The organism is Nostocoides sp. (assembly GCF_037045025.1).
GTDB lineage: Bacteria > Actinomycetota > Actinomycetes > Actinomycetales > Dermatophilaceae > Nostocoides_A.
This window is the reverse complement of the sequence record NZ_JBAOHM010000018.1, coordinates 57,672-169,877: the sequence shown is the minus strand read 5'-3', so window position 1 is coordinate 169,877 and position 112,206 is coordinate 57,672. Positions and strand designations below refer to the sequence as shown.

Sequence of the window (112,206 nt, the reverse complement as noted above, 5' to 3'; positions counted from 1 at the left end):
AGCCAGCCGGTCGACATCCGCCTCGTCGTGAACCCGGAACCCGTCTGGCGCCTGCCCGACCCGGACAAGGTCAAGTCCGTCGACGAAGCCCTGATCGTCGGCGACCACCTCATCCTCACCCCGGTCACCAATATGCCCCTCACCGTCGTCGACCTGACGGCCGGCAAGGTCGCCTGGACCCTCGACGGATTCCGCGACGAACTCGCCCCAGGGATATCGAGCCGGGCCCTGCCGCGCGCCTTCGCCATCGACGGCGTTCTCCCCGTTGCCTTCTGGTCCGACTGCGGCGGCGAAACGCCGCCCAAGGTGTGCCGGCCGAACGCCTCCAGTGCCGCCGGCGTAGCCGGTCTCGATCTCGCCAGCGGGGACGCCGGCTGGCTGCGAGCCATCGACGATCTCAACCCGGGCGAGGAGGAGGTCCTCTTCGGACTCGCCGGCGGTGACGTCGAGGTGGTCGGGGGCGATCGGCATACGATCATCGCGAATGTCTGGTGGAGCGACACCCACGCCACCACGGTCGGTCTCGACGCGAGGTCGGGTGCGGTCCGGTGGAGCCGCGACGGCTTCGCCGCAGCCGAGGCAGTCGGGCCGGTCGTGCTCGGAACCGCGCAGGAGGCCGAGAACGGGCGGGTTTTCCGGCTCGCGACGTGGGCGGCCATCGATGTCACCACGGGGAAGGATGCCTGGCAGGTCGAGCTGACGAACCCGCACCGAGTCGCCGGGCGGTCCTCCGATCTCGTTGTCCTCCAAAGCGATAGCGACGGGAAGATCGTCACGGTCGACACCGCGTCCGGCCGCCGCCACGACCTCGGCACGCCGTTTGCGCACATCGAATGTCCGCGCCAGGTCGTCCCCGGGCCGCTGGCCTGTTCGGTCGCGCAGCGCGATACCCGGATCTTCATCCAGGACCTGACCGACCCGACGGCCCCCAAGGCCGCGCCGGCGCCACTCGCGGACGGCGGCGTCACCGCCCAGGCGGGCGAGACTGTCTTCGTCTCGGCCATGCCCTATCCGTCGCTCAACAAGGACGGCCAAGGCTCGTATGCCGCCGCCCTCGACGGCACCCGGATCAGCGATATCTGGCCCGGGACGGTCATGGCTGCGACGGACAAGTGGGTTGCGCTCGCCTTCGCCGATCCCAAGACCTATCGCACGATCATCGAGGTCCGCTCCCTCCGGTCGCGCTGAGCCGACGCCAAGGCGGCGGCTCCAGACCGATCACCGGGAGCGTCGGTTGCGCCCGCGTTTACAGTTCCTGGACATCTGGTCGTCCCATGTCCGCCCGCGGAGAGCCACTGCGACAGCATCCGGCGATCGCTCGACGGCCACGGCCGTCGTCAACGGCGACCCGCTCTATGGCCTCAACGGAAACCTCTACTGGTGAACAGCTCCGGCGGCAACCGTCGCAAGCTGACCACCGGGGGCGGGATCAGCGACGCCGCCTTCTCTCCCGACGGCACCCGGATCATCTACAACAAGGTGGCCACCGGCGGCCTCGCGGACCTGTTCGTGATGAAGGCCAACGGCACCAACGTGGTCCAGTTGACCCGGACCGCGACTGTCGAGGAGCAGTTCCCCTCGTGGTCCCCCGATGGGACCAAGGTGGTCTTCGAGTTGTCCAAACCGGTCGGGGGATCGCCATATCGCACCCCGTGTGGTCCCCCGACGGGAAGTTGATCGCCTTTCGGTCGGACTAACTCAACATCCTCAATGGTGTACGTCATGCGGGCCACGGACGGCTCGGGCAAGCAGGTCCTGATCCCCGTCGACGCGACGCCGAAGTCCTGGCGCGCCCGCTGAAGCGGGCCCGCCGGAGTCAGACCGTCAGGCGACCGACTTCGCCGCGGCCGACGGAGCTGACCTGCAGGGCGTGCGGCATACCTCACCTGGTGCAGGTCAGCACCTGCCGGAGCGTGCACTCAAGAACGGGGCCGCGGTGACCTAGGCTCGCGGCATGACGACACGCGGGCCGAGGCGGGATGTGTTCATCGTCCTTGCGCCGCTCGTGGCACTTGTGCTGCTCGGGCTGTGGGTCGCCAGCAGCGGCGTCGTGTTTGTCATCGGCGAGCCCTATCGCAACCTCGACAACCAGCCCGAGCCCACCGCCGGCGCCACCCCTCCACCGCCGACGCCGAACGCGGCGCCGACGCGCGATCTGCCCGAGCCGTGGTGGTTCAGCATCGGCGCCTGGGCGAGCGCCGTCGTCGCCCTCATCTCGATCGGCTACCTGATCTATCGCCTCGGCCAGTGGCTGGCCAACCGGCGCATGCCGGTCGTCCTCGAGCCATTGCCGCGGCCATCCGTGGCACGGACCGTCCTCGACGACGCCGATGAGCAGTTCGCGGCCCTCGCCGAGGGGCCGTCGGCCAATGCGATTATCGCGTGCTGGCAGCGCCTGGAAGCAGCCATCGCCACCGCGGGATCGCCCGCCCTGGCCTGGGAGACCCCGGCCGAGGTGACCAGGGCAGTCCTGAGCGAGTTCGCCGCCGACGAGGCGGCGCTGACCGAGCTGCTCGGGCTCTATCACGAGGCCCGGTTCAGCGCGCACGAGCTCGGCGAGGACGAGCGGGCCCGGGCGATCGCTGCGCTGGAACGCATCCACGCGGGGCTGAAACGCCATGCGGCAGCGGCTGATCCGCAATTCGCCTCAGCGTCGGCGGCGGCTTCCAACCAGGGCGGGGAAGCGGAAGATTCGGCTAACGGGGCGGCGCGGTGACCACCGGTGAACTCCTCCGGAAACTGCGTGACCACCCGCTCACCGGCAAGCTGCTCGGCCCCTCTCTGGCCTGGCCGCCGGGTGAGCACTCCTATCCCCCGCTCATCTCCACCCAGGTGGTCTTCGGCGTCGCCGGGTTGACCGCCTTCGTCTGCGCGATCGCGTGGTGGTCCTTCGCGCCGGCACCCAACTACCTTGTGCTCGCCACCGTGATGATCGTCGGCTGGGTGCTCGCCTGGATCGCCGGGGCGCTGGTGCGCGGCCTGACGACCCACCGGTGGCGCCCCTTCCGGATCGGCGGCGGGCGCCAGCGCGGCCGGGACTCGCGCGTCTCCCAGCTCCGGGCGCTGGTGCGCGAGACCGCCGATTCCGACCGGGCCGACGAGCTGCACGCGATCGTGACCCGCATCGTCGCCGACCGGCTCCGAACGCGCGGACTCGACCCGGCCCGCCAGCCCGAGGAGGCCCGCGCCCTGCTCGGCACCGACCTCGCCGGCTACCTGAACGCCCCATACGGACGACGCGGCCGCTCACCCCGCGAGATCGACCAGCTGCTGCAGCGAATCGAGAGGATCTGATGGACCTGCCCACCACCTCCCGCCTGGCCGGCGCCGTCCTCGACGAAGTCGAAAAGGCGATCATCGGCAAACGCCAGCCGCTGACCATGCTGCTGGCCGGCGTGCTCGCCGGCGGTCACGTGCTCCTGGAGGACTATCCCGGTCTCGGCAAGACGCTCGCCGCCCGCAGCCTGGCGACCGCGCTCGGCCTCGACTTCGCGCGCGCCCAGTTCACCCCCGACCTGCTCCCGGCCGACCTGACCGGCTCGTTCGTCTATGACCAGCGCGAAGGCAGCTTCGAATTCCGGCAGGGGCCGTTGTTCACCGGCCTGCTCCTGGCCGACGAGATCAACCGCACCCCACCCAAGACCCAATCGGCGCTGCTGGAGGCGATGCAGGAGCACCAGGTCACCGTCGAGGGCCGCACCTTCCCCCTGCCCCGCCCCTTCCACGTCCTCGCCACCGCCAACCCGATCGAATACGAGGGCACCTACCCGTTGCCCGAAGCCCAACTCGACCGCTTCCTGATGCGATTGGCCTTCCGCTACCCCAGCCCCACGGACGAATGGCTGGTGCTCACCGCCCGGCTGGCGCGTCGCGCCGAGGAGCACAACCTGTCGCCGGTGACCGACGCGGCCGGCCTGCTGGCGATGCAGGCCGCGATCGAGACGGTCACCGTCGATGCCAGCATCGGCCACTACTGCGTCAACGTGGCCACCGCCACCCGCCGGCACGCGCACGTCATCGTCGGCGCGTCACCGCGCGGCTCGCTCGCTCTCATGCTCTGCAGTCGCGCGTATGCCGTTCTCTCCCAACGCGACTATGTCACCCCCGAAGACGTCAAGACCGTCGCCCACGCCGTGCTGGACCATCGAGTGACGATCAAGCCGGAGCTGTGGGCCAGCGAGGTCACCGCCGCCGGGGTGGTTGACGAGGTGCTGCGCACGGTCCCGACCCCGAGCAGCGCCGCGGCGCCCCAACACTAGTTAGCCCCCAATGAGCCAGGACGAGAGCCGCTGGGAGCCGACCAGCGCCCACGTGGGCGCGCTGACGATTGCCGTCGTGGTCCCCCTCGTCGCGATGCTCCTGCGCCGGCCGGACCTGATTGTCCTCGCCGTGCCGTTCGCGACGATCGCGGCGTGGTCGATCGCGACCCGGCCGCGCGGCATACCGGAAGTATCAAGTCAGCTGAGCCCGGGCGTCGTCGGCGAGGGCCAGGTCGTTGGCTGGCACGCCTTTGTCCGTGTCCCGCCGGGAGCCACCGACGCCGGTGTGGTGATCGGCGAGAGCCCCTTCTTTGCCCCCGAAGCGCGCACGCACGCGCTCGTTGCCGACCTGGCGCCGCACGGTGACGAGACCGCCGAGCTGTCGTGCCGACTGATCGCCCAGCGCTGGGGGCACTATGACGTCGGGACCGCGATCATCGCGCTCACCAGTTCGTTCGGGGCCTTCCGGTGGAGTCCTGGACAGCTTCCGGACCACCGCGTGGTCGCCTTGCCCGCGAAGGAAGCGTTCACCACCCGCACCGGTATGCCGCATCCCACCGGGATCGTCGGGCTCAACCGGGGTGTGCGCCGCGGCGACGGCACCGATGTCGCCACGGTGCGGCCCTATGCCCCGGGTGATCGGCTGCGGCGGATCAACTGGAAGGTCTCCACCCGCACCGGCACCCTCCACGTCACCGCCACGCACGCCGACCTCGACACTCAGGTGCTGCTCGTCGTCGACGCCTTCCACGACCTCGGTGCCAGCGGCGGGATCGCCGGCGCGAGCAGCAGCCTCGACACCTCGGTGCGGTCGGCGACGGCGCTCGCGGAGCACTACCTGCGCGCCGGCGAGCGGGTCGGCCTGCTCGTCCTCGGCGCCCACGGCATCGCGCCGCTGGCCGCGGTCGCCGGCCGAGCCCAGCTGCGCCGCCTGCGCGACTCGCTGGCGCTGATCCGGCCGGGAACGGGACGCGGCAGCGAGGACCAGGCAACCGCCTCCCTGCTCGCCCGCATCCCCCCTGGCGCCGTCGTCCTCCTGCTCACGCCCGCGGTCTCCGCCGCCGCTTTGGGCCGGTGTGTCGCGCTGGCCCGGTCGGGGATGACGGTGCTCGTCATCGACACGCTGCCGCCGGCGGTGACGGCCGAGCGGATCGGCGTCGCGGACCTGCAGGCGATCGCGCCGCTGGAGTCGACGCGCGATGTCGCGGTCACGCGCAGCGCCTGGCGGTTGCGGCTGCTGGAGCGGGCGGCCCAATTGCACAGCCTGCGCGACCTCGGCATCCCGGTGGTCGCCTGGACGGGGCCGGGATCCCTCGATGAGGTGCTGCGCCAGCTGCAGCGGCGCGCGCGGGCACCGCGGCTGGTGCGGCGATGAGGCTCCCGGCACGGCGATCCACCGCGATGGCGCACGCGGCGAGCCGGTGGAGTCGAGTCAGGCACGGCGGCCTGGCGATCCTCGTCGCCGAGGGCCGCGCCCGGATCGCGTTGCGGGGCGGCATCGTGCTGCTGAGCGTGCTCGCCAGCGCGCTCACCTACCTCGCCAGCTCACCCCCGGCGCTCGGGGCGCCGCCGGTGCGGCTGCCGCTGATCGTGCTGACGATCTTCGCCGTCACGGCGGCCGCGCTCCCCACGGGCGCGCTTGCGTTTGCGCTCCTGGCCGGCCATATCGCCGTATGGGGCCTCTTCGTCCCCCGTCCTGACCGGCCACGCGACCTGCTCGCACCGGCCTTGCTTGCGATGCTGTTGGTGGGGATCCACCTGGCCGGCGCGGCCATCGGGGCCTGGCCGCCGGGTGCAAGCATCCCTGCCGCGGCCCGCGCCCGGTGGTTGCGCTGGATGACAGCCGTCGTGGCCGTCACCCTGGTGACCGCGGGCGTCGGTGCGCTGCTACTGCTCTCGCCACCGCCCGGAATGGCGGTCGTGACCGTCCTGGGACTGGTGGGCCTCGGCGCGGGGGCGGTTGCGGCATACGTCAAAAGCCAGTGAAACACCGTGGGCCCCCACGCGAACCGCGCTTGCTGTCGGCTACCCTGCTCCGGTCCGGGCGCCACGCTGCGACGCGCCCCAACCCCCTTGCGGAGGAACTCGATGGCCCGTCACCTCACCCGCGCGAGCGGTGCATTCGCCGCCCTGCTCACGACCGTCGCCGTCGCCGCGCCGGCGCACGCCGACACCGCACCCGACCCGGCCGAACGCCTCGTCGGGTGGAACTACGACTCGCTGGTGCGGATGTTCGGCCAGTCCTGGGTCGGACCGCGCGCCGTCGTCGAGGAAGGGCTGCCCTCGCTGAAGCGGGAAATGCAGCGCGGCTCGATCACCAACGCCTCCCGCAAGGCCGCCTTCCTCGCCACGCTGGTCAGCGAGTCGGCGATGCGCTATGACGCCGACCAATACGGCGCCACCGACAAATACCACGGGCGCGGCTACATCCAGCTGAGTGGCGACTTCAACTACGAGGCCGCAGGCAACTACTTCGACGTCAACCTGCTGCGCAACCCCGAGCGCGCCCGCTCGCTGCGCTGGAGCGCCCCGATCGCCCGGTGGTATTGGACGGTCGCCCGCACCACGACCAATGCCTACGCCGACGCCCACGACATGAACGGGGTCAACCGCAACATCGGCTTCGCCTGGAACTACGACGAGGCGACCCGGCGGTGCAACCGGTTCAAGTCGGCCTACCGCTACTTCACCGGCCACAACCCCGCCAACACCATCTGCTACCCCTCGCGGCTACCCAAGCCGGGCTCGACCGACTGGTATGTCAACCCGCAGAGCAAGGTGACGAGCGCGACCAACTCGCGCTGAGCGGGCGATGACTTAGGCGCTGACCGCCTCACCGCGCTGGCCCAGCGCGCCCGCGCGGGACAGGCCGAATTCGAAGCTGCGCGCGCGGCGCAGACCGGTGGGTTGGACCGCGAACCACGGCACATCCCAGCCCGAGAGCCGCAGCCGGCGTTCGGCGAACTCGGCACGCCGCAACTCGCGCACCCGGCCGGTGGCCGGGTCGTACAGTTCGAGCGTGCCGTCGCCGCGGTCGGGCAGGATCAACGTGACGTGCCGCGGCAGGCGCCGGTCACCGGCATACAGTAAGGCGGGCTCGCCCTCGGCGACGAGCGCGAGCAATCGGTCGAAGCGGACGCCGAGGGCGGCGCTGCCGTGGGTCCGCAGCACGACGACGTCATAGACGGTGCCGCGGCGCGCGGCACCGAACTCCAGCTCCTTCGTGGCTCCCCATGGCGGCGTGCCGAGCCGGCGTGGCCAGGGCAGGTTGAGTCGGCCGCCAGCGGCGATCACCCGGTTGGTGCGCCGATGCACGATTCGCTCGTATGCCGCAAAGCGCGACGCCACGTCCGCTCCCGTCGCGACCCCCGGCCGCGGGCCCTCGCCGGTCAGGATCCAGCGCGCGAACAGCGGGTCGATGAGCATCCGGGCGACGGTCAGGCACGCCGGTCCACAGGTCGTCCCGCTCTGCTGAACCGGTGCGCTATCGCCCGCGTGGAGGCGGAAAGGCGCCGTCATGGCACCATCCTGTCTGCTCGACGCGTCGACGCCAACCCTGGCGCGCGCCGACCGGCCGGGCGTCCGCTCTTCGTTGGGTTTCGCGACTACGCCGAGCGTTTGCGCGGGGCGCGCTTGCGCGCAGGGGCGACCTGGTCTTGGCGCACGATCGTCGGCAGCACATTGCCGAGCACGGTCTCGCGGGTGACCACGACGCGGGCAATGTCGTCGTCGCTGGGGACATCGAACATCACCGGCATCAGCACCTCTTCCATGATCGCGCGCAGGCCGCGGGCGCCGGTGCCACGCTTGAGCGCCTGCTCGGCGATCGCCTCCAGGGCGTCGGGAGTGAACTCCAACTCGACGCCGTCGAGCTCGAACATCTTGGCGTACTGCTTGATCAACGCGTTCTTGGGCTCGCTGAGGATGCGCACCAGCGCATCGCGATCGAGCGGAGCGACGGTGGTGATCACCGGGAGGCGGCCGATGAATTCCGGGATCAGCCCGAACTTCATCAGGTCCTCGGGCATGACGTCGACGATCGACTGGGCGAGGTCTTTGGGGGTGTGCAACTCGGAGCCGAAGCCGAGGCCCTTCTTGCCGTTGCGGGACTCGACGATCTTTTCCAGGCCGGCGAAGGCGCCGCCGACGATGAACAACACGTTGGTGGTGTCGATCTGGATGAACTCTTGGTGCGGGTGTTTGCGCCCGCCCTGGGGTGGCACGCTGGCCGTGGTGCCTTCGAGGATCTTCAGCAGCGCCTGCTGCACGCCCTCGCCGGAGACGTCGCGGGTGATCGACGGGTTCTCGGACTTGCGGGCGATCTTGTCGACCTCGTCGATGTAGATGATCCCGGTCTCGGCCTTCTTGACGTCATAGTCGGCAGCCTGGATCAGTTTGAGCAGGATGTTTTCGACGTCCTCACCGACATAGCCGGCTTCGGTCAGCGCGGTTGCGTCGGCGATCGCGAACGGGACGTTGAGCATCTTGGCCAGGGTCTGAGCCAGATAGGTCTTGCCGCAGCCGGTCGGCCCGACGAGCAGGATGTTGGACTTGGCGATCTCGACGTGGTTGACGTCGCGGCGGTTGGCGCTCTCGCCGGCCTGGATGCGCTTGTAGTGGTTATAGACCGCGACGGCCAGCGCCTTCTTGGCGACGTCCTGGCCGATGATGTAGGTCTGCAGGAAGTCGAAGATCTCGCGCGGCTTGGGCAACTCCTCCAGCCCCAGCTCGCTGGACTCGGCGAGCTCCTCCTCGATGATCTCGTTGCACAAGTCGATGCACTCGTCGCAGATATAGACCATCGGGCCCGCGATGAGCTTCTTGACCTGTTTTTGCGATTTGCCGCAGAACGAGCACTTGAGCAGGTCGGCGCTATCTCCGGTCCGAGCCACGCGCAACTCCTTCTGCTGGTCGATGTGCTGACACCGGCGACGCTACCGGTCCGCAACGTCTCTGAACCCTATTGAAGCCGAGAATCGGGCGCGCGTCGCGCCAGTTCCGCTGACAGCGCAAGCGCGGCGGTCGCCGCGCGCGGCATACGCTCGAGCATGCCCGTTTCGTCGTCGGCCCGGGTGCGCTCGGCCTTCGCGGCCACCGGACGCACTCGCTTCCTCCCGGCAGATCAGGTTGCGTATGCCGCTGCCGACCGCCCGCTGCCGATCGGCCACGGCCAGACCAACTCGCAGCCGCGGACCGTCGCGGACATGCTGACGGCCTTGGACGTGCGCCCAGGCCAGCGGGTCCTCGACGTCGGGTCCGGGTCGGGGTGGACGACCGCCCTGCTCGCCTGGCTCGTCGGGCCGCAAGGCAGCGTGCTCGGGGTCGAGCGGGTGCCCGAGCTGGTGATCCAGGGCCGCGCCAACCTGGCGTCGCTCGAGCGCCCGTGGGCGCGGATCGAGGCGGCACGCGAGGGGGTGCTGGGGTGGCCGCAGGACGCGGCATACGACCGGATTTTGGTCTCGGCCGAAGCGCGCCGGATCCCGCCCGCCCTGCTGGAACAGCTTGCGAGCGACGGGCTGATGGTGATCCCGGTCCACGGGCATCTGCTGTCGGTGTTCGCTGACGGCACCAGCCGCGATCTCGGCCGCTACATTTTCGTGCCGCTCATCGATCCGGAATAGCTGGGCTAGCTCGCGGCCTCGGCGTGCGCGATGTGCGCCAGCTGCCGCCAGACCAGGGCGAGCGTGATCCCGGAGCCGATGCCCGCGAACCAGAACGGCGCGGTCAGCCCCCAGCGCTGCGCGATCACCCCACCCAGGAACTGGCCGATGACCAACCCGCCATAGATCCCGACCAGGTTGACGCTGGCGATCCTGCCCTGCAGCCGGGTCGGCACCGCCCGCTGCCGCACCGCGCTCGACAGGCTGGCCCAGACGAAGGCATAGGCGCCGAAGACGACCATGATGACCATCGCCAGCCAACCGGCGCTCGTCACGGCGAGCGCGAGATGGGTGCCCACCTCCAGGGTGAGGCAGACGCGCATCAGCAGGGCGAGCGAGAAGCGCCGCTCCAATCGTCCGTATGCCGCGACTCCCACGACACCGCCGACCGCCGAGGCCGTCGTGAGCAGCCCGTAGCCCACCTCGCCCAGGTGCAGATGGTCAAGCGCATAGAGCACGAGCACCGACCAGGCGGCGCCCCAGGTGAGGTTGAAAACGAGGATGACCAGCACCAGCGTGCGCACCGGCGCGTTGCCGAGCAGCCAGCGCACGCCCTCGGCGATGTCGCGGCGGACATGGGTGTCGGCGGGCTCGTCCCGGGCCGTGGTGGGGTCAGCGATCTGGACGACGAGGATCAGGCTGAGGGCCAGCACAATTGCCTCGGTGACGAACGGCCACGCCATCCCGGCGGCAAAGAGGAAGGCGCCCAGCGGCGGGCCGAGCAGCTGGTTGACGGTGAGGAAGCCGGCCATCATCCGGGCGTTGCCGATGCCCAGATCGGCCGGCGGCACGAGCATCGGCAATAGCGTGGAGAAGCTGGTGTCGGCAAAGACCTCGGCGCAGCCGAGGGTGAACATCGCGACCAGCACGATCTCGATCGACACGTGCCCGGTCGCCAGGGAGGCGATCAGGACGGCGAGCACGGCCATCCGGGCGAGGTTGGCCAACACGACGAGGCGCTTGCGGTCGTGTCGGTCGGCGATCGCGCCGGCGACCAGCCCGAAGAGCAGGATCGGCGCCCGCTGCAGCATCGCCGCGAGCGCGACGAGCATCGCGTTGCGGGTTTGGGAGGCGACGAGCAAGGGACCGGCGGCCAGGGCGATCCCGTCGCCGAGTTGGCCGACCCAGGAGGAGGCGAGCAGCCAGCGGAAATCCCGGCCCATCCGGGGCGGAACGACCCCGTCGACGAGCCTGCTCACAAGCGGGCGAGGCTACCACTCTCCCGCTGTGGCCATCACAACGTGTCGACCAGCCAGGGGATGACGACGAACACCAGTGCCAACGCCGCCAGCAGCAGCGCGCCGGCCATGGTGTAGGACCGCTCGAAGCGCCGCCAGCCGGCCGCCTTGGGCAGCACGGCAAAGCCCACGCCATAGCTGACCCCAAGGGCCCCGAGAATCGTCAGCCGGGTCTCCATGCTCATGTCAATGCCCCCTGACAGCCGTGGTGAGCACCCCCTGCGGCGCCCGTCTCGCCGTTTAGTTTTAGTCAATCAAGCCGTTCGCCACAACGCAACGAGCGGTCCCGCTGGGCGAGACCACGTCTCACAGCATCGTCAGTCGGTATGCCGCAGCGCGCCGCGTCATCAACCGGTGCGCCGCGAGCGGGTCGACATAGGCGGCGGTGGCCCAGATGTCCGCCCAGGTCAGGTGGGGGCCGACAACGGTGGCCGAGCCGGCGCGCGTGATCGGCTCGCTGCTGCGTGGGTCGATGACGTGGGCGCCCCGCGCGGCTGAGCCGGAGGTGGCGACGGCGCCGGTGGCGACTTCGACGGTCGCGGCATACGTGCCGGGGGTGTAGGGGCTCTCGATGCCGATCAGCCAGTTGGGCGCGATCCCGGTCATGCCGGCACCGACGCCTACCACCATGTCGCCGCCGGCGCTGAGGCAGAAGGAGATTCGGGGCACCACTCGGAGCAGTTCGGCGGCGCGCTCCACCGCCCAGCCCTTGACCAACCCGGTCGGGTCGTATGCTGCGCGCCCGCTCCCGTCGCTCGCGTGCCACGCGCTGAACAACCCGTCGGTGGCCTCCTCGCCCTGAAGGGCGAGTTCGAGGACCTCGGCCTGCCAGGGGTGACAGTCGCCGGCGGCGATGTCGCCCGCTTGCAGGCGGGACAGCTCGCTGTCGGAGCGCCACCTGCTGAACAGCGCATCGACCTTGCGGAGGGTGGCGAAGGCGTTGTCGGCGGCCGCGGCGATCTCGGGGCGAGCGGTGTCGGCCGCCTTGACGTGGATGGAGATCGGCATCCCCATGATCATGTCGACGAACGCCACCCGGCCGATTTGCGGGGAGCCGCGGCGGCGCTGGAGGGCCTCACCGGGCTTGGACAGGGCGCGGGGGATCTCGGTCGTGTTCTCGTTCATGACAGGTGGGCCTGGTCGATCGCGGACTGCAGGGACTGGATGTAGCCGCCGGAGGTGACCGTCGCGCCGGACACCATGTCGACCTGGGCGGACTGCGCGGCGACGACTTCCTGGTTGAGGATCGGCACGGCATAGGCGTTGATCTGCTGGTCTTCGTGATTTTCCCACGGGACCTGCAGCACCTCGGACTTGGTGATCTTGCCGTCAGTGACGGTGATCTGGACCTGGACGACGCCCCAACGGGTCATGATGGCGTCGCCGGCGTAGGTTGTCGTGCCCGTGCTCGAGCTGCCGTCGGTCGTGGTTTGGGAGGACGTCGAGCTGCTCGTGTCGTCACTCGCCCTGGACCCGGTGTCCGTCGTGGATCCCGCTGCCTCCGAGTCGGTTGTGCTTCCGCTGGTGCTGGACCCGGTTGCGGCGGAGTCGGTTGCGGCGGAGTCGGTGGTGGCGGGATCGTCGAGCGCCTGGCTGGTGGCGGTGATCCGGGCGTTGGTGGAGGTGGGGTAGCTAAAGAGCAGGACGATCGCGGAGATCGTGCTCATCAGCCAGATCGTTATGCGGCGCATGGTGTTTGGTCCTGTGAGTTAACGAGAGGGATGAGGCGGGTCGGTGGTTGTGAGCACGTCGCGGTGTCGCGGTCGTGAGTCCGGTCGGATGTCGGGGGTCATTGCGTCAGTAGGCGAAATGCTCGATGTGGACGGCTTCGGTGGGCACGCCTGCCGCGAGGACGGCCAGGTTGGCGGCGTCCATCCAGGCCGGCGAGCCGCAGATGTAGACGTCGCGTTCGGCGACATCGGGAACCAGGTGGAGTAGGCCGTCGACGTCGCTCAGGTGGGCGGCTTGGGCGGGGAGCCAGGAGGTGCGGCCGGGCGCTCGGTGTCCGGCCGCCACGACATACCGGGCACCGTGCCGGGCGGCGAGTGCGGCAATCTCCTCGCCCAGGACGAGGTCGTCTTGGCTGCCGACGCGGTGGATAATCGTCACGTCACCGCTGTGCTGCGGAAGCGCTTCGAGCAGCGCACGCATCGGGGTGATGCCTATGCCGGCGCCCATCAGCAGGACCTTCTGGCGGGTGCGCACGCCGGGGTGGAGGCGTCCATAGGGTCCTTCAATCAGCGCGCGGGTCCCCGGCTTCAGCTGGGCGAGCCGGGAGCTGCCGTCGCCCAGGTGCTTGACGGTGATCCGCATGCTGTTGTCCGTCGGCGCCGCCGACAGCGAGTAGGGGTTGGCGCGAGACCACCCCGGCCCGTCGACGAAACGCCAGTTGAAGAACTGGCCGGCCTGGGCGCCGAGCCGGTTCAGGCCGTGGCCGGTGAGCGTCACGGTGGTGACGTCGGGGGCATCGGCGCGGACCTCGCTGACCCGCAGGTCACTTCGCCGGGAGCGGAGCAGCGGCACAGCGATCCGCCAGACGAGGACGGCGGCGAGGGTGGCGCCATACAGGCTCCACCAAAAGACGGTCGCGACGGTCGAGCTCAGGAACTCTTGCCCGGTCCAAAGCTGGTGGGGCAGAGCGAGGCCGGCGCCGAGATAGCCATAGAGGTGGATCAGGTGCCAGGACTCGTAGCGCAGCTTGGCCCGGGCCTTCTTGAGCGAGGTGACGACGACCATGCACAGCGCGAGGGTGCCGGCGATCGCGAGCAGCATCCCCGGGTAGTTGACGGTGAAGTCGACGATCGTGCCCCACAGGCCGGCGGGCGAGGCCGCGGCATACCCGATCGTGATGAGCACGATGTGCGCGAGCATGAGGTTGAACGAGGTGAATCCGACCCAGCGGTGGGTGCGGACGAGTTCGTCTTGGCCCCAGGCCTTTTCGACCCAGGGCACGCGTGCCATGAGGAAGACCTGGACGAGCAGCAGGGCCGAGGCGATCAGCCCGGTGAGCCGGCCGAAGGTGGTGACGAAGCCAGCGATCGTGCCGACCTCGCTCAGGCCGCCGCCGGCGACCCAGAGCGCGGTGACTCCGAGCAGCAGCGCCCACAAGGCGGCCCCGGACGCGTCGCGCCACCATAACGGCACGCGCCGAAGCTCCGGCGGTGCTCCCTTGCTGGCGGACGGGAATGCGGAGGTGAGGGGTTGCGAGGGTGTCGTGGTGAACCGCGCGGGCGTGGCGATGACAGGTGATGGGCTCGGTGCCGGCTGGTGCGGTGGCGCGGGCTGCGACGGGGCGATGGAGATGGTCACGGTGACGACATTCGTGACTGGACCTGTGCACCGGCTGTGACCCGCGTGTCACCGGCCTTCGAGTCACGCTTGCCCGGCGACCCGGGAGGTTATCCACAATGACGGACCCGGACGTCGGCCACCGGGCGGCGGCCAGTCGAAATCAGGAGACACGCCGACGATCACTGTTCGGCCTCAGCGTGTCACCTGATCTCGACCTGTTCCATGGTCGAGCCGGCCAAGGTCGAGCCGTGCCGGGGTCAGCCGACACTGAGGTCCGCGCCGGCTTCGACGAGCAGTTCGCGCAATACGCTCCGGTGACAGCGAGCCTCGTTCGCGCAGTAACAGCCCACGGCCAGGTCGCTCGTTTGGGACAACGTCGCGAGCAGGGCGATCAGGTGCCGGTTGTCGGGCGCGGCCATCTCCCGCTTGTAGTCCTGGACAAAGCCGGCCCACTCCTTGTCGGTCTCGGCGTGCAGGGCGCGCGTCACCAGTTCGGCGCTCGGTGCCAGCTGCGGCAGCCAGCTGTCATAGAAGTCCCGGGCCGCGAACTCGGCCTTGGGCACCCCGCGCGGCGGTCGCCGAACCGTGCCGATCCGCACCCCTTCACCGGCCGCGCGCGGACTCCCGAGACGGACGATGCTGAGCGCCATGCGCACTATCGTGGCACGCCGCGATCCCATCCGGTTTGGCACCCCGGATACCCGCCCAAAGCCTGGCCCGATATCGGCTCATCCCAATTGGCAGTGGAGCACTTCACCAGTCCGCGGGAACCTGAGGACACTGCTTCTCGAGCTCGGGAGGAGTTGCGCCTACGACGGCGCTCCACGCGCTCCAGATCGCCCCACCATTACGCAACGCGTCCCCGATAAACCGCTGCTCCGAAGGAGTGCTTTCGAGAGGTGGATAGCCCGCCTTCCTTAGGCATTCCACCATCTTGACGTTGTGCTCATAAAGACGACGATAGTCCGCCGCCGTGACCCGCGGCGGCGGCAGCCTGCGACCTACCTCGTCGATACACCGCCGCTCGTCCGCGTCGTAGACCTTTCGCTGATCCGGAGGAACATTGGCTTCATAACCGTCATCGCGGAGAGTGATGGACCAGCCCGCCCTTTGCAGGCACTCCGCCTGTTGCCGGTTCGCCGCCGCAGCCTGGTCCCCGAAGCTCCCCGGAGTGCTGGACGCGGATTCGCTGGTAACCGACGGAGTGGGGCTCACGCGTTTACTGCCAGTTGTGCACGCCGCGACCAAACTTGCCGAGGCAACAGCGATTACCAAAGCAACGTCCCACGAGGATTTCACTTCAGACGCCTTCAGCAAGCTCGGGCGCACACCTGATTCCAGTGCCCCTACCAGATGCAGTAAGCATACGTCTTTGAGAAGTTGAGATACCCAATTGCTCCGCCGTTATTGAGTGCCTCCACCTTCCAATTGGCGCTGGTATATCCCGCATTGTAGAACTTGTCGTACCAAAGTCCGTACACTGGCGGAAATGTATGACTCGTGGAGTTGTGGGTGTGCCGTTGGATGCTGCCCGGGCTGCTGTTTCCCTTTGTCTGAACAGTCGCTTTTGAGCATGGTAACCAGTCGGCCTCGACTTGGTAGGCACTTGCCGTCCCCTGGCTGGCAGTCATTGCACACACGCCAAGAAACCCTGCCCAGGAGATGCGAGAAAGTCTCCTCGATTGTGATCCCTTCGATGGCCGTGTGCTAAGCGATCTACGGACGGTTTTCATGAGATCCCCGATTCTCGTTGTAGACGTGCCTGCCGGCTTCGGGCGCCCAATTGTTTGGGCAGGTGAGGCCCGGTGGTATCGAGAGTACCCCCCCGGCTTCGGCGGGGCAAGAGATCGGCACTGGTGGCCGGGGATGGCGGGTAGTTGGGGGTGGCGGTTATTGTTCGTTGTATGTCGCCACGGCGGGGGTGGGCCTTGTTCGGGTTTGTGTTGGCGGTCGTGCTGGGGGTGGGGGTGGGGTGGTCGGGGCGGGAGTTGCTCGGTCGGCCTGATGAGGTGTTGCCGGCACCGTCGTTCACGGTGGTGACGGTGGCTGAGGATTCGGTGTCGCGGTCGTTTTCGTTGGGTGCGTCTGCGGGGTGGTCGGGCGGGGCGTCGGTCGTGGGGGGTTTGGCGGGGACGGTCACCCGGGTTGGTTTTTCCGGGGCGCGGTCGGTTAGGGCCGGGGATGTGTTGTATGAGGTGAATCTGGGTCCGGTGGTGGTGGGGCAGGGGGTGGTGCCGGCGTTCCGGGACCTGCAGATCGGGGCAAGGGGTGGTGATGTCTCCCAGGTCCAGAACCTGCTCCGGGAGACGGGGTTCCGGACGGTGAAGGCGTCGGGCAGTTATGACGTGGCGACCGCGAACCAGGTGTATGCGTGGAAGAAGTCGTTGGGCTTGAGTCCGAATGGTGTGGTGGAACTCGGGCGGGTGTTGTTTGTCCGCAAGCTGCCGGCGCGGATGGCTTTGGACCCGGCGGTTCGGGTCGGGGCGGCGGCTCCGGTGGCCGCGAGGGCGGTCAAGGTCCTTCCGGGGCAACCGACGTTCACGATCACTCTGCCGGTGGGGCAGGCGGGGCTGGCCCGCGCCGGGCAGGACGTGACGTTGACGATGGATCAGGCGCGGTGGCCGGCGCGGATCGCGGCGTTGTCGGTTCCGGATCAGGATGGGTCGGTGACCGCCACGCTCGGCCCGGCCGCGGGTGGGGAGTCGATCTGTGGGGCGGAGTGCGAGCGGGTGCCGGTGGCTGGGGCGAGCGGCATACCGGCGGTGATTGTGGTCGTGCCGAAGGTTAGTGGCCCGACGATCCCGACGGCCGCGTTGCGGGTGGCGGCCGACGGGGCGACCGCGGTGATCGATGAGTCCGGCCGGGTGATCGGGGTGACGGTCCGGGCGTCTTCTGGGGGGCTGGCCGTGGTCGAGGGCGTCACGCCGGGCACCCGGGTCCGGGTGCCGCCGGAGGGCCGGTGACCGCAACGACGCCGGTGCTGGCGGCCCGGGAGATCGACTTCACCTATGGCCGCGGCGAGGACTTCCGGGTCGAGGGGTGGTCGGCGAGCTTCCCGCGGGGGGCGGTCACCGCGATGACCGGGCCGTCGGGGTGTGGCAAGTCGACCCGGCTCTATTTGTTGTCGCTGATGTTGCGGATCCGTTGCGGCGTCATCGAGTTGGACGGCCGCCGGGTCGATGACCTGCCCGACGCGGCGCGGGCGCAGTTGCGGGCGCAGCGGTTCGGGTTCGTCTTCCAAGACGCGGCCTTGGATGCTTCCCGCTCGGTGATCGACAACATCCTCGAAGCCACCCTGTATCGCGGTCAACGCGCCGGTGACCATCGCGCCCGGGCTCTGGAACTGCTCGACGCGCTCGAGGTGGCGGTCCCGCCGGGCCGCAAACCCGGGCAGGTCTCCGGCGGGCAGGGGCAACGGATCGCGACCTGCCGGGCGTTGCTGGGGCGCCCGGACATCATCCTGGCCGACGAACCCACCGGCAACCTCGACCCGGCCAGTGCCGCTGTCGTCCTTGGCGCGCTGCGCCGCCACGCCGATGACGGCGGCGCGGTCGTGGTGGTCACCCACGACCCGGGGGTGGCCGCGTGGGCTGACCACCGACTCGAATTGGACGCGCACCGGTGAGTGGGCACCCGGTCACCGGGCTGCTGCGCGAGGCCCTGGCCAGCATCCGCGCCCAACCCGCGTTCACCCTGGTCACCTTGCTGCTGGTGGCGGCCAGCACGATGTCGGTGATCACCACCGCCGGGAAGGCCGCCGCGTCCGAGGCCGCTGTCCTGGCCGCGATCGACGCCCAAGGCACCCGCACCGTGATCATCCAAGCCAAGGGCACCCAGCCCGGCATCGACGAACAACTCGTCGCCACCCTCGCCCGCGTCGACGACATTGAGGCCGTCACCGGGTTCGGCCCGGTCACCGACACCACCGCCGCCGCGAACCCGGCCGGGCCCCGCCTCGGGGTCCGCACGGCATACGGAAGTATCGACGGCACCGTCGTGACGCAACCGGCCCCCGGGCCCGCCGGCACCCTGGCCTGGGCCTCCCGCGCCAGCACCGACCTGGTCGGCCTGCCGCCGGCCGCGGGCAGCCTGCGCGAGATCGACGGCCCCGAACTGCTGATCACCGCCGCCCTGACCGTCCCGCCCTACCTGGCCGGCCTCGAACCCCTCACCGTGATCCCGGCCACCCCGCCCGCGCCGAACGCACCGCCGCGGACCCTGTCCACCATCTATGTCCTAGCCCGCACCCCCGCCGCGGTCGATGTCGTCACCGAGGTCGTCCACCGGCTGCTGGCCGGCGTGCCCGCCGACGGCGCCACCGTCGAGACCTCCGCCGCCCTGGCCGACCTGCGCGCCGCGATCGGCGGGGAACTGACCCAACGCTCCCGCGGCCTGATCCTCGGGGTCCTGGCCGCCGCGACCCTCGCCAGCGCCCTGACCGTCCTCGGCTACACCCTCATGCGCCGCAAAGACTTTGGCCGCCGCCGCGCCCTCGGCGCCACCCGCCTGACCATCGTGCTGCTCATCGCCGTCCAAACCCTCATCACCGCCGCCCTGGCCGCCGCCCTCGGCGCCACCGCCGCCACCCTCTGGCTCACCACCCGCGGCAACCCCCACCCCCCCACCACCTTCACCCTCGCCGTCGCCGTCGCCGTCACCACCTTGACCACCCTCGCCGCCACCCTGCCCGCCACCCTCGCCGCCCGCCGCGACCCCGTCCGCGAACTGCGCGTCCCCTGACCTGGCATGCATGAGCACCATGCGCAAGCAGGCGGTTCAGCTCGCGAGCCGGCGCTCGGGCGGGGAGTGCGCGTCTCTGGGTCGCGTCGTGAGCATTTCGCCGAATTGATGGGGGCCACTCGCAGCGAGATCTGCGGCCTCGATGAGCCGATGTCGAGTGGGGTGATCGCACTCCGCTGGCGGGTGGCGCCGGCGACGGCGTCCCATCATTTGCCGCGGGCCGGGGCGAGCGGCATACGGCCCATCAGTGAAGCAACGGCCAGCCAAGCCGGACGATGAACGCACCGACGACCACGATGAAGACCCCGCGAACGAACCCGGACCCGCGGGCGACGGCCGTGCGTGCCCCGAGGTAGCCGCCGAGCAGGTTGCACGCCGCCATGATCGCGCCGCCCCGCCACAGGACGTGGCCGCCGGGGATAAAGACCGCCAGCGCACCGATATTGGTGGCGAGATTGACGATCTTGGCGCTCGCTGTGGCCTCCAGGAAGGCATAGCCGAGCAGCCCGACGAGCGTGAAGACGAGGAAGGAGCCGGTGCCCGGGCCGAGGGCGCCGTCATACAGGCCGATCGTCAGCCCGGTCAGCATCGCCAAGACCGTATGCCGCGCGCCCGCGTGCCGCAGCACGGTCTCCTTCCCGAGGTCGGGCTTGAGCAGCGTGTAGGCGCCGACGCTGACCAGCATCACCAGGACGATCGGGTTGAACGCCGACTTGGGGATGTGCGTGCCGATGACCGCTCCCCCGGCGGCGCCGAGCATCGCGACCAGCGCCATCGGCACGGCGGTACGCAGATCCGGGCGGACCCGCCGGGAGTAGGTGATCGAGCTGGTGAGCGTCCCCGCCACCGAGGAAAACTTGTTGGTAGCCAGGATCTGGCCCGGCGTCGCCCCGGGAACGCCAAGCAACAGCGCCGGGATCTGCACCAGCCCGCCGCCGCCGACAACCGCGTCGATCCAGCCGGCCAGCAGCGCGGCGAGCGCAAGCCAGACCTCGGCCGGCAGGTCAGGCATCCGCGGCGAGCCAGCGATCGACGATCCCGAGGATGTCGAGCAATTGGTGCGCGACCGCGTCCGGGTGCGCGTCGACGGCGACGATCTGGCTTTCGGGCAGGTCCGAGTGCGGGATCCAGATCGCGCGCATGCCGGCCTGCTGCGGCCCGTGGACGTCCTCGAAGATCCGGTCCCCGACATAGACCGAACGCTCCGGCGCGGCACCGACCGCGGCGAGCGCGGCCTCGAACGCTTCGGGGTGCGGTTTGACCACGTGGATCTCGGAGGAATAGACGTCGCCGTCGATGAGGTCAAGCACGCCGTCGCGAGCGAAGACCTCCCGGTGATACTCGCGCGTCCAGATCGTGTTGGACAGCACCCCGATCCGAATCTCCCGCTGCCGCAGACCTTCCCACAGGGGCTTGACCTGCGGGTCGGTGAAGGTGTGTGGCTCCCAGAAGCGCCGGTAGGCCGCCAGCGCCAGCAGCGCCTTGTCGTACTCGGCATCCAGCCCGGCCTCGGCAAGGATGTCGTCGATGCGCGCGCTGGAATGATCCTCACGTCCGCGCGCCCAAGCCTCGGCCTCGACGGCGAGGATGCGGTCGGCGAGTTCGTGGGCCGCGGCCAGGTCGTCGTCGCTCACGTCCGCCGACTCGACGGGTATGCCGTGCACCTCCCGCGCATAAACCCGCCACTGCTCGCCGAGGTCGACCTCGTGCCAGGGCGTGAGCGTGCCGCCCCAGTCGAAGATGACCGCCTCGATCCCGGCACCCGTGTTCGCGTCCCTCACGAGGTCAGGATGCTATCCCGAGGACACCCGCCGATCCCGTGGCGGCAGACTGTCGACATGAGCCCACGCGCCGATTGGACCACCGAACGGGTTCTCGGCGCGGTCGCCGAGTGGATCTGGGTGCCTGACGGCGCCCGCACCCACACGGCCGAGGGGCTGGTCGTGGCGGAGTATCCGGAATACTTCGAGATGCCGACGCAGGCGTTCGTGCTCGACTCCGATCGGGACGCGGACGGCTTGATCGCGCAGGCCGAGGGGGTCGCTCGCTCGTGGAACCGCCCGACCCTGTGGTGGGCGGTCACCGACACGACCCGTCCGCAGGGTCTGGAACCCGAGTTGATGCGTCGCGGCGCCGAGGTGACCGAGCGCACCGACATCCTCGCGATCCCGCTCGACGCTGATCTGCCGGCCCTGGACCCACCCGGCTCGGTGGAAATCCGCAGCGCGACCGACCTGTTCACCATGCGGGACGCGCTGCTCGTCCAGGTCGAGGCCTTCGAGTCCGAGCACGAGGTCACCGACGAGCGCGCCGCTACCGCTCTCGCGGAGGTCGATCCCACTGCCGCAGAACCGGTCTCCGGCCGGCTGGTCGCCTATGCCAATGGCATCGCCGTCGCGTCGGCCGGCTGGACCGTCGTCGGGGATGTCCTGCGCCTGTGGGGTGCCGGGACCACCCCGATGTGCCGATCCATAGAGAGACGTAGCCCGGGCGCCGTCCGTGCCAGGTCGTTGGGGCATCGTGTAGGTCATCGGCTGCCAGGGCGACCGTTGACCTACACGATCCCGGCCCAAGCGATCAGGACTCCCGGCGCGGGAACCGCCGGGAGATGTCGTCCGCGTGTCCGGGAGCCTGGCGGGTTTCTCAGGGCTTCCAGTCCTCCGGCCGCAGGCCCTCCGCAACCTTCCACTTCCGGGTGCCCGCGAGGTTGGTGATCCACAGCGCCTCCCCTTCCCAGCCCGCGCGATAGTGATACGCGACGTAGCTGCCGGTCGGCCACCACGTCGGCGACGTCGCGCCGTATTCCTCCTCGTCGGGGGGCTCCACCAGTTGGCGCCGGTCGGTTCCGTCGCGGTTCATCACATAGAAACGGCCCGGGCCCATGTGGTCATAACCGGCGATATCCGTCATCGCCACCATGCCACCATCCGGCGACCAGTCGACACTGGAAGGCTCGTACATGGGCCCCTTCGGCGGGTTCCCGATCACGCGAACGATCCGGTTTCCTTGGGGCGCAAGATAAACCACGGCTGCGTCGCCGTCCATCGAGTCGGGAAGGCAGGAGGCCACCGCGGCGATCACGCGACCCTCCGGGTCCCACGCCGGCGCCCCGAACCGCACCTGACCGTCGAAGCCCCACGCCCGGCCGCACCCGCTGGCCGCATCGAGCGCGTCCGTGGTCAGGCGCACGACCGAGCCGGGCGGGGAGGCTACGGTCACCCGGAAGACGTCCCAGGAGGCCGGCTCATTCTCGTCCCGGCTGGCGTAGGCCAGGTATCGACCGTTAGGTGACCACGTCGGTCCGAAGCTGAAATGGGGGCCGGCGACGACCCGTCGGGCCGCGCCCCCGGTGGCGGGCATGACGAAGATGTCGCCGTCCTTGGCGAACGCCACCTGGCGCCCGTCCGGGGAGAAGGACGCGCCGAAGGTGACGCCAATGGCCAGGAACCGCCGATTGGAGCCGTCCGGGCGCATCGTGAGCAAGGTCCCGGTGAGTTGATCCTCGTTCTGCCGAAAGGCCAGGATCGTGCCGGTGAGCGGCGGCTCCCCCGCGGATCCGGTCGACGCGTCGTCAGCCAAGCTTGCCGAGCCAGCCGCCAAGGGAAGCAGTCCGCCGACGGCGGCCGCCAGGACAATCGCCCGGAGCTTTGTTGACAGCGCGCGCATACGATCGACGCTACAACCCCCCGCGATTGGCGACAATCACCCGCCGACCGCGATCTCGCGGGTGGCGTCGGTGTTCGTCTTGGCTGAGCCTGACTCAGCGCTTCCAATCCTGCGGGTCGATCGCCCAGCGGGTCGCAACCCGCCACTGCCGCGTTCCCGCGACATTGCTGATCCACATCTGATCGGGCAAGACCCGATTGGACGCACGGCTGAATGCGATGAACGCGCCACTCGGCGACCACTGCGGCGACGCCACCCCAATTCCCGGCACGTCGGGGAGGTCGACGAGTAGGCGCAGCCCGGTGCCATCGGCGTTCATCGCGGCGGCACCAGCGCAATCAAACCGGCTCGCAACGATCGCGTGCGCATGGACACGACGCTACGCCGGCCTGCGACGACCCACAATCACCGGCCGGCGTACCCGTGAGCAGCTTCGTCAGCGGCCGATCTCGGCTCGGATCTGCGCGACCGCGTCGGCGATCGGCACCTCCCGCCGCTCCCCGGAGCGGCGGTCCTTGATCTCGATCTTCCCGTCGGCCAGACCACGACCGATGACGACGATCGTCGGTATACCGATCAGCTCGGAGTCCTTGAACTTCACCCCGGGGCTGACCCCCTTACGATCGTCATACAGCACCTCGATGCCGTGCGCTTCCAGAGCACGGGTCAGTTCCTCGCCGGCGAGGAAGACCGCGTCGTCCTTGCCGGTGGCGACGATGTGGACGTCGAACGGGCTGATATTGCGCGGCCAGATCAGACCGGCATCGTCGTGGTTGCCCTCGGCGATCGCGGCGACGGCGCGCGAGACGCCGATGCCGTAGGAGCCCATAATCACCGTGCGGCGCTTGCCGTTCTCGTCCAGGACCTGCAGGTCGAGCGCCTCGGCGTATTTGCGGCCGAGCTGGAAGATGTGGCCCATCTCGATCCCGCGTGCGGCCTCAAGGGCGTGCTCGCAGTTGGGGCAGGGGTCGTCGGGACGCACCTCGGCGGCCTCGATCGTGCCGTCGGGGACGAAGTCGCGCCCGGCGACCAGGTCGACCGCGTGGATCCCCGGGGCATTGCCGCCGGCGACCCACCGGGTGCCGTCGACGACGCGCGGGTCGACGAGGAAGCGGATGCCGCTGACCGATTCGCTGCCCAGGACGGTCGGGCCCATATAGCCCTTGACGAGAGCCGGATAGGGAGCGAAGTCCTTCTCCTCGAAGGCCTCGACGCGGGCCGGCTCGACCTGCGCCCCGAGCCGCTTCTCGTCGACCTCCCGGTCGCCCGGGATGCCCATCGCCAGGGGTTCGCGGGTGCCGTCGGGGTGGACGAGCATGACGATGAGGGTCTTGAGGGTGTCCGTGGCGGCCCACGCCCCGCCGTGCGGCGAGGTGCCCGGATACAGCTCGTTGAGCCGCTCGACCAGGGCGGCGATGGTCGGGCTGTCGGGCGTGGCCTCGTCGTGCGCGGCGGGCGCATCGGCATACGGAATCGCTTCGGGGACAGCGACGTTGACGGCCTCGACGTTCGCGGCATACCCGCAATGGGGGCACCGGACATAGGTGTCCTCGCCGTTGTCGGCAGTGGCGAGGAACTCCTCGGACTTGCTGCCGCCCATGGCGCCGGCCATCGCCTGGACGATGACGTAGTGGAAGCCGAGCCGGTCGAAGATGCGCACATACGCGTCGCGGTGCAGCTGGTAGGACTTGTCCAGCCCGGCCTCGTCGATGTCGAAGGAATAGGAGTCCTTCATGACGAATTCGCGGCCGCGCAGGATGCCGGCGCGGGGGCGGGCCTCGTCGCGGTATTTGATCTGGATCTGGTAGAGCGCGACCGGCAGGTCCTTGTAAGACGTGAACATGTCCTTGACGGCGAGGGTGAACAACTCCTCGTGCGTCGGTCCGAGCAGATAGTCGCCGCCCTTGCGATCCTTGAGCCGGAAAATGTTGTCGCCGTATTCGGTCCAGCGGCCGGATGCCTCGTAGGGCTCGCGCGGCAGCAGGGCCGGGAAGAGGAGTTCCTGGGAGCCGATGGCGTCCATCTCCTCGCGCACGATCTGCTCGACCTTGCGCAGCACCTTCAGGCCAAGCGGCAGCCAGGTGTAGATGCCCGGGCTGACCCGCCGGATGTAGCCGGCGCGCACGAGGAGCTGATGGCTCGGGACCTCGGCGTCCGCCGGGTTCTCACGCAGGGTGCGGAGGAACAGGGACGACATGCGCATGGCCACGGTGGGAACTCCTGAAATGGTGATCGGACCCGCCAAGGATAACGACCAGCCGGTATGCCGCTCCCCCTTTCCCGTCGACGCCGACACGGCTCCCGCGAGCCGGCCCCAGCTCAGCCCGTTCTCGTCACGCGGCGACGGGCTCGGGTGTGGTGGCACCCTCGATATGGATGACCTCCTCGTCCGCGTGCCGGCCGAACCACATGCCGACGACGCCGACCAACGCCCAGGCAGCCAGGACGAGCCAGGGCCGCACGGCCGAGGCCTGCGGGAAGTAGGACTCCAGGCGAAGCAGCGTTCCCGAGGCACCCGGCACGAAGAACTGCCCGATCTCACCCCAGTGCCAGGGCAACATCTCCGTCGGCATCGCCAGCGCGGACAACGGGTTGCCGAGGAAGAGCGTCACGACGGCACCGAGCGCGATGCCGGCGCGGCCGATGAGCGCGTTCATCCCGACGATGAAGGCGCCGGTCGCGAACAGGGCGGCGCTCATGATCGCCCATTCGGCGGCAAAGCTACCGGCGAGAATCCCCAGCCAGGGCCCGAGGACGGCGGCCAGCAGCAGGCCGGCGAGCACGGCATACCCCGCGACGGCGACGAGGCGACGCCGGTGGCCGGTCACGAGGAGCGAGATCAGGACGCCGCCGAGCATCCCGCCCATGGCCAGCGGCAGGCCGGCGACGCCGAAGCCGGCCCCGCGCGGATCGTCCTTGCTGAGCGGGACGATGTCCGTGACGGTGACCTTAGGCGCCTGCGCGCCGGCGGCCGCCGTCTGCGCAGTGAGCCCCGAGGCGGCCTGGGTCAACGCCTGGCTGACCAGCGGACTGGCGGCGCTCGCCGTCAGGAAGTCAACGCCCGCGGGGGATGCGACGACGGCGCCATACGCCTCGCGCGTCTTGACGGCGGCCTCGGCGGCGGCCCGGTCGCTGACCGTCGTGATGTCGAAGGCTCCCGACTTGCCCAGGCCCGCCTGAATCTGGCCCGTGGCCGCGGGCGGGCCGGTAACGACGATGGGCAGGTCCTTGACCTTGCTCAGATAGGTGGGCCAGACGAAGGCGAGGAGGACGAGCAGCACGGCCGCGGATGCACCGAAGACCGTGCGGATCGTCGCCGACCAAGTCGACTGGGAGTCGGGCGTGATGTGGGCCATGACGGTTCCTTCCAAAACGAATGACCGTTCTCCTTGAAGCTTGGCACATCTCCCGGCGGATTGCAAACAGAACGTTCGTTTTCTATGGTGAAGGTATGCCGAAGGTCACCGAAGAGCGACGGGTCGCCGTGCGCACCCGGATACTGGAAGCCGCCCTTCGCGTCTTTCTCGACAAGGGACTGGCAGCGACGTCGATGGCCGACATCATCGCCGAGTCGGGCATGTCGGCCGGCGCGATCTATGGGCACTTCACCAACAAGGCGGAGCTGACCTCGCAGGTCGCCAAAATCGTTGTCGCCGGACGGATCGACCTGATCGAGGAACGTCTCGGTCACGAGCCGCTGCCCCCGCCCGACGTCCTCCTGCGCGACCTTTTCGACACCATCCCCGACGAGTTGCTGGACAGCGGGCTGGTCCTGCAGATCTGGGGAGAGGCAGGCCCCTCGGGCGAGCTGCGGCAGCTAGCCGCCGAAGCATTCGCCACCATGGGCGCCGCGTATGGCCGCTATTTGACGTCCTGGCTTGTGGGTCAAGGGCATTCGACGCGAGCCGCTCGCACGCAGGCCCGCAAACTCACCCCTGCATTCATCGGCGTCGCCCAGGGCTACCTCGTGCACCGGGCCGTGCTCGGACGCGACGCGGCGGCGGCCTACCTGGACAGCATCGACCACCTCGTGCGCGGGTGTATGTGGCAAGCCCGTTCCTGACGTCGCTTGGCCGAGCGAGACGGGCACCAACTCCTCGGAGTCAGACCAACAGGCCCACCCGCAGCGCCGCGGCGGTCTCGGCCAACACCCGCCGCCCGAGCGGGGCGGCGAGCATCGTCAGCATCGAGTGAATGGCGTCCTCCTGGACCCGCAGCGTGACCGGGACGCCGGCGGCGCGCAGCTTCTCGGCATACGCGATGCCCTCGTCCCGCAGCACGTCGAACCCGGCGACGGCGACATAGGCGGGTGGAAGCCCGGCGAGGTCGTCGGCGAGCAGCGGTGAGGCGCGCACATCGGTGGGGTCAGCCTCGCCGAGATAATGCGCCTCATACCAGTCCATATTGGCCTTGGTGAGGAAGTAGCCGGTGGCGAACTGCTCCCGCGACCGCGTCGGCGCCGCCATCTGGGTGACCGGGACGCCGAGCAATTGGAAGCTCGGCATCGGACCGCCCTCGCGGTTGGTGACCTGGGCGACGACCGAAGCGAGGTTCCCGCCGGCGCTATCCCCGCCGACCGCGATCCGCTCGGGGTCGATGCCGAGGTCGTGGGCGTGCTCGTGCGCCCACCGGAAAGCCGCAACCGCATCGGTGACCGCCGCGGGGAAGCGGTGCTCGGGGGCAAGGCGATAGCCAACGTTGAGCACGGCGACTGCGGCGTGGGCACACAGGAAGCGGCAGCCGGAGTCGTGGGTGTCGACGTCGCCGAGCACCCAGCCGCCGCCGTGGAAATAGATGAGCAGCGCCCGTGGCCGGGGGTCGTTGCCGACCTTGGGCTGCGCCGGTCGATAAAGCCGAGCCGGTATGCTGCCGCCCTCCCCTGGGATCGTGAGTTCGTGCGCGCTGCCGATCAGCGTCGTGCGGCCGGCGAACAGCCACGATTCCAGCGCCAGCTGGCGCCGTGCCTGGGCGACCGGGAGTTGGTCGAACTCCGGCTGCTCGAGCTTGGCCATGATCCGCAGCCCCACGTGGGTGTCGTGGTCCAGGTGCAGCCCGTCGACGATGTCGGGGTGGCGATCCAGCGCGCGCCGCGCCCGCGGGGGCAGGGCGAGCATGGCCGCGAACGCGCGTCGCTGGGCGCGCTCGGCTCGGCTCGGGGTGAAGGTAGCGGACATGGGGTCAGTCTGGCGCACCTCGCCCGGCGGACAGTCAAACGATCAATGCCCGCGCAACCTCGCCGTTTGACCGCTCAAGAGCGCGTGTCGCGGCGCCATTGATCGTTTGAGTGTTCGTTGCGGGCCGCGCCGGGGCGCGCATCGCGCCGGCGCAGCCCCCGCCGGCGGGGTTCGCGGTCGCCCTTGTGCCGGTCGCCCTTGTGCCGGGGGCCCTTGTGCCGGGGGCCCTCGCGCCGCGTGCCCTCGCGGCGGGGACGGCGCGGCGCGACGATTGCCTGCCACACCGCCTCCGGGATCGGCTCGCGCGTCGGGGTGTCCGGCGATCCCGCATAGTGCTCCGGGCGGATCGCGAGCGCGACTTCGTCGATGATCCGCTCCATCCCCTTGCGCTGGTGCGGCAGCGCGAGCGTCACGACCGAGCCCGTCGACCCGGCGCGCGCGGTGCGCCCGGAGCGGTGGACATAGGTCTTGTGATCGTTGGGCGGATCGACCTGGACCACGAGGGAGACGTCATCGACGTGGATGCCGCGCGCGGCGACATCCGTGGCGACGAGGACATCCAATCGCCCCTCCTTGAAGGCCGCCATGGTCGCGGTGCGCTGACCTTGAGGCAGGCCGGCGTGGATCGGCCCAGCTAGGATTCCGCTCTCCCGCAACTGCTTCGCGACCCGGTCGGCGCCGAGTTGAGTGCGGACGAAGATGAGCGTCTTGCCCGGGCGGCCACTGATCTCGGCGGTGATCGACTTCTTCATGGAGGGCTCGATCAGCAGCACCCGGTGCTCCATCGTCGAGACCGCCGCGGTCGGATCGTCGGTGCTGTGCGTGACCGGGTCCACGAGATAGCGGTCGGCGAGGTCGGCGATGCCCGAGTCCAGCGTCGCGGAAAAGAGCAGCCGCTGCCCGCCGGCGGGCACCAGGTCCAAGATCGCCGTGACCTCGGGGAGGAAGCCCAGGTCGGCCATGTGGTCGGCCTCGTCGAGCACGACGATTTCGACGGCGTCGAGGCGCGCCGCTCCCCTGTCGATGAGGTCCTGCAACCGGCCGGGCGTGGCGATCAGCACGTCGACCCCCCGCTCGAGAGCGGCCAGCTGCGGCGGATACGGCATACCGCCGGCGACGACCTTCTGCTGCACGCCCACAGCCCGGCCGATGGGCTCAAGCGCGTCGGCGACCTGGAGCGCGAGTTCGCGGGTGGGCACCAGGATCAGCGCCCGGGGGTGTCCGGGCGCGGATCGGGTGCCGCGCAGGCGGGTCAGCAGCGGCAGCCCGAAGGCCATCGTCTTGCCCGAACCCGTCTGTCCGCGGCCGAGCAGGTCCCGTCCGGCGAGCGCGTCGGGGATCGCCGCCGCCTGGATCGGGAACGGCGTGCGGATGCCGCGGCGGGCGAGCGCGGTCAGAATCGGTTCCGGTAGACCGAGATAGGCGAAGGCACCGAGCAGACCACCCGCTTCCGAACGAACGACGTCCGAACGAGCGCCCTCCGAACGAACGCCCTCCGAACCGGCCGGGCGGGGCGTGACCGCGCGGGCCGAGTCGATGGCGGAGTCAACGGGATCGCTGCCCCAGAAGTACTCGCGCCCGCGCCTGGTCTCCGCAGTGCGTGGTGCGCGCTCCGGCCACCGTGGCGATGCCCCGCGGGAGGCGCGGCGCGGGAACCTGCCCTCGCCGCGGGATCGCTGCGAATCGGGTCGTCGGGTGCCGCGCTCGAAGCGCCGGTCTTCTCCGTCGCCGCGCTGTTCCCGCTTTCCGCGCCCGGGGCGGGCGTCTCCGGATCGATTGCCGCGCTGCTCCGCACGCTCGTCGCTGCTGCGCCATTCGGCACGCTCGCCACCGCGCCGGTCCGCACGCTCGCCACCGCGCCGGTCCGCACGCTCGCCACCGCGCCGGTCCGCACGCTCGCCACCGCGCCGGTCCGCACGCTCGCCACCGCGCCGGTCGGCGCGCTCGCCACCTCGGCGGTCGAGTCGGTCGTCGTCTCGGCGGACGGCACCACGCTTGGCCGGGGAGTCGGAACGACCCCGGTATTCGCCGGCGCGTTGATCGCCACCAACCCTCTGGCCGCCCTTGCGGGCCGCGCGACGGGCGGCCTTCTCGGCGGCGGTCCAGCGCGCCTTCTTCTTGCCCGGACGGGCCGGCTTCGCGGGCTTCATCGCAGGCCCGCGAGGGTCGTGCGGGCAGCAGTCGCCGACCGGAGGGAGGGGGTGAGCATCGGGGGTCCTTCATTCAAACCGCGCACGGACTGGCGCGGTGCAGACCAACCATGATACCGGCACCACGCGCGTGCCTGAACTCCTCCGGAAACCCAGGTCTGCGCCCGCGCTCGGCGCAAAAGGCCTTGGCCACAACGGACGTCAGGGGCGCGGGAGGGCGCCGGTCATGGTGCGTATGCGCGACCGAACAGGCTCCGGGCGACCACCAGCTTGGCGACCTGCGCGGTGCCGTCCGCGATCTCGAAACCCATCACATCACGCAGCCGCTGCGCCTGGGGATTGTCGGTGGACCAGGCGGCGTGACCAAAAGTCAGGATGGCCTGGTGGATCGCCTCCACCGAAACCTTGGGCGCCCACCACTTGACCATGCTGGCTTGGGCCGCGTGGTCCTGGCCGAGGTCTTTCAGGGCCAGCGCCTCGTAGCACAGGTGTCGCGCGCCGGCGAGGTAAGTGGCGTGCTCGACCAACGGGAACGCGACCCCCTGACGCGTGCTGATTGGGGCCCCGAAGGTGCGCCGCTCCCTCGCGTAGGCCATCGCGTCGGTCAGGGCCTGGTCGGCGGTTCCGATGGTCATCAGACCGATGATCGCGCGGGAGTATTCGAAGCCCTGCATGACCGAGATAAAGCCGGCTCCTTCGGCCCCGACCATCCGGTCGGCAGCAATCTCCTTGTCCTGGAAAAAGATCGAGCAGCGGCCGGCCGCGCGGTCGCCGACATCTGACAGCCGCACCACGTCCACACCGTCGGCGGTGAGGTCGACATAGAACGCGCTGATGCCACGGGCCCCGTCGCCGTCGGTGCGGGCAAAAACCATCGCGGTGTCGGCTTGGTCCGCCAGGGAGATCGACGTCTTCTCGCCGTTGAGCACCCAGCTCCCGTCCTCGCGGGGCGTTGCCCGCAGGGCGAGCGCGGCGGCATCCGATCCCGCGGTCGGCTCGGTGAGCGCCAGCGTCGGCAGGACGGAGCCGTCGGCAATTGCGGGCAACCATGCTCGGCGCTGCTCAGAGGTGGCCGACGAGGCGATGATCTCGGCGACGAGCGTCGTCGACAGCAGCAGATATGCCGCGTTGATGTTGCTGCGCGAGATCTCCTCGGCCGCGATCCCGACGATCACGGCGTCCGCGCCTTGTCCGCCAAACTCCTGCGGAATGCACAGCCCCAACAGGCCAAGTTGGGCCATGCCCGTGCGGATGGTCGGGTGCATGGTCCCGGTCGCGTCGTCGCTCTGGTAGTGCGGTGCCAGCTCACGCTCGGCGAACCGGCGGACCTCGACCCGGAAGGTTTCCTCGTCCTCAGTCCAGGGGCGGAACACGGCTCTCCTTAGGGTTCAGGGCGGATCGGACAGGGAGTTCGTCAGGGCCGCACGCGACCGAGTCAGGAATTCGGCCCAGCCTGCTGACGGAGGCGGTACTTGAGGATCTTGCCGCCGACGGTCTCGGGGAAGGAGTCGACGAACTGCACTTCTTTGGGGCTCTCGAATCCGGCGAGCCGCTCGCGGCACCAGGCCATGAGTTCCTCGGCAGTCACCTGGGACCCGGGAGAGCGCACCACGAAGATGGTGACCTTCTCGCCCCATCGGTCATCCTGCATACCGACTGCCGCGGCCCGCTCGACGCCTGGGTGGGCGGCGGCGACCGACTCCACCCGTATACTGGCGACGTTCTCGCCGCCGGACTTGATGATGTCCTTGTAGCGGTCGACCATCGTCTGGGAGCCGTCCGGCTCGTATTGGCAGCTGTCGCCGGAGTGGAACCAGTCCCCGCGAAAGGCCCACGCCGTTGCCTCGGGGTCGCGGAAATAGCCGGCGGTCACGATCGGTGAGCGATAGGCGGCCTCGCCGGGCATACCCACCTCACGAACGGGATTGCCATCGGGGTCAAGGAGCGCGGCCGCGAGCAGCGGGGTCGGGACACCCACGTGGTTGACCGTGCCCGCGGAGGAGACGACCTTCTCGGGATGCTGACCGAGCCAGAAGCGATAGCACGAGATCGCTTCTGTCTGCCCGAATGCCTCGACCAGGTCGAGTTGCGGGCCGGCGGCGCGGCGCAGCCGGTCGGCTACCTCGGGGGTCATTGCCGTCCATGCGAACAGTCCGACCGTGAGCGAGCCCAGGTCGACCTCGGGATGCTGCTCGGCGACGGCAACCGCCGCTTCGAGGAATCGGGGAGCACCACCCCACAGCGCCGTCGCCCGCTCCTCGGTCACCGCCTGGGCCACAGTCAGTGGGTCGAAGCGACGCCCGAGAATGCTGGTGCCGCCGGCCAGGAAGGCCGGGAAAATGCTCGCGTTGTGACCGCAGTGGTAGATAACCGGCACGTGGGTGGACAGGCGCAGTTCTTCCTCGTAGCGCAATCCACGAGTGACGGTACCCTTGAAGCCGAGCGCGGCGAGATAGCAGTAGGTGTGGCTGAACATGCACGCCTTGGGGGCCGAGGTTGTCCCGCTGGTGAAGAGCATCATCCAGATGTCGTCCCCGTGCAGGGGCAGGTCCACCTCGGGCGCAGATGTCGCGTGACCAGCCAGCCAGTCCGAGAACTCGATCGTCCCCTCGACCGTCGACCCGCCGACGGCGATCGTCACCGATGGCCGCAGGCCGACCTCGTCGAATGCCGGCGCTGCCGAGGCCCACAGCTCGGCATCGACGATCGCGTATGACGCATCGACCTTACGCAGGAGTTGGGCCGTCACCGAGTGGTGGAAGAGGGGATTGAGGGGCACGCATACCAGACCGGCCTTGGCGATGCCGAACATCGTGATGACTGCCTCGACGCTGTTGTCGCACAGGAGGGCAACGCGGGCGCTTCGCTCCAAGCCTGCCGCTTGCAGCGCGTGCGCCACCTGATTGGCCGCCTCGTCGGCCTCGCGATAGGTCATCTTGGCGAACCGGTCTGAGCCGTATGCGCCGGGCCGGCCGATAATCGCCGTTTTGTCGGGGACGCTCCACGTGAGCCGCTCAAGCAGGTCCCCCATGACCAGCCGATTGACCCGGTCGGTAGCTCGACGTCCGTGCAGGGTTTCGACGTCGGGCAGCGCCCCGGGGCGAACGCCAGCACTCGGCGTGGTGGTCATTGGAGTTCCTCTCCGCGATGGCCGGGTATCGACGGGCCGTTGCCAAACCCGTCGCGCATCGCTAGTGTTCTGGACATGAACTTAGACATAAATACTGATGCAGTCAAGGTTTCTGTCTCAGGTAGAATCGCTGTCGTGACGCTAGACCGTCCGGCCGCCCGCAATGCATGGGACGACTCGCTCGGCGTCGGAATGGAGTCGGTGTTCGCAGGCCTGGCGTCGCTGTCCGAGGTTCGCTCGGTGGTGCTCACCGGGTCGGGCAGCGTCTTTTGCGCAGGTGCCGATCTGGTGGCCGGCTTCCCGGTCCGGCCCGACGGCCACGACGACCTGCGCTCGACACTCCGCAATCGGTTCCACCCGGGATTTCTGGCCTTGCTCGATCTGCCCCAACCGGTAATCGCCGCTGTCCAGGGCCCGGCGATCGGCGCAGGTGCCTGCCTGGCGCTGGCCAGCGACATTGCGGTGATGGCCCGCTCGACCTATCTGCAGTTCCGCTTCGCAGCCATCGGGTTAATGCCCGATGTGGGAGCGACCGCACTGCTGTCGTCGGTTGTGGGCCCGGCGCTGGCCACCGAGATCCTGATGCTCGCCGAGAAGCTGGACGCCGAGACCTGTCACGCGCTGGGCTTGGTCAGCCGGATCGTGGACGAGAACCCGATGGACGAAGCGCTGTCCCTGGCCACCCGGCTCGCCCAGGGACCGACGCGCGCCTTCGCGACGACAAAGCGCGCCGTCCGCGCCTGGAGTTCTCGGGAACTGGCCACCCAGCTGGAGCTTGAGGCCGACCTGCAGCAAACGCTCGTGGCGACCGCGGACTGGCGTGAGGGGCGGGCAGCGTTCCGGGAGCGTCGCGACCCCGTCTTCCGAGGCGTGTGACAACCTGACCCTGTGACCCTTGGCGAGCCGGCTCTCCCCGCCCGGCCGTCTCCCGAGCGTCCAGGCGGGCAGCGCGCGGGCGACCTTGCTGAACGCATTCGGCGAGTTCACCCTTGACGCAGCTGCGCAGCCGCCAACCACTGGTGCGCTCCTGCGAACCCTCGGCGAGGTCGGTATCGGTCATCACGCCGCTCGTCAGGCCGTCACACGCTGCGCCCAGGGGGGATGGATCTCCGGGTTGCGCCAGGGCCGCCAGTCGCGCTGGGCTGTCACGGGTGCGGGCCGCGAACTGCTGTCTGACGGCATCGAGAGCGTCGAGGCACTCGGCGTCGATGGCCGAGCGGACGCTGTGGGCCGGCCGGCGGAATGGGACGGTCGCTGGCTCGTGCTGGTCGGCTCGGTTCCCCAGGATCGGCGCGCGGTGCGCGAGCGGTTCTACCGGGCGTTGCGGTGGAATGGGTTCGGTTCGCCCATGCCCGGCCTGTGGCTCTCCGCGCGACGGGGACGCCGCTCGCGCATCGCCGAATCGGTGCGGCGCTGCGGCCTGGAGGAATCGGTGACGGCCTTTGTCGGTGGCTGCGCCGAGATAGGTCTCAGCGAGGAGGCCTTGGTCGAGCAGGCGTGGGACCTCGACGAGATCGACGCGCGCTACGCCCAACTCGTTGACCGCCACTCCGCCGTCTCCGCCGCCACTGCCGCCGACTGCCTGATCGCCCTGCTCCACCTCGATCAGGAGTTGCAGTTCGCGCCCTCGTGGGATCCACAGCTACCGACCGAGCTGGCTCCGGGGCGGCGGGCGCGCGCTGACGCCGCGCGGCTGCTGAACCTGCGCGCGACGTGGTTGCCGCAGGCCAGGGACCGCTGGCAGTCACTGCAGACGAGCTGAGCCACCCCACCGACCTCCTGGCACCAACCACTGACCCTGCCGAACGAAGATGGGGCGAACTACTCAACCGTCGGCGGCGATAGCCTGGCTACAGTCCAGCCATGAAGGACGACGGACTGGCCATGCGCGTATGGCGCTCCACGCCCCTCGGCATCGTGCGCCGCGGCGTGCTGCGCGGCTCGGCGCTCGCGCTCACCGAGGTCTACGGCCTCTACAAGGTCCACCCAGCGGTGTGGCGCTGGACGGCGCGCAACTATCACCCCTCGATGGAGCGCCTCGCGCGGCTGCACGCGTGGATGACTTGCCAGTTCGCTTATCTGGACGTGCCGGCATATAAGGAGCATTTGCAGCAGAACGACTTCCACTTCGCCTGGTTCGACCTGACGTCCTATCCACCCACCAGCAAGGACGACTACGTCAAGAAGTACTCCGAGGAGCAGCGCTGCTGGGACGGCCACCTTGACCGCGTCGGCACGGTCGTCGACGAGTCGTCGGGCTCCTCGGGGACGCCGTTCAACTGGGTGCGCGGCAAGCGCGAACTCAACACGATCCATCGCAATGTGGCCGGCTTCACCACCCAGGTCTATCCCCGCCGGCGCCTGTTTGTCATCAACGCCTACTCGATGGGCGCGTGGGCGACCGGCACCAACACCGGGATCGCGATGGCCAAGATCGCCATGGTCAAGAACACCGGCCCCGATCTGGAGAAGATCGTCGACACGATCACCCACTTCGGGCCGAGCTACAACTACCTCGTGACGGCCTACCCGCCGTTCCTGAAGGATCTGCGCGACAAGCTCGACTCGATCGGCTTCGACTGGGATGCCTACCGGATGTATGGAATGGTTGGCGGCGAGGGCATGACCGAGGCGCTGCGGGACTACTGCGAGGAGCGCTTCCGGCGCGTGCTCTCCGGATATGGCGCCTCCGACCTGACGATCGGCATCGGCGGCGAGTCGCGGCTGACCGTCTGGCTGCGCGACCGGATCGTCGCCGACGAGGAGGTCAAGGCGGCGCTGCTCGGCGCCGACGAGACGCGGATCCCGATGATCTTCCAATACAACCCGCTGGAGACCTATCTGGAGACCAACGAGAACGGCGAGCTGCTCTGCACGCTGAACTCGAGCACGGTGCTCTCCCCCAAGCTGCGCTACAACATCGGCGACGAGGCCAAGCTGATGACCTTCCCCGAGCTGGCCGAGCTGATCGCGACTCGGCCCGACCTGCGCACCGGGTTTGTCGAGGCGCAGAGCATCGACCGGATGAAGCTGCCGCTGCTCTTCCTCTATGGCCGCGCCGACTCGACGGTCAGCTTCATGGGCGCCAACATCTACCCCCAGGACGTCGAATACGGCCTGTATGAAGGCAACCCACGGGCCAGCGAGATCGAGGGCTTCATGTTGACGCTCGAGGAGGGTGCGGACCTCGACTCCCGCCCGATCGTCAACATCTGCACGCGCGAGGGCGTTCACCTCGACGATCCCGGCCGCGAAGAACTCGGCAAGGCGTGCGAACAGGGCATCATCGAGCACCTGAAGAAGGTCTCCCGCGACTTCCGCCAGTCGCTGGAGGAGGACCCGAGCGCGGCCAAAATCGAGGTGCGCGTGCACGATTTCGGGACCGGACCCTTCGAGGGCGGCCCGTCGAAGATCAAGAAGGTCTACTTCCGCAAGGAGGAGGGCAGCGCCAAGGACGCGGCCCCGGCGGAGGCCGGCGCGTGAGGACCCGCGACTTCTCCCAGGCGCCGCGCCTGGCCCAGGCGAACGCGATGTTCACCGGCGCCACGCGCTACAACGGGCTGCGCGCCTGGATCACGCTCTGGTTCACCTGGCGCAAGCTGGTCAAGCGGATGCGCACGATGCCGGGCTATTGCTGGCACAAGGTCTATTGGGAGCGGCCGTTCACCCTCGGCACGATCGCCTACTTCGAGACCAAGGAGGACATGCTCACCATCGCCCGCTCCCCCGAGCACCGCAAGCTGATGCAATGGATCACCGAGGGGACCAAGAACGCCACCGGCGGCTACATCCGGCTGTTCATCGCCGAGCCCGACGGCTACTCCAACGGCGTCTGGCGCGCCGAGGAAAACATCATGCAGCACATCGAGAATTACACGGCAATGTCGTCCGACACGGGTCCGCGGCGGGTTGACGATCCCGCCAGCGAGATTGCCTGAGAGCTGATTCCGTATGCCGCCGCTCCGGATCGACCGCGTCCTCACCGAGGCGCAGTTCGCCGAGTTTGTCGAGCTGCCGCTGCGGCTGCACCCACGGGACCGCTATGTCCCGCTCCTGCAACCTCAGCTGCACGACTGGTGGACCGGCAAGCACCCGCAGGCTCGCTTCGGTCCGGTGGGGTTCTATCTCGCCCGGTCGGCGGACGGCCGGGCCGTCGGCCGGATCTGCTTGCACCACAACCCGAATTTCGACGACAAGGTCGAGGCTGAGACGCAACTGTTCGGGCTGTGCGAGTTCGACGACGCGGACGCCCTGCAGGCCATGCTCACGTATGCCGAGCGGGAGGCCCGCGCGGCCGCTCGAACCCAGGTGCTCGGCCCGGTTGCGTTGCTGCCCAACCAGACCGGAGGCGTGATCACCTCCGGCTTCGAGGAGCGCGGGTTCATGGACTCGCCGTGGAATCCGGAGCGCTACCCCGCAGCATACGAATCTCTCGGCTGTGACAGAGTTTTTGAGGGAGCGACGTGGATCTGCGAGGGGTTTTCGGGTCTCGACCCCGACACGACGTTTCGCTTCGACAGCACCCGGCTCGGCGAAGAGCGGCTCGAGGTGCGCCGGGCCACGAGGTGGCGGCTCGGCCGTGACCTGGAATCGATGCGAGGCGTGCTCAATGCCGCCTTCGCCGCCCTGCCCTACTACACCCCGATCACCGCGGCCGACCTCGGCGCTCAGACCGAGGGGCTGGCCTTCCTGCTCGACGAGTCGCTGTTCCTGACGCTGACCGCCGCGGGCGAGACCGTCGCGTTCGTCCTCGTCGTCCCCGATGTGAGCGAGTTCGTGATGGCCCGGGGCGGGCGGCTCGGCGTGCGTGATCAACTGGAACTGTTTGCCACCAAACGGGAATACCGGCGGGACGCAATCCTGATCATCAAAGGCACGCGTCCCGACGCGCAGGGCCGCGGCTATCTCACGCTGCTGTCGCGCGGGTTGATGCGCGCGCTGCAGCGCGGCGGCTACGAGCGGCTGCGCAGCACGTTCGTCGAGGACAGCAACGCCGGTTCCGCTGCGCAGTATGAGCGCATGGGTGGGCGGCAACTGCACCGGACGACGTTCTATCGCAGGGGCATTCAGTGATCGGCGGCTCGCTGCAACAGGAACAGCCGCTCGGGTGGGCCGAGGAGGTCGTGGCCCTGCGCGAGGTCTGGGGTCGCGCGCCGAGTGCGCACAACACCCAGCCATGGGTGCTGACGGCCGAGGATGACCGGCTGCTGTTGTCGTGGGACCCGGCGCGTGAACTCGTTGTCACCGACCCGACCCGGCGCGACCTGTGGCTGTCGCTGGGTGCCCTGGCCGAAAGCGTCGTCATTGCCGCCGGGGACGCCGACCACGACCTCGACGTATCCTGGGCGATTGACGCGCGAACCCATCAAGCGGCCGTCATTCGCCGCCGCGGGGATGTCCGCGACGATCGGAGGGCCGAGGACGCGTCGTCGAGTGCCGCTGCCGCAGCGGGGAACTGCGGCGGAGAGGGTCCCGCTTCCGGGCGGAGCCGGTTCGCCAGTGACGACCTGCTGGCCCGCCGCTGTGCGCGCGGGCCCTACCTGCGGCCGTTCGCCGACGAGGGCGAGATCGACCGGGTGGCCGCAGCGGCGGGCCTGGGCGACCTCAGCCTGAGCATCCTGCCCGCGAAGCTCGTCGAACGCCTGCTCCCGCAGGCCGACCGCTGGACCTACTCCACACCCGCCCAGGTGGACGAGCTGCGCCGGTGGCTGCGGCTGGGGGCCGGGCATCCGGCATACGAGCTGGATGGGTTGAGCGATGCGGCGCTGGCGCTGAGCACCGCGCAGGCACGAGCGCTCAGGATCACGCTGTCCACGCGGGTTTGGCCGGCCCTTTCCCGCCTCGGCGGGCCGGCGATCCTCGCCAAGGCGGGCGTGCAGCAGGACCTGGGCACGGTGGTCGCAGTGCATGCGTCCGAGTCCACGGCCGAGGCGCCAGAGGCGGTTTCCGAGGCCGGCCGGACGCTGCTGCGCGTCTGGCTCTCCGCCGGTCGAGCAGGCCTGCGCGTGCATCCGTTGAGCCAACTCATCGACGCCCCCGCCGTGGCGGACCACCTGCACGCGGCCCTGCCCGGCAGCCACCGTCGGGCGCTGTCGGTCTTCCGGATCGGCGTTCCGGCCCGGCAACCCACCCGCTCGGCCCGCCGAATATGAGCTAGATCACAGTTATGCGGTCACGGCAGCCACCCGCTGAGTCGACGTCGTCATAACCGAACAGGCGGGATTCACGAGGCGACGGAACAATGCTGTGCGACTGACGTTTCGGACACCTGGGGCGAGCATCGATCCACGCACGCTGGGGCACTGCGGCCGCCGCCGTCGCCTTGGCGCTGGGCGGTTATGCCTCGCCGGCCAGCACGAATGCAGGCCCCGACCGGCCGCAGACACCGGCGACTTCGCAGTCCCCGACCACACCGAGCCAGTCCAGCACGCCAAGCCAGTCCAGCACACCCAACCAGTCCAGCACACCCAACCCGGGCCGGCGAGATGCGGTCTCGCCCCAGGCGTTGACCACGTGGGGCTGGCGGTTGTCCGCTCTGCCCGATAGTGGCGACCTCCGGCCGGCGGCAGCCACCTTGACCCTGCGCGCCGACGGCGCCGGAGTCCTCTCCCTGCCCGGCTGCGGCCCGCTCACGCTGCGCTACCGGTCCACCGAGCACACGCTGTCAGTTGACCTGGGCCCCGACGCGCCGAACTGCAGCCAAACTGCCGCTCCGGGTGTCCGACTGGTCGACTTCGCGTCCCTGCGCGAAATCCTGGCAGGCGATCTCGACGTCATGCGGTTCAGCGAGGAGGAGTTCACCATCCGGTCGGCTGGCGGAGTCGAATCCACCTGGGGTGCAGCGTTGCCGGCCCAAGCCGGCATTGGGCAAATCCGCCGAGGTCGGCACTTCTGGGTGAGGTCTGATCAGCTGGAGTACGACCTCGGCGAAAAACGCAGACCTCAGCACAACTTCCGGGCAGACCCCAGCACAACTTCTGGGCAGGCAGCGCGCGAGTGACGGGCGATTCACAACAGGATGGTCGCAAAGGTGCCGATCTGTTGCATGCCGATCCGCTCATACATGCGGCGCGCGGCGGTGTTGTAGTCGTTGACATAGAGGGTGGCGGTCGGGGCGACTTCGGCGAGGACGAGTTCGAGAACCATCGCCATCGCGGCCGTGCCGAGGCCCTGGCCACGCAGCCGGGGGGCGAGCCAAACACCTTGCAGCTGAGCGCAGCCCAACGCCGCCGACCCGATGTCGGCCTTGAAGATGACCTCGCCCCGCTCGACGATCACATAGGTATGGCCCCGGTCGATCAGGCTGGCGATCAGCGCGCGATAGGCGCGCGCGGACCCCCGATAGGGCGGGTAGCCGATCTCGGCGGTGAACATGTGCGCCGCCGCCGGCAAGACCAGGTCGGTCTCCTCGGGCCGCGCCCGGCGCACTCGCTCGTCGAGAGCGACGCCCAGCCGCGAAGGCGCCACGGTCGTGGCCAAGTGCGGCTGGGTCGCGCGCACGGCCCGGGGCGTGCCCCAGCTGGACTCCAGCCGGTGCCACAAGTCGAGAACCTGGTCGTCCGGCCCGAGCAGCGAGGCGGCCCGCCGCGCCCAGCGACGGGCCTTGTCGGCCAGCACCTGCCGGGAATGCGCCTGGGTTTCGACGGGGACGACGTTCGCACTGTTCCATAACAGGGCCTCAAGCCGGCCGTCCTCCTCATACCCGACCAGAGTGCCAGCGGTGCCGCTGAGGCCCTCGCGGATGCGGGCGGCGACGAAGACATTGTCGGCCGGGTGTCGAGCGCACAGTTCCAAGGCGGCGTCCCGGTCGGACACGCCGAGCACGCGCGTCGGCGTCCGGGTTCGCAGCACCCCTCCAGCCTGCCTCCTCGGGGCGGTTCTGTCACGCCACCACGGCGATCCGCGGCTGACCGGCTCCTCGCGCGCAGGCCACCTGCCGGGTCGCGCACGCCCTCGGATTGCGCGTTGAGTACAGTCCTCCCGTGCCAGCATCCGCGCCCACGATCGACATCGTCGTGGTCGGCGCGCAAAAGGGGTTGAGCACGGCCCTGGCCCACGTGTTGGGTGAGCATCCCGATGTCGAGATGGCGGCGCAGGAGTTCCATGGATTCCTGGATGCACCGTATGCCGCGGGCCACTGGCGAGCGGCATACGATCTCTTCCGCACGACCGCACCTCATCACGGGTTCAAGTGCGCCTCCTATTTCGCCGATCCAGCACTGCCGGAGCGGCTGCGTCACCACTTCGATAGCGCGCACATCGTTGTGGGACTGCGGCATCCGGTGGACCGCGCCGTGTCGGCCTGGCACTGGTATATCAAGGAGGGCCTGCTCCCCCCCGTCCCCGCCGACATCGGGCTGACCCGCGTACTCGACGGGGATGCCGTCGGCTACACCTGGCGGCACGCGACCGAGGTCCTTGACTGGGGGTTGTATGCCGAGCACCTGGCCCGCTGGCGAGCGGCCTTCCCTGCCGGTGCCGTGCACGTTGTGACCGACATTCAGCTGGCTCACGACCCGGATGGCGCGATGCGCGCACTGCGGCGCGATCTGGGCCTCGCGAGCATCGCCGCACCGCCCCTCCCCCGGCTGAACACGGGGGTCTATTCGATGCCGCGACTGCGCTGGCTGGCCCAGCGCGGCCGGCTGCGTTGGCGCGCCGACGCCGACGGCATCTGGAGCCCCCAACGGCCGACCCGGCCGCTGCCCCGGCTCACCGACGCGGCGATCACCGGCATCGACCGCTTCGTGCTGGCGCGCGTCTGCCCGAATGATCCGCCGACGCTGCCGCCACGCCTGCGGGCTCGGCTGACCGACTACTTTCGCGCGGACATCGCCCAGCTGGCCGCGGACATCGGCCAGGACCTGAGTGCTTGGACCGCCCCCGGCCCAGCGCACGGGTGAGGCCCTCTCAACCTCACGTATGCCGATCACCCCACGGTGACGGTCGGCGTGGCGCCCTCCTCGGCGGGTTCGCCCATCTCGTCGGCCAGGCGCAGGGCCTCCTCGATGAGGGTCTCGACGATCTTGGCCTCTGGGACGGTCTTGATGACCTCACCCTTGACGAAGATCTGCCCCTTGCCGTTGCCGGAGGCGACGCCGAGGTCGGCCTCTCGGGCCTCACCGGGGCCGTTGACGACACAGCCCATGACCGCGACGCGCAGCGGGACCGTCATTCCCTCCAGCCCGGCGGTCACCTCGTCGGCGAGTTTGTAGACGTCCACTTGCGCCCGCCCACACGAGGGGCAGGAGACGATCTCCAGCTTGCGCGGCTTGAGATTGAGGCTCTGCAGAATCTGGATGCCGACCTTGACCTCCTCGACCGGAAGTGCGGAGAGCGAGACCCGGATGGTGTCGCCGATCCCGCGGGAGAGCAGCGCCCCGAAGGCGGTCGCGGACTTGATCGTGCCCTGGAAGGCCGGCCCGGCCTCGGTGACCCCGAGGTGCAGCGGCCAGTCGCCACGCTCGCTGAGCAGTTCGTAAGCCTGCACCATCACGACGGGGTCGTTGTGCTTGACCGAGATCTTGAAGTCGTGGAAGTCGTGCTCCTCGAACAGGCTCGCCTCCCAGACGGCCGATTCGACGAGCGCCTCGGGGGTCGCCTTGCCGTATTTGGCAAGCAGCCGCTTGTCGAGCGAGCCGGCGTTGACGCCGATGCGCAGCGAGACGCCGGCCTCCTTGGCGCGCTTGGCGATCTCGCCGACCTGGTCGTCGAACTGCCGGATATTGCCGGGGTTGACCCGCACCGCCGCGCAGGCGGCGTCGATCGCGGCGAAGACATACTTGGGCTGGAAGTGGATGTCGGCGATGACCGGGATCTGGCTCTTGCGGGCGATCGCGGGCAGGGCATCGGCATCGTCCTGGCTCGGGCAGGCGACCCGCACGATGTCGCACCCGGCGGCGGTCAGTTCGGCGATCTGCTGCAAGGTTGCGTTCACATCGGCCGTCAGCGTCGTCGTCATCGACTGCACCGAGATCGGCGCATCGCCGCCGACCTCGACCTTGCCGACCGTGATCTTGCGGGTCGGCCGGCGCGGGGCCAGGACGGGCGGGGGGATGGCGGGCAGGCCGAGGGCAACACTCACGATCGGCAATTATCCCTCAGCAGAGCACACAACGAAGTCAGGTGCGGTAGAGCACCCGCATATCGGGGCGCAGCGCCTCGACCGGGACGATGTCCTTGCCGAACGGCACGCAGGTGACCGGCAGCATCTTCAGGTTGCCCAGAGCGAGGGGGATGCCGATGATCGTGATCGCGCACGCAATCGCGGTGACGATGTGACCGAGAGCGAGCCACCAGCCGGCGAGCACGAACCAGATGACGTTCATCAGCGCCGAGCCGGCCCCGGCATACGGCTTGGCGACGATGACATTGCCAAACGGCCAGAGCGCAAACAGCGCCATCCGGAAGCTGGCCACCGCGAACGGGATCGTGATGATCGGAATGATCATGATCAGCGCCGCAAACAGATAACCGATCGCCAGCCAGAACCCGGCGAACACCAGCCAGATGAGGTTGAGCAGAACCTTCACGAGAACACCCCCATGCCGAAGGAGAGCCCGACTACCCGCGCAGCCGGACCGGGTTGACGATATCGGCATACATGAGCAACGCCGACATCACGATCAGGAGTGAGGCGACGGCATACGCCAACGGCAGTGCCTTGGTGACGTCGACGGGGCCGGGGTCAGGACGGCCGAGCAGCTTGTAGCCGCGCTTCTTGACGCCCTCCCACAGGGCGCCGATGACGTGCCCGCCGTCGAGTGGGAGCAGCGGGATGAGGTTGAAGACGAACAGCGCGAGGTTGAGCGAGCCGAGCAGGCTGATCAGGACGACCACCTTGTCGCTGGCGGAGGCGATCTCGGTGGTCGAGGCGACCTCGCCGGCCACCCGGCCCACGCCGACGACGGAGATCGGGCCGTTCTTGTCCCGCTCGCCGCCGCCGAAGGCGGCCTGGGCGATGCCGACCATCTTTTCGGGGATGGCCAAGACGACTCCGGCGGTGGTGGCGATCTGTTCGCCGATCAGCCCGGGGACGGCGGTGGTCGGCTGTTTGACGTATGCCGGGGTTCCCGCCGCCCCGAGGAAGCCGGCTCGCTCGGTCACGGGGTTGCCGTCGTCGTCCGTGGTCGGCTCGCCGTCTTTGTCAAAGACGGGCAGGTTGATCGCCAGCGGCGTGGCGTGCAGGGTCAGGGTCTGGCCGGCGCGCTCGACGACGACATCGATCGGTTTGCCGGCGTTGGCGCGGATGATCGCCCGGGCGTCGTCCCAGGTCTGCAGCGACTGGCCGGCGACGGAGACGACCCGGTCGCCCGGCTTGAGGCCGGCGGCGTTGGCCGGGGCAATCGGCATACCGGAAGCGCAGGCGGTTTTGGTCGATTGGCTGGTGGCCGAGGTGTCGATGCACTGGGAGACCGAGGAGATGACCGGCGTGGTCTCGGGCAGCCCGTGCAGCGTAAACAGGCCGGTGAAGACGACAACGGCGATGAGCAGGTTCATCACTGGCCCGCCGAGCATGATCGTGACCTTCTTGGGGACCGACAGCTTCCAAAAGACGCGGTTCTCGTCGCCCGGTTTGACCTCGCTCATGCTCTGGTTGCGGGCCTCGTCCATCAGTTGGCTGAACCGGCCGGTGCTGGAGACGCGCACGGTGTTGGGATCCTCGCCCTTCTTGGGCGGGAACATCCCGATCATCTTGACGTAGCCCCCGAGCGGGATCGCCTTGACGCCGTATTCGGTCTCGCCGCGTTTGGTCGACCACAGCGTCGGGCCGAAGCCGACCATGTATTGCGGCACGCGCACGCCGAACCGTTTGGCCGGCAGCAGGTGGCCGATCTCATGCAGCCCGATCGACAGGCCGACGCCGAAGACGACGACCAGCACCCCCAGCAGATACAGCATTCCGTGCCCTTCGTGCGATGAACCGAGGTCTATAACGCCTGGGACGTCGATAACACTCCCAGGGTTGCCTGCGGGAGCTACGGCGTCGCTAGAGGCCGAGCATCTCCCTGGCCGTATGCCGCGCCCACCCGTCCGCGGCCAGCACGCCGTCCACCGTGCCCGCGTCGCCGCCGGAGTGCACGTCCACCACCCGGGCGACGGTGTCGACGATGTCGAGGAAGCCGATCAGCCCGTCATGGAAGGCATCGACGCACACCTCGTTGGCGGCGTTGTAGACCGCCGGGAAGGTGCCACCCGCCATCCCGACCTGCCGCGCCAGCCGCACGGCCGGGAAGGCGGCATCGTCGAGCGGGAAGAACTCCCACGTGCTCGCCTGGCTCCAGTCGCAGGCCGGCGCGGCGTTGGGCACCCGGTCGGGCCACGCCATACCGAGCGCGATCGGGATGAGCATGCTCGGCGGGGAGACCTGCGCCAGCGTCGAGCCGTCGGTGAATTCGACCATCGAGTGCACGATCGACTGCGGGTGCACGACGACGGCGATCTTCTCGAACGGGATGTCGAAGAGCAGATGCGCCTCGATGACCTCCAGGCCCTTGTTGACCAGCGTCGCCGAATTCGTGGTCACCACCTTGCCCATGTCCCACGTCGGGTGCGCCAGCGCCTCCCGCGGCGTCACCTCCCGCAGCGACTCGCGGGAGCGGCCCCGGAACGGCCCACCGCTCGCGGTGAGCACGAGCCGGCGGACCTCCGGCGCCGACCCGCCTCGCAGGCACTGCGCCAGCGCGCTGTGCTCGGAATCGACCGGCACGATCTGGCCCGGGGCCGCGGCCGCCTTGACCAGCGGCCCGCCGACGATCAGCGACTCCTTGTTGGCCAGGGCCAGCGTCGATCCGGCCGCCAGCGCCGCGAGCGTCGGGCGCAGCCCGATCGATCCGGTGATCCCGTTGAGCACGACGTCGGCGGCACATCCGGCCGCCCGGGTCGCCGCCTCCTCCCCGGCCACAATCTCCGGCTCGTATGCCGCTTGCCCGGCCGCCGCGGCATACGAGCCGATCGCGGTGCGCACCTGCTCCGCGGGCACGCTGGCGGCGGCGACCAGCGGCACCGCGAACTCGACCGCCTGGCGGGCGAGCAGATCGAGGTTGCCGCCGGCCGCGAGCGCGGCGACTGTGAACCGGTCGGGGTTGCGGGCGATGACGTCGAGGGCCTGGGTGCCGATCGAGCCGGTCGAGCCCAGCACGGCGACGGAGCGGGTGGTCACGCGCTCATTCTCCCCCGCGGCCATCGCCTACCGGTCGACGACAATCGTGTGCGCCGCCGGATGCCGCCGGGCGAGGTCGTCGAGCAGGTCCACGATCGCGTCGTGGGTCACCGGGTCGGCGGCGGCGAAAAAGCGCGCGCCGTCCCAGATCAGCGACCACGGCCCGTCCTGGCGGGCGGCGACATCGCGCACGCAGTCCCACAGCGCATCGAGGTTGTGCCCGAAATAGTCCGGGAAGTGCAGCACCTCGGCGAACAGGCGCAGCGTCTCGGCCTTGTCGTCACCCGCCGGAACAACGTGCACGACGCGGCCGTCGGCGCGCTCGCTCTGGACGAGGGTGGCGATCGCGGTGTCCGGGCCGAGCCGGCGCACACCTGGGGCGGTCACTGGCCCTCCTCGATCTGCCGGAAGCTGTCGTAGTGGTCGTCGGTGTAGTAGCGGTCGGCGTCGGCGCCGCTGACGATCCGCCGCGCTCCGCGGTCGTCGGATCCAGGTGTCTGGACGGTGTATTCGCGATAGTAGCCGCGTTGGCGCCGCGGCAGGATGCGTTCGCGGTTCTCGAAGACGTCGTCGTCCGCGGCATAGGGATAGGGACCGCCGGCGCGGATCAGCGCGAGCGTCCGCTGGGCCTCGGCGGGCAACTGGGATTCGGCGATCGTCGCCAGCCCGGATTCCGGCGTCGCGGACTGCCGCGTCGCGCTCCCCGGCGCGCTGGTCGTGGTGGAGGCGGTCTTCGGCGAAGCCGAGGCGGTCGAAGTCGAGGTGGCGGAGCCGGGCCCCGACGTCCCCGGCGTTCCGCTGCTGGGCACCCACACCGCCGAGTGGCTCGGCTGCGGCGTGGCCGTCCCGCCGCTGTCCCGCCCAAAGCCCCACCACAGCAGGGCAACACAAAGCGCGACGCCGACGAGCACCACCAGCTGCCGGTCGGCCTTCCTGTGCCCCATCGGGTTCGGCATCCTTCCACGCGGCGCTCCGGTCGCACGCAGCGTTCCGGGCCGGTGCGGGGTTTCATAGGGTATGACGTCCGGCGACTTCGACGCGCTGATTGCCGCGCGCTCGCCGGCCCTGCTGCGCCTGGCCTATATGTTGACCGGCAACCTCGCCGACGCCGAGGACGTGCTGCAGAGCGCCCTGCTGCGCGCCTACGGCCAGCGGGGGCGGCTGGTCGAGATGGCGGCGCCGGCGGCATACCTGCGCCGGATCGTCGTCAACGAGCACCTGCGCGCCGGCCAGCACGCCGCCGCGCGCCCGCGCACGACCGGCCTCGACGGCGTGGATGCGATCGCTCCGCCGGAGCCGGATCTCGCCGAGCACGACGCCGTATGGCGCTTGCTCGCCACCCTGCCTCGCCAGCAGCGGGCGGTGCTCGCGCTGCGCTACTACGAGGCGCTGCCCGACGCCGAGATCGCCGACTTGCTCGGCATCGGCGAGAGTACGGTCCGCTCCACCGCCCACCGCGCCCTGGTCGCCGTGCGCGCCCGGGTGGCTGAGACACCCGAGAGGCGCGCCCATGAGCGCTGGCCCCACCCTGGACAACCGCGACCTGCGCGAGATCGAGGCCGCGCTCGTCGCGAGCTTCCACGCCCACGAGCAGTTCGTCGACCCCGAGCGGGCCGAGGCGGTCGCCGCGCGCGCCCGCGCGGAGGTCGGTCGGTCCGCGGGACGTCGGTCCGCGGAAGGCGGGGTCAGCCGGGGAGTGCTGCTGGCTGCCGCGGCTGGCACCGTTGGCGCGCTCGCGTTGGGCGCCAACCAGATCCGAGGCCGTGGCCAGCACTCCGTGGTCGGCGCAGCAACCACCTCCGGCGCGCCCGGCCGCCCGTCCACGACGGCCGAGAACATCCGCGCCGCGCAGGCAGAGGTGGACCGGCTGATCACGCTCGTCCCGCTTCTGCCCGGCGGCCAAACCGACGGCGACCCGCCACGCGCGGCGTTCGCGGCGCTTCCCTTCCGCCCACTGGCCGGTGGCGACCACCTGGTCGAGCGGGAGGTCTTCCTGCGCAAGCGTGATGTATCGGTGGACGCCGTCGCCGGCTTCTACGAGAAGTCCGCCCCGAGGGAACTCGTCACAGGCAGCAGTGAGGGGGTCGCCACCTCAAGGCCCGCTCGGATCACGTCGATCACGGTCACCTACGAACTCGGTGACAGCAAGCACGACACGGCCTACGCCTGGGCGGGTGTCGACATCGATCTGATCCCGGTTGCCGACGGCGTCGCCGTCCGCGTGCGTGCACGCGCCCTGGCGCGGCCGGGACGGGCCGAAGGCGGGTTCGTGACCGGGGATGTGACCGCCGTCGACGTCCGCCCAACGATCGAGCTGCCCAAGCTGGCGCCGCGCAACCAACGCCCGCCAGCTACCCCCGCCATCATCACCGACCCGGTGCTGATCGCCGAGCTGGTCACAACGCTCAACGCTCTCCCGATGTCCAGCCGCCTTACGACATCTATCGCGGGTGCGGGTTAATCGCGGCCGGCCAGCAGTCCGGAGCGCGGCTCACCCTGCACCGTCGCGGGCAGCCGGACATCATCGTGGCGGCCGACTGGTCGTGCCTCAGCACCGTCTCGATCGACCACAACCCCCCACTCGACGGCGAAGACGGACGCTGGCGCGCTGTTCGCGCCCACCTCAGCCTGGGCTAGCCTAGTACTACAGCCGCATTTATGGGAATGCGCCACGGCTGGACGTAATGACATCGGCGGGCTCGGGCTTGGTGCCGGCGACGCCAGGATGACCAGTGAAGAACTTCGGCCGGGTCTGGGTTGTGTTTCCAGATCACGTTGCGCCAGAAGGTGTTTGACCTCGGGGACGGTGAGCGGGATCAGGTCCGTGGGGTTGGCTCGATGGCCCCCTTTTCGGGGGTTGCCGTGGCCGCGGTGGTGATGGTCAGGAAGGCGTGGGCGAGCATGGCCAGGGTGATGTGCCGTGTACCAGGATTCGTGATCGGCGTGACCTGGTACTGGTCCAGGCCGACCTGTCCCTTGGCGCTCTGGAAGGTCTCCTCGATGGCCCAGCGGGCCCCGGCGACACGGACAAGCTCGCGCAGCGGCGTGTCCTCGGGCCCGCAGCACAGGTAGTAAGCCAGGTCGGTGGGGTCGCTGATCGAACGGCGCACCAGCAGCCAGTAGCCATCGGCACGATTCCAGCGGACGGATCTGGGCGCGGGCCCAGTGATAGAGCCGGGGACCCTTGGCGCCGTTGCCTGCGGAGATTTTCTTGAACGCCTGCGCTGGAAGCGATCTCGCGAGTTCGTCCGCACGCAGCTTGGCGACCCGGTCGCCGGTGTCCGTCTCGACACGGGCGATGACGCGCTGGTTGACCGGCACCGCGAGCACGTACGGCATGCCACGACTCTCCAAGGTGGCGCGCAGCCCGCCGTGCTGGCCGTATACCTCGTCGCCGGTGACCCATCCGGCCGGCACCCCCGCATCCAATGCCCGACCGATCATCGCGATCGCTAGCTCCGGTTTGGTCGCGAAGGCCACCTCGTCGCCGATCCCGGCCTCTCGGCAGCGGTCCCGGTCCTCGGTCCACGCCTTTGGCAGATACAGCTCCCGGTCCAGGAACGTGCGGGCGACGGGCGTCGCGTATGCCAGGAACACCCCGATCTGACTGTTCTCGATCCGCCCCGCGGTGCCGGAGTACTGCCGGGCCACCCCGGCCGAGCTTCGTGCCCTTCTTGAGGAACCCCGTCTCGTCCACGACCAGCACCCCGGCCGGGTCGCCCAAGTGCTCGACCACGTACCCACGCACGTCGTCACGAACCAGGTCCACGTCCCAATCCGCCGCCGCGAGAAGGCGTTGCATCCCATCCGGGTTCGCCGCTCCGGCCCGCTCCGACAGCGTCCACCCGTTCTTGCGCTCCACCGGCGAGAGCAACCCCGCGCACGTACTCCAGCGCCCGCTCCCGCGGCTCAGACCGCGCGAACCGCGACGCGATCCGGGCATGCACGGCCGCCAGCCCCTCCGCCCACAACTCCACTTCCGCCACACAAACCTCACTGATCACATAAGCACCATGGCCCCAGTCATCAGTCTGACATCCACGACACGCCGGTCAACCACAAATAAATGCGGCTGTAGTACTAGGCACCCCAATTGCCAGACGCCCCAATCGCCCGGTGCAGCTCCAGAGCCGCCTAGGTCGCGGTTATCCACAGGGCGATTGCGACGAACGGCGGATTCGGCTGGGAGCAGGCACGATTGAGCTGTGCAAACCGCGAAAGTGAGGGACACTGATGAGCGTGACGACGTTGCCGTATAGGCGGGAGTTGACCGCCGACGACCTGGCGGCGATGCCGGATGACGGCCACCGCTACGAACTCATCGACGGGTCACTCATCGTGACCCCGTCACCGTCGCGGGCGCACCAGAGCGTCGCGGCGCTGCTGGCTCGCCTGCTCTTCGAGGCCTGCCCGCCCTCCCTGACCATCCGCTTTGCGCCCTTGGACGTGCGCCTCGATCCTCGGACCGTGCTCCAACCGGACCTGCTTGTCATCGAACGGGCGGGTTACCTGGACGAGAGTGTTCCCCTGCGGCCGCTGCTGACGATCGAAGTCCTCTCACCGAGCACCCGATTGGTGGATCTGAACCTCAAGATGGCGCGCTATGAGCAGGCCGGCATCCCGAGCTATTGGGTGGTCGACCCGGGCGAGTTGCGGCTGCGCGCGTGGGACCTGGTGGACGCGGCATACGTCCCAGTCGCCGATGTGACCGGGGACGAGCGCTGGACCGCGGTCAAGCCCTTCCCGGTCACGATCACCCCGGCGCGGCTGCTCGACTGACCCCGGCGCGCCGGCGCACTCAGAGCGCGATGCCGACGTACTTGGTCTCCAGGTATTCCTCGATCCCCTCGAAGCCGCCCTCGCGGCCGAACCCGGATGCCTTGACGCCGCCGAATGGCGCGGCCGGGTTGGACACGATGCCCTGGTTGATGCCGACCATCCCGAAGTCCAGCGCCTCGGCGACCCGGATGGCCCGGGCCACGTCACGGGTGAAGACATAACCGACCAGGCCGAATTCGGTGCCATTAGCCCGGGCGATCACATCGGCCTCGTCGGTGAAGGTCGTGATCGGTGCGACCGGCCCGAAGATCTCCTCGGTCATCATCCGCGCGCTCATCGGCACGCCGGCCAGCACTGTCGGCTCGAAGAAATTCCCTTTACCGGCAACGACATTGCCACCGGTCAGCACCTGAGCACCACTAGCCTTGGCGTCCTCGACCAGCTCGGCCACCTCGCCCCGCGCCTTGTCCGTGATCAGCGGACCGACGTCGACGCCGTCGACCGTCCCCTTGCCGACCGTCAGCGCGCCCATCTTGGCCGCGAAGCCGGCGGCAAACTCCTCGGCCACCGCCTCGTGCACGAAGAACCGGTTGGCGGCGGTGCACGCCTCGCCCATGTTGCGCATCTTGGCCAGCATCGCCCCGGCGATCGCGGCGTCGACGTCGGCGTCGTCGAAGACGAGGAACGGGGCATTGCCACCGAGTTCCATCGACAGCCGCAGCAACCCCTGCGCGGACTGCTCGACGAGCTTGCGGCCCACCGCAGTAGAGCCGGTGAAGGTCAGCTTGCGCAGCCGCGGGTCGCGGATGATCGGCTCCATCACCGCGCTCGAGTGGGATGTTGTGACGACGTTGACGACTCCCGCAGGCAGGCCCACATCCGCCAGCAGCGCGGCGAGCGCGAGCATGCTCAACGGTGTTTCGTGCGCCGGCTTGACGACGCTCGTGCACCCGGCGGCAATTGCCGGCCCGAGCTTGCGGGTGCCCATGGCAAGCGGGAAGTTCCACGGCGTGATCATCAGCGTCGGCCCGACCGGCATCTTCATCGTGACCAGGCGGGTCGCGCCATTGGGGGCCACGGCATACCGGCCATGAATCCGCACGGCCTCCTCGGCGAACCAGCGGAAGAACTCCGCGGCATACGCGACCTCGCCGCGTGCCTCGGCGAGCGGCTTGCCCATCTCCAAGGTCATCAGCAGCGCAAATTCCCCGCTCCGCTCGACCAACTTCTCGTATGCAGCGCGCAACAGCTCCCCGCGCTCGCGCGGGGCCACCTTGGCCCAATCCGCTTGCGCGGCAACAGCCGCGTCGAGAGCCGCCGCACCGTCGGCGACACCACCGTCGGCGACGTCGCACAAGGTCGCACCCGTCGCCGGGTCGAGGACGGGGAAGGTCCCCCCATCTTCGGCAGCACGCCACTCCCCCGCGATGAAGAGCTTCGTAGGGACGGATTCCAGGACGGCCTTCTGCGTCGGTGCAGCCATGGCTTAGATGCTAGCCATGACCCGCCCGGCGACGCGGCTCAGATCACGCCGCGTCGATTTCGGGAGCGATAACCACCGGGCGTATCCTAAGGAGGTGGCTGATTCCACGCCACCGGCCCCAGCGTCGCGGTCGTACCGACCCGACCAAGGATGATTGCAATGCATGTCGCCGACCGGATCCGCCTCCATTCCGTGGAGCTGGTGACGCTCGCTACGACCACCGTCGAACGCGCCCAATTGCCGCATTATGCAGCCTCCGAGGGCGGCGCGACCGCGACCTACCTACGCGACCTGCTCGACGTCGTGGCGGCCAGCCTCGACGAGGCCAAGCCGCTGCTCATGGCCGAGCACGCCGACCGGCTTGCGACCGAGCGCTTCCTCGCCGGTTTCAAGATCGAAGAGCTGCTGACCGCATTCAACGCGCTCGAAACGACGCTGTGGCTGTTCCTTGCGGCCTCTTTGCCCGCCGAGGAAGCCCTCATCGAACTCGGCCGCCTGGGCGCCGTTCTCGGCGCCGGCAAGGACCAGATCGCCAGCCGCTACGTCGAGTTGGCCACCCAACGGCACGCCCACGGCGTCGACCTCGCCGGTCTTGATGCCGTCCTTTGATCCCGGACGCGGCTTGGAGCGGGTTGCGGGGGTCCGGCTGAACGAGGTGCGGATGGCGGTCGATGCCGTCGATTCGATCGCGCGGCAATTGGTTGCGCAGCTGCCGGCGCCCCGAGTCGCCCTGGCCGAGCTGGGGCGAATCGGCGCGGCCTTCGGCGCCGCGCCCGAGCGGGAGTAAACGACGTCGAGAGTAACTTCTCGGCACGCCTGGAGGCGAAAACCGTGCCGACCGGCTCCTCTCGATGGCGGTCCAGCGAGACGGCGCCCCGACACTGACCGTGCTGACGGAATTGGCCGCCCGTCAGCGCTCGTCGATGCCCCACTCAATCCCATAGCCGGCGGGCTTGGGCGCGGCCATCAACTCCAGGAAGGGCACGGCGTCGAAGGCTTCCGGGCCAAGGACACCGCTGCCCTGCCAGGCACCTGTAGCGAGCAGCTCGAGGGCAATGACCGGGTTGAACGCGGTCTGCCAGACGATGCACTGGGCGCCATAGTCGCGCATCGTCTCCTCGTTGTCGGCGACATGGTAGAGGTAGGTGCGGCGAGGGTTGCCGTCCGTGCCGGTGCCGGTCACGAGCACCCCGGCGCAGGTCTTGCCGGTCAGTTGCGGGCCGATAGTCGCCGGGTCGGGCAGGACGGCGGCGACGATATCGCGGGGGGCGACCTCGACACCCTTGATCGTGATCGGGTCGGTGGAATCCAGGCCAAGCATGTTGAGCGCCTTGAGAATCGAGATCATCTGCTCACCCAGGCCGTACTTGAAGGTGACCCGGTTGGCGTCCAGCCAGCGCGGCATCAGCAGCACTTCTTCGTGCTCGACCTGGACACACTCCACCGGCCCGATGCCCTCCGGGAAGTCGAAAACCTCCGGCTCGCTGAACGGCGGCAGGGTGAAGAAGCCCGCCTCCACCGAGCCGCCGGCCTCGGCGCGCGCCTTCTCCCACACGACCGGCGGGTTGAGGCACTCCTCGATGATCGTCCACATCGAAAAGCCTGGGGCAAAACCCTCGTGGCCGTCGGGGTGCCGGTAGGCAAGGTTGGCGCCGTCGCGGGTGCCGAGTTCGTCAACCTCGCTAAAGAGGTGGTCGACGGCATAGCGGGCGAAAACATCGGACAGGCCCGGCTCGACACCGATGCCCACCAGGGCCAGTATGCCCCTTTGCTCCCACTGCTGCGCCATCGCGAACTGCTCGTCGCCGAGCTTGACGTGTGCCTTGGCGAAGGGTTCGTCCGGGTCGCGACGCGACAGCGACATCGCCATGTCGAGATAGCCGGCGCCGGCCGCGAGACAGCCGGTGAAGATCGGCATGACGAACCGCGGGTCGACGGCGTTCAACACATGGGTCGCCCCCACGAGCCGGATTAGCCCGGCGACGTCCTCGGCGCTCGAGGCGTCGACCTGGATGGCGTGGAACCGGCGCTCACCCGGTCGCCGGGCCTTGACCAGCTCGACAGTGCGCTGGGCGCGGGAGATGTCGTAGTCGGCGACCACGAACACCTCGAAGAAGTCCCGGTCGACGGCGATCTTGGCCGCGGCATCGCCGACGCCGCCGGCGCCGATCATCAACACCCGCATGGGGTTTCACTTCCTTGAGCGGCTCCGGTTCGCCTGGATCAGAGTGTCGGAAGCTCCCGGGGCCGGCCCCAGGCTCCGCTATTGGATGGGCCTATTTGGGTTTGCGGGCGTTTCCGATGACCTGGCCGAGGATGACCAGCGCCACCGCGATAACGAACATCGAGAAGCCGATGACATTGGCCTGGGCGGGGATCCCGCGCAGGTAGGAGACATAGACGAACTTCGGGAAGGTCGTCTCGTTGCCGGAGACGAAGTTGGTGATGATGAAGTCGTCGAAGGAGAGCGAGAAGGACAGCATCGCCGCGCCGACGATGCCCGGCAGCACGAGCGGGAAGGTGACCTTCCAGAAGGTCGATCCCGGACCGGCATACAAGTCCTGGGCGGCCTCCTCCAGCCGCGGATCGAGACTGAGCAACCGGGCCTTGACCGTGACGACGACGAAGCTGATGCAGAACATGATGTGCGCGATCACGATCGTCCAAAACCCGAGGCGCAGACCGACATTGGAGAAGCCCTGGACAAAGATCGTCAGCAGGCTGGCGCCGAGGACGATCTCGGGCGTCGCCATCGGGACGAAGGTCACGAGGTTGGTCGCCGAGCGGCCATGGAACTTGTAGCGCACGAGCGCGAACGCGAGCAGGGTCCCGAGGATCGTCGCGAGCAGCGTCGAGAGGGCGCCGATCTCCAGGGACTTGACCAGCGATCGGCAGACCCCCGGCGCGCCGCACGGGTCCTTCCAGTGCTTGAGGGTCGGGCTGCCTTCCGGGTTCCAGGTGATATTGGACTTGCGGTAGTTGTTGAACGAGAACGCGAACGTGTAGGCCACCGGAGTAAAGAGATAGAGCAGCACGAGGACCGCCGCGATCATCGCGAACCGCTCGGCGAACCAGGCTTGGATCCGCCGCCCGGTCGAGGGCCGGTATGCCGCTCCCCCCACGGGAGTGCTCACCGTGCTCACAGCAGGTTCTCCGTCCCGAACTTGCGCGCATACAGGAAGACCAGCGCGAGGATCAGCGCCATCAGCGTGAACGACAGCGCCGCGGCCGTGGGGTAGCCGCCCGGCACCTTGAAGAACTGGCTCTCGATGACGTTGCCGACCATCTTGGTGCTGCGGTCGGAGCCGAGCAGCTCGGCGTTGACGTAGTCACCGGCGGCCGGGATGAAGGTGAGCAGGGTGCCGGCGAGAACACCGGGCATGCTCATCGGCAACGTGACGGTCCGGAAGGTGGTGAAGCCGTTGGCATAGAGGTCACCGCCGGCCTCGATGATCCGCGGATCGGCGCGCTCGAGCGAGGCATAGATCGGCAGCACCATGAACGGCAGGAAGTTGTAGGTCAACCCGGCGACGACCGCCATCCAGGTCTCGGTGATGTGACCGCCGGGCAGCACGTGGAGGAAGTTGAGCGTGCGCGCGACCGGGCCCTCGTCGGCCAGGATCTGCCGCCAGGCGATCGTGCGCAGGATGAAGCTGGTGAAGAAGGGCGCGATGACGCAAATCATCATCAGCCCACGCCAGCGGCCGGCCTTGAACGCCATCGCATAGGCCAGCGGGTAGGCGAGGCAGAAGGCGAAGAAGGTGGCCAGGCCCGCGAAGAGCAGCGACCGGCCGAAATGGGGGGCGAATTCGGTCAGCGACGACCAGTAGTTCTTGACGTTGACGTCGCGGTAGTAGTAGCCGGGGTAGCCGGGGAACTTCGACTGCAGGCTCACCGTGAACAGCTGCACGAGCGGCACGATGAAGAAGACGATCAGCCACAACAACCCGGGAGCCAGCAACAGATAGGGCAGCCAGCGCCCCCGTTTGGCCGGGTCGTCTCCCGACCCGGCGCCACCGCCGGCGTGGGCGAGGGCGCTCACGAGGTCGCGTCCTGTGGCGTCTCGGCAGGGGGCGTCGGGATGGTCCTGTCGGCGAGGACCGAACCCGCCAGAATCTCGGCCCCCTCGGCCGCCACACCGAAGGCGTGCGCCGGGTCCCACTCGATCCACACCTGATCGCCGGGCCGAAGGTCGATCGGGTCGACGTCAAGGTTCTGCTCATAGACCGACCAGGTCGCCCCGCTCGGGACCTGGACCAGATATTGAGTCGCGACCCCGATGAACGAGACGTCCAAGACGGTTGCCTGCAGGTCGTCACCAAGCGCGACCTTGCGGTCCCGATCGATCACGTCGTGGGACGTGCGACCGAGGTGCACCTTCTCCGGCCGGACTCCGAAGAGGACCCTGCCGTCGGTGACCGCGCACCGGCTCGCCGGGATCTTCACCGTCGAGCCGTGCACATCGGCCACAACGAAATCGCCGTCGCGGCCGGTGACCCTGCCCTCGCCGAGGTTGGACTGGCCGACGAAGTTGGCCACGAAGGCGGTGGCTGGCAGGTCGTACATTGCTGCCGGCGGACCCATCTGCTCGATCCGGCCGTGGTTCATCACCGCGACCGTGTCGGCCATCGTCATGGCCTCCTCCTGGTCGTGCGTCACGTGAATAAAGGTGAGCCCGACCTCGGTTTGAATTCGCTTGAGTTCGACCTGCATCTGCCGCCGCAGCTTCAGGTCAAGCGCGCCCAGGGGCTCGTCGAGGAGGAGCACCTCGGGCCGGTTGACCAGGGCGCGGGCGACCGCGACGCGCTGTTGCTGGCCACCGGAGAGCTGAGCGGGCTTGCGGCCGGCCAGGTGCTGTAACTGCACCAGCTCGAGGGTCTGGTCCGCCATCGCGAGCGCGTCCTTGTGGCCACGCCGTTTGGGGCCGAAGGCGACATTGTCGCGAACGCTCAGGTGCGGGAACAGGGCGTAGGACTGGAACACCGTGTTGACCGGCCGCTCATAGGGGCGCGAGCCGGTGAGGTCGGTGTCGCCGATGAGAATCCTTCCGCTGGTGGGTTGTTCGAGACCGGCGACCATCCGCAGGGTCGTCGTCTTGCCGCAGCCGGACGGCCCGAGCAAAGCAAAGAAGGATCCCCGCGGCACGCTCAGGGTCAGGTCGTCGACCGCGGTGAAGTCGCCGAAGGACTTGGTGACGTCCTCGATCCGCAGATCCCCCGTGGCCTCTCGAAAGCCGGCCATCAGTTGCCCACCACCTTTGCCCACTCGGCGCTGTAGTCGGCGTCCTCCTGCGCGCTTAACGCGCGGAAGCCCTGAATGTTGTTCTTGGACAGGTAGTCCTCGCTGGGGAAGATGAACGGCGACTGGGCCAGCTCCTCGTCGATCTGCTCCATCTCCTTCTGGGCGCCGACGACCGGGCAAACATAGTTGACCCAGGCAGCGACCTCGGCGGCGACCTTGGGTTCGTAGTAGTAGTTCATCAAGATCTCGGCGTTGCGCCGGTGGGTCGACGTGATCGGCACCATCATGTTGTCCGACCACAAGGTGCCGCCGGACTCGGGGATCGTGAACTCCCAGTTGTCGTTCTCGGTCTCTGCGCGCAGGATGAAGAGGTCACCGCTCCAGACGATTCCGGCCAACGCATTGCCGCTCTTGAGGTCGTTCATGTAGGAGTTGCCCTTGATCCGGCGGATGAACCCGTCGGAGACGAGCTGGTCGAACTTCGCCAGCGCCTTGTCGAACTCCGCCTTGCCCCAGTTGCCCGCGATGTCGACGCCTTGCCACTGCATCATCAACCCCAGGGTGTCCCGCATCTCCGACAAGACCACGACCTTCCCCCTGAGTTCGGGCGAAAAGAGGTCATCGAGGCTCTTGAGGTCCTTGCCGACCTTCTCCTTGTCGTAGCCGATGCCGGCGAAACCCGACTGCCAGGTCAGGGAGTAGTTGCGGCCCGGGTCGAAGGAGACCTCCTTCAACGGCGGCAACAGGTTTCCGGCGTTGGGCATCTGGATCAGCTCCAACGGCTGGACCAGCTGGTCGCGGATCATCCGGTTGGCCATCCAGTCGGTCAAGGTGATGATGTCCTTGCCGATGTCCTGCTTGGCCTCCAACTGCGGACGCACCTTGCTCACATAGGAGTCGTTGTCGTCGATGTCCTCGGTGTAGGTCGCCTTGATCCCGGTCTTTTTGATGAACGCCTCAAGAGTCGGGTACTTGTTGCCCTCGTCGTCCATGTCGAGGTAGGCCGTCCAGTTGGCCCACCGAACGACCTTCTCCTTGGCCGAAACATCCGTCGGCAACTTCAGCTGCTGGATGCCACCGGCCGGCGGCTTCGGCGGTGCGCACGCCGACAGCGCCGTGGCGCCAACGCCGATCGCGCCGGCAGCGAGCAGGGATCGCCGGCTCAGCTGCCCGGCCTGGGCCGAGCGGATCAGTGCGCGGACTGCGGGGTCCGCGGGCGGCATACGACGAAGAAGCACGGGCGCCCAACCTCTCTCAGGATTCGATGTTGGCCATGACGTGTTTGATGCGGGTGTAGTCCTCGAAGCCGTACATCGACAGGTCCTTGCCGTAGCCGGAGCGCTTGTAGCCGCCGTGGGGCATCTCGGCGACGAGCGGGATGTGAGTGTTGATCCACACGCAGCCGAAGTCGAGCCGCTTGCTCATCCGCATCGCGCGGCCGAAGTCCCTGGTCCACACCGAGGAGGCGAGGCCGTAGTCGACGCCATTGGCGAAGCGGACCGCCTCGTCCTCGTCGGCGAATGTCTGCACGGTGATCACCGGGCCGAAGATCTCGTTCTGGATCATCTCGTCGCCTTGTCGCAACCCGGAAACGACGGTCGGTTGGAGGAAGAAGCCGTCGCCCAACTCGGCGACACGGGACCCGCCGGCCGCGACCGAGGCATGGCTCGGGACGCGCTCGAGGAAGCCGCTGACTCGCTCCAGCTGGCTGGAGTTGTTGACCGGGCCGAGGAGCGCGTCCTCATCGTCCGGCATACCGACCTTGGCGTTGGTGTTGGCGAATTCACTCAGCGCCGCAACGAAATCGGCGTGGATCGCCGGTGCGACGAGAACGCGGGTGGCAGCGGTGCAATCCTGGCCGGCGTTGAAGTAGCCGGCGACCGCGATGCCTTCGACGGCGGCGTCGATGTCGGCGTCTTCGAAGACGACAACGGGGGCCTTGCCACCGAGTTCGAGGTGGACGCGCTTGACCTGGTGGCTCGCGCTCTCGGCGACCTGCATTCCGGCACGGACCGAGCCGGTGATCGCGACCATCGCGGGAGTCGGGTGCTCGATCAGCGCACGGCCGGTGTCCCGGTCGCCGGTGATGACGTTAAAGGTTCCCGCGGGGAGGAATTCGGCCGCGATCTCGGCGAGCAACAACGTGGTCTCCGGCGTGGTGTCGCTCGGCTTGAGGACGACACTGTTGCCCGCGGCAAGCGCCGGCGCGATCTTCCAGACCGCCATCATCATCGGGTAGTTCCACGGGGTGACCTGCCCGATGACGCCGATCGGTTCGCGCCGGATCCAACTGGTATGGCCGCGCATGTACTCGCCGGCGGCGCGGCCCTCCAGGACGCGGGCGGCCCCAGCAAAGAACCGGAGCTGGTCGAGCATCGGGGGGATCTCCTCGCTCGCCGTGAGCGCATAGGGCTTCCCGGTGTTCTCTGCCTCGAGCGTGACGAACTCCTCGGCCCGCGCCTCGATCGCATCGGCGAACTTCAACAAGGCTTGCTGCCGCTCGCTCGGGGTCGTCTGCCCCCACTCCTCGAATGCCTTGGCCGCCGCCACATAGGCCGCATCGACATCCTCGGCGCCGGAGATCGGGGCGCTGGCGACGATCTGCCCGGTGGCCGGGTTGACCAGATCACTGCGGGCATCGCCGCGGGAATCGGTGTAGGTGCCGTCGATGAAGTTCTTCAGTTCGCGTGGGCTGCTCACGATGTCACTCCGGTTGGGTCGCGGTCGTCGGTGACGCTGACGCGAACTCTAGCCACGCCGCACGGCGGGAGATAGCGTCCGCTGGCCGAAATCGTCAGATTTAACGCGGCCGATACATGCACGCCCGGTCCGACAACGGATTCCGTCGTTAGTAAACTTGCCAGCGACGGAATCCTGGTCCATCATGGATCAATGCGACGGAGTGATGCAACGGGGAGCGCACGCCTGGACGAGGTGTCGAAGCGGCTCATCGAGATCCTGCAGGCCGACGGCCGCGCGTCGTATGCCGCAATCGCCAAGCAGGTCGACCTGTCCGAAGCCGCCGTCCGCCAGCGCGTCCAACGCCTCCTCGAGACCGGTGTCATGCAGATCGTCGCCGTGACCGACCCGCTGATGGTGGGTTTTACCCGGGAGGCGATGATCGGCATACGGGTGCATGGGGATTTGTCGGCTCCGGCGGCGGCGCTCGTCGCCATGTCGCAGGTGTCGTATGTGGTCACCACCGCCGGCAGCTTCGACCTGCTGTGCGAGGTCGTCTGCGAGGACGACGACGAGCTGCTCGACCTGGTGAGCACCCGGATCCGCGGCATCCCCGGGGTCGTGTCGACCGAGACTTTTGTCTATCTGAAACTCAACAAACAGCACTACAACTGGGGTACGCGATGACCACCTATCCAAGCGAGATCTGGGAGCCGAGTTCCGATCGGCATACCGCCACGGGCAAGCTCTATTCCGAAGCCGCACGCGATCACCTGTGGATGCACTTCACCCGGCACTCCGTCTTCGAGGACCACGCCGACGGCGGGCTCGGCCACACCGTGCCGATCATCACCCGCGGTGAGGGCTACCGAATCTGGGATGACCGCGGCAACGAATACATCGACGGGCTCGCCGGTCTCTTCGTCACCAATGTGGGGCACGGGCGGACCGAGATCGCCGATGCCATGGCGGCGCAGGCCCGGGAGCTGGCCTTCTTCCCACTGTGGTCCTATGCCCACCCGCGGGCGATCGAGCTCGCGGAACGGTTGGCGCACAACGCACCCGGGGACTTGAACCGGGTCTTCTTCACCACCGGTGGCGGCGAGGCGGTCGAGACCGCGTGGAAGCTCGCCAAGCAGTACTTCAAGCTGACCGGCAAGCCGACCAAGCACAAGGTCATCTCCCGGACGATCGCGTATCACGGCACGCCGCAGGGCGCGCTCTCCCTAACCGGCATCACGCCGGCGCGAATTCCCTTCGAGCCGTTGGTCCCCGGGGCCTTCAAGGTCCCGAACACGAACTTCTATCGCGCGCCGGAGCACCTGCGCGAGGACGAAAAGGCGTTCGGCCGCTGGGCCGCTGACCGGATCGAGGAGGCCATCCTCATGGAGGGCCCGGACAGCGTCGCCGCGGTCTTCCTCGAGCCGGTGCAGAACTCCGGCGGTTGCTTCCCACCGCCGCCCGGCTACTTCGAGCGGGTGCGTGAGATCTGCGACGAGTATGACGTGCTGCTCGTCTCGGACGAGGTGATCTGCGCCTTCGGGCGGATCGGATCGATGTTCGCCTGCACCGACTTTGGCTATGTCCCGGACATCATCACCAGCGCTAAAGGCGTCACTTCTGGGTATGCGCCGCTCGGCCTGATGATCGCGCACGACCGGCTCTTCGAGCCGTTCACGGAGGGCACGACGTTCTTCCCGCACGGCTACACCTGGGGCGGGCACCCGGTGTCCTGCGCAGCGGCCATGGCCAATCTCGACATCTTCGACCGGGAGGGCCTCAATGACCATGTCAAGGAGAACGCCCCGAAATTCCGTGCGGCGCTGGAGCGGTTGCTCGACCTGCCGATCGTCGGTGACGTCCGTGGCGCCGGCTACTTCTATGGCATCGAGCTGGTCAAGGACAAGGCCACCCGAGAGACCTTCGACGATGGCGAGGCCGAGCGGCTGCTGCGCGGCTTCCTCTCCAAGGCTCTCTTCGACGCCGGTCTGTATTGCCGCGCGGACGATCGCGGCGACCCCGTCGTGCAGCTGGCGCCGCCGCTGATCATCGGGCCGGCGGAGTTCGACGAGGTCGAGAACCGGCTGCGCGGCGTGCTCACCGAGGCGAGCAACCACATCTGAGCCCGATCGAGCGGGGAGGTCACATGGGCAGCGGACCGCTGTGGTGGCAGCCGTATGCCGCTGCCGCCCAACCCGATTCGGCCGCCGTCGCGCTGGATCGCTCCGTCGACGTGGCCATCGTCGGCGGCGGCTACACCGGACTGTGGACGGCCTACTACCTGCTGCGCGAGCGCCCAGATCTGTCGGTGCTCGTCCTGGAGGCCGAGCACGTCGGCTTCGGGGCGAGCGGGCGCAACGGCGGCTGGGTCTCCGCGCTGTTCCCGCTCGGCGCCGACTCGCTCGCGGCCAAGCATGGACGCGAGGCGACCGCGCGGTTCCTGGCGGAGTTGCGGCATACGGTGGACGAGGTCGGCGACATCGTTGCAGCGGAAGGGATTGCGGAGGCGGGATTCGTCAAGGGCGGTGTGTTGTCGCTCGCGAGAGGCCCGGCGCACGTGGCACGCGCGCAGACCGAGGTCGAGGCCGGCGAGGTGTGGGGCGAGGGCACGGTGTGGCTCTCGGCGGCGCAGACTCGCGAGCGGATGGTGGCGAGCGATGTCGACGGCGCGACCTGGAATCCGCACTGCGCCCGAGTGCAGCCGCGGGCGCTGGTCGAGGGGCTGGCGTGGGCCGTGCGTGCCCGGGGTGGAGTGATCGGCGAGGGTTGTCGCGTTCGCGATGCCCGGTCGGGCTCGGTCGAACTTGCCGACGGACGCGCTGTCCGCGCGCGGCACGTCATCCGGGCGACCGAGGCCTACACAGCCGGGCTGCCGCGGCTGCGGCGGCGCATCGTGCCGGTGTATTCGCTCATGGTCGCCACCGAGCCGTTGTCGGAATCCCTCTGGGCCACAATCGGATTAGATCGGCGTGAGGTGTTCACCGACTTCCGCCACCTGCGGATCTATGGCCAGCGGACCGTGGATGACCGGATCGCGTTCGGGGGTCGCGGAGCGCCCTATCATTTCGGGTCGACCGTGCGGGCGGAGTTCGACCTCGACGAGCGCGTGTTCGCGCTCTTGAAAGCCACTCTGCGGGAGGTGCTGCCTCAACTCGGCGACGTCCGGTTCACGCACGCGTGGGGTGGGCCGCTCGGGATCCCCCGCGACTGGCACGCGAGCGTCGGCTATGACCCGCACGCCCGAGTCGGCCGGGCCGGCGGCTATGTCGGCGACGGCGTCGCGGTGACCAACCTGGCCGGCCGCACCCTTGCCGACCTCGTGCTCGGGCGGCAGACCGCGGTGACCCGGCTGCCATGGGTGGGCCACCGCTCCCCCACCTGGGAGCCGGAGCCGCTGCGGTGGCTCGGGGTCAACGCCGGGCTGCGGCTCGCGGCGATCGCCGACGCCGAGGAGCGCCTGACCGGCCGCCCGGCGCGCTCCGGCCGGCTACTCGCCGCGCTGACCGGCCACTGAGTCCCCGGCTCCACCCCGGTTATCCACAGCCGTCGCGCTGACGCCGCGCTCACTCCGTCCGCAGGCGGCATGCTGGTGTCGTGGGCACGCCGGGAGAAATGGGGGACACTGATGAGCGTGACGACCTTGCCGTGGGGACGGGAGTTGACCGCCGACGATCTGGCGGCGCTGCCCGACGACGGCCACCGCTATGAACTCATCGACGGGGCACTGATCGTGACCCCCTCGCCATCACGGGAGCACCAGCGGCTGTCCGCGCGGCTGCTGTCGCACCTGACGGCATCCGCTCCGCCAGAACTGGACGTCCTGCACGCTCCACTCGACGTCATGTATGCACCGACGACCGTCATGCAGCCTGACCTCCTCGTTGTTCCTCGGGAAGGCTTTTTCGACCGCTCGCTGCCGCTGCGGCCGGTGCTAGCCGTTGAGATCCTGTCCCCAAGCACGCGGTTGATCGATCTCAACCTCAAGAAGGCCCGCTACGAGCGCGCCGGCTGCCCCAGCTACTGGGTGATCGACCCGATCGAGCTGCGGCTGACCGCGTGGGACCTGGTGGACGCGGCATACCAACTCGTGGGTGACGTGACCGGCGAGCAGAGCTGGACTGCCGTCCACCCCTTCCGGGTCACGATCGTCCCGGCACGCCTGCTCGACTAATGACTGAACAGGTCGAGGAAATGGGGGACACTGATGAGCGTGACGACCTTGCCGTGGGGACGGGAGTTGACCGCCGACGATCTGGCGGCGCTGCCCGACGACGGCCATCGCTATGAACTCATCGACGGGGCACTGATCGTGACCCCGTCGCCCTCGGCCGAGCACCAGGCCGCCTCGATGGGGCTCATTGGCGCTGTTGGCGCGGCCCTCCCGTCCCACCTCCGGCTGCTGCATGCCCCGCTCGACGTCCACTACGCCAACTGCACGGTGATGCAGCCGGATCTGCTCGTTGTTCCTCGGGAAGGCTTTTTCGACCGCGCGGTGCCGCTGCGGCCGGTGCTTGCCGTTGAGATCCTGTCCCCGAGCACGCGGTTGATCGACCTCAACCTCAAGAAGGCCCGCTACGAGCGGGCCGGATGCCCCAGCTACTGGGTCATCGACCCGGTCGAGCTGCGGCTGATCGCCTGGGACCTGGTGGACGCGGCATACGTCGAGGTCGCGGACGTAACCGGCGAGCAGAGCTGGACCGCCGCACACCCCTTCCCGGTCACGATCGTCCCGGCACGCCTGCTCGACTGACTTCGCGTGGCACCGCACCTAGACTGCCGCGCATGGTCGACCTGCCGACATTGCGCGCCTACTGGGCTCATCGCCAAGGGCTCGACGGGTCCCTGGCCGGGGCGAACAGCGCCGCGGTGCTGGAGCGGGCCGGCTGGGCGCGCTCGGTAGGCGGGACCACGCCCTATCTCACCCTGTTCAGCCGCGCCGGCCTGCGTCGCGACCAGGTCGACGCCGACGTGGCCGCCCTGCGGATCCACGAGCTACCGTCCGCGCGCGACTGCACCTATGTGCTGCCCGCCGCGGACTTCGCGCTGGCAGCGGTCGTCGGCGGCGGGGCCAGCAGCGCCGCCGAGTTGCGCACCGCGGCCAAGCTCGGCGTCACCCGCGAAGAAATCGACGACCTCGCCGACCAGATCGTCGCGGCGCTCGCGAGGCAGGAGAGTGATCCGGCGGCACTGCGAAAAACCTTGGGCCAGAAGGTGCGCAGCCTCGGCGATGAAGGCAAGAAGAAGGGTGTCACTACCACCCTCCCCCTGGCCCTCGGCGTCCTGCAAGCCCAGTCGCGCATCCGCCGCGTCCCCATCGACGGCCGCCTGGATCAGCAGCGCTTCCGCTACACGGTGTGGTCGGATGCTCCCGCGTGGGGTGGGTCGCGCGAGGATGCTGCCGCCGACCTCGCCAGCCGCTACTGGGCCTGGATCGGCGTGGCCTCGCTGGCCCAGTTCCGCTGGTTCAGCGCCTTCACCGCGACGGCCGCCAAGAAGGCCACCGCCGACCTTGCGCTGCGGCCGGTCGGCGATGCCGGCCTGCTGGCCACCGCCGAGACGATCACTGATCTGGAATCCTCTGTCGCACCCAATGATCCTCAAGTGAGCCTGATTGGCTGGCTGGACTCCCTCGTGCTGCTGCGCCGTGATCTCGACGGAGTCACCGAGGCGGCCGACCGCGCCCATCCGCTGCTCGCCCCGGCGCGCGGCACGAGCGCCGGGGGGTCTCTGACCGATCTGCCCCACCAAGGGATCGTCGACCGCGGTCGGCTGATCGGGCTGTGGGACTACGACCCCGAGCTCGGTGAGATCGCCTGGGCGCCGATCACGGACCTGGCCCGAGCGCAACGCGAGTCGGTGGAGGACGCGGTGGCGCGGACCGCGGCATACGTGCGCGAGGACCTCGGCGACAACCGCGGGATGAGCCTGGACAGCCCCAAGGCGAGGGCTCCGCGGCTGGCTCAGCTGCGCGCGCACGCTCGGCGATGATCGCACCGCGCCCCGCGGAGGGCGTTGAGGTTGAGTCCGTCGCCGAGCTGGATACCGCTCTGGCACAGGGTATCCCGCCCTCTCGGCTGCGATTGCAGGATCTCGACCTGCGTGGTTATCACGGCCTGGACGAGCGCACCGACCTCGACGAACTCGTCGTCCTCGGCGGCCGCATGTCGCCCGAACTCGACGCCCACCTGCGACGCCACGGCGCAATCGTCTTCCCGGATGACCCGGATGCCGCTCCGGTACGACCGTATCGCGCGCTCCTCTACACGGCCGACGAACTCTATGCCGGGTTGACCGACGGCTATGCAACGACACCGGATGCACACGCCTACGCGTGGTACCAGCACGGTCGCACCCACCCCGACGTCTTCGCCGCGCCGCTGCAGGCGATTCACGACGACTCGATCTCCGACGCGCTGGCAGAGTTCATGGATGAGAAACAGGTGGTCGGCGTCATGGGCGGCCACGCGCTCGCCCGGGGAACGCTGCCGTATGCCGAGGCCGCCCGCCTCGGCTTCGCGCTCGCCGAACTCGGTTTTCTCGTGGCGACCGGAGGCGGCCCGGGCGCGATGGAGGCGGCCAACCTCGGTGCGGCGGCGTCCGATCCGGTTGCGCTTGCCCGGGCGCTGGCCGTTGTGGCCAAGGTTGCCACGTTCGCCGACATCACCGCCTGGGCGAGAGCGGGTTTCACTGCTCGCGAGGCGCTGCGCGCGGGGAGCGGAGTGACCGGGCGCAGCCTCGGCATACCAACGTGGTTTTATGGCCACGAGCCACCGAACGTCTTTGCCCACGGCATCGCCAAGTATTTCTCGAACGCGATCCGTGAGGACTGGCTGCTGGCGCGCGCGAACGCCGGCGTCGTGGTGCTGCCGGGAGCGGCTGGCACCGTCCAGGAGATCTTCCAGTTCGCGACCCGCGCCTACTATGCCGTTGGCCGACCGGCTCCGCTGGTTCTGGTGGGCGTCGAGCACTTGGACGCGCACCATACCCGTCTGGCCGGCTCTGCAAGCGCTCGGCTGCGGCCGGGCCATGGGCGAGCGGATCGCGCTCGTCGAGCACGTCGACGAGGCGCTCACCGTCCTGACCGCCGAGCGCTGAGGAGACGGACTCAAAAACCAGTTCGTCGACGATCGAGCGAGATGGGGTGGCGAGGCACGAGCCGACCCGCCGAGCGCTGAGGAGACGGACTCAAAAACCAGTTCGTCGACGATCGAGCGAGATGGGGTGGCGAGGCACGAGCCGACCCGCCGAGCGCTGAGGAGACGGACTCAAAAACCAGTTCGTCGACGATCGAGCGAGATGGGGGTGGCGAGGCACGAGCCGACCCGCCGAGCGCTGAGGAGACGGACTCAAAATCGCTGCGGGACGAAGGTCTGGTCGCCGATCGGCGGCCGGACATACGGCATCTGCTTCATCTCGGGCAGCTCGACCACCTCGGGGGCGACGTCCACGTAGTTGAACTGGCTGAGCAGGTGGCTGATGCAATTGAGCCGGGCGGCCTTCTTGTCGTCGGAGGGAACGACATACCAGGGGGCCTGCTTGATGTCGGTGTATTGGAAGGTGTTGTCCTTGGCCATCGAGTACTTGACGTAGAGCTCGTGCTCGGCGAGGTCCATGTCGGAGAGCTTCCAGCGTTTGAGCGGCTCGGCGTTGCGGGCCTCGAAGCGGCGGCGCTGCTCCTCGAAGGAGACCGAGAACCAATACTTGATGACCTTGATGCCGGAGCGGACGAGCATCCGCTCGAACTCGGGGCAGCTGCGCAGGAACTCGGAGTGCTCCTCCTCGGTGCAAAAGCCCATGACCCATTCGACGTTGGAGCGGTTGTACCAGGACCGGTCGAACAGCGCCATCTCCCCGGCTGCCGGCAGGTGCTCGACGTAGCGCTGGAAGTACCACTGGGTGTGCTGGCGATCGGTCGGTTTCGGCAGCGCGACGACGCGGACGGTGCGCGGGCTGGTGCGCTCGGTGATCCGCTTGATCACGCCGCCCTTGCCGGCGCTGCCGCGGCCCTCGAAGAGGACGAGGACCTTCAGACCCTGGGACTGAATCCAGTACTGCAGCAGCACGAGTTGCTCCTGCAGCCGCTCCATCTCGGCCTCGTAGACCGAGCCCTTGAGCCGGCCGTCTTTCTTGTAGTCGTCGGGGTTGCCGGTTCCGCCGCCCGTAGGCAGGCCCCCAGAAGTCGGCCACCCGCCGATGTCGTCGGCGCCCTCGGGGAGGTGCGTGGGACCATGCGCGTCATGCGGCTTGGTTTCCTGCTTGGCCATTGCGCTCCTACCTTCCCCCGACCCAGCGGGTCAGGACGTCGTGAACAACACGATGCCGAGGCACATCTCATCGGTCGTGCCCTCACCCCAGAGGACATAGCGTTCGGGCGTGCCGGCCAGGGCCGGCAGCCGGTCGCGCAGCGCCTGGTCATGCGTGCACGTCACGGTGAGCGTGTGCCTGGGGTTCAGCGTAACGGGCGTGTCCAGCCGGACCGATCGCTGGTCGTCGAAGTTCCACGCGGGGATGTCCAGCAGGACCTTCTCGCCGCTGGTTCCCGCGTCGGCGATGATTCGGATGGACTTGCCCAGCAGGTGCATATGACCCGCCGCGGCGCGCACGACGATCCGTTCGCCAACTTCTCGGGTGCAGCTTTGGGTCGGTCCGATCGGGTTGGCACCGCAGAGCACGTGCACCATATTGGCGCGCGCGGCCGCCATGCCGAAGCGGGCGGTGTTGTCCGCGAGAGCAGCGTCGCGGTCGCAGAGCGGTCCGGAGTGGCCGGGTCGGCAGGGCAGCTCGACCGGCGCCGGGAGCAACATCGGCTGCAGGTGCCGGAACCCGGGCCCGTCGTCCGCCAACCGCAGCCGGGCGGCGCTCTGGTCGCTGCCGTCCCCGGCGAGGAGGTTGTAGTGGACCTGCATGACGATGCGGCTGCCGGCGGGCAGTGCCGTGCCGATGCCGTCAGCGGCGACCTCCTCGCTGCCGCCCGGCGCCCACGCGCCCAGCCACGGTGCCCGGGTCAGGTCCATGTCGCCGGCGCCGCTTATCCCGGTGCCGCCGAAGCAGGTCCAGCCTTCGCCGGCGTCGAGGTCATCGCGGGAGGTGGCGGCCGGGACGTGCTCCGCGTCGACCTGGTAGAGGATGACGTGATGCACCAGCTGGGAGTTGGCGGGCAGGAAGTCGGTGCCGGTGATCACGCTGTCCCGGCTCAGCTTCGGGTCGAGCAGGAAGCATCGGTAGTCGTCGGTGCCCGTGGTAGGCGCCTTCGGCGTGTATAGCCGCGGCATACGCAGCTCGACGAAGCGCTCGCCCGCGCGAAGGGGCACGCGCGCGGGTTTTTGGGGAGCAGCACTCGCCGCTGCGCCCGTGGGCGATTGTGCACGTGTGGCGTCCGCCGCGCCCGTATGGTGCCCGCCCCCCGCCCGGGGCAGCCGCGCCGGATCTCCCCCGCACCCGGCGGCGAGGGCGATCGCCGCGGCAATCGCGGCGGCAGCTGCTCCGACACGCATAAGGCGCAGACTAGGTCAGCTGCCCGGTTCGGTCAGCCGGCGGCGACGGAGATGTTGACGTGCCAGAGGACACCGAACCGGTCGGCGAGCATGCCGTAGTCGTCGCCCCACATCTGCCGCTCCAGCGGCATGACGACATTGCCGCCGTCGCTCAGCGCCTCCCAATAGCCGCGTAGGGCCTCGGCGTCGTCGCCGGAGATGCTGACCTGGAGGTTGTTTCCGGGCTCATACGGCATACCCTCCATGGTGTCGCTCGCGAACACGTGGAAGCCGGCCGGGGTCTCGAGGGCGGCGTGCATGACGCCGTCGGCGTCCATGCCCGCGTCTCGGAAGGTCATCTTCTGCACGGACCCACCGAGGGCCTGGGCGTAGAAGTCCATCGCTTCGGCACAGTTGCCGGCGAAGGTGATATAGGGGTTGAGCTGCTGGGCCACGATGACTCCTCAGGTGGAAATGATGCGGCTCGACCGCCGCGCGGGGACACACACGGTATGTGTCGGCGACGCGGGAAACAAGCCGTCTGTGACAGCATCGCGACATGAGCGATCGTGTGCGGACGAACCAGATCCTGGCCGGCGTGGACAAGAGCCGGGTTATCGCGGACCTGATCGCTCACCTCGACCGTGCCGACGGCGCCACCGACTCGGCGATCGCCGCGGACGCTCGGGCATCGGCCGCGGTTGAGACGGAAAGCTATTCGGTGGACGATATCTCGCAGCGCGACAGCGCCGGCGACATCCATGCGCTCTTGGAGGAGCATGACGACGCGCAACGCGCGTTGATCGTGGCGGCCCGCGCGCTGGATGTCTCCGCGACGGACGTGGTCGGCCCGGGTGCCGTGATCGTCTTGGACGGCGAACGCTATGTCGTCGGTGTCGCGAGCGATGAGTTCCGCTCCGAGGCAATCCCCTATGCCGGGATCTCCCTCGACGCTCCCCTGTATGCCGAACTGGCCGGGCGGCGCGCCGGCGAGCGGGTGAGCTTTCGCGGCCATACGAGCACCATCGACGCGGTCTGCTGAGCCACGAACAACTCGCCCCGACCGGGCCGGGTCACGCCGATCGCTTGGTGAAGGTGATCCAGTTGTAGTCGGCCCGCTCGCCCAGGGGCGGGGTGAACGCGCTCGGCCGGCCCGGCACCTGTGTCGCGGGAGTCGCAGGCGTCATGCGAGTTGCGGGAGTCGCGGGTGACGGCTGGGTCAACGGTGAAGCCTGCGTGTCGACCTGGATGCGCCGGCCGGTTCGATCGGTGAAGGTGAACGGCGCCAAGGGATTCCCGCTCACGGCGATGGTGAAGGCTCCAGCGTGGTGGGCGCTGTGGTGGTGCGGGCACAAGCAGATCAGGTTGTCGTAGTCGGTGGATCCGCCGCCCTCCCAAGGCACAATGTGATGGATCTCTACGAACCGCGTTGCCACACAGCCGGGATAGGCGCATCCTCGGTCGCGGTCCTCGACCAGGCGCCGAGTCCGCTTCGGGACGGCCCGCTGGGAACGCCTGACCGAGACTGGCTTGCCCTGCGTGTGCCACAGTGGCGCCGCGTCGGCGTGGCAGGCCAGCCGCTTCGCCAGGTGTGACGGCAGGTGATCACGCGCGTTGACCCACGCGCCCTCAGTGTCCAGGTGCACATAGACCCGATAGCGCGCTGCCCGGGACGGACTCTCCACCGCCGCCAGCGAACGCGACGCCAGCTCGACCAGCGCATCGGCGCAGGAGGCCTCGGCCGACCCGGAGGTGAACAAGGCGTCCTTGGCTTCTCGGATGGCGTTCTCCACCAACGCCCCATCCAGGCCGTCCAGCGATCCGCGGATCACCAGTCGCCCGTCCTCCCACCGCAGCGACAACTCGCTCGCTCGCCCGCTGGGGTATCCCGCGGGATCTGGGCCGCGACGGAACGCCGACCCAGGCCACCGCGCCCCTGCCGAGTCCCCCGGCGTCCCCAGAGCCCGCCGAGTCCCCAGTGTCCGCCGAATCCGGCGCATCGGCTGCATCGGGTGCATCAGGTTCAGCGCACCCGGCCGACACCACCGGATGGCCGCAGCCTTCGGAGTCCTGCTGGCCTGCGGGCGCCGACCCCGCCGCTGTCGACTCACGCTCAGCCGACTCACGCTCAGCCGGCCCAGGCTGGTCACGCTCGAACGGGTAGCGGCTCAGCAACCGGCGCAACTGGGTGACCGTCATCATCGGTGCCAATTCACACACGACCTCCTCGTAGGCCGCCGGCACTCGCCGTGCGACCGCTCCGGCCTGGTCCAGCGACAACCGGCCCGCTTCCACCAGCTCGGCCAGCATCGGCAGGGACTCGCGGGCCTGCGCGAGGGTCACCACCGCCGCGGCCGTGCTCGGTGATAACCCTGCCCGAAGGGCGAGCCAGTGCCCCACCGAACGCACCCCGCCGTGCCCACCCCACGCACCTGCGGCAATGGCCTGAGCGGTCACGTCGATCAGCCGCGCGTGCAGCACGTTCATCTGACCCGCGAGCTGGGTGGCCAGCTCCCACAACTCCTCACCGGCGCAGCCATCAGGACCGCTGGCTTCGCCAATCCCGGTCCCGGCCGGCCCAATCGCAGCCATCGGCCCACTCGAACTCGATCCAGACTTCTCTGCATCCATGTCTCAGCCCCCTGACGTGCACTTCTCGCCAACGCATCCATCATCACCCCACCGATGTCTCGCTTTTGCTCTTATCAAACTGGTGTTTTTTCAGTAAGTCAACATATCTGCCAGCTTATCTCCAATTTCCTCAGTCTCTTTTCCGCCCGGACCGTCGGCCCGATGGCCCCGGCGCCCCATGGCAGGCCCCAGAAGTACCGACCTGTGGATAACTCCCGGGGCATCGTCGGCGGCGACTGTCACGCTCAAGGCATGACACCACGACCGAGAGTGAGGGAGCATGGGAAACGTGACCACATTGCCGAGGAGCCGGCCGCTCACCCGCGACGACCTCAACGCGATGCCCGATGACGGGCACCGCTATGAGCTGCTCGACGGGTCACTGATCGTGACCCCAGCCCCGTCACGAGCCCATCAGCGGGTCTTGGCCCGGCTCCATCTTGTCCTGGCCTCGGCCATCCCCCGAAACCTGGAGATGTTGTTCGCCCCCTTCGACGTCGTGTTGGCCGCCGACACGGTCCTGCAGCCCGACCTGCTCATTGCCCGCAGGGCAGACTTCACCCCTCGCGATCTGCCGGTCGCCCCGCTCTTGGCGGTCGAGATCCTCTCCCCGAGCACCCGGCGGATCGACCTGCACACCAAGCGCGCCCGCTACGAGGCGGCCGGCTGCCCGTCCTACTGGGTGGTCGACCCCGACGACCCGGCGATCATCGCCTGGGAACTGCGCGATGGGCAGTATGCCGAGGTCGCCCGGGCCCGCGACACCGAGTCCTTCCGCGTGACCGCGCCCTTCCCCGTTCAGTTCCGGCCCACGGACCTGACGACCTGAAGCCCCGGCGACCTGAGACCTGATGCCCTACGACGATCAGGCAAGCCGCCCCGATCCAACCCTGTGGATAACTCCCGGGGCGTCGTCGGCGGCGACTGTCATGCTCTCGGCATGACACCACGACCGAGAGTGAGGGAGCATGGGAAACGTGACCACATTGCCGAGGAGCCGGGCGCTGACCCGCGACGACCTCGACGCGATGCCCGATGACGGGCACCGCTATGAGCTGCTCGACGGGTCGCTGATCGTGACCCCAGCGCCATCGCATCGACATCAGCGTTCCTTGGTGCGCCTGGTTTCCATCCTGTTGCCATTGGTGCCCGACGATCTGGAGATGTTGTTCGCGCCCTTCGATGTCGCCCTGGCGGCCGATACCGTGTTGCAGCCGGATCTGCTGATCGGGAGCCGGGCGGATTTCACCAGCCGAGACCTGCCAGTCGCTCCGCTGCTGGCCGTCGAGGTCCTGTCCCCGAGCACCCGGCGGATCGACCTGCACACCAAGCGCGCCCGCTACGAGGCGGCCGGCTGCCCGTCCTACTGGGTGGTCGACCCCGACGACCCGGCGATCATCGCCTGGGAACTGCGCGATGGGCAGTATGCCGAGGTCGCCCGGGCCCGCGACACCGAAACCTTCCGCGTGACCGCGCCCTTCCCCGTCGAGTTCCGGCCCACGGACCTGACGGTCTGACAACGATCAGGACAGCCCGGAGCCGATCGCGGTTCCCAAGACGATGGCGGCATCGGTGTCCCGATCCTTATGCCGTGCTCCAGCGAGTGCCGCGGCGCCGTCGTGCAGGAACATCGGCACCAACCGTCGGTCCGTATGCCGCGCAACCGCTTCCGCGAAAGCGTTATAGATCTCGACGTGCCCGAGCGGGGCGTAGGTGCCGAGCTGATCGGCATACGGCTGACCGGTCTCGTCCACATAGGTCGCCAAGGCGATCGACACCGCAACGGGGCCGTCCCCACTCGGGATCATCGGTAGGAGTGCCCGCACCATCGTATCCAGCACCTCCTCCGCGCCCACGCGTCCAGGAGCCGGCACCTGGACTGGCGCGCCCGCGAGAAGTGCTGATTGCACCCGACTAGTCTTGAGATTCGTTCCGCCGCAGTCGATCGCGACACCGTCGTCCAGAAGTGATGCCGCGCCGCGGAGGACGAGTGACTCCGGTTCGGGCGCGAGCGTGAGGTCGACCCGGACACCGGCGGTGTCGAGAACACGCCGAGCCTCGGCAACCATCCGTGCGCCAACCTCGCCCCGGACGTTCCCGCCGCCAATGACGATGCGTCGCACGCGCGCCCACCGATCCCACCGCTCGTCGGGCCAATCCGGGCGCACGACACGGGCAGCCACCGGGCCGGTGACCAGCGTGTAAACCAGCGTCCCCAGTGCCTCGCCGAGGCGGGCCGCGACCCGAAGCCCACCGGCATACGCATCGGAGTCGGTCGCGTTCTGCAGCAAGACATCCAGTCCGCGCGGCCAGTCGATTGCTGCGACCATGAGTTCCGGAGTGACCTCTCGGCCCGGCGGCAGGCTGGGCACGTCGATCCCGAGCCCGCGGATGCCGGCGACGACATCCGGCTCGGTCTCGATCAGCCAGGCGATGCTCCACGTCGCCAGCCAGTCATGGGCCGGAGCCCCCGCGAAGCCGGCCGTCACACCCGGGATGTCCACGAGGACCACACGGTTCAGGCTGGGACTGACCGGGAGACTGTCGGCACGGAAGGCTGTCATCACCGTCGATTCTTACCTACCAGCTCCCTTGACTTGTACGACAAGCTTCACGGATAACTGTACGGCGAATTGGTTGTACAAATGGAGGCACGTGTCGGCCAACGAACCGATCACCCCTCGGCCGGGGTCAAGCCCGCCGCCCGAGAGCTTCGTCGGCCGGGCCCGGACCACGCGCATCGCGGGGCGGCCCTACAAACGTCATGGCTCGCCGAGGATCCGTGACGGATCGCGAGCTACCGCCACCTGCTGACCGCGATCTGGGACAACCTCGACGCCGCCGACAAGGGGGTTGCCCCGCAAGGGACGGAGCACCTCGAGGCTCCGCTTGTGGCGCGGGGCCGGACCCGGCCGATTGTGGTCTTCGTTGAAAACCTGGACCAGGTGCTCGACCAGATCGGCGAGAATGGCCGACAACGTCTGCGCCACCTGCTGCAAGACCGCGTCTTAGCTTAGCGGGCGCCTACACGTCAGCAGGGCGCCTCACCGATGCGAGGTCGCGACACCCTGGTCTCGCGCAACAGCCTCGCCGGCGCCTATCGGTGGGCCGGGCGTTTCGGTGACGCCGTTCGGATGGGCGAGCATGCCCTGGCCGACTGCGAGAGAGTCCTTGGCCCAGATCATCCAGACCCTCTGGCAACCCGAGATAACCTAGCCGGCGCCTACCGCCTCATCGGGCGCCTGGACGAGGCAGTCCACCTGTGCGAGCGGACTCTGAGCGAACGTAGCCGGGTCCTGCGGCGAGATCAGCAGCCGAGTAGCCGCGCCGCGAGATAGCCCTCGACCTGGTCGAGGCCGATCCGCTCCTGGCTCATCGTGTCGCGCTCGCGGATCGTGACCGCCTGGTCCTCCAGCGTGTCGAAATCGACGGTGATGCAATAGGGCGTGCCGATCTCATCCTGGCGACGGTAGCGGCGGCCGATCGCCTGGGCGTCATCGAAGTCGACATTCCAGTTGCGGCGCAACGTTTTTGCCAGATCACGCGCCTTCGGAGACAAATCCGCGTTGCGGGACAATGGCAGCACGGCAACCTTGACCGGGGAGAGCCGCTTATCCAGGCGCAGCACAACGCGCTTGTCGACGCCGCCCTTGGTGTTGGGGGCTTCGTCCTCGGCATACGCATCGACGAGGAAGGTCATCAGCGATCGGGACAGGCCGGCCGCGGGTTCGATGACGAACGGGGTGTATTTCTCGCCGCTCGCCTGGTCGAAGTAGACCAGGTCGGTGCCGGAGTGCTGAGAGTGCGTGCCCAGGTCGAAGTCGGTGCGGTTGGCGATCCCCTCCAACTCGCCCCACTCGGAGCCGGCGAAGTTGAACCGGTATTCGATGTCGACGGTCCGCTTGGAGTAGTGCGACAGCTTCTCGGTCGGGTGCTCGTAGTGGCGCAGGTTCTCGGCGCGGATGCCGAGGTCGGTATACCAGCGGGTGCGCTCGTCGATCCAGTACTGGTGCCACTCCTCGTCGGTGCCCGGCGGGACGAAGAACTCCATCTCCATCTGCTCGAACTCGCGGGTGCGGAAGATGAAGTTCCCCGGCGTGATCTCGTTGCGGAAGGACTTGCCCGTCTGGGCGATGCCGAACGGCGGCTTCATCCGGGCGGCATTCATCACGTTGAGGAAGTTGACGAAGATCCCCTGCGCGGTCTCCGGCCGCAGATAGTGCAGCCCGGACTCGTCCTCGACGACACCGAGGTGGGTGCGCAACAGCCCGTTGAACTCCCGCGGCTCGGTCCACTTGCCGCGCGTGCCACAGTTGGGGCAGGCGATCGTCGCCGGCTCGACGGTGTCCGGGTCGATTTCCTTGCCCTTCTTGGCCTCCCGCTCAGCGACGGCCTCCTGCAGGTGGTCGAGCCGGAAGCGCTTGTGGCAGCTGAGGCATTCGACCAGCGGGTCGACGAAGGCGTCGACGTGGCCGGATGCGCGCCACACCTGCGGCGGCAGGATCACCGAGGAGTCGAGACCGACGATGTCGTCGCGGCTGGTGACCATTGCCCGCCACCACTGCCCGCGGATGTTCTCCTTCAGCTCCACCCCGAGCGGCCCGTAGTCCCACGCCGAGCGCGTGCCGCCGTAGATCTCCCCGCAGGGGAAGACGAAACCGCGGCGCTTGCAGAGATTGACAACGGTGTCGACGGTGGAACTCTCCTGGGCCATGCCGCCAGGTTATCCGGGTGCGCGTGCCCGCCCCCAATTGCCTCAGCCCGTGGCCGCCGCCAGCTGCCCGCAGGCGCCGTCGATATCCGAGCCGCGCGTGTCCCGCACGGTCGTCGGTATGCCGTGGGCTCGCAGCCGCTCGACGAACTGCTGCTCGACGCCGGCGCGCGAGGCCGTCCAGCGCGAACCCGGGGTCGGGTTGAGCGGGATCGGGTTGACGTGCACCCACCCGCGGCCGCGGGCGGTGAGCTTGTCTCCCAACAGGTCCGCGCGCCAAGCCTGGTCGTTGACGTCCCGGATCAGGGCATATTCGATGCTCACCCGACGCCCGGTCACCTGGAAGTAGCGGTGGGCAGCATCGAGCGCGTCGTCGACCTTCCACCGGGTGTTGATCGGCACCAACTCTTCGCGCAGCTCGTCGTCCGGGGCGTGCAGCGAGAGCGCGAGCGTGACCGGAATCCCTTCTGCCGCCAGCCGATCGATCGCCGGCACGAGCCCCACCGTCGACATTGTCACGCCGCGCGCGCTCATGCCGAGCCCGTCCGGCGCCGGGTCGACCAGTCGGCGGATCGCGCCGATCGCGGCGCGGTAGTTCGCCAGCGCCTCCCCCATCCCCATGAACACGACATTGCTGATCCGGCTGTGTCCGTATGCCGCGGGCTCACCCCGGGCGCCAGGCTCCGGGTCGTCGTCCGCTTCACCGCCGAGATCCGTCTCGCCACCGAGTGCCGCCTCGCCACCGGCGGCTGCCTCGCCACCGAGGTCCGCGCCGTCCCCCGGCAGCGCGACCGGCACGTGCCGGTCGCGCAGCTCCCGAGCCGCCCCGAGCACCTGTTCGACGATCTCCGCGGTGCTCAGGTTGCGGGTGAGTCCGGCCTGTCCGGTTGCGCAGAACGGGCAGTTCATGCCGCAGCCGGCCTGGCTGGAGATGCAGATCGTCGTGCGCCGCGGATAGTGCATCAGCACCGACTCGACCAGCGCGCCGTCGTGCAACCGCCACAGCGTCTTGACCGTCGCACCCCCGTCGGCGGTGAGCACCCGCACCGGCGTCAGCAGCGGCGGCAGCAGCGCTGCGACCAACTCGGCCCGGATCGCCTTGGGCAGGTCGGTCATCGCCTCTGGGTCGACGGTGAGCCGCTCGAAGTAGTGTGTCGACAACTGCTTGGCTCGAAAGCCCTTGTGCCCCAGCGCCTCCAGCGCCGCGCGTCGCTCGCTCGGATCGAGATCGGCCAGGTGCTGCGGGGGCCGGCCCCGCCGGGGCGCCGTGAACGTCAGTTGCCCGGGGCGCGGACGTCCCGGCAACCCGGCAGGTTCATCGGGCCCAACCGCGTCCTCGGCCATCACGCGACCGGGGCGAGCAGGAGGAGTGCCGCCCAGCAGACCGGGGCGGTCATCAACAGCGAGTCCAGCCGGTCCATCATTCCGCCGTGTCCGGGAAGCAGATTGGACATGTCCTTGATCCCCAAGTCGCGCTTGATGCTCGACTCCATCAGATCCCCGACCGTGGCGCAGCAGGCGACGACGACACCCAGTGCGGCCCCCCCGGCCCACGGTCCGTCCAACAAGAGCGATACACAGGCCGCCCCGGACACCGCGCAAAAGGCGACCGACCCGGCGAAACCCTCCCACGACTTCTTCGGCGACAACCGCGGCGCCATCGGATGTTTGCCAAAGAGCACGCCCGCGGCATACCCGCCGATGTCGGAGCAGACGGTGGTGAGGATGAAGGTGACCGTGCGAGCGAGCCCGTCATCCTCGGCGAGCATCATTGCGGCGAAGCCGCCGAGGAAGCACGGATAGAGCGCGACGAGGAAGCCGGCACCGACATCGCGGGCCGCCCCCTGCACACCGTCGAGGAAGCGCCAGATCAGGATCGTCATACAGGTCAACCCGAAGGCCACGGTCAGCGCCTCCGGCCCGCGCTGTTGAGCCGACAGGATCATCGCGACCGCGCCGACGATAACCGGCAGCAGGGGAACGGTGATGTCCCGGTTTAGCAAGGCGTGTCGCATCTCCCAGGCACCGACCACCATCGCGGCAGCGATCACGTAGCCGAAGAGGTCCTTGTCGATCGCGAGCGTGCCGAGCACCAGGGTCGCCAGTGCGACACCGACGCCGATCGCGTGCCCGAGGTTGCGGCCGGCACGGCCAGGCGCGGGCGTGGTCGACGGTCCGGTGGCCGGCGCCGCCAGAAGCGGAGAATCGCTCATCGGCCGCGCTCAGACCTCGAGTAGCTCGGCTTCCTTGTGCTTCAACAGATCATCGACCGTCTCGACATACTTCTTGGTCGTCGCGTCGAGTTCCTTCTCGGCCCGCTTGCCCTCGTCCTCGCCGACGTCGCCGTCCTTGATCAGCTTGTCGAGATCGTGCATCGCGTGCCGGCGCACATTGCGGATGGCGACCTTGGCGTCCTCGCCCTTGTGCTTGGCGATCTTGATGTATTCCTTGCGCCGCTCCTGGGTCAGCTCGGGCATGACGATCCGGATGATATTGCCGTCGTTGCTCGGATTCCCACCGAAGTCGCTGTCCCGCAACGCTTTCTCGATGTTGTGCATCGCGCCGCGGTCGAACGGGTTGATCAGCAGGACCCGTGCCTCGGGCACGGTGAACGACGCCAGTTGCTGCAGCGGGGTCGGCGCACCGTAGTAGTCGACCATGAGCTTGGCGAACATCGCCGGGTTGGCGCGACCGGTGCGGATGCCAGCGAAGTCCTCTTTGACCACCTCGACGGTCTGCTCCATCTTCATCTCGGCCTCGAGCAGGGTCTCCTCGATCATCCTTGGCTCCATTCCTTCGTATGCTGCACGCTGGCCTCAGTCTGTCACCCCGCGACCCGCAACCGACGGCGCGCGGGTCGTTCTCACGCCGACGTGACGAGCGTACCGATCGGCTCCCCGCGAACGGCGCGGGTGATATTGCCCGCGCCCTCCATGCCGAAGACGATCATGTCGAGCCCGTTGTCCATGCAAAGGCTGAAAGCCGCCGCGTCGACGACCTTCAGGCCGCGGCGCAGCGCCTCGGCATAGGTCAGCTTGTCGAACTTGCGCGCCTGCGGGTTGGTGCGCGGGTCGCTGTCATAGACCCCGTCGACGCCGCTCTTGCTCATCAGCACGGCATCGCACTTGATCTCCAGCGCGCGTTGGGCGCTGACCGTGTCGGTGGAGAAGAACGGCATACCGGCGCCGGCGCCGAAGATCACCACGCGGCCCTTTTCCAGGTGGCGGATCGCCCGCCGGGGAATATAGGGCTCGGCGACCTGGCCCATCGTGATCGCCGTCTGGACGCGGGTGTCGATACCTTCCTTCTCCAGGAAGTCCTGCAGCGCCAGGCAGTTCATGACGGTGCCGAGCATGCCCATGTAGTCGGCGCGAGTGCGGTCCATGCCGCGCTGTTGCAACTCGGCGCCGCGGAAGAAGTTGCCGCCGCCGATCACCACGGCGACCTGGATGCCCTCGTGCACCGCCTCGGCGATCTGGCGGGCGATCCCACGGACCACGTCGGGGGCCAGGCCAATGCCGCCGCCGCCGAAGACCTCCCCGGAGAGTTTGAGCAGCACCCGGCGATATTCGCCGTGCAGAGGGGGGGTCGAGGCAGGCGCGGGAAGGGTGGTGGTCACGGCACTCCTGACGGCAGGCGGCGGCCAGCTGGTCCTGGCGCGGCGGTCAATCTTCGCACAGCGTTGACCAAGCCTCTCGCCACGGGCTAATGTCGAGCGGACGCTTAAATAGATAGATCGAAGGAGGCGTCATGGCCACGAGCGGTCCCCGGCGAGGCACGCGCGGCGGTGACGCCCGGTCGGCGGCCACCCGGGCGGCGCTGCTGACCGCCGGACATGCCGCCCTGCGGGAGGTGGGGTATGCCGCAGCGAGCGCTCGCGAGATCGCCGGCCGCGCGCAGGTCCCCCAGTCCCAGGTCTTCTACCACTACGGATCCGTCGCGGGCCTGTTGCTCGCTGTCCTGGACGAGGTCAGCGCGCGGCGGATGACGGCATGCGAGAGCCTGATTGCCGGCGAGCCCGACCTCGAGAAACTCGTCGAGGGCGTCGAGCAGGTCGTGCGCACCGACCTGGCTGCCGGCGACGTCGCCGTGCTGGTCGAGATGATCTGCGGAACCCGCTCGAGCCCCGAGCTCGCCGCGGCCGTGGCCGAGCGCCTCGAGCCCTGGCACGCCTTCGCCCGCGACGGAGTGCGCCGGGCAGTGCGGACCCACCCGCTGGGGGCGCTGGTCCCGGTGGACGACGCCGCCCATGCCCTTGTCGCCGGCATCCTCGGGATCGAGCTGCTCGCCCTGCTGGAGGGCTCGCACGAGCGCGCCGACGCGCTCATCGACCGGGCTGTCGGCGTCGCCACCCTGGTAGGCATGCTCGGCGCCCCCGCAGCAGTCGCTTCGGCCGGGTCGGAGGAGTCATGACGACGGCACCGGGTCCGGCCCGGATCCGATGGCGCGGCTTGGCTGCCTGGGCGCTCTTCGGCGCGCTCGCGGGGCTCAGCGTTCTCGGGATACTGACGATCGGGATCTTCGTGGCGCCGTTCGCTCTGGTGCTGCTCGCCATCCTCCTCAGCCGGAGGGTCCCGCACGCAGCGCCCGGGATCCTCGCCGGCCTCGGTGTGCTCCTGGTGTGGGTGTCCTGGGTCAACCGGATCGAGTCGGCGGCCACGTGTTCGGGCAGCAGCGACACACCGGACACCTGCAGCCGCGTCGTCGTCCCGTGGGTGTGGCTGGTCCCGGCTCTGCTTTGCCTCGTCGCCGCGGCGCTTCTGTTGACCCGATCCCGGCGGGTGCCAGACTGACCCGGTGGACGAGGACCTCGTCGAGCGGGTGCTGCGCGCGGTGGAGCAGATTCCCCGCGGGCGGATCGCGTCCTATGGCGACCTCGGCGGGATCGTCGGGATCGGCCCGCGACAGGTCGGCTGGGTGATGCGCCATTACGGCTCGAACGTCACCTGGTGGCGGGTGACCAACGCCGCGGGCGACCTACCGGCGCCCCTGCGCGACGAGGCCCGCCAACGCTGGGCGAGGGAGGGAATGCTGGTGAAGCCCAACGGGTTAGGGCTGCGCATCGCCGACTACCGCGCCGACCTGGCGATCCTCGCCGACGCCTACGACCGGGCCGTGGCCGACCTGCCGCCACGCTGATCCCGGGCCCGGCGCGACCGACCCCCAGACGCGCGTATGCCGCGCACCCGGGCGGGTGCGCGGCATACGGGATGGGGTATGTTGGGATGCATCGTTGGTCAGGCTCCGACGCGGAACCGGACGAACTCCTTGGCCTGGGCGCCGGCCTCGTCGAGGACCTTGGCGACGGTCTTCTTGGGATCCTTGGCGAAGGCCTGCTCGAGCAGGACGTTCTCCTTGAAGTAGCCGTTGACCCGGCCCTCGATGATCTTGGGCAGGGCGGCCTCGGGCTTGCCCTCCTCGCGGGCGGTGGCCTCGGCAATGCGGCGCTCGTTCTCGACGGTGTCGGCGTCGATCTCCTCGCGGGTCAACACCTTGGGGCTGAACGCGGCCACGTGCATGGCGACGTCGCGCGCGACGCTCTCGTCGCCGCCCTCGGTCGCGACCAGCACACCGATCTGCGGGGGCAGGTCGGGGCTGGTCTTGTGCAGGTAGGCGACGACGTGCTCGCCGGTGACCCGGCCGATGCGCTTGACGACGATCTTCTCCCCGATGGTCGCGTTGGCGCCGTCGAGCAGTTCCTGGACGCTCTGGCCGTCCTCGAAGGTGCTGGCCAGCAGGGACTCGGCGTCGGTGGCCTCGGTGTCGATCGCCTGGGTGAGGACCTTGTCGGCCAGTTCGACGAACTTCGGCGCCTTGGCGACGAAGTCGGTCTCGCATAGGACCTCGACGAGCGTGCCCACGCCGCCGTCGGCCTTGGCGGTCACCAGGCCGTTGGAGGTGGTGCGGCCTTCGCGCTTGGTGACGCCCTTAAGGCCCTTGACGCGCAAGATCTCGGTGGCCTTGACGCTGTCGCCGTCTGCCTCGTCGAGGGCCTTCTTGACGTCCATCATGCCGGCGCCGGTGGCCTCGCGCAGCGCCTTGATGTCAGCGGCGGTGTAGTTCGCCATGGAAGTTGGTGCCTTCTTTCGTTCGGTTCGGCGGATCAGGCCTCGGCGTGGGCGTTCTCGGCGGCGGCATCGGCCGAGGCCGACTCGTCGCTTGCCGCGGAGTCGTCGGCGGCCGCGGCCGGCGAGATGGTCGCGTCGGCGTCGGCGTCGACGCTGTCGGCCGACACATTGCTGCCCTCGTTGTCGGGGCCGGCCTCGGCGAGCCCGCTGTCGGCGGCGTCCGTGGTGGGTTCGACCGGCTCCTCGGTCGCCGGAGCGACCTCGCCGGCCTCGACGCTGGCGACGGCGTCAGCGCCGAGCAACTCACGCTCCCACTCGGCCAGCGGTTCGTCGATGGCCACACCGGCGCTCTCGGCACCGGCGTTTGCGCGGGCCCGGCTGCGCTGGATGAGGCCGTCGGCGACGGCGTCGGCGATGACCCGGGTCAGCAGGGTGACCGAGCGGATCGCGTCGTCATTGCCGGGGATCTTGTAGTCGACCTCGTCGGGGTCGCAGTTGGTGTCGAGGATCGCGATGACCGGCAGGCCGAGCTTGCGGGCCTCGTCGACGGCGAGGTGCTCCTTCTTGGTGTCGACGATCCACACCGCGGACGGGACCTTGGTCATGTCGCGGATGCCGCCGAGGGTCTTTTCCAGCTTGTCCTTCTCGCGCTGGAGGATCAGCAGTTCCTTCTTGGTGTAGCCGGAACCGGCGACCTGGTCGAAGTCGATCTCCTCGAGCTCCTTCAGTCGGGCCAGCCGCTTGGAGATCGTCGTGAAGTTGGTGAGCATGCCGCCGAGCCAACGGTGGTTGACATAGGGCATCCCGACGCGGGTGGCCTGCTCGGCGACCGGCTCCTGGGCCTGCTTCTTGGTGCCGACGAACAGGATCGACCCGCCGTGGGCGACCGTCTCGCGGACGAACTCGTAGGCGGCGTTGATGTAGTCGATCGACTGCTGCAGGTCGATGATGTAGATCCCGTTGCGCTCGGTCATGATAAAGCGCTTCATCTTGGGGTTCCACCGGCGGGTCTGGTGCCCGAAGTGCACGCCGCTCTCCAGGAGCTGGCGCATGGTGACGACGGCCATGCCGTTGTCCTCCTCGTATGTCGTTGTGTCAGTTCCGTCGGCAACGTCGCTTCCGCGAGGGGCGTCGCTGCCTGCCTGGTGCCTGCATACGCACCCCGCCTCTCGCTTGCGCGAGGGACTGATGTGGTGCGCCCCGGGCTCGGACCTCGGTCGTCACACGGCGAGAAGGCACGCGAATTCGACCAGCCGGAGCCAGTCGTGCGTCCACTGTATCGCGCGCCCCTGGCAGGGGACGAATCGGCACGGGGTGTGCGTCAAGCTTGCGGTGCCAGCGATGGTGATGGTGGGCCAGGCTGATGGTGGGCCACACAACGTGTTCGCGGCCGGACTGGTGGACTTCGGGTGATCAGCTGTGGCCGGGCGAGGGCGGCGGTGTATATCCCACCAGGTCTGCTCCTGCGCGCAGCAGCCGGTCGACGCGATCCTCGACGCGCGGGCCGACCTGCAGACGGTGCCGTATACCTCACCTATTGCCGGACACCCCCATGCTGACCTGCGGCGCCGACCTGCACATGGGCGGTTTGACCGGGTCCGAGGCGGTGCGCCGCTGGCCCGAGCCGTTGACGTTCGCATGGTGAGACGTGCGACTGGCGACTTGGCGTGCTCATGGTCGGAGCCGCGCGGGTCGCAGCGGCCTACAGCCGGGCGCGGAGCCAGGCGAAGTCGGCGAGATGCTGCTCGGCAGCGCCGGGGCTCTCGCAGATGACCGGGGCACCCGCGGCGCGGACGATGTCGACGAATCCGGCTTGGTCGATCTTTCCGGCCCCGAAGTTGGCGTGCCGGTCGGCGCCGGAGTCGAAGCCGTCGCGGCTGTCGTTGGCGTGCACGAGGTCGATGCGTCCGGTGATGCCGCGGATCTTGTCGACGGCCGTGTCGAGCTCGATCCCGCCCGCCCAGGCGTGGCAGGTGTCCAGACAGAAGCCGACGCGGTCGGCGCCCTCGGCCCGCGAGATCGCGTCCCAGACCCCGGCGATCCGGTCAAGGTGGCGGGCCATCGCGTTGTCGCCGCCGGCGGTGTTCTCGATGAGCAGCGGGATCTTGAGGTCGGTCGCGTCGATGGCCTTACGCCAGTTGTCGAAGCCCACCGCCGGATCGGCGTTCTTGTCGACGTGTCCGCCGTGGACGATGAGCGCCTTGGCGCCAATCTGGGCGGCCGCGTCCAGGTGCTGCTGTAGCAGCTTGCGCGAGGGGATGCGGATCCGGTTGTTGGTGGTGGCGACGTTGACGATGTAGGGCGCATGCACATAAAGGTCGACGCCGGCGGCCGCGGCATCCGCGCGCAGGGCGTCGGCGCCGCCGGCATAGGCGATCACCGGGCCCTTATAGCTCTGCGGCTCGCCGAGGAAGAACTGCACCACGCTCGTATGCCGCTCGCGCGCCCGCTCGATCGGATCCTCCTGCGGCACGTGGGCGCCGATGGCCGGGGTCGGGGCGATACCGGGAGCCAGGCCGGCCCCCGGCCGGAGGGCGGGCCGGGCACTGGCTGCCGTTGAGCGGTCGGTCGCTGTGATGTCGGTGGCCGCCCTCTTGGCTGGCGCTCGGTCGGTTGCTGCGGTGTCGGCTGGTGCGCTAGGGGCTGGTGCACTGGTGGTCCGGGCGCCGTCGGTCATGCCACAAGTATCGCCGAGCCGTCCGACAGCCGCGGTTGTCCACAGCCGTCGCCGGGCAGCCTGGACAGTTATCCACAGGTGCACTGGGGTCGGCTTGGCATCGGTCCATGAGGCGGGGAAGGTGGAGGCATGACCGCAGCATCCGCACTCGCCGCCCTCGTTCTCTTGGGCACGATCGCTGGTGTCGCGGGTGACGCCGCCGGCGAGACCCCTCCCCTCGGTGCCCCGGCGGCGGGTGCACGGCCCGCGGGGGGTGATGCCGCGCGCAGCGGGCCGGTGTGGGCGTGGCCGCTGCCGCCGATCCCGCGGGTCGTGCACCCCTTCGATCCGCCGCCGCAGCCGTGGAACGCCGGCCACCGCGGCGTCGACCTGGCCCCGGCGGGCGGTGGTGGAGAGGTGCCCGTCACCGCAGTGGACGACGGCGTCGTCACGCACGCGAGCATCCTGGCCGGGCGTGGCACGGTCAGCGTGCTGCACGCCGGCGACATCAAGAGCACCTACGAGCCGGTCGACATCACGGTCGTCGTCGGGCAGCAGGTCGCCCGCGGCTCGCCGCTGGGCACGCTAGCGAGCGCGGGAAGCCACTGCGCGCCGATTGCGTGCCTGCACCTCGGTGGGCTGCGCCGCGACAGCGCCGGTGCGTGGAACTACTTCGATCCGCGGTTCCTGCTGGCCTCGGTCGAGATCGTGCTGCTGCCCACGGGGTGATCCGGGCGCACGGGGCGATCCGGGCGCGCGGGGCGCCGGGCGAACGGGCGGGATCCGGGCAAACGGGGCAGCTTCAAGTTCGTCAATCCGTCGGCTCGGGAGCGCCAGTTGGCTAAGGGGCCCGCTCGGGACTGCCGGTCAGCTCACGCGATCGTGCGGAGGCGGGCCATCCGGGTGACCGCCTCGGCGAGCACCTCGTCGCGTTTGCAGAAGGCGAAGCGAACCAGGCTGCGTCCGGCGTCCGGGTCGTCGTGGAAGACCGAGACCGGCACTCCCACGACTCCGACCCGGTGCGGCAGGTCGCGGCAGAAGGCGAGCGCGTCGGTGACGCCCAGGTCGGCGACATCGGCGATGACGAAATAGGTGCCGTCGGGCACGCTTACGCGTAGCCCGGCCTCGGTCAGGCCGGAAACGAGCAGATCGCGCTTGTCGCGCAAGGAGTCGGCGAGCGTGCTGAACGTGGCGTCGGCCAGCCCGAGTCCGCGGGCGATCGCCGGCTGGAACGGGCCGGAGCCGACATAGGTGAGGAACTGTTTGACGCCGCGGACGGCCGCCACCGCCGCGGCGGGGCCGCTGACCCAGCCGACCTTCCACCCGGTCGTCGAGAACGTCTTGCCGCCGGAGCTGATCGTCAGCGTGCGCTCGGCCATCCCGGGCAGCGTGGCCATCGGGATGTGCTCGGCGCCAAAGGTCAGGTGCTCGTAGACCTCGTCGGTGACCACCCAGGCGTCGTGCTCGCGCGCCAGGGTGGCGACAAGGTCGATCTCGGCGCGGGTGAAGACCTTGCCGGTGGGGTTGTGCGGCGTGTTGAGCAGCACCATTCGCGTGCGCTCGGAGAAGGCCGCACGGAGCGAGGCCTCATCGACCGCGAAGTCGGGGAAACGCAGCACGCTGGTGCGCCGGGTGGCGCCCGCGAGGGCGATCGTCGCGGCATACGAGTCGTAGTAGGGCTCGAAGGTGACCACTTCGTCGCCCGGGCCGCACAGCGCCAGGACGGTGGCCGCGATCGCCTCGGTCGCCCCGACCGTGACCAGGATCTCCGTCGCCGGGTCGAGCGCGAGGCCATAGAAGCGGTGTTGGTGGGCGGCGATGGCCTGCAGCAGTTCGGGCACCCCGGGTCCGGGTGGGTACTGGTTGCGGCCGGAGTCGATCGCCTCCTTGGCCGCGGCCAGCACCTCGGCCGGCCCGTCGGTGTCCGGGAATCCCTGGCCGAGGTTGATCGAGTCAGTGGCGAGCGCGAGCGCCGACATCTCCGCGAAGATCGTCGTCCCGAAGGCCGCCAGGGCCGGATGGCCGGCGGGGCGCCGTCCCGGGGAAGGCGCGGTCATGGTTGACCTGGACCCGGAGGCCGGGGACATCGTCAGCCGCCGGTGGTCGGATAGGGCCAGGGCTGGCAGCCCTCCAGGCCGAGGGTCTGTTGCAGCATGATCGGTGCCTTCGCCCCCGGAGTCGGGCAGTTCTGGTGCGGGTGCGACAGGCCGTGGCCGACCTCGTGGTTGATCAGATAGATGCGATACAGGCCGAGGTCGGTGTAGAACTCCACGCCCGAGGCCCAGCGCATCGCGTTGATGACCGCCCGGCCGTGGCGATTGCAGGACACCTTCCCCAGCGTCTGCAGGGGGGCGCACAGCTGGTCGGTGAGCGCCGGGCTCGCCAGCGTCACGCGCACGTCGGGGGTCGCGCCGGCGGCGCGCTTGGCGGGGTCGAGCGCGACGAAGTGGACGCCGTCCGCGACCTCCCAGCCCCGTTCGTCGCTGAGGATGGTGCGCACTTGGGAGGCGAAACCGGCCGCGTCGATCCCGAGTCCGCCCTCGACGTCGACCCCGAAGGTGATCGTCTTGCCGGTGCGGGTCGTGTCCGTGCCCGGGACGGTGACCATGGTCAGCTTGCCGTCGCCTTGTTGTGGCACCGTGGTCGGGTCGCTCCCCGGGGTCGCGCTGCTTGACGCCGAGGCGCTCGCCGACGACGCGCTCGGACTGGCCGCCCCGGTGGCGCTGGCGGCACCGGCGGGCCCGCCCGCCGCGTCGGCCGCACTGGCCGTGCCGTCGCCCCCGAAGACCCGGCTGAGCACCCATGCCAATAGCAGGAAGCCGAGGCCCCCCAGGATCAGGGTGCGGCGCAGCCGGCGCCGGCGCTGCGGGCTCATCGGTCGTCGCGGCGGAAGGTCCGGCGGCATCGGGCGTCGCTCAGGCGCGTGGGTGGGCGCGGACATACGACTCCTTCAACCGTTCGATCGAGACGTGCGTGTACAGCTGGGTGGTCGCCAACGATCGATGACCGAGTAACTCCTGCACCATACGCAGATCGGCGCCCCCATCGAGCACATGCGTCGCGGCCGAATGCCGCAGGCCGTGCGGCGCGAGATCGGGTGCGTCGGGAACCCGGGCGATGCTGCGGTGGACGACCCGGCGCACCTCGCGCGGATCGATGCGCCCGCCGCGCGACCCGAGAAAGAGCGCGGCGCCGGAGCGTTCGCCCACCAGCGACGGGCGCCCCGTGTGGAGCCAGTCCTGCGCGGCGGAGCACGCCGGTCGCCCGACGGGGACGATCCGCTCCTTGGCGCCCTTGCCCAGCACCCGGACCAGGCCCTGGGTGCAGTCGAGATCGTCGACGTCGAGCGCGGTCAACTCCCCCACCCGGATGCCGCTGGCATAAAGCAGCTCGACCATCGCCCGGTCCCGCATCGCGAGCGGATCCCCGTCATCGGCGGCCACCGCGGCCGCCTCGAGCGCCGCGCCCGCCTGGCCCGTGGTCACGATCGCCGGCAGGCGGCGGGAGGTGCGGGCCGCGACCAGGCGCTGCGCCGGGTCCCGCTCGATCAGGCCGGTGCGACGCGCCCACGCGTAGAAGGTGCGCACGCTCGCCGATCGCCGTGCCAGCGTGGAGCGGGCGAGGCCGGCACGGGACAGCGCCCCGAGCCAGGCACGCAGGTCGGCCAGCTCGGCCCCCAACAGCGTCCGGTCGCTGTCACCGCCGTCAGCGCTGTCACGGCTGTCTCCTCCGTCAGCGCTGCTCGTCGCGGCACGGGAACTCGTCACCGTCCGGGACGGCCCGGACAAGAACGCGGCCAAGGCGTTCAGGTCCTGGGTGTAGGCGCGGACGGTGTTCGCCGACCGGCCGCGCTCGAGGCGCAGATGCGCCCCGAAGGCGGCGATGACCTCGATCGACTCGCCGGGAAGGGGGATCGTCGCGCACGTCGAGTCGTCGTGGCGAGGCACGGGGTCAGAGTCGCAAAAACCGGGGCCGGGATCAAGGCGCCACGCGGTGACGGCGAGCCCACTTAGTCACCCCACAAGGTTCTGCGCTCGCAGGTGCCCACGCCGAGCGTGGGACCCAACTCCGACGCGCTGCGGGGACCCCGACAAGCGCCAGGCCGCGCCCTAACCCACCTTGCTTGGCCGGCGCCACCGCCCCTCCACGCGCGCTGCCAGGCCGGCGAGCTCCAGCGACCCGAGTGCGGCCCGGACGGCGGCCGGCTCCCGCGCGCACCGCTCGGCGATCGCCTCCACGGATGCGGCATGCCGCAACGGCAGGACCTCCCATACCGCCCACTGCTCGGGCGGCAGGACGTCGCTGGCGACGTCCTCCCCGCGCGGCGCTTCGGCGGCGTCCCGGCCGAGGTCACCGACCAGGTCGGCCGCCTCGGCGGAATCGGTCACCAGCATCGCCTTTTGGTCGCGGATCCACTGGTGACAGCCGGCGCTGGCCATGGACGTGACCGGCCCGGGCACGGCACCGACCGGTCGGCCGAGCGTGATCGCGCTCCCGGCCGTCGCCAGCGACCCGGAGCGCAGGGCGGCCTCGACGACGATGACCCCGCGAGTCATCGCGGCGATCAGCCGGTTGCGCTGCAGGAAACGGCCCCGGAAGGGCGCCGAGCCGGGGGGCAGCTCGGTCACGACTGCACCGGCGCGAGCGATCTCGGCAAGCAGCGTGGCGTGCGCGGCGGGATAGGCGCGGTCGATGCCGCAGGCCAGGACGGCGATCGTCACTCCCTCGGCCGCCAACGCGCCCCGGTGGGCGGCCGCGTCGATCCCGAACGCGGCCCCGGAGACGATCGTGAAGCCCCGCTCGCTCAGGCCCGCCGCGATCTCGCCGGAGCGGTCGACGCCGTATGCCGTGGCGGTCCGCGACCCGACCACGGCAACGCTGCGCCGACAAACCGCGGCCAGGGCAGCGCTGCCGCGCACCCAGAGGCAGTGTGGCGGCTGCTCCAGGTCGTTCAGGCCGGCCGGCCACTCGGCGTCGGCGGGGGTGAGGATGCGGGCGCCGAGGCGCTCGGCGATGTGCCGGTCATCGATCCACTCCTCCCCCCGGCGCAGCCGGGCCAACCGCGGCCGCAACCGGTCGAGTGCGCCGGACCCGGCAGCCATCTCCTCGATGACCCGGACATAGCCGATCCGGTCGAGCTCGGCGGCCACGGCCTTATCGCCCGGCTCGGCCAGCCGCGCGAGCAGGATGCGGGCGCTCCGCTCGTCCAGGGCAGCCGCCACCGCGATGCGGCTCGCCACCGGCCCGGCACTCATGCCACGCCCAACTGCTCGCTGGTCCGCAGGGCCAGCGCCATACCGACGTCCTCGGCCGTGGGCGATCCATGACCGACCAGGTCGGCCTGGGTCCAGGCAAGCCGCAGAGTGCGGTCATAGCCCCGCAGGGTCAGCCGACCCGCCTCAAGCGCCCGGTCCAGGCCGGCGGTCACGGCGCGGGACAAGGCGTGCGGCCCCAGCCGCAAGGCGGGGCCGGGCACATCGGCGTTGCGCTCCCACCCGTGGGCACGCCACCGCTCGGCAGCCACCCGGCGCGCCGTGGTCACCCGTGCGGCGACCGCGGCACTCGACTCGCCGGCGACGGTCAGGGTGCGCGAGCGGCGCACCGCCGGGACGTGCACCTGCAGGTCGACGCGGTCGAGCAGCGGGCCGCGCAGGCGGGCGGCATACGCGCGTCTGCGCATCGGCGTGCACGAGCACTGGAGGGCCTTGCCCGAGCCCAGTCCGCACGGGCACGGGTTGGCGGCCAGGACGAGCTGGAAGCGGGCGGGGAAGGTCACCGTGTCGCGGGCCCGGGCGATCGTGACCGAGCCGCTCTCCAGCGGCTGACGCAGGGCCTGGAGCACATCGATGCGGAACTCGGGAGCCTCGTCGAGGAAGAGCACGCCGCGATGGGCCATCGACACCGCGCCCGGCCGGATCGGTGCGGATCCGCCGCCGACCATGGCCGCGAGGGAGCTGCCGTGGTGGGGCGCGACGAACGGCGGCGTGAGGTCGAGCCCGGCGCCGGAGCGGGTCTCGCCCTTGAGCGAGCGCAGCGCCAACACTTCCAGCGCACCCTCCACGGACAGCGGGGGCACCACCCCGACCAGACGCTCGGCGAGCATCGTCTTGCCGGACCCCGGTGGCCCCATCAACATCAGGTGATGCCCGCCCGCGGCGGCCAGCTCGACCGCCGCCCGGGCCTCGCTCTGGCCGGCGAGGTCGGCCAGGTCGGGGACCGAACGCCCCGCGACCGCGCTCGCCCGGGGCAACTCGGGCATCGGCCACCGCTCGGGCGCGCCGAACTCGCGGTAGCAGCCGATCACCTCGGGCAGTCCGGCGACCGGATGGATGCGCAGCCCCTCGACCAGAGCCGCCTCGGCGGCGTTGGCCACGGGCACGACCGCATCGGTCACCCCCTCCTTGACCGCGCAGCTCAGCGCCGGCAAGACCCCGCTGATCGCGCGCACCGACCCGTCGAGGCCCAGCTCGCCAAGGTGGACCACCGCCGCGCACAGGCGCGCGGAGAGGACCTCACCGGCGGCGAGGATCGCACAGGCGATCGCCAGGTCGAAGCCCGTTCCGGACTTGGGCACCGACGCCGGCGAGAGGTTGACGACGATCTTCTTGGTCGGCAAGGGTGCGCCCGCCGAGGAGCAGGCCGCCCGCACCCGCTCGGGGGCCTGCCGGCAGGCCGCATCGGGCAAACCACTGACGATCAGTGCGGGAAGGGCGTTGGTCAGCTGGGCCTCGACCCGGATCGCATAGCCCTCCAGCCCATGCAGGGCGATGCTCGTTGCGCTGCCGAGGATCACGGGATCACCCCGCGCACGTGGTGGACGCGCCCGCCCGTGGCTTCGAGGACCACCCCGATGACATCGATGCGCATCGGGCGGCCACGCTCGGCCGGGTGGCCCTGCAGCCACGCTCCGGCCAGTTGCCGCAGCCGCCGGTGCTTGGGCGGGGTGACTGCCTCCACGGGATCCCCCAGGCCCAGGCCGCGGCGGGTCTTGACCTCGCAGATCACCAGCTCAGGCCCGTCGATGGCGACGATATCGATCTCGCCGGACGGGCAGCGCCAGTTGCGCTCCACCACCTGCCAGCCGAGCCCGGCGAGATAGCGGCTAGCCATCTCCTCACCGAACGCGCCCACCGATTGGCGCGTCGTCCCCCACGGTGGCGTCACCGTCATCCCCCGCACCCCCTGCCGAGTTAGCTGAGGTCAAGGGTGCGCCACCACGGGCCGCGAGCGCCAGGATCACTGGCTGAGCCTGTGCACAACTGCGAAGGCTGGACCGCCGGCCCTGTGGACAACCGTGGGACCGCCCGGATTACACCGCCCGGATAACAGGGCCGGATCACACCGATCGGATCACAGGCCCGGATCACAGCCCCTTGGGCACCTCGAGGTCTGGCTTGGCGAGTTCTTCGACGTTGACGTCCTTGAAGGTGATCACCCGCACCGACTTCGCGAACCGGGCCGGACGATAGATGTCCCACACCCACGCGTCGGTCATCGTCACCTCGAAATAGACCTCGGCCCCCTCGCCGCGAACCTGCACATCCACGCCGTTGGCGAGATAGAAGCGCCGCTCGGTTTCGACGACGTGGCTGAACAGCCCGACGACATCGCGATACTCGCGATAGAGCGCGAGCTCCATCTCGGTCTCGTACTTCTCGAGGTCTTCGGTGCTCATCGGAAGGATCCTTCGTGCTGGAGGCCGTCGACCGGCGGGCCGAGGCAGTAATTATTGCTATCACTGGCCGGGTCGTCGCCGATGCCGCTATCACCGCTCGCGCACTCGCCCACAGGGCTCACCAGACCCGTCGGGCTCACCAGGCCCGCGGCATCGACCAGACCCACGCCATCGACCCGACCCGGCAGTTGCCAGGAGCGCCGGTGCATCGGGCACGGCCCGTGAGCGCCGAGGGCGGCGAGGTGCTCGGGAGCGGCATACCCCTTGTTGTCGGCCCAGCCATAGGCGGCGTGCACGTCGGCATAACCGACCATGAGCCGGTCTCGGGTGACCTTGGCGAGCACGCTCGCGGACGCGACCGAAGAGCATTTCCGGTCGGCCTTGATCATCGTGGTCACCGCCGGGGACGACGTCACGCGCGTCAACGCGAGCAGGCCGACCTCCATCGGATCGGTCAGCCAGTCGTGATTGCCGTCGAGGATGACCAGGTCCGGGGTGAGCGGCAGCTGGGCGAGCGCGCGTCGCCCGGCCAGCCGGAGAGCGGCGATGATGCCGATCGCGTCGATCTCGGCGGGCCAGGCGTGCCCGACGGCATACGCAAGCGACCACCGTTGGATGCGCGGCACGAGCCGGGCCCGGGCGGCGGGAGCGAGGAGCTTGGAGTCCTTGACTCCCGTCGGGGCGGAGCGGCAGGTCGGGTCGATGACGACGACGCCGACGCTGACCGGCCCGGCGAGCGCGCCCCGGCCGACCTCGTCCATACCGGCCAGCACGGGAAAGCCGTCGCGCTGCAGGGCACGCTCGACCCGCAGCGACGGTTTGCGCGGCGGGGAGGTCGTCATTCCTCGGGCCGCGGCGGGACGTCGGCGAAGGTGGCGTCGTAGTTGCTCAGCCAGCTGATGCGGTTCAGTGGCCAGATCGTCGCGACCGCTCGGCCCACGACCAGGTCCTCCGGCACCGAGCCGTCGCTGCCGTCAGCGCTCGGGTCGTGCAGCCGCGAGTCGCTGGAGTGACCGCGATTGTCGCCCATCACCCAGATCTTGCCGGCCGGCACGGTGATGTCGAACTCGATGTCACTCGGCTCCTCGCCCAGCTTGATGTAGGGCTCGTCGATCGCCTTGCCGTTCACCTCAAGGCGACCCTTGCTGTCGCAGCAGGAAACCTGGTCACCGGGAAGCCCGATCAGCCGCTTGATCAGGTGGCCCTCCGAGCTGTCCGGCAGCAGCCCGACAAAGGTCAGCCCCGAGCGAATGGCGTTGAGAACAGCGCCGCGATCGGTCTGCTCGGTCGGTGCCAGCCAGTCTCCGGGGTCGGCGAAAACAACGATGTCGCCCCGTTTGAGGTCGATCGGGCTCGGCGTCAGCTTGCTGACGATCACCCGGTCGCCGCGCACGAGGGTGTTCTCCATCGACTCTGAGGGGATGAAGAACGGCTGGACGAGAAAGGTTTTGACGAGGAAGGACAAGACGATGGCGATCGCGGCCACGGTGACGAATTCACGGAGGGCGCCAAACGTGCGCCACCACGCGGAGGCGGGCGGCTTGTCCTCAGCTGCGCCCTCACCAGCGTCCGCACGGGTGACGTCAGGAGCGTCGGCGCCGGCGGCTGTGGCTGCGGGCGCCTCCGGGTCTTCCTCGGGCGGGGCCGAGCGCTGTTGGTCGTCGTCGGGCTCGACGCTCATCGCCCACCCACTGTCGCCGACGGGCCGCCGAGCCGGTCGAGGGGCCAATACCGCACCAGCGGCGGCCCGATGACGTCCTCGACGGGAACCATGCCACCGCCGGGGTCACCGAGATGGGCGCGGGAGTCGGCCGAGTTCTCGCGATTGTCACCGAGCAGGAAGAGCCGCCCGCTGGGGACCTGCACGTCAAATTCCGTCGTGCTCGGCTCGACACCAGGGGCGAGATAGGGCTCGGCCAGCGGGGAGCCGTTGATCGTGATCCGTCCCTGCGCATCGCAGCAGGCGACCCGCTCACCGCCGAGCCCGACAACCCGCTTGACGTAGTCCTTTTCGTCGACATTGATCCCGAAAACCCGGGCTACCACCGCAACGACCTTGCCGACACCGGAGTCGAAGCGGGTCGTGGGGTTGCCGCCGAAGGTGTCGGTGCCGTCGAAGACGACGACGTCTCCGCGCTCGATGCTGTGGTCGAGCTTGTTGACGATGATCCGGTCACCGACCTGCAGGGTGGGGATCATCGACCCGGAAGGGACATAGAAGGACTGGGCGACGAAGTTGCGCAGGAGCGCCACGAGCACGAGCGCGAGCACCAGGTGGACCCAGACCGGCCACGGCTTGCGCCGCCGGCTGGGGGTGCCCGAGGCGGCACCGGTGGCACCGGCCGCGGAGGGTGGTGGCGCCGTGGTCATAGGGGAAGCAGCCTAACCCGCGTTCCTGGCAAGCTTGTCGAAGCCGGTCCGGGGTCGGCCTGGTTGTTCAGTTCCCGGCTGTTCAGTGTCCGGCCGGGGTCTCGCGGCGTTCGCGGATGCGGGCCGCCTTGCCGCGCAGGTCGCGCAGGTAGTACAGCTTGGCGCGGCGCACGTCACCGCGGGTGACGACCTCGATCTTGTCGATGATCGGCGTGTGCAGCGGGAAGGTCCGCTCCACCCCGACGCCGAAGGAGATCTTGCGGACGGTGAACGTCTCGGCGACGCCGCCACCGTGGCGGCGGATCACGACGCCCTGGAAGACCTGGATGCGAGAGCGGTTGCCTTCGATGACCTTCACGTGCACCTTGACGGTGTCGCCGGCGCGGAAGGCGGGTAGGTCCTCCTTGAGGGAGGCCTGGTCGATCTGGTCGAAACGCTGCATGGCAGGTCGCTTTCTCGTGGCGCCACAGGTCGCCACCGTGGTGATCTGAATGTCGTATGCCGCTCCGCCGGCCGCGCGATCATGCTCGCTCCCCCTGTGGCAGGGGCCCGTCGGTGGTGGAACGCCAAGGGTCAATCTTGCCAGAGCCGGACCCGTGCGTGAAATCGGCGCCGACGCGCTCGCAACCCTGTGCGAAACGCTGGTGTCCGCGGCCCGTCTGGTACGGCGTGGTGGGGCGTCCTCGAGCGGCGGTCATCGGCGGGACACGCCCCTTCGAAAGGAGCTTCCCGGCACGCCTGAGGCCGAAACCCGTGCCGACAGGGTCCTCTCGATGGCGGGCTTCAGCGCTTCTTCAGATCGCGACCCGCGAGGCTAGCGTTGGGACGTGACGATCAACCCCGGGTGGTCGGTCGCGATCGCCGTCGTCGCGCTGCTGCTGCTCACCCTCGGCGCGTATGCCGTCGGCCGCCTCCCCGCGCCCCTCGCCACCCTCGTCGCGGCCGCCCGCGCGATCGTCCAACTCGGCATCGCGGCGTTCGTCATCACCTCGGTCATCAAGAGCCTGGCGGCCTCGCTCGCCGTCCTGGCGTTCATGTTTGCCGTTGCGGTGCTGACGACGGTCCGCCGGATCGACGCCCCGGGAGCGTGGCCGTGGGCGACGCTGGCGATCCTGTGCGGGCTGCTTCCGGTGGTTGCGGTGATCCTGGCGACCCGCACGATTCCGCCGACCGGCATCGCCCTGATCCCCGTCCTCGGCATCTTGATGGGCAACACGATGAATGGCCACACGCTGGCCTGCCGCCGCGCCTTCGCCGCCCTGCGGGAGGAGCGGGAACTGTATGACGCCTGGCTCGCCCTCGCCTTCACCCGGCGCCAGGCGATCGGCGAGATCGTCCACCGGCACATCCCCGAGGCGCTCATCCCCGGTCTCGACCAGGTCCGCACCGCCGGCGTCGTCACCCTGCCCGGCGCGTTCATCGGCGTGCTGCTCGGCGGCGGCAGCCCGGCCCAGGCCGCGGCGGCGCAGGTTCTCGTGCTGATGGGCATCATGGCGGCGCAGACGATCACCGCGGTGGTCGCCGAGCGGCTGATCTGCGCCACCCGCCTGTTGCCCGCCGACCTCAAGGCCTCGCTCACCCCCTGACCCCCTACCCCGTGCCCATTGCGCTGAGGTCTGCGCTGATACCCGTGCCCGTTGCGCCGAGGTCTGCGCTGTTTGCTGAGGTCGTACTACCGGTAGTACGACTTCGGCAAGAAATGACGACCTCGGCGCGGTTGGGCGGCGGCGGCGAAAAGTGGCGGCGAAAGAACCGACCTCAGCGCGGTTGGGGGGCGGCGGCGACGACGACGCCGGGCACTAACCCGAAGTTACGGCTGGTTGACGTGGCGAACCCCCTGCTGGGCAGGGGGTTCGCTGGTTTGGGTGTTGGTGGTTCTGTCTACTTGCCGTTGATGGTTAGGGGGATGGGGGCGTTTAGGAGGGCGAAGGTGTGGCGTTGGGTGGGGGTGGGTTCGGCCAGGGTGGGCACGAGGGGTGTGGTGTGGTCGGTGCCGTAGCGCAGGTCGTTGCGGGTCAGGGTGGCGAGGTGTTTGAGCAGGGCCGGGAAGGACCGCACGGGCTGGTCGTGGTCGTCGGTGTGTCGGGAGGCTTTGCGGTCCGCGGCTGGGGAGCGGTGGGCGGGGGCGACCGGGTCGGCGGGTGTTGGCGGGTGTTCGTCGGTGTAGGTCAGGGGGGCTAGGGTGGCGCGTAGGTGCCAGGTCAGGTAGGCGGCGAGCATCACAATCAGGACGTGGGCGCGGACGCGGTCTTCGAGGCGGTGGTAGATCGGGCGCAGGTCGAGGTCGGTGGCTTTGATGCTGCGGAAGTCGCGTTCGACGTGGGCGAGGTTTTTGTAGGCCTGGACGATGCTGGCGGGGGTGAGGGTCTCGGCGGGCGTTGGGGTGCGTAGCACGTAGATGCCGTCGAGGGCGGCTTCGGCGGCGATCTGGCTGGTTTTGCGGGTGATCACCACGGTGGTGTCGGTGATGGTCAGGTCGAAGTGTTTGGCCATCCGGTATTTGTTGAGGAGTTTGCCGACCCGCAGGCCGATCGTGTCGGCGCCGGCTAGCCGGCCCTCGGCCACTGCTCGCTGGGTGGGGGCCAGGGCGGTTTCGGTGGCGGTGAGCAGGTCCTCGCGTTTGCGGGCGCGTTCGGTGGCCAGGAACGGGTTGCGGCAGGCGATCAGCCGTTCCCCGGGGTAGTCGGGGTGGCTGATTTCGGCCAGGTTGTGTTCATCGAACAGGGTTGGTTGAAGCGGGCCGCCCTCGGCGGCAAGGGTTTTGATCGCGGGGGCGCGGAGCGCGGTGATCCAGCCGAGGTCGGCTCGGGTGGCCGGGTCGGTGTTGGTGTGGCGGATCGCGGTGATCCGGGCGGTGGTGATCATGCCGCGGTCGCCGACCATGACCATCTCGGTGAGTTTGAAGGTGTCCCGCACCAGGGTGACGGCCTCGATGAACGCGGTGGGGTCGGCGGTGTTGCCGGGGAAGACCCGGATCGCGACCGGGCGACCGGCCGGGTCGGTCAGCAGCCCGTACTCGATCTGGGTGCGGTTCTTCTTCCCGTCGCGGGAGTAGCCGCGCCGGGCCAGTGGGCAGTGGCTGCCTTCCATCCACGAGGACGATAGGTCGAACAGCGCCATCCGGGCGGGGTTGGCGTCGGCGGCCAGGTGGCGCCGGGCCAGCTGCTTCTCGATCGCGTCCTGGCGCCCGAGTAGCCAGTCCATCGCCGCGTAGACCTCGTCGGTGGAGGCACCGGCCAGGTCGAGGTCGACGCCCAGGGTGGTGTCGGCCCACCAGGAGATGGTCGCCAGCTTCGAGCCGGGTGCCAGCACTCGGGCGATGATCAGCCCCATCGCCAGGTTCTAGGCACCGGGCGGCTGGCGCTCCAGTCATGCTCCGCTAGTTCAGCGACGGGTCGTCGGGGAAGGTGGCCAGCAGCGAGAGCGGCCCGAACTGCCGGGCCAGCACCAGGCGCCACAGCCGCTCCGCGTCGAGCGCGAGCGCGTCCCCGGCGACGCGGTCGACGACATACCAACTGCCCGTGGCGATCTCGTTCTCGAGCTGCCCGGGCGACCAGCCGGCGTAGCCGACGAAGACCCGCATTCCCTGGATGTGCAACCCGACGTCGTCCGGATCGGCCTCGAGGTCGACGAGCGCCACCTCGTCATACAGCCGCTTGATGCCGTTCGGCTCCAGCGCGCCCCCCGGCAGCGAGACCACACCGAGGGCGGAGTCGGTCTGCACCGGGCCGCCGTAGTAGACCTGCGGACCCCCGACCGCCAGCCGCCCCCACCGCGGAAGCACGGCGTCGACCTCGGCCTCCAGGGGCCGGTTGAGGATGATGCCCTGGGCGCCGTCGTCGCCGTGGTGCAGCACCAGGACGACGCTGCGCCGGAAGACGCCGTCGCCGATCTCCGGCGTCGCCACGAGCAGGCGACCGGTGAGGTTGGCCGGCGCGTCCATACGCTCATTCTCTCGTATGCCGCCCGCCCCGCACCATTGCCACCACGACCACTCCCAGCGTGATCCCGGCCAGATCGGCGAGCCCGTCGCGCACCGACCCCGACCGAGTCGGGAGGAAGGCGCCCTGGATGACCTCGCTCGCGGCGGCATACGCGAGCAGGGCGGGGATCAGCAGGTGCGCCCGGAGCCCGGCGAGCAGTCCGAGTGCCGTCGGCAGCCCAAAGATGGTGGCGTGCACGACCTTGTCCTCGTGGGGGAAATGGGGATTGCCGCCCGGGCCGGGCAGGAAGAGCAGCAGGGCGCTCAGCAGCAACGACAACACAAACAGGCCGAGCAGGAGCCGCGTTCGCCGCGGGCGGTCCATGGCTCCTCCGGATGTCGTGATCTGGCGCGCGGGCATCCCGGGCCGGCAACGCGCCGCGACAGACTACCCTCCGGGCATGGACGCGTTCGTGGAGATGACCGGGACCGGCAGCGCCAGCGCCGCCCCCGACGTGGTGGCTCTCGATCTCGGGGTGCGCTGCCCCGGCAAGAGCGTAGCGAGCGCGCTGAGCGAGGCGGACGCCGCGATGGGAGGAATCATCGACGCGGCGAAGGAGGGCGGCGTGGCCGCACGCGACCTGCAAACGACCGGGGCGAGCGTCTACCCGCAATACGACAAGGAAGGCGTCGGTGTCGTCGGCTATGTCGCGTCGCAGTCGCTGCGCCTGCGAGTGCGTGACCGCGACCGGGTCGGTGGGCTGATCTCGGCCTTTTCGAGCGTCGCCGGGAATCGCCTGACGCTCGACAATATCGCTCTGCTGCTTGACGATCCGACGGGCCTGTTGGAGCAGGCCCGCGCCGCCGCGTTCGCCAACGCCCACGACAAGGCTCGCCAGTTCGCCGCCTTGGCCGGGCGGGAACTCGGCCCGGTGCTCTTCGTCGTCGACACGCCGTCCGGACCGACTCAACCATTCGGCAGCGCGCGCCAGGCGGCCGGCTACGCGATGAAGGCCGAGGCGGCGGACATGTCGGTCGAGGCCGGCGAGAACAGCGTCACGGCGACCGTCGTGGTGCGCTGGGCCTGGGCCTGACCCACGGATGTCGCTGCTCGATGCGCTCGGCTGGCTGGGCTCGGCGCTGCTGGTCGTCTCGGTCATGCAGACCCGGATCCTGCGGTTGCGGGTCCTCAACCTGATCGCCACCGTGATCCTGCTCGGCTTCAACGCCGGCATCCGGGTCTGGCCGATGGTCGCGATGAACGCCGTGCTCGCCGGCATCAATGTGTGGTTCATCGCCAAGCTCGGGCGACAGAGCCGCTCCGCGACTGGCGGGTATGCCGTGCTGCCCGTCCGCGAGGACGAGGCCTACGTGCGGCACTTCCTCGCGACTCAGGCGGGTGACATCGCCCGGTTCTTCCCCGGGTTCCGCGCGCACGCGGATGGGCCGCGGGCCTGTTTCCTTATCCAGCGCGGCGAGGAGACCGCCGGCCTGGTCGTGGTGCGTGACCTCGGCGAAGGCGTGGCGCAGATTGACCTCGACTACGTCACGCCCCCCTATCGCGACTTCACCCCGGGCCGATTCCTCTGGCAGACGAGCGATTTGATGGAGCAGCAAGGCTGGCGCGAGGTCAGGAGCCCGCGGGAGATGGTGGCGCCGCATTATGCGCGGGTGGGGTTTCGCCCGGCGGGCGATCACTTCGTGCTGACCCGCTGAGCATCGGTCGATGGCCACAGCCTCCACCACGATGGGCCGGCCCCGGCGCTCGCGGCGAGCGAGCTCCGGTGGAGGTGGCGGGAATCGAACCCGCGTCCACTGACGGCGAACCAGGACTTCTCCGGGTGCAGTGCGCTAAGGACCCCTGCGACAGCAGGAATCCAGGACTTTCTCGGCCCCAGGGCGCGCGCGCACACGTCCCCTGACAGGCCCAGTCGAGTTGGTGTCCCGCGCCGTCCCCCGACATGGCGACGCGGCTAGATCTCTAGATGACGCTGGTGACTAAGCCGAGATCGTGCTTAGGCCAACGGACTTCGGGCTCGCTCAGGCGGCGAGGGCGAAGTCGGTGCGCTTGGAATTGGCACCTATTGGTTTGCACGGAGCGTTGACGAGATAACCGTGCATCCTCGACCCGCTTCCCCTGGCTGACCGGACAATGTCGAAACCGATCACCCCCGAGAGGGGCCGACCCATCGCTGTGGAGTTGTCAATCGGCCCATTGGGCCGTCGAACCAGTTTGCCAGGTCAACGCCCCCGGTCCAAGTCCCATTCCCGGGGCGTGACCGTGATCAACCCGTGACCAACCTTTCGTCCGTCCGCGCCGTCTGAGTCATGGACCACGAAGACGTGGAATCACTTGCCATAGAAGGGGATTCAGAGATGCCACTTCGACGTATGCCGCTCCTCGCGCTCGCCTCCACGCTCGTGGCTGCCGCAGCGGCCGCCCCGGCACTGGCCGGTGTAGCCGTCGCCGACCAGCCGACAGCCGTCACCGCGCCAGTTCTGTCGACGGCGGAACGGGGCTGCTCTCCCGCCGCGCGATTCACGTTCACCCCACGGACGGGCACCTACAAGCAGGCACCGATCCGGACACAGTCGGTTGCCGGCGTCGCCCTGTGCCCGCAGACCGCAGGTGTTCCTGGCTTCGTCACCTCGGTGCGCGTCAACGCCGCGGCACAGCTGACCACGTGGAAGCGCGCCTGGGACACCGTCGCCGGAGGCCCTGGCCCGCTCGGCAGCTTCGAGCGCACCAACCGGACGATTGTGAACATCCCCGGCTTGATCGTGCTGCAGGGCGACGCCTACGCCGATCTCGGTGGCGCCCACGGCATCTCGCTCAAGACCTACGACATCCTCAACCCCAAGACCGGCTCGGTGGTCACCACGGACGGCATGCTTGTCGAGATGCAGACGGCCGGCGGCCCCAATTGGAACTTCGAGCGCGAACTGAACGCGTGGGCCCCCCATGGCGCCTATCCCGCCGTGGACCGGTCGCAAGTCTCGATGTATCCCGCCCGGGCGGGCATGCACATCGCCGTGGGGATGTGCCAGGCCTACGCCTGCGCCGCCGGCGTCGTCGAATACACGATCCCGTGGGACCGGCTGGTCGGCCCGGGCGAGGACATGAGCTTCATTCCGAACGCCTGGGGTTACTGAGCCCGGCGCAGCTACCAGGTGCCACCGGAGGAGCCCGAGCCGCCGCCGCCGGAGAAGCCGCCTCCGCCACCGAAACCGCCACCACCGTCGAAGACGCTCGTCCCGGAGGAGCCGGGCGTGGAGATGAAGGTGCCGGCGGCCTGGGTCGAGAACGAGTCGGCACCCGAGGCCACGGAGTCGAAGAAGCCGCCCGAGCCCCAGGTCGGGCCGTAGTACCAGATCGGCGGGGGAATGGTCACGCCCGCGGCCGCGGCGGCAGCCGCGACCTCCTCGAACGTGTGGGCCCACTTGTCGGCCACACCGAAGACGATCGCGTAGGGCAGGTAGCGGGAGAAGATCTGCTGCGCTTCCTCGAACCGGATCTGGTTGGCCTCGGCCGTCACCAGATATTGCCGGAACCCGAGTGCCTGGGCGAGGACCGCGCTGCCGTCGGCGGTGCGCGCGGCCATTCGCCGGCCCATCACCCGGATCAGCAGACCCGCGACGATCAGGCCGGCACCCAAAATCGTGGCGCCGCTCAGCGGCATACCCGAGATCGGGTTGCCGCCGCTACCGCGCAGGAAGAAGATCGCAAAGAAGCCGATCACCGCGACCCCGTTGCCGAGCCCGGTCCAGGTGTTGCGCTGCGACTGCGGCGACTGCCGGAACCAGCCGCGGCGCACCACCTCGGCGTACATCGCTCCTTTGACGCGGGCGAGGGTCTGGGCGAAGGTGTTTTTCAGCTCGCTCAGGCGCACCTCGGTGCCGCGGGAGAAGAGGGCGGTGAGCAGCATCTGCTCGTATTCGCTCATCACCGAGCCGGACGGGGGCTGGGTCAGGGTGAGGATCCAATCGGTGCGCCCGAAGCTCTTGTCGGTCTCGGTGATCGTCAAGAAGCCGCGCACGGCCAGATCGAGGATGGTGGCCGTCACATCGACGGTGTTGGCCTCCTCGTCGATCAGGGTGCCGACCATGCCGGGTTGCACCCCCGCGGGCGGGGTGAACTGGACGGCTACCGTCGCCGGGCGAGCCTGCCGGACGGTGTGCGTTTGCTCCCCTACGCCCGGGGTCAGGCCCGGGGTCAGCCCGGCATACGCCTCGTCGCGCCCGCGGGACCAGACCAACACGGCCATCCCGGCGGCGGCGAGCACTGGGATGAACAGGCCGACCCCGGCAAAGAGACGGCCGAGTAGCCGCTCCTGGGCGGGGGGCACGGTCTCGGTCCCCTCGCTGCCCGTCGACCCCTCGACCAGGTCGGGAGCCAAATCGCCGAAGGCGGAGCGGTCGGCCGAGACCGCCACGGTCATGGCCTGGCCCGGCTGGAGGTCGTTGTGCGAGAACCGGGCCGGGTTGCCGAGTTCGGCCGTGCACAACGAGTCCGAGCCGGTCGCGCCGAAGTTGCAGCCGACCTGGCGGACCTCCCCCGGCGAGGTGACGCTCGCCGAGATCGAACCATAGCTCTGCTCGTTGGCCGCACCGACGATGTCGTGCACGAACTCGGCCCGCTCGGTGTCGATCTCGTTGACGATGTGCGCCAGCCGGTAGGAGATGACATAGGTCTGCCGCCCGGTCACCGTCTCGTCGGGAGAGCCGATCCGCAGGTGGACATAGGCGCCGTAGTCGTCCTGGCGGACATCGGTCGGCGCCCCGGTCTGTGAACTGACCGACAACTGGCTCAGTTGGAAGTAGCGATAGACGTCCTCGCGGTCACGATAGCCGGCACGCACCCGGATGTCGCGGGTGATCCCGTGCCGCTCCTGGCCGTCGGGGAAGACCTGGGTGATCCGCTCCTCGATCCGGGCCGAGCCGTCCCGGTCGAGCTCGATGCTCACCCGGTAGTCGGCGATCTGCTCCTGCTCGGCCGCGGACGCCGGCCCGGCCGCGGCGAGCGCCCAGGCCAACACCAAGCCAACGGCCGCAAGCAGGCGCACCGCGCCTCGCCTGGCCGTGGACGTCCGGTGCCGCTGCGCCCGGTGCATCAGTCGTCCCGGCCGCGGGAGTGCAACGCCCGGGCGGTTTCGCGATCGTCCTGCCGCTCGCGCAGCGCCTGCCGCTTGTCGTAGTCCTTCTTGCCTTTGGCCAGGGCGATCTCGACCTTGGCGCGACCGTCCTTGAAATAAAGGGACAGGGGCACGATCGTCTTGCCCGATTCGCGGGTGGCGGCCCGCAGCTTGTCCAGCTCGGCCCGGTTGAGCAGCAGCTTGCGGCGCCGGCGCGGGGTGTGGTTGGTCCACGTGCCCTGGGTGTATTCGGGGATGTGCACGGCCTCGAGCCAGAGCTCGCCGGCGTCGAAGGCGGCATACCCGTCGGTCAGCGAGGCGCGGCCCAGGCGCAGCGCCTTGACCTCAGTGCCCTGCAGAGCGATGCCCGCCTCATAGGTCGCCTCGATGTGGTAATCGTGGCGGGCCTTGCGGTTGCTGGCGATCAGCGTGCGCCCGTCGCCGGGGCGTTTGGTCTTTGCCATCGGCTACAACCAGCGGCGCGGGTCGACCGGGGTGCCGTTCTCGCGGGTCTCGAAATGCAGGTGGCAGCCGGTCGACAGGCCGGTCGTGCCGACATACCCGACGAGTTGGCCGCGGGTGAGCGAGCCGCTGTAGGCGACGATGCGGCTCATGTGGTTGTAGGTCGTTGCCAACGAGACGCCACGTTGAATGCCGTGGGAGAGGACGACCTGGTTGCCGTAGCCGCCGCCCCAGCCGGCCGAGACGACCGAGCCGGGCGCGGCGGCATAGATCGGGGTGCCGCACGCGGCGGCATAGTCGCGGCCGCTGTGCAATCGCCAGTAGTGCAGGATCGGGTGAAAGCGCAGCCCGAACTCCGAGGACACCCAGCCCGAGGAGGGCGCCGACAAGAACCCGCCGCCGCTGGGGTTCGTGCTCGGTGGCGGGTTCGTGCCCGGCGGGGTCTTCGGAGAGGACGGTTTGGGGGTTGCCTGCTCGGCGGCCTTTTGCTGCCGGCCAATCTTGGCGAGCTTGGCGGTGAGCGCATCGGAGTCGGATTGCAGCCCGGCGATCCGGGTCTTCTCCTTGCGGCGCTCGGCGTCGAGGTCGGCAGCCGCCACCTCCTGGGTGGCGATCAGCGATTCGAGGTCGCGCTCGGCCTGCTCCGCCGTGGCCTGGCTCGACCTCGCCTCACCCAGGGCGATCTCGGTCGCGGCCTGCGCGGCAGCCACCTGACGGCGGGTGGCGGTCAGCCGCTCGCGCTGCGCGGCGAGGTCGGCGGCCGAGGTGTTGAGCGATCCCAGGGCATCGGTCTGGACCTCGGCGACCGTGTCGGCCATCGCCATCCGGTCGGCGAAGTCCTGCGCGCCCCCGGCGGACAGCGCCGCCGACCACTCGCCGAGCCCCTGCTCCTGATAGAGGTTGGCCGCAAAGGCAGCCACGGTCGCGCGCGTGTCGCGGATCCGCGCAGTGGTGTCGGCCAGCTCCCGCTCGGCCTGCTCCTGCTCGGCCTTGGCCAGCTCCAAATCGGCGATCGCCTGCTCGTTGCGCTGCTCGGCGAGCAGCGCGGCGGCGCGCGCCTGCGCCACGGCATTCTGGGCACCGGGCAGCCGCGCCCGGGTCTCCCCCAGGGTCTCGTATGCCGCTTTCAGCGCCGCCGAGGTGTCGTCCAGGTCGTCCTGGGCATCGGCCAGCCGCTGGGCGGTGGCCTTCAGTTGCCGGCCGACCTGCTGCTTCTCGTCGTCGAGATCGGCGTGCGCCGCACCGGCGAGCGTCGTCGCGCCGAGCACGGCAAGGAGCGCGCCGGTGCTCGCGAGCCGGCTGCGCCGGAAGTGTCCAGTGGGATTCATCGCGGCCCAGGATAGGCGCCTTACCGCCCGAATACACCCGTTCGGGCGCGTGTCGCCGTCATGGCCTGGGTCAGATCCGCAGATAGCGCCACAGCGTGACCGTCGAGGTGAGGACGGCCAACAGGATCACGCCCCCGAGCAGATAGGGCGCGACCGCGAGCACGTCGGTGGCCGAGATCAGCGCCTGGTTCTTGACGATCGTGTTGAGGTAGCGGTTGAAGATGAAGTGCACGGTGGTCCACAGCATCCCGATTGCCAGGGCGGCACCGATGACGGCAGCAATCAGCACCTCGAGGATGAACGGCGTGCGGATGGCGAAGTTCGAGGCGCCGACCAGGCGCATGATGCCGATCTCGCGTCGCCGGCTGAACGCCGCCTGCCGGATCGTGGTCGCCATGAGCAAGGTCGCGCACAGCACCATGAGCGCGGCAACGATGACCGCGAAGAGCGTCACGAAGTTGATCACCGTGAAAAACTTCTTGAGCACCTTCTGCTGGTCTTGGACGGTCGCCACCCCGGGCGCGTTCTCGAACGCGCTGCCGACGACCTCGAAGCGGGTCGGGTCGGAGAGTTGGACCCGGTAGCTGGACGGGATATCGCCGACCTTGATGTTGCCGACGAGAGGGGTGTTCTTGAACTGCTCGCTGAACCGGTCGTAGGCCTCCTGCTCGGATTCGAAGAAGACCTGCTTGACCAGCGGCTTCATGTCGTCCAGCTGGGCCCTGATCGTCTCCTTCTGATCCTCGGTGACCGGGCTGGTGCAGTTGTCTTGCAGGCTGACCTTGCTGCACAGGAAGATCGAGACCTGCACCCGGTCATACCAATAGCCCTTCATCGCATCGGCTTGCCGCTGCGCCAGCAGGCCCAACCCGAGCAGATAAAGGGAAACCATCGTGACGAGGATGACCGAGATGGCCATGGACAGATTGCGCCGCAACCCGACCCACACATCCCCCAGGAGGAAACGCAGCCGCATGGTCAGTCCTCCCCCTTGACGACTTCGTCGGCCCAATCGCCCTCGTCGGGATCGGTCCACAGGTCGTCGGGGTCCCGCTCCGGCTGCGGCGCGGCCGTGGGAGCCTCGGCCTTGGGGATGTAAAGGCCCTGCGCGTCGTCGCGGACCACCTTGCCGTCGTCGAGTTCGACGACCCGGCGCCGGAACTCATCGACGATGACATTGTCGTGGGTGGCCATCAAGACCGTGGTCCCGGCGGCGTTGATCGTCGCGAGCAGGCGCACGATGTCCAGGCTGGTCGCCGGGTCCAGGTTTCCGGTGGGCTCGTCGGCGAGCAGCAGGATCGGTTTGTTGACGACGGCGCGGGCGATCGCGACGCGCTGCTGCTCACCGCCGGAGAGCTGATGCGGCATCCGGCGGCCCTTGCCCTGCAAACCGACCATCTCGAGCGTCTCGGGCACCAGCGTGCGGATCAGCCGGTTGGGCTTGCCGAGCACCTGCAGCGCGAAGGCGACGTTCTGGGCGACGGTCTTGTTGGGCAGCAGCCGGAAGTCCTGGAAGACGGTCCCAATCTGGCGGCGCAGCCGAGGCACCTTGCGCGGCGGCAGCACACCCAGGTCGTGCCCCGCCACCAGGACGCTTCCCGTCGTCGTCGGTTCCTCGCGGATGACCAGGCGCAGCACCGTCGACTTGCCCGAGCCCGAGGGTCCGACGAGGAAGACGAACTGGCCACGCTCGATCTCGAGGGTGACATCGTCCAGGGCGGGCCGGGTGCCCCTCGGGTAGGTCTTGGTGACATTCTCGAAGCGGATCATCGTGCAGCGGGGAGCCTTCGGTCAGGGGCGCGCGGAGCGGGCGCCCACGAGAGCATACGTCGGTGGATTGTCGAGCTAGTCCCTGGCTGCTTCCTGGGAGCGTCGCCACCGGATGCCGGCCTTCGATGAAGTCGTCGATGTCACCGTCGAAGACCGCCTGCGGGTTGCCGACCTCGTGGTTGGTGCGCAGATCCTTGACCATCTGATAGGGCTGCAGGACATAGGAGCGCATCTGATCTCCCCAGCTGGCCTTGATGTCGCCGGCGAGTTCCTTCTTGGTCGCCGCCTCCTCGGCCTGGCGCAGCAGCAGCAGCCGCGACTGCAACACCCGCAGCGCCGCCGCGCGGTTTTGGATCTGGGACTTCTCGTCCTGCATCGAGACGACGATGCCGGTGGGGATGTGCGTCATCCGCACCGCGGAGTCGGTTGTGTTGACGCTCTGCCCGCCGGGGCCGGAGGAGCGGAAGACGTCGACCTTGATCTCGTTGTCGGGGATGTCGATGTGGTCGGTGGACTCGATCAGCGGGATGACCTCGACCGCGGCGAAGGAGGTCTGGCGCCGGCCCTGATTGTCGAACGGGCTGATCCGCACCAGCCGGTGGGTGCCGCCTTCGACCGAGAGATTGCCGTAAGCATAAGGGACGTTCACCTCGAAGGTCACGCTCTTTAGCCCCGCCTCCTCGGCCCGGGAGGTGTCGAGCACCTTCGTCGGGTAGCCGTGGCGCTCGGCCCACCGGTCATACATCCGGTAGAGCATCTCGGCGAAATCGGCGGCATCCACCCCGCCGGCGCCGGAGCGAATCGTCACGACTGCCTCGCGCTCGTCATACTCACCCGACAGCAAGGTGCGCACTTCGAGTTCGCCCACGCTTTTGGTGATCGCCGCCAGCTCGCGCTCGGCCTCGGCGAGCGTGGCCTCGTCGGCCTCCTCCTGCCCGAGTTCGACGAGCACCTCCAGATCGTCGATCCGCGAATCCATCTCGAGCACCCGGTCGCGCTCGGCGATCGCCCGGGACAGGGCGGAGGTGACTTTTTGGGCGTTGTCCTGGTCATCCCACAGATCCGGCGCCCCCGCGCGGGTTTCCAGATCGGCGATCTTGGTGGCCAGCGTGTCGAGATCGGTGACCTCGCGCACCGACGCCATGGTCGCGCGCAGGTTCGTGATCGCCTCGGCGTAGTCGGTAGCCACGAGGATCTAGCCTACGGCAGCGGCGGATAGGGTGACCGCCATGCCACCGAGTCCCGCCGCCGGCCGCTGTTTGAACTCTGAGTCACTCGAAGGTGGAGGTCACGCCAGCAGCTGGGGCAGAAAGGCCAGCGCCGCGTCGAGGACATCGGTCGGGTTCCGGCCGAACGAGTGAGCGCCCGCGACCTGGGCAACCCACCGCCCGTCGGTCAGCACCCGACGGACCTCCTCCGGCGTCCCGAAGGGGTCCTTCGCGCCCTGGATGACCCGCACCGGTATGCCGTGCTCTCCCGGCGTCCGCAGCTCACCGGCTCGCGACGACTCGGGTTTGCCCGGCGGGTGGAGCGGGAAGGACAGGCACAGCACGCCGTGCGCCCCAACCGTTTCCGCGGTGCGGCAGGCGACGCGGGCACCCGCGCTGCGCCCGCCGACGACGAGCTTGCCGACGATGTCGAGCTGCGTGAGCATCGGGACCCAGGCGGCGTCCAGGGTCGGCGGCCGGCCGGCGAGCTTGCGTCCGGCGACCTTCCACGGTTGCTCGATGAGGACGACCCGATAACCGTGCTCGGGCAGCCGGGCGGCGAGGAGCATCAGGTCGCTCGCCCCGATCCCGCCGCCGGCGCCGTGGCCGAGCACGACCGTCGCCGCGGCGGGCGCCGAACCGGCATAGATGTGCCCCCGCCCCGGACCCTGAGGCGTGTCCAACTCGACGTGCTCGGCCACCGCGGGTCGGCTAGCCGATGCCGTGAACGGTGCGGACCGCGTCGCGGTAGCGCGCGACGATCTCGGCCCCGGCGTCGGGGGCTCCCGGTTCAGCCACGACGTCGATGGAGATCTCCCACACCGGTGGCCCGGCACCCCCCGACAACGTCCACGCCGCCTGCCGGGCCGCACCGATCCCGACGTACTCCCCCGCCGCCGGCACAGCCACCGGAACACCGAAGAGCAGGGGCGCGATGTCGTGGACCGCAACCGAGGCGGCCGCCCCGCCGACGAGCAGGATGCGTTCGACCGGCACGCCATGCTCGCGCAGGGCAGCCACTCCCGCAACGAGATTGAGCAGCATCCCTTCGACATGGGCGCGGGCGAGGTTCTCCGGGGTCGCGTTGGCCCGGGTGAGACCGAGCAGGGTGCCGCTCGCCCCGGGCAGGTTCGGTGTGCGCTCGCCGTCCAGATAGGGCAGCAGGGTCAGCCCCCCGGCACCCGGCGCCGCGGCCAGGGCCAGCCGGTCGAACTCGGCATAGTCCACGCCGAGGATCGTCGCGCCCGCATTCATCACCCGGGCCGCGTTGAGCGTGCACAGCAGCGGCAGGTAGCCGCCCTCGGCGTCGGCGAAGGACTGCAACGCGCCGGAGGCATCGGCCAGCGGGTCGGCGTGCCGGGCAAAGACCGTTCCGCTGGTCCCCAAGGAGACCACGACATCTCCGGGGGCCAGGCCCAGGCCGAGCGCCGCGCCCATATTGTCCCCCGTGCCCGGCCCCACGAGCATGCCCGAATCGGTCCGCCCGGCAACGGCATTGGGCGCCAGCACCTCGGGAACCTCGATGGTCCGGCCAATGGCCAGCTCCATGACGTCGGGCCGATAGTCCTGGCTGTGCGCCGACCAGTAGCCGGTGCCGGACGCGTCCCCCCGATCGGTGGTCCAGCGCTCAAAGCCGTTGCCGTCCTGCAGGATCCGCCCGGTGAGCCAGTCGTGCGGGAGCACGCACGTGCGGGAGCGCTCCAGGTTGTCGGGCTCGGTGCGCGCCAGCCAGCGCAGTTTGGTCGCGGTGATCGCCGCGACCGGCACGAGGCCGATCTGCTCGGCCCATGCCTGCGGGCCGCCGAACTCCGACACCAGGTCGGCGGCGGCGCCGGCCGAGCGGGTGTCATTCCACAGCAGCGCCGGGCGCACCACCTCGCCATCGGCGTCCAGGGTCACCATGCCGTGCTGCTGGCCGCCGACCGCGATGGCCTGGACGCCGTCGAGGATCCCGTCACCGCTGGCCTGGCGCCAGGCCCGCCACCACGCGTGCGGATCGACCTCGGTGCCGTCGGGATGGGGCGCCCGGGCGGTGCGCACCAACGCCCCGGTCTCGGCGTTGCAGACCACGATCTTGCACGACTGGGTCGAACTGTCCACTCCCGCAACCAGGGTTTCCGAGCTCATGGCCGCGATCCTATTCGTGCG

Annotated in this window: 114 protein-coding genes, 1 other RNA gene and 2 pseudogenes (1 of these 117 cut by a window edge); 46 read left to right on the top strand and 71 right to left on the bottom strand. The window is 69.3% G+C overall.

Annotated elements, in window-relative coordinates:
* From V9G19_RS26025 to V9G19_RS25990, 8 genes are all read left to right on the top strand, one after another.
* Positions 1-1,188: the 3' portion of a PQQ-binding-like beta-propeller repeat protein gene (locus V9G19_RS26025; protein ID WP_462288290.1), read on the top strand. Its footprint begins 126 nt before the window's first position; only the last 1,188 of its 1,314 coding nucleotides appear in the window; its start codon lies beyond the left edge, outside the window; it ends in the stop codon at positions 1,186-1,188.
* Between the two features lie 192 nt (positions 1,189-1,380).
* Positions 1,381-1,677, top strand: a complete 297-nt coding sequence (locus V9G19_RS26020; RefSeq protein WP_462288289.1) for a TolB family protein — start codon at positions 1,381-1,383, stop codon at positions 1,675-1,677.
* A gap of 277 nt (positions 1,678-1,954) precedes the next feature.
* Positions 1,955-2,716, top strand: coding sequence for a DUF4129 domain-containing protein (locus tag V9G19_RS26015; protein ID WP_462288288.1), 762 nt, complete (start codon positions 1,955-1,957; stop codon positions 2,714-2,716).
* The gene (locus V9G19_RS26010; RefSeq protein ID WP_462288287.1) at positions 2,713-3,294 is read left to right on the top strand and encodes a hypothetical protein; all 582 of its coding nucleotides are present in this window, start codon (positions 2,713-2,715) and stop codon (positions 3,292-3,294) included. Before V9G19_RS26015 ends, V9G19_RS26010 begins: the two co-directional genes overlap by 4 nt.
* Positions 3,294-4,259, top strand: a complete 966-nt coding sequence (locus tag V9G19_RS26005) for an AAA family ATPase (RefSeq protein ID WP_462288286.1) — start codon at positions 3,294-3,296, stop codon at positions 4,257-4,259. The genes V9G19_RS26010 and V9G19_RS26005 overlap by 1 nt, the downstream gene beginning before the upstream one ends.
* Positions 4,260-4,269: 10 nt before the next feature.
* The gene (locus V9G19_RS26000) at positions 4,270-5,634 is read left to right on the top strand and encodes a DUF58 domain-containing protein (RefSeq protein WP_462288285.1); all 1,365 of its coding nucleotides are present in this window, start codon (positions 4,270-4,272) and stop codon (positions 5,632-5,634) included.
* Positions 5,631-6,245 carry a hypothetical protein gene (locus V9G19_RS25995; RefSeq protein ID WP_462288284.1) on the top strand — a complete coding sequence of 205 codons (615 nt, stop codon included), beginning with the start codon at positions 5,631-5,633 and terminating at the stop codon, positions 6,243-6,245. Before V9G19_RS26000 ends, V9G19_RS25995 begins: the two co-directional genes overlap by 4 nt.
* A gap of 102 nt (positions 6,246-6,347) precedes the next feature.
* On the top strand, positions 6,348-7,064 hold the full coding sequence (locus tag V9G19_RS25990) for a glycoside hydrolase family 19 protein (protein WP_462288283.1): 717 nt from the start codon (positions 6,348-6,350) through the stop codon (positions 7,062-7,064).
* 12 nt (positions 7,065-7,076) lie between these two features.
* On the opposite strand, the gene V9G19_RS25985 is transcribed toward V9G19_RS25990, so the two are convergent.
* Together V9G19_RS25985 and clpX are read right to left on the bottom strand one after the other, a co-directional pair.
* Positions 7,077-7,778, bottom strand: coding sequence for a hypothetical protein (locus tag V9G19_RS25985; protein ID WP_462288282.1), 702 nt, complete (start codon positions 7,776-7,778; stop codon positions 7,077-7,079).
* Between the two features lie 86 nt (positions 7,779-7,864).
* A complete protein-coding gene (gene clpX / locus V9G19_RS25980) occupies positions 7,865-9,151 on the bottom strand; it encodes an ATP-dependent Clp protease ATP-binding subunit ClpX (protein ID WP_462288281.1) in 1,287 nt (428 codons plus the stop codon).
* Between the two features lie 156 nt (positions 9,152-9,307).
* Between clpX and V9G19_RS25975 the strand changes: the two genes are divergently transcribed.
* Positions 9,308-9,880: a protein-L-isoaspartate O-methyltransferase family protein gene (locus V9G19_RS25975; protein WP_462288280.1), complete on the top strand. Its 573-nt coding sequence runs from the start codon at positions 9,308-9,310 to the stop codon at positions 9,878-9,880.
* Between the two features lie 5 nt (positions 9,881-9,885).
* Here V9G19_RS25975 and V9G19_RS25970 read toward each other — a convergent pair whose 3' ends face one another.
* The 6 genes from V9G19_RS25970 to V9G19_RS25945 form a co-directional block, all read right to left on the bottom strand.
* Positions 9,886-11,118 carry an MFS transporter gene (locus V9G19_RS25970; RefSeq protein ID WP_462288279.1) on the bottom strand — a complete coding sequence of 411 codons (1,233 nt, stop codon included), beginning with the start codon at positions 11,116-11,118 and terminating at the stop codon, positions 9,886-9,888.
* 35 nt (positions 11,119-11,153) lie between these two features.
* Positions 11,154-11,342 carry a hypothetical protein gene (locus V9G19_RS25965; RefSeq protein WP_462288278.1) on the bottom strand — a complete coding sequence of 63 codons (189 nt, stop codon included), beginning with the start codon at positions 11,340-11,342 and terminating at the stop codon, positions 11,154-11,156.
* Positions 11,343-11,463: 121 nt separating this feature from the next.
* The gene (locus tag V9G19_RS25960) at positions 11,464-12,282 is read right to left on the bottom strand and encodes an FAD:protein FMN transferase (protein ID WP_462288277.1); all 819 of its coding nucleotides are present in this window, start codon (positions 12,280-12,282) and stop codon (positions 11,464-11,466) included.
* Entirely contained in the window at positions 12,279-12,824 is a 546-nt protein-coding gene (locus V9G19_RS25955) for an FMN-binding protein (protein WP_462288276.1), read from the bottom strand. The genes V9G19_RS25960 and V9G19_RS25955 overlap by 4 nt, the downstream gene beginning before the upstream one ends.
* A 130-nt stretch (positions 12,825-12,954) precedes the next feature.
* A complete protein-coding gene (locus tag V9G19_RS25950; protein ID WP_462288275.1) occupies positions 12,955-14,301 on the bottom strand; it encodes a ferredoxin reductase family protein in 1,347 nt (448 codons plus the stop codon).
* A gap of 404 nt (positions 14,302-14,705) precedes the next feature.
* Positions 14,706-15,098, bottom strand: coding sequence for a DUF488 domain-containing protein (locus tag V9G19_RS25945; protein WP_462288274.1), 393 nt, complete (start codon positions 15,096-15,098; stop codon positions 14,706-14,708).
* A gap of 1,545 nt (positions 15,099-16,643) precedes the next feature.
* Here V9G19_RS25945 and V9G19_RS25940 point away from each other — a divergent pair.
* Genes V9G19_RS25940 through V9G19_RS25930 form a run of 3 tightly spaced genes read left to right on the top strand, consistent with a single transcriptional unit; the run spans position 16,644 to position 19,188 of the window.
* Positions 16,644-17,411, top strand: coding sequence for a peptidoglycan-binding protein (locus tag V9G19_RS25940; protein ID WP_462288491.1), 768 nt, complete (start codon positions 16,644-16,646; stop codon positions 17,409-17,411).
* Positions 17,408-18,073, top strand: coding sequence for an ABC transporter ATP-binding protein (locus V9G19_RS25935; protein ID WP_462286412.1), 666 nt, complete (start codon positions 17,408-17,410; stop codon positions 18,071-18,073). Before V9G19_RS25940 ends, V9G19_RS25935 begins: the two co-directional genes overlap by 4 nt.
* Positions 18,070-19,188: an FtsX-like permease family protein gene (locus V9G19_RS25930; protein ID WP_462286413.1), complete on the top strand. Its 1,119-nt coding sequence runs from the start codon at positions 18,070-18,072 to the stop codon at positions 19,186-19,188. The genes V9G19_RS25935 and V9G19_RS25930 overlap by 4 nt, the downstream gene beginning before the upstream one ends.
* Before the next feature lie 244 nt (positions 19,189-19,432).
* Here the strand turns inward: V9G19_RS25930 and V9G19_RS25925 are convergent, their stop codons facing one another.
* Entirely contained in the window at positions 19,433-20,200 is a 768-nt protein-coding gene (locus V9G19_RS25925) for a TSUP family transporter (RefSeq protein ID WP_462288273.1), read from the bottom strand.
* The gene (locus V9G19_RS25920) at positions 20,193-20,969 is read right to left on the bottom strand and encodes an HAD family hydrolase (protein ID WP_462288272.1); all 777 of its coding nucleotides are present in this window, start codon (positions 20,967-20,969) and stop codon (positions 20,193-20,195) included. Before V9G19_RS25920 ends, V9G19_RS25925 begins: the two co-directional genes overlap by 8 nt.
* A 57-nt stretch (positions 20,970-21,026) precedes the next feature.
* Between V9G19_RS25920 and V9G19_RS25915 the strand changes: the two genes are divergently transcribed.
* The gene (locus V9G19_RS25915) at positions 21,027-21,902 is read left to right on the top strand and encodes a hypothetical protein (RefSeq protein ID WP_462288271.1); all 876 of its coding nucleotides are present in this window, start codon (positions 21,027-21,029) and stop codon (positions 21,900-21,902) included.
* On the opposite strand, the gene V9G19_RS25910 is transcribed toward V9G19_RS25915, so the two are convergent.
* The 4 genes from V9G19_RS25910 to V9G19_RS25895 form a co-directional block, all read right to left on the bottom strand.
* Positions 21,832-22,854 carry a TolB family protein gene (locus V9G19_RS25910; RefSeq protein WP_462288270.1) on the bottom strand — a complete coding sequence of 341 codons (1,023 nt, stop codon included), beginning with the start codon at positions 22,852-22,854 and terminating at the stop codon, positions 21,832-21,834. The genes V9G19_RS25915 and V9G19_RS25910 overlap by 71 nt on opposite strands.
* Before the next feature lie 94 nt (positions 22,855-22,948).
* Positions 22,949-23,173, bottom strand: coding sequence for a TolB-like translocation protein (locus tag V9G19_RS25905; protein ID WP_462288269.1), 225 nt, complete (start codon positions 23,171-23,173; stop codon positions 22,949-22,951).
* A gap of 117 nt (positions 23,174-23,290) precedes the next feature.
* Complete coding sequence (locus V9G19_RS25900; protein ID WP_462288268.1) at positions 23,291-25,063, bottom strand: proline--tRNA ligase; 1,773 nt, start codon at positions 25,061-25,063, stop codon at positions 23,291-23,293.
* Positions 25,064-25,187: 124 nt separating this feature from the next.
* Positions 25,188-26,210 (bottom strand): ABC transporter permease, encoded by a 1,023-nt coding sequence (locus V9G19_RS25895; protein ID WP_462288267.1) that lies wholly within the window; start codon positions 26,208-26,210, stop codon positions 25,188-25,190.
* A 95-nt stretch (positions 26,211-26,305) separates the two neighbouring features.
* Here V9G19_RS25895 and V9G19_RS25890 point away from each other — a divergent pair, with 95 nt between their 5' ends.
* Complete coding sequence (locus V9G19_RS25890) at positions 26,306-26,917, top strand: TetR/AcrR family transcriptional regulator (protein ID WP_462288266.1); 612 nt, start codon at positions 26,306-26,308, stop codon at positions 26,915-26,917.
* 40 nt (positions 26,918-26,957) lie between these two features.
* On the opposite strand, the gene V9G19_RS25885 is transcribed toward V9G19_RS25890, so the two are convergent.
* The 4 genes from V9G19_RS25885 to V9G19_RS25870 form a co-directional block, all read right to left on the bottom strand.
* The gene (locus tag V9G19_RS25885; RefSeq protein ID WP_462288265.1) at positions 26,958-28,028 is read right to left on the bottom strand and encodes an alpha/beta hydrolase; all 1,071 of its coding nucleotides are present in this window, start codon (positions 28,026-28,028) and stop codon (positions 26,958-26,960) included.
* Between the two features lie 74 nt (positions 28,029-28,102).
* On the bottom strand, positions 28,103-30,178 hold the full coding sequence (locus tag V9G19_RS25880) for a DEAD/DEAH box helicase (protein ID WP_462288264.1): 2,076 nt from the start codon (positions 30,176-30,178) through the stop codon (positions 28,103-28,105).
* Between the two features lie 224 nt (positions 30,179-30,402).
* Entirely contained in the window at positions 30,403-31,551 is a 1,149-nt protein-coding gene (locus V9G19_RS25875) for an acyl-CoA dehydrogenase family protein (protein WP_462288263.1), read from the bottom strand.
* 62 nt (positions 31,552-31,613) lie between these two features.
* The gene (locus V9G19_RS25870) at positions 31,614-33,308 is read right to left on the bottom strand and encodes a class I adenylate-forming enzyme family protein (protein WP_462288262.1); all 1,695 of its coding nucleotides are present in this window, start codon (positions 33,306-33,308) and stop codon (positions 31,614-31,616) included.
* A gap of 75 nt (positions 33,309-33,383) precedes the next feature.
* On the opposite strand from V9G19_RS25870, the gene V9G19_RS25865 reads away from it, so the two are divergent.
* The 6 genes from V9G19_RS25865 (at position 33,384) to V9G19_RS25840 (ending at position 39,460) form a co-directional block, all read left to right on the top strand.
* Complete coding sequence (locus V9G19_RS25865; protein ID WP_462288490.1) at positions 33,384-34,184, top strand: enoyl-CoA hydratase/isomerase family protein; 801 nt, start codon at positions 33,384-33,386, stop codon at positions 34,182-34,184.
* 19 nt (positions 34,185-34,203) lie between these two features.
* Entirely contained in the window at positions 34,204-35,070 is an 867-nt protein-coding gene (locus V9G19_RS25860) for a PaaX family transcriptional regulator C-terminal domain-containing protein (RefSeq protein ID WP_462288261.1), read from the top strand.
* A gap of 101 nt (positions 35,071-35,171) precedes the next feature.
* A complete protein-coding gene (locus V9G19_RS25855; protein ID WP_462288260.1) occupies positions 35,172-36,791 on the top strand; it encodes a phenylacetate--CoA ligase family protein in 1,620 nt (539 codons plus the stop codon).
* Positions 36,788-37,246, top strand: a complete 459-nt coding sequence (locus tag V9G19_RS25850; protein WP_462288259.1) for a DUF4188 domain-containing protein — start codon at positions 36,788-36,790, stop codon at positions 37,244-37,246. The genes V9G19_RS25855 and V9G19_RS25850 overlap by 4 nt, the downstream gene beginning before the upstream one ends.
* A 13-nt stretch (positions 37,247-37,259) precedes the next feature.
* Entirely contained in the window at positions 37,260-38,381 is a 1,122-nt protein-coding gene (locus V9G19_RS25845) for a GNAT family N-acetyltransferase (protein ID WP_462288258.1), read from the top strand.
* The gene (locus V9G19_RS25840) at positions 38,378-39,460 is read left to right on the top strand and encodes a nitroreductase family protein (protein ID WP_462288257.1); all 1,083 of its coding nucleotides are present in this window, start codon (positions 38,378-38,380) and stop codon (positions 39,458-39,460) included. The genes V9G19_RS25845 and V9G19_RS25840 overlap by 4 nt, the downstream gene beginning before the upstream one ends.
* A gap of 184 nt (positions 39,461-39,644) precedes the next feature.
* On the opposite strand, the gene V9G19_RS25835 is transcribed toward V9G19_RS25840, so the two are convergent.
* Positions 39,645-39,821, bottom strand: coding sequence for a hypothetical protein (locus V9G19_RS25835; RefSeq protein ID WP_462288256.1), 177 nt, complete (start codon positions 39,819-39,821; stop codon positions 39,645-39,647).
* A gap of 61 nt (positions 39,822-39,882) precedes the next feature.
* Here V9G19_RS25835 and V9G19_RS25830 point away from each other — a divergent pair, with 61 nt between their 5' ends.
* Complete coding sequence (locus V9G19_RS25830) at positions 39,883-40,308, top strand: hypothetical protein (protein WP_462288255.1); 426 nt, start codon at positions 39,883-39,885, stop codon at positions 40,306-40,308.
* An 8-nt stretch (positions 40,309-40,316) separates the two neighbouring features.
* Here V9G19_RS25830 and V9G19_RS25825 read toward each other — a convergent pair whose 3' ends face one another.
* Positions 40,317-41,159, bottom strand: coding sequence for a GNAT family N-acetyltransferase (locus V9G19_RS25825; protein WP_462288254.1), 843 nt, complete (start codon positions 41,157-41,159; stop codon positions 40,317-40,319).
* Positions 41,160-41,290: 131 nt separating this feature from the next.
* Here V9G19_RS25825 and V9G19_RS25820 point away from each other — a divergent pair, with 131 nt between their 5' ends.
* The gene (locus V9G19_RS25820) at positions 41,291-42,211 is read left to right on the top strand and encodes a hypothetical protein (protein WP_462288253.1); all 921 of its coding nucleotides are present in this window, start codon (positions 41,291-41,293) and stop codon (positions 42,209-42,211) included.
* 26 nt (positions 42,212-42,237) lie between these two features.
* Here the strand turns inward: V9G19_RS25820 and ispG are convergent, their stop codons facing one another.
* From ispG to V9G19_RS25790, 6 genes are all read right to left on the bottom strand, one after another.
* Positions 42,238-43,392 carry a flavodoxin-dependent (E)-4-hydroxy-3-methylbut-2-enyl-diphosphate synthase gene (gene ispG / locus V9G19_RS25815; RefSeq protein WP_462288252.1) on the bottom strand — a complete coding sequence of 385 codons (1,155 nt, stop codon included), beginning with the start codon at positions 43,390-43,392 and terminating at the stop codon, positions 42,238-42,240.
* A 37-nt stretch (positions 43,393-43,429) separates the two neighbouring features.
* Positions 43,430-43,840 (bottom strand): YccF domain-containing protein, encoded by a 411-nt coding sequence (locus V9G19_RS25810; protein WP_462288251.1) that lies wholly within the window; start codon positions 43,838-43,840, stop codon positions 43,430-43,432.
* Positions 43,841-43,871: 31 nt separating this feature from the next.
* Positions 43,872-45,209, bottom strand: a complete 1,338-nt coding sequence (locus V9G19_RS25805; RefSeq protein WP_462288250.1) for a M50 family metallopeptidase — start codon at positions 45,207-45,209, stop codon at positions 43,872-43,874.
* Positions 45,210-45,297: 88 nt separating this feature from the next.
* A complete protein-coding gene (dxr, locus tag V9G19_RS25800) occupies positions 45,298-46,494 on the bottom strand; it encodes a 1-deoxy-D-xylulose-5-phosphate reductoisomerase (RefSeq protein WP_462288249.1) in 1,197 nt (398 codons plus the stop codon).
* Positions 46,495-46,497: 3 nt separating this feature from the next.
* Positions 46,498-46,857, bottom strand: coding sequence for a barstar family protein (locus V9G19_RS25795; protein ID WP_462288248.1), 360 nt, complete (start codon positions 46,855-46,857; stop codon positions 46,498-46,500).
* Positions 46,854-47,414 carry a guanyl-specific ribonuclease gene (locus V9G19_RS25790; RefSeq protein WP_462288247.1) on the bottom strand — a complete coding sequence of 187 codons (561 nt, stop codon included), beginning with the start codon at positions 47,412-47,414 and terminating at the stop codon, positions 46,854-46,856. Before V9G19_RS25790 ends, V9G19_RS25795 begins: the two co-directional genes overlap by 4 nt.
* A gap of 73 nt (positions 47,415-47,487) precedes the next feature.
* Here V9G19_RS25790 and V9G19_RS25785 point away from each other — a divergent pair.
* A pseudogene (locus tag V9G19_RS25785) lies at positions 47,488-47,886 on the top strand (sigma factor); the annotation flags it as partial.
* A 94-nt stretch (positions 47,887-47,980) separates the two neighbouring features.
* Positions 47,981-48,931 carry a hypothetical protein gene (locus V9G19_RS25780; protein ID WP_462288500.1) on the top strand — a complete coding sequence of 317 codons (951 nt, stop codon included), beginning with the start codon at positions 47,981-47,983 and terminating at the stop codon, positions 48,929-48,931.
* A 355-nt stretch (positions 48,932-49,286) separates the two neighbouring features.
* Here V9G19_RS25780 and V9G19_RS25775 read toward each other — a convergent pair.
* Positions 49,287-50,456, bottom strand: a pseudogene (locus V9G19_RS25775) (IS701 family transposase).
* Between the two features lie 247 nt (positions 50,457-50,703).
* Here V9G19_RS25775 and V9G19_RS25770 point away from each other — a divergent pair.
* Positions 50,704-51,249 (top strand): Uma2 family endonuclease, encoded by a 546-nt coding sequence (locus V9G19_RS25770; protein ID WP_462288246.1) that lies wholly within the window; start codon positions 50,704-50,706, stop codon positions 51,247-51,249.
* Positions 51,250-51,268: 19 nt separating this feature from the next.
* On the opposite strand, the gene V9G19_RS25765 is transcribed toward V9G19_RS25770, so the two are convergent.
* A complete protein-coding gene (locus tag V9G19_RS25765; protein ID WP_462288245.1) occupies positions 51,269-52,732 on the bottom strand; it encodes an NAD-dependent succinate-semialdehyde dehydrogenase in 1,464 nt (487 codons plus the stop codon).
* A 159-nt stretch (positions 52,733-52,891) separates the two neighbouring features.
* Between V9G19_RS25765 and V9G19_RS25760 the strand changes: the two genes are divergently transcribed.
* Both V9G19_RS25760 and V9G19_RS25755 read left to right on the top strand, forming a co-directional pair.
* The gene (locus tag V9G19_RS25760) at positions 52,892-53,341 is read left to right on the top strand and encodes a hypothetical protein (protein WP_462288244.1); all 450 of its coding nucleotides are present in this window, start codon (positions 52,892-52,894) and stop codon (positions 53,339-53,341) included.
* Positions 53,328-53,519 carry a hypothetical protein gene (locus V9G19_RS25755; RefSeq protein WP_462288243.1) on the top strand — a complete coding sequence of 64 codons (192 nt, stop codon included), beginning with the start codon at positions 53,328-53,330 and terminating at the stop codon, positions 53,517-53,519. Before V9G19_RS25760 ends, V9G19_RS25755 begins: the two co-directional genes overlap by 14 nt.
* 123 nt (positions 53,520-53,642) lie before the next feature.
* On the opposite strand, the gene V9G19_RS25750 is transcribed toward V9G19_RS25755, so the two are convergent.
* The 6 genes from V9G19_RS25750 to V9G19_RS25725 form a co-directional block, all read right to left on the bottom strand.
* Positions 53,643-54,917: a saccharopine dehydrogenase family protein gene (locus tag V9G19_RS25750; RefSeq protein WP_462288242.1), complete on the bottom strand. Its 1,275-nt coding sequence runs from the start codon at positions 54,915-54,917 to the stop codon at positions 53,643-53,645.
* 91 nt (positions 54,918-55,008) lie between these two features.
* Positions 55,009-55,785: an ABC transporter permease gene (locus tag V9G19_RS25745; RefSeq protein WP_462288489.1), complete on the bottom strand. Its 777-nt coding sequence runs from the start codon at positions 55,783-55,785 to the stop codon at positions 55,009-55,011.
* Between the two features lie 86 nt (positions 55,786-55,871).
* Positions 55,872-56,774 (bottom strand): ABC transporter permease, encoded by a 903-nt coding sequence (locus V9G19_RS25740; RefSeq protein ID WP_462288241.1) that lies wholly within the window; start codon positions 56,772-56,774, stop codon positions 55,872-55,874.
* Positions 56,771-57,973, bottom strand: a complete 1,203-nt coding sequence (locus V9G19_RS25735) for an ABC transporter ATP-binding protein (protein WP_462288240.1) — start codon at positions 57,971-57,973, stop codon at positions 56,771-56,773. The genes V9G19_RS25740 and V9G19_RS25735 overlap by 4 nt, the downstream gene beginning before the upstream one ends.
* Complete coding sequence (locus tag V9G19_RS25730; RefSeq protein WP_462288239.1) at positions 57,973-59,196, bottom strand: ABC transporter substrate-binding protein; 1,224 nt, start codon at positions 59,194-59,196, stop codon at positions 57,973-57,975. Before V9G19_RS25730 ends, V9G19_RS25735 begins: the two co-directional genes overlap by 1 nt.
* A gap of 31 nt (positions 59,197-59,227) precedes the next feature.
* Entirely contained in the window at positions 59,228-60,673 is a 1,446-nt protein-coding gene (locus tag V9G19_RS25725) for a gamma-aminobutyraldehyde dehydrogenase (RefSeq protein WP_462288238.1), read from the bottom strand.
* A 192-nt stretch (positions 60,674-60,865) separates the two neighbouring features.
* Between V9G19_RS25725 and V9G19_RS25720 the strand changes: the two genes are divergently transcribed.
* From V9G19_RS25720 to V9G19_RS25690, 7 genes are all read left to right on the top strand, one after another.
* Positions 60,866-61,339: an Lrp/AsnC family transcriptional regulator gene (locus V9G19_RS25720; protein WP_462288237.1), complete on the top strand. Its 474-nt coding sequence runs from the start codon at positions 60,866-60,868 to the stop codon at positions 61,337-61,339.
* Positions 61,336-62,775, top strand: a complete 1,440-nt coding sequence (locus tag V9G19_RS25715; RefSeq protein ID WP_462288236.1) for an aspartate aminotransferase family protein — start codon at positions 61,336-61,338, stop codon at positions 62,773-62,775. Before V9G19_RS25720 ends, V9G19_RS25715 begins: the two co-directional genes overlap by 4 nt.
* Positions 62,776-62,798: 23 nt before the next feature.
* Positions 62,799-64,166 (top strand): NAD(P)/FAD-dependent oxidoreductase, encoded by a 1,368-nt coding sequence (locus V9G19_RS25710; protein ID WP_462288235.1) that lies wholly within the window; start codon positions 62,799-62,801, stop codon positions 64,164-64,166.
* A 111-nt stretch (positions 64,167-64,277) separates the two neighbouring features.
* Complete coding sequence (locus tag V9G19_RS25705) at positions 64,278-64,823, top strand: Uma2 family endonuclease (protein WP_462288234.1); 546 nt, start codon at positions 64,278-64,280, stop codon at positions 64,821-64,823.
* 33 nt (positions 64,824-64,856) lie between these two features.
* A complete protein-coding gene (locus tag V9G19_RS25700; protein ID WP_462288233.1) occupies positions 64,857-65,402 on the top strand; it encodes a Uma2 family endonuclease in 546 nt (181 codons plus the stop codon).
* 32 nt (positions 65,403-65,434) lie between these two features.
* Positions 65,435-66,640: a DNA glycosylase AlkZ-like family protein gene (locus V9G19_RS25695; RefSeq protein ID WP_462288232.1), complete on the top strand. Its 1,206-nt coding sequence runs from the start codon at positions 65,435-65,437 to the stop codon at positions 66,638-66,640.
* On the top strand, positions 66,637-67,827 hold the full coding sequence (locus V9G19_RS25690; protein WP_462288231.1) for an LOG family protein: 1,191 nt from the start codon (positions 66,637-66,639) through the stop codon (positions 67,825-67,827). Before V9G19_RS25695 ends, V9G19_RS25690 begins: the two co-directional genes overlap by 4 nt.
* A gap of 171 nt (positions 67,828-67,998) precedes the next feature.
* On the opposite strand, the gene ppk2 is transcribed toward V9G19_RS25690, so the two are convergent.
* Genes ppk2 through V9G19_RS25675 form a run of 3 tightly spaced genes read right to left on the bottom strand, consistent with a single transcriptional unit; the run spans position 67,999 to position 70,580 of the window.
* Positions 67,999-68,916: a polyphosphate kinase 2 gene (ppk2, locus tag V9G19_RS25685; protein ID WP_462288230.1), complete on the bottom strand. Its 918-nt coding sequence runs from the start codon at positions 68,914-68,916 to the stop codon at positions 67,999-68,001.
* Between the two features lie 30 nt (positions 68,917-68,946).
* Positions 68,947-70,146, bottom strand: coding sequence for a hypothetical protein (locus V9G19_RS25680; RefSeq protein ID WP_462288229.1), 1,200 nt, complete (start codon positions 70,144-70,146; stop codon positions 68,947-68,949).
* Positions 70,147-70,178: 32 nt separating this feature from the next.
* The gene (locus V9G19_RS25675) at positions 70,179-70,580 is read right to left on the bottom strand and encodes a VOC family protein (RefSeq protein ID WP_462288228.1); all 402 of its coding nucleotides are present in this window, start codon (positions 70,578-70,580) and stop codon (positions 70,179-70,181) included.
* A gap of 104 nt (positions 70,581-70,684) precedes the next feature.
* Here V9G19_RS25675 and V9G19_RS25670 point away from each other — a divergent pair, with 104 nt between their 5' ends.
* The gene (locus V9G19_RS25670) at positions 70,685-71,167 is read left to right on the top strand and encodes a hypothetical protein (RefSeq protein ID WP_462288227.1); all 483 of its coding nucleotides are present in this window, start codon (positions 70,685-70,687) and stop codon (positions 71,165-71,167) included.
* A 31-nt stretch (positions 71,168-71,198) separates the two neighbouring features.
* Here the strand turns inward: V9G19_RS25670 and V9G19_RS25665 are convergent, their stop codons facing one another.
* Positions 71,199-71,957, bottom strand: coding sequence for an HNH endonuclease signature motif containing protein (locus tag V9G19_RS25665; RefSeq protein WP_462288226.1), 759 nt, complete (start codon positions 71,955-71,957; stop codon positions 71,199-71,201).
* Positions 71,958-73,036: 1,079 nt separating this feature from the next.
* Here V9G19_RS25665 and V9G19_RS25660 point away from each other — a divergent pair.
* Entirely contained in the window at positions 73,037-73,585 is a 549-nt protein-coding gene (locus V9G19_RS25660; protein WP_462288225.1) for a Uma2 family endonuclease, read from the top strand.
* Positions 73,586-73,724: 139 nt separating this feature from the next.
* On the top strand, positions 73,725-74,273 hold the full coding sequence (locus V9G19_RS25655; protein WP_462288224.1) for a Uma2 family endonuclease: 549 nt from the start codon (positions 73,725-73,727) through the stop codon (positions 74,271-74,273).
* A 6-nt stretch (positions 74,274-74,279) separates the two neighbouring features.
* Here V9G19_RS25655 and V9G19_RS25650 read toward each other — a convergent pair whose 3' ends face one another.
* Positions 74,280-75,320, bottom strand: coding sequence for a hypothetical protein (locus V9G19_RS25650; protein WP_462288223.1), 1,041 nt, complete (start codon positions 75,318-75,320; stop codon positions 74,280-74,282).
* 198 nt (positions 75,321-75,518) lie between these two features.
* Positions 75,519-75,755, bottom strand: a complete 237-nt coding sequence (locus V9G19_RS25645; RefSeq protein WP_462288222.1) for a hypothetical protein — start codon at positions 75,753-75,755, stop codon at positions 75,519-75,521.
* Between the two features lie 51 nt (positions 75,756-75,806).
* Here V9G19_RS25645 and V9G19_RS25640 point away from each other — a divergent pair, with 51 nt between their 5' ends.
* Complete coding sequence (locus tag V9G19_RS25640; protein WP_462288221.1) at positions 75,807-76,094, top strand: tetratricopeptide repeat protein; 288 nt, start codon at positions 75,807-75,809, stop codon at positions 76,092-76,094.
* Here V9G19_RS25640 and V9G19_RS25635 read toward each other — a convergent pair.
* The 5 genes from V9G19_RS25635 to pyrH form a co-directional block, all read right to left on the bottom strand.
* A complete protein-coding gene (locus V9G19_RS25635; protein WP_462288220.1) occupies positions 76,064-77,470 on the bottom strand; it encodes a glycine--tRNA ligase in 1,407 nt (468 codons plus the stop codon). The two genes, V9G19_RS25640 and V9G19_RS25635, sit on opposite strands and share 31 nt — an antisense overlap.
* 42 nt (positions 77,471-77,512) lie before the next feature.
* Positions 77,513-78,811 carry a 23S rRNA (adenine(2503)-C(2))-methyltransferase RlmN gene (gene rlmN / locus V9G19_RS25630; protein ID WP_462288219.1) on the bottom strand — a complete coding sequence of 433 codons (1,299 nt, stop codon included), beginning with the start codon at positions 78,809-78,811 and terminating at the stop codon, positions 77,513-77,515.
* Positions 78,811-79,680 (bottom strand): phosphatidate cytidylyltransferase, encoded by an 870-nt coding sequence (locus V9G19_RS25625; RefSeq protein WP_462288218.1) that lies wholly within the window; start codon positions 79,678-79,680, stop codon positions 78,811-78,813. Before V9G19_RS25625 ends, rlmN begins: the two co-directional genes overlap by 1 nt.
* Positions 79,681-79,689: 9 nt before the next feature.
* On the bottom strand, positions 79,690-80,247 hold the full coding sequence (gene frr / locus V9G19_RS25620; protein WP_462288217.1) for a ribosome recycling factor: 558 nt from the start codon (positions 80,245-80,247) through the stop codon (positions 79,690-79,692).
* Between the two features lie 83 nt (positions 80,248-80,330).
* Positions 80,331-81,086, bottom strand: coding sequence for a UMP kinase (gene pyrH / locus V9G19_RS25615; RefSeq protein ID WP_462288216.1), 756 nt, complete (start codon positions 81,084-81,086; stop codon positions 80,331-80,333).
* 131 nt (positions 81,087-81,217) lie between these two features.
* Here pyrH and V9G19_RS25610 point away from each other — a divergent pair, with 131 nt between their 5' ends.
* From V9G19_RS25610 to V9G19_RS25600, 3 genes are read left to right on the top strand one after another with little or no spacing between them, the layout of a single operon-like run.
* A complete protein-coding gene (locus V9G19_RS25610) occupies positions 81,218-81,880 on the top strand; it encodes a TetR/AcrR family transcriptional regulator (RefSeq protein WP_462288215.1) in 663 nt (220 codons plus the stop codon).
* Positions 81,877-82,260, top strand: coding sequence for a hypothetical protein (locus V9G19_RS25605; RefSeq protein ID WP_462288214.1), 384 nt, complete (start codon positions 81,877-81,879; stop codon positions 82,258-82,260). The genes V9G19_RS25610 and V9G19_RS25605 overlap by 4 nt, the downstream gene beginning before the upstream one ends.
* A gap of 4 nt (positions 82,261-82,264) precedes the next feature.
* Entirely contained in the window at positions 82,265-82,606 is a 342-nt protein-coding gene (locus V9G19_RS25600; RefSeq protein ID WP_462288213.1) for an MGMT family protein, read from the top strand.
* A gap of 98 nt (positions 82,607-82,704) precedes the next feature.
* Here the strand turns inward: V9G19_RS25600 and tsf are convergent, their stop codons facing one another.
* The 3 genes from tsf to V9G19_RS25585 form a co-directional block, all read right to left on the bottom strand.
* Positions 82,705-83,535, bottom strand: coding sequence for a translation elongation factor Ts (gene tsf / locus V9G19_RS25595; RefSeq protein WP_462288212.1), 831 nt, complete (start codon positions 83,533-83,535; stop codon positions 82,705-82,707).
* Between the two features lie 35 nt (positions 83,536-83,570).
* Positions 83,571-84,602 carry a 30S ribosomal protein S2 gene (rpsB, locus tag V9G19_RS25590; protein WP_462288211.1) on the bottom strand — a complete coding sequence of 344 codons (1,032 nt, stop codon included), beginning with the start codon at positions 84,600-84,602 and terminating at the stop codon, positions 83,571-83,573.
* A gap of 635 nt (positions 84,603-85,237) precedes the next feature.
* A complete protein-coding gene (locus tag V9G19_RS25585; protein ID WP_462288210.1) occupies positions 85,238-86,212 on the bottom strand; it encodes a deoxyribonuclease IV in 975 nt (324 codons plus the stop codon).
* A 129-nt stretch (positions 86,213-86,341) separates the two neighbouring features.
* Here V9G19_RS25585 and V9G19_RS25580 point away from each other — a divergent pair, with 129 nt between their 5' ends.
* Positions 86,342-86,920, top strand: a complete 579-nt coding sequence (locus tag V9G19_RS25580; protein WP_462288209.1) for a peptidoglycan DD-metalloendopeptidase family protein — start codon at positions 86,342-86,344, stop codon at positions 86,918-86,920.
* A 143-nt stretch (positions 86,921-87,063) separates the two neighbouring features.
* Here V9G19_RS25580 and V9G19_RS25575 read toward each other — a convergent pair whose 3' ends face one another.
* From V9G19_RS25575 to rplS, 11 genes are all read right to left on the bottom strand, one after another.
* Positions 87,064-88,248: a pyridoxal phosphate-dependent aminotransferase gene (locus V9G19_RS25575; protein WP_462288208.1), complete on the bottom strand. Its 1,185-nt coding sequence runs from the start codon at positions 88,246-88,248 to the stop codon at positions 87,064-87,066.
* 32 nt (positions 88,249-88,280) lie between these two features.
* Entirely contained in the window at positions 88,281-89,132 is an 852-nt protein-coding gene (locus V9G19_RS25570) for a DUF3152 domain-containing protein (RefSeq protein ID WP_462288207.1), read from the bottom strand.
* Entirely contained in the window at positions 89,107-90,138 is a 1,032-nt protein-coding gene (locus V9G19_RS25565; RefSeq protein ID WP_462288206.1) for a tyrosine recombinase XerC, read from the bottom strand. The genes V9G19_RS25570 and V9G19_RS25565 overlap by 26 nt, the downstream gene beginning before the upstream one ends.
* A gap of 162 nt (positions 90,139-90,300) precedes the next feature.
* Positions 90,301-91,446: a DNA-processing protein DprA gene (gene dprA, locus V9G19_RS25560; RefSeq protein ID WP_462288205.1), complete on the bottom strand. Its 1,146-nt coding sequence runs from the start codon at positions 91,444-91,446 to the stop codon at positions 90,301-90,303.
* Complete coding sequence (locus V9G19_RS25555; protein ID WP_462288204.1) at positions 91,443-92,984, bottom strand: YifB family Mg chelatase-like AAA ATPase; 1,542 nt, start codon at positions 92,982-92,984, stop codon at positions 91,443-91,445. Before V9G19_RS25555 ends, dprA begins: the two co-directional genes overlap by 4 nt.
* A complete protein-coding gene (locus V9G19_RS25550; RefSeq protein ID WP_462288203.1) occupies positions 92,981-93,361 on the bottom strand; it encodes a YraN family protein in 381 nt (126 codons plus the stop codon). The genes V9G19_RS25555 and V9G19_RS25550 overlap by 4 nt, the downstream gene beginning before the upstream one ends.
* Before the next feature lie 193 nt (positions 93,362-93,554).
* Positions 93,555-93,866 carry a DUF2469 domain-containing protein gene (locus V9G19_RS25545; protein ID WP_462288202.1) on the bottom strand — a complete coding sequence of 104 codons (312 nt, stop codon included), beginning with the start codon at positions 93,864-93,866 and terminating at the stop codon, positions 93,555-93,557.
* Positions 93,863-94,708 (bottom strand): ribonuclease HII, encoded by an 846-nt coding sequence (locus V9G19_RS25540; RefSeq protein ID WP_462288201.1) that lies wholly within the window; start codon positions 94,706-94,708, stop codon positions 93,863-93,865. Before V9G19_RS25540 ends, V9G19_RS25545 begins: the two co-directional genes overlap by 4 nt.
* A complete protein-coding gene (gene lepB, locus V9G19_RS25535) occupies positions 94,705-95,547 on the bottom strand; it encodes a signal peptidase I (RefSeq protein ID WP_462288200.1) in 843 nt (280 codons plus the stop codon). The genes V9G19_RS25540 and lepB (V9G19_RS25535) overlap by 4 nt, the downstream gene beginning before the upstream one ends.
* Positions 95,544-96,236 carry a signal peptidase I gene (lepB, locus tag V9G19_RS25530; RefSeq protein ID WP_462288199.1) on the bottom strand — a complete coding sequence of 231 codons (693 nt, stop codon included), beginning with the start codon at positions 96,234-96,236 and terminating at the stop codon, positions 95,544-95,546. Before lepB (V9G19_RS25530) ends, lepB (V9G19_RS25535) begins: the two co-directional genes overlap by 4 nt.
* Positions 96,237-96,318: 82 nt before the next feature.
* Complete coding sequence (rplS, locus tag V9G19_RS25525) at positions 96,319-96,678, bottom strand: 50S ribosomal protein L19 (protein ID WP_462288198.1); 360 nt, start codon at positions 96,676-96,678, stop codon at positions 96,319-96,321.
* A gap of 385 nt (positions 96,679-97,063) precedes the next feature.
* Between rplS and V9G19_RS25520 the strand changes: the two genes are divergently transcribed.
* Complete coding sequence (locus V9G19_RS25520) at positions 97,064-97,822, top strand: ABC transporter permease (protein WP_462288197.1); 759 nt, start codon at positions 97,064-97,066, stop codon at positions 97,820-97,822.
* Positions 97,823-98,117: 295 nt separating this feature from the next.
* Here V9G19_RS25520 and V9G19_RS25515 read toward each other — a convergent pair whose 3' ends face one another.
* From V9G19_RS25515 to V9G19_RS25505, 3 genes are read right to left on the bottom strand one after another with little or no spacing between them, the layout of a single operon-like run.
* Positions 98,118-99,569 carry an IS1634 family transposase gene (locus tag V9G19_RS25515; protein WP_462288196.1) on the bottom strand — a complete coding sequence of 484 codons (1,452 nt, stop codon included), beginning with the start codon at positions 99,567-99,569 and terminating at the stop codon, positions 98,118-98,120.
* Between the two features lie 46 nt (positions 99,570-99,615).
* Positions 99,616-100,179 (bottom strand): YqgE/AlgH family protein, encoded by a 564-nt coding sequence (locus V9G19_RS25510; RefSeq protein WP_462288195.1) that lies wholly within the window; start codon positions 100,177-100,179, stop codon positions 99,616-99,618.
* A 4-nt stretch (positions 100,180-100,183) separates the two neighbouring features.
* Positions 100,184-100,543: a VanZ family protein gene (locus tag V9G19_RS25505; protein ID WP_462288194.1), complete on the bottom strand. Its 360-nt coding sequence runs from the start codon at positions 100,541-100,543 to the stop codon at positions 100,184-100,186.
* 76 nt (positions 100,544-100,619) lie between these two features.
* Here V9G19_RS25505 and V9G19_RS25500 point away from each other — a divergent pair, with 76 nt between their 5' ends.
* Entirely contained in the window at positions 100,620-101,252 is a 633-nt protein-coding gene (locus V9G19_RS25500; RefSeq protein WP_462288193.1) for an SIMPL domain-containing protein, read from the top strand.
* Between the two features lie 7 nt (positions 101,253-101,259).
* Positions 101,260-101,874 carry a hypothetical protein gene (locus V9G19_RS25495; protein WP_462288192.1) on the top strand — a complete coding sequence of 205 codons (615 nt, stop codon included), beginning with the start codon at positions 101,260-101,262 and terminating at the stop codon, positions 101,872-101,874.
* A 66-nt stretch (positions 101,875-101,940) separates the two neighbouring features.
* Here V9G19_RS25495 and ssrA read toward each other — a convergent pair.
* Positions 101,941-102,331: a transfer-messenger RNA gene (gene ssrA / locus V9G19_RS25490) on the bottom strand.
* A gap of 218 nt (positions 102,332-102,549) precedes the next feature.
* Between ssrA and V9G19_RS25485 the strand changes: the two genes are divergently transcribed.
* Entirely contained in the window at positions 102,550-103,311 is a 762-nt protein-coding gene (locus tag V9G19_RS25485; protein WP_462288191.1) for a hypothetical protein, read from the top strand.
* 11 nt (positions 103,312-103,322) lie between these two features.
* Here V9G19_RS25485 and V9G19_RS25480 read toward each other — a convergent pair whose 3' ends face one another.
* From V9G19_RS25480 to V9G19_RS25445, 8 genes are all read right to left on the bottom strand, one after another.
* A complete protein-coding gene (locus V9G19_RS25480) occupies positions 103,323-105,221 on the bottom strand; it encodes a DUF2207 domain-containing protein (RefSeq protein ID WP_462288190.1) in 1,899 nt (632 codons plus the stop codon).
* Between the two features lie 47 nt (positions 105,222-105,268).
* On the bottom strand, positions 105,269-105,754 hold the full coding sequence (gene smpB / locus V9G19_RS25475; protein ID WP_462288189.1) for an SsrA-binding protein SmpB: 486 nt from the start codon (positions 105,752-105,754) through the stop codon (positions 105,269-105,271).
* A 3-nt stretch (positions 105,755-105,757) separates the two neighbouring features.
* On the bottom strand, positions 105,758-107,080 hold the full coding sequence (locus tag V9G19_RS25470; RefSeq protein WP_462288188.1) for a peptidoglycan DD-metalloendopeptidase family protein: 1,323 nt from the start codon (positions 107,078-107,080) through the stop codon (positions 105,758-105,760).
* Between the two features lie 70 nt (positions 107,081-107,150).
* A complete protein-coding gene (ftsX, locus tag V9G19_RS25465) occupies positions 107,151-108,056 on the bottom strand; it encodes a permease-like cell division protein FtsX (protein ID WP_462288187.1) in 906 nt (301 codons plus the stop codon).
* Between the two features lie 2 nt (positions 108,057-108,058).
* The gene (ftsE, locus tag V9G19_RS25460; RefSeq protein ID WP_462288186.1) at positions 108,059-108,850 is read right to left on the bottom strand and encodes a cell division ATP-binding protein FtsE; all 792 of its coding nucleotides are present in this window, start codon (positions 108,848-108,850) and stop codon (positions 108,059-108,061) included.
* Positions 108,851-108,925: 75 nt separating this feature from the next.
* Positions 108,926-109,994, bottom strand: a protein-coding gene (prfB, locus tag V9G19_RS25455; RefSeq protein ID WP_462288488.1) for a peptide chain release factor 2 whose coding sequence is annotated in 2 segments (ribosomal slippage) — positions 108,926-108,970 and positions 108,972-109,994 — 1,068 coding nt in all. Because the reading frame shifts where the segments join, the coding sequence is not laid out codon by codon here.
* 144 nt (positions 109,995-110,138) lie between these two features.
* Entirely contained in the window at positions 110,139-110,759 is a 621-nt protein-coding gene (locus V9G19_RS25450; RefSeq protein WP_462288185.1) for an alpha/beta hydrolase family protein, read from the bottom strand.
* Between the two features lie 10 nt (positions 110,760-110,769).
* The gene (locus V9G19_RS25445) at positions 110,770-112,185 is read right to left on the bottom strand and encodes an FGGY family carbohydrate kinase (RefSeq protein WP_462288184.1); all 1,416 of its coding nucleotides are present in this window, start codon (positions 112,183-112,185) and stop codon (positions 110,770-110,772) included.
* Positions 112,186-112,206 lie beyond the last annotated feature (21 nt).

Coding starts and splice junctions, on each gene's coding strand:
- V9G19_RS25945 (WP_462288274.1), bottom strand. CDS start 15,098: ATGGCGCTCAGCATCGTCCGTCTCGGGAGTCCGCGCGCGGCCGGTGAA.
- V9G19_RS25660 (WP_462288225.1), top strand. CDS start 73,037: ATGGGAAACGTGACCACATTGCCGAGGAGCCGGCCGCTCACCCGCGAC.
- V9G19_RS25780 (WP_462288500.1), top strand. CDS start 47,981: ATGAGCGCTGGCCCCACCCTGGACAACCGCGACCTGCGCGAGATCGAG.
- V9G19_RS25445 (WP_462288184.1), bottom strand. CDS start 112,185: ATGAGCTCGGAAACCCTGGTTGCGGGAGTGGACAGTTCGACCCAGTCG.
- V9G19_RS25585 (WP_462288210.1), bottom strand. CDS start 86,212: ATGACCGACGGCGCCCGGACCACCAGTGCACCAGCCCCTAGCGCACCA.
- V9G19_RS25855 (WP_462288260.1), top strand. CDS start 35,172: ATGAAGGACGACGGACTGGCCATGCGCGTATGGCGCTCCACGCCCCTC.
- V9G19_RS25870 (WP_462288262.1), bottom strand. CDS start 33,308: ATGACCACCACGCCGAGTGCTGGCGTTCGCCCCGGGGCGCTGCCCGAC.
- lepB (WP_462288200.1), bottom strand. CDS start 95,547: ATGAGCGTCGAGCCCGACGACGACCAACAGCGCTCGGCCCCGCCCGAG.
- V9G19_RS25655 (WP_462288224.1), top strand. CDS start 73,725: ATGGGAAACGTGACCACATTGCCGAGGAGCCGGGCGCTGACCCGCGAC.
- smpB (WP_462288189.1), bottom strand. CDS start 105,754: ATGGCAAAGACCAAACGCCCCGGCGACGGGCGCACGCTGATCGCCAGC.
- V9G19_RS25705 (WP_462288234.1), top strand. CDS start 64,278: ATGAGCGTGACGACCTTGCCGTGGGGACGGGAGTTGACCGCCGACGAT.
- V9G19_RS25650 (WP_462288223.1), bottom strand. CDS start 75,320: ATGACAGCCTTCCGTGCCGACAGTCTCCCGGTCAGTCCCAGCCTGAAC.
- V9G19_RS25470 (WP_462288188.1), bottom strand. CDS start 107,080: ATGAATCCCACTGGACACTTCCGGCGCAGCCGGCTCGCGAGCACCGGC.
- V9G19_RS25750 (WP_462288242.1), bottom strand. CDS start 54,917: ATGCGGGTGTTGATGATCGGCGCCGGCGGCGTCGGCGATGCCGCGGCC.
- V9G19_RS25505 (WP_462288194.1), bottom strand. CDS start 100,543: ATGGACCGCCCGCGGCGAACGCGGCTCCTGCTCGGCCTGTTTGTGTTG.
- V9G19_RS25690 (WP_462288231.1), top strand. CDS start 66,637: ATGATCGCACCGCGCCCCGCGGAGGGCGTTGAGGTTGAGTCCGTCGCC.
- V9G19_RS25635 (WP_462288220.1), bottom strand. CDS start 77,470: ATGGCCCAGGAGAGTTCCACCGTCGACACCGTTGTCAATCTCTGCAAG.
- ftsE (WP_462288186.1), bottom strand. CDS start 108,850: ATGATCCGCTTCGAGAATGTCACCAAGACCTACCCGAGGGGCACCCGG.
- V9G19_RS25605 (WP_462288214.1), top strand. CDS start 81,877: ATGACGACGGCACCGGGTCCGGCCCGGATCCGATGGCGCGGCTTGGCT.
- dprA (WP_462288205.1), bottom strand. CDS start 91,446: ATGAGTGCCGGGCCGGTGGCGAGCCGCATCGCGGTGGCGGCTGCCCTG.
- V9G19_RS26015 (WP_462288288.1), top strand. CDS start 1,955: ATGACGACACGCGGGCCGAGGCGGGATGTGTTCATCGTCCTTGCGCCG.
- V9G19_RS25580 (WP_462288209.1), top strand. CDS start 86,342: ATGACCGCAGCATCCGCACTCGCCGCCCTCGTTCTCTTGGGCACGATC.
- V9G19_RS25575 (WP_462288208.1), bottom strand. CDS start 88,248: ATGACCGCGCCTTCCCCGGGACGGCGCCCCGCCGGCCATCCGGCCCTG.
- V9G19_RS25510 (WP_462288195.1), bottom strand. CDS start 100,179: ATGGACGCGCCGGCCAACCTCACCGGTCGCCTGCTCGTGGCGACGCCG.
- V9G19_RS25985 (WP_462288282.1), bottom strand. CDS start 7,778: ATGACGGCGCCTTTCCGCCTCCACGCGGGCGATAGCGCACCGGTTCAG.
- dxr (WP_462288249.1), bottom strand. CDS start 46,494: ATGGCCGCGGGGGAGAATGAGCGCGTGACCACCCGCTCCGTCGCCGTG.
- tsf (WP_462288212.1), bottom strand. CDS start 83,535: ATGGCGAACTACACCGCCGCTGACATCAAGGCGCTGCGCGAGGCCACC.
- V9G19_RS25865 (WP_462288490.1), top strand. CDS start 33,384: ATGAACTTAGACATAAATACTGATGCAGTCAAGGTTTCTGTCTCAGGT.
- V9G19_RS25910 (WP_462288270.1), bottom strand. CDS start 22,854: ATGCGCGCGCTGTCAACAAAGCTCCGGGCGATTGTCCTGGCGGCCGCC.
- V9G19_RS25735 (WP_462288240.1), bottom strand. CDS start 57,973: ATGGCCGGCTTTCGAGAGGCCACGGGGGATCTGCGGATCGAGGACGTC.
- V9G19_RS26000 (WP_462288285.1), top strand. CDS start 4,270: ATGAGCCAGGACGAGAGCCGCTGGGAGCCGACCAGCGCCCACGTGGGC.
- V9G19_RS25625 (WP_462288218.1), bottom strand. CDS start 79,680: ATGAGCGATTCTCCGCTTCTGGCGGCGCCGGCCACCGGACCGTCGACC.
- V9G19_RS25610 (WP_462288215.1), top strand. CDS start 81,218: ATGGCCACGAGCGGTCCCCGGCGAGGCACGCGCGGCGGTGACGCCCGG.
- V9G19_RS25925 (WP_462288273.1), bottom strand. CDS start 20,200: ATGCCTGACCTGCCGGCCGAGGTCTGGCTTGCGCTCGCCGCGCTGCTG.
- V9G19_RS25890 (WP_462288266.1), top strand. CDS start 26,306: ATGCCGAAGGTCACCGAAGAGCGACGGGTCGCCGTGCGCACCCGGATA.
- V9G19_RS25550 (WP_462288203.1), bottom strand. CDS start 93,361: ATGACGGTGACGCCACCGTGGGGGACGACGCGCCAATCGGTGGGCGCG.
- V9G19_RS25700 (WP_462288233.1), top strand. CDS start 64,857: ATGAGCGTGACGACCTTGCCGTGGGGACGGGAGTTGACCGCCGACGAT.
- V9G19_RS25745 (WP_462288489.1), bottom strand. CDS start 55,785: ATGATCGCGGCGGTCCTCGTGCTGCTCTATCTCTTTACTCCGGTGGCC.
- V9G19_RS25680 (WP_462288229.1), bottom strand. CDS start 70,146: ATGCGTGTCGGAGCAGCTGCCGCCGCGATTGCCGCGGCGATCGCCCTC.
- V9G19_RS25760 (WP_462288244.1), top strand. CDS start 52,892: ATGCATGTCGCCGACCGGATCCGCCTCCATTCCGTGGAGCTGGTGACG.
- V9G19_RS25995 (WP_462288284.1), top strand. CDS start 5,631: ATGAGGCTCCCGGCACGGCGATCCACCGCGATGGCGCACGCGGCGAGC.
- V9G19_RS25495 (WP_462288192.1), top strand. CDS start 101,260: ATGTCGCTGCTCGATGCGCTCGGCTGGCTGGGCTCGGCGCTGCTGGTC.
- V9G19_RS25975 (WP_462288280.1), top strand. CDS start 9,308: ATGCCCGTTTCGTCGTCGGCCCGGGTGCGCTCGGCCTTCGCGGCCACC.
- V9G19_RS25545 (WP_462288202.1), bottom strand. CDS start 93,866: ATGAGCACCGAAGACCTCGAGAAGTACGAGACCGAGATGGAGCTCGCG.
- ppk2 (WP_462288230.1), bottom strand. CDS start 68,916: ATGGCCAAGCAGGAAACCAAGCCGCATGACGCGCATGGTCCCACGCAC.
- V9G19_RS25805 (WP_462288250.1), bottom strand. CDS start 45,209: ATGCTGTATCTGCTGGGGGTGCTGGTCGTCGTCTTCGGCGTCGGCCTG.
- V9G19_RS25730 (WP_462288239.1), bottom strand. CDS start 59,196: ATGCCGCCCGCGGACCCCGCAGTCCGCGCACTGATCCGCTCGGCCCAG.
- V9G19_RS25515 (WP_462288196.1), bottom strand. CDS start 99,569: ATGGGGCTGATCATCGCCCGAGTGCTGGCACCCGGCTCGAAGCTGGCG.
- V9G19_RS25570 (WP_462288207.1), bottom strand. CDS start 89,132: ATGTCCGCGCCCACCCACGCGCCTGAGCGACGCCCGATGCCGCCGGAC.
- rplS (WP_462288198.1), bottom strand. CDS start 96,678: ATGCAGCGTTTCGACCAGATCGACCAGGCCTCCCTCAAGGAGGACCTA.
- V9G19_RS25640 (WP_462288221.1), top strand. CDS start 75,807: ATGCGAGGTCGCGACACCCTGGTCTCGCGCAACAGCCTCGCCGGCGCC.
- V9G19_RS25845 (WP_462288258.1), top strand. CDS start 37,260: ATGCCGCCGCTCCGGATCGACCGCGTCCTCACCGAGGCGCAGTTCGCC.
- V9G19_RS25715 (WP_462288236.1), top strand. CDS start 61,336: ATGACCACCTATCCAAGCGAGATCTGGGAGCCGAGTTCCGATCGGCAT.
- rlmN (WP_462288219.1), bottom strand. CDS start 78,811: ATGGCCGAGGACGCGGTTGGGCCCGATGAACCTGCCGGGTTGCCGGGA.
- V9G19_RS26005 (WP_462288286.1), top strand. CDS start 3,294: ATGGACCTGCCCACCACCTCCCGCCTGGCCGGCGCCGTCCTCGACGAA.
- ftsX (WP_462288187.1), bottom strand. CDS start 108,056: ATGCGGCTGCGTTTCCTCCTGGGGGATGTGTGGGTCGGGTTGCGGCGC.
- V9G19_RS25790 (WP_462288247.1), bottom strand. CDS start 47,414: ATGGGGCACAGGAAGGCCGACCGGCAGCTGGTGGTGCTCGTCGGCGTC.
- V9G19_RS25955 (WP_462288276.1), bottom strand. CDS start 12,824: ATGAGCACGATCTCCGCGATCGTCCTGCTCTTTAGCTACCCCACCTCC.
- V9G19_RS25960 (WP_462288277.1), bottom strand. CDS start 12,282: ATGAACGAGAACACGACCGAGATCCCCCGCGCCCTGTCCAAGCCCGGT.
- V9G19_RS25670 (WP_462288227.1), top strand. CDS start 70,685: ATGAGCGATCGTGTGCGGACGAACCAGATCCTGGCCGGCGTGGACAAG.
- V9G19_RS25540 (WP_462288201.1), bottom strand. CDS start 94,708: ATGACGACCTCCCCGCCGCGCAAACCGTCGCTGCGGGTCGAGCGTGCC.
- V9G19_RS25990 (WP_462288283.1), top strand. CDS start 6,348: ATGGCCCGTCACCTCACCCGCGCGAGCGGTGCATTCGCCGCCCTGCTC.
- V9G19_RS25905 (WP_462288269.1), bottom strand. CDS start 23,173: ATGAACGCCGATGGCACCGGGCTGCGCCTACTCGTCGACCTCCCCGAC.
- V9G19_RS25755 (WP_462288243.1), top strand. CDS start 53,328: ATGCCGTCCTTTGATCCCGGACGCGGCTTGGAGCGGGTTGCGGGGGTC.
- V9G19_RS25895 (WP_462288267.1), bottom strand. CDS start 26,210: ATGGCCCACATCACGCCCGACTCCCAGTCGACTTGGTCGGCGACGATC.
- V9G19_RS25885 (WP_462288265.1), bottom strand. CDS start 28,028: ATGTCCGCTACCTTCACCCCGAGCCGAGCCGAGCGCGCCCAGCGACGC.
- V9G19_RS25695 (WP_462288232.1), top strand. CDS start 65,435: ATGGTCGACCTGCCGACATTGCGCGCCTACTGGGCTCATCGCCAAGGG.
- frr (WP_462288217.1), bottom strand. CDS start 80,247: ATGATCGAGGAGACCCTGCTCGAGGCCGAGATGAAGATGGAGCAGACC.
- V9G19_RS25765 (WP_462288245.1), bottom strand. CDS start 52,732: ATGGCTGCACCGACGCAGAAGGCCGTCCTGGAATCCGTCCCTACGAAG.
- rpsB (WP_462288211.1), bottom strand. CDS start 84,602: ATGGCCGTCGTCACCATGCGCCAGCTCCTGGAGAGCGGCGTGCACTTC.
- V9G19_RS25965 (WP_462288278.1), bottom strand. CDS start 11,342: ATGAGCATGGAGACCCGGCTGACGATTCTCGGGGCCCTTGGGGTCAGC.
- V9G19_RS25485 (WP_462288191.1), top strand. CDS start 102,550: ATGCCGCTCCTCGCGCTCGCCTCCACGCTCGTGGCTGCCGCAGCGGCC.
- V9G19_RS25915 (WP_462288271.1), top strand. CDS start 21,027: ATGAGCCCACGCGCCGATTGGACCACCGAACGGGTTCTCGGCGCGGTC.
- V9G19_RS25720 (WP_462288237.1), top strand. CDS start 60,866: ATGCGACGGAGTGATGCAACGGGGAGCGCACGCCTGGACGAGGTGTCG.
- V9G19_RS25770 (WP_462288246.1), top strand. CDS start 50,704: ATGAGCGTGACGACGTTGCCGTATAGGCGGGAGTTGACCGCCGACGAC.
- V9G19_RS25880 (WP_462288264.1), bottom strand. CDS start 30,178: ATGAAGCCCGCGAAGCCGGCCCGTCCGGGCAAGAAGAAGGCGCGCTGG.
- V9G19_RS25710 (WP_462288235.1), top strand. CDS start 62,799: ATGGGCAGCGGACCGCTGTGGTGGCAGCCGTATGCCGCTGCCGCCCAA.
- lepB (WP_462288199.1), bottom strand. CDS start 96,236: ATGACCACGGCGCCACCACCCTCCGCGGCCGGTGCCACCGGTGCCGCC.
- V9G19_RS25500 (WP_462288193.1), top strand. CDS start 100,620: ATGGACGCGTTCGTGGAGATGACCGGGACCGGCAGCGCCAGCGCCGCC.